Source organism: Pseudohongiella sp. SYSU M77423, from assembly GCF_029911965.1.
GTDB lineage: Bacteria > Pseudomonadota > Gammaproteobacteria > Pseudomonadales > Pseudohongiellaceae > Pseudohongiella.
In genome coordinates this window covers 115,344-230,686 of sequence record NZ_JARYTH010000001.1, presented here as the reverse complement: position 1 = coordinate 230,686, position 115,343 = coordinate 115,344, and the positions used below count along the sequence as shown (strand labels likewise).

Sequence of the window (115,343 nt, the reverse complement as noted above, 5' to 3'; positions counted from 1 at the left end):
CCAACCGGAGGTGCCGTGACTGCCGATCACTATCAGATCAGCTTCCAGTTCTTCAGCTTTGCTGCGAATCTCAGTCGCTGCAGCGCCGGCCATGACCAGTTGCCGGTCTTCGGGCACACCGTATTTTCCGCCGATATCCTTCAGGCGCTGCGCTGCGATGGCCATCGCCTCTTCCTGAAGCTTGGTCATGTTGATCGCATAGGCATCAATCGGATAAGCCGCCGCGACGGGCTCGACCACGTGGGCCAGGTAAAGCCGCGAAACATCGCCATCTGCCAGTTCAACAGCACGTTCGATGATCCTGCTGGATTCGTTGGATAAATCGACAGCGGTAATAATTGTCTTGTAAGCCATGGCCGTTCGCTCCTGTGTTGAGAACACATGCACGCTTTATTCGAGTGTAACCGAGGCGACAAAAAATGAGAAGCGATGGCAAGCCATGCCTGCGGATTGATTCAGTTGCGCTATTGCCTTACTCTTTTCTGATAACCAGAGGCAAGCTTGCGACCGGTATCTGCGTTTAATCCACCGGTAACTGCCGTGATTGTCAACCAGCTGGGTACTTAACTCGAGGACAATTCAATGCGGGATCTGCAAAAGATTTTAGTTGTTATTGAGCCGGAACATGACACGCAACTGGCGCTGGGCAAAGCCTTGCGATTGGCAAGAGAGTCTGGCGCAGCTCTCGAATTGCTGATTTGCGACCATAACCCCTATCTGGAGGACGGTTACTATTTTGAACCACTCCAGGCCAGGCAGTTGCGGGAGGAACACGTTGCAGCTAATCGCAAGTTGCTGGAGGAAATGGCCTCTGTTATTCGGCCTCAGGGCATTACTGTCACGGTGGATGCCATGTGGGGTAATCCACCCTATCGCTATATCATTAACAAAGTGCTGGACAGCAATCCTGACCTGTTGGTACAGAGCAGTCGCCATCACGAAAAGATTTCACGACTGCTGCTATCTCACCAGGACTGGCAGTTATTGCGCTACTGTCCCTGCCCGCTGTTGCTGGTCAAAGATCTGCCATGGCCTGAGAAGCCGGTGGCAGTAGTTGCTGTGGACCCCAATCATGTAAACGACAAGCCTGCTGATTTTGATGTTCAACTAACAGCTGCCGGCAGTGAATTGCAGAAATTGACCGGGGGGAGTATGCATGTGTTCCACTCCTGCTATCAGCCGCCAGTGTCGGGCATGTACCCGGTTGCGGTCGATGTCGCGGAAGTTCGAGAGAAAACACGCGAATTGCTCGCCGATTTTTCGCTGAATGATTCACACTTGCACATTGAGCAGGATGAGGTAAAAAAATCGCTGCCTGCATTGCTGGATCGAATAGCGGCCAATATTCTGATCATGGGCGCCGTTTCCCGGTCGGCCCTGGATCATTTTCTGGTTGGCAGCACCGCTGAGAGGTTGCTTGACAGAGTAGCTCAGGATGTATTGATTCTGAAGCCCCAGGGTTTCAAAGGTAAGGTGAAAAAAGCCATGCCAGAGAGTCTCTGAGCCGGATCAGTAATGAGCGCTCACGTAACCAGTTGAGTGTGATCGGTTCAGACACCTCTGCGCGCAGTTCGAAGTATTGCCGCAGTGACTCGTTGAAGGGACGTGAAAATACTTCGACACCAAGTTCATAGTTTAGGCGCAGGCTGCGTGGATCGATGTTGGGTGAACCGATCAGCGCATACTCATCATCGACCAGCAGCAGTTTGCTGTGCACAAACGGCGGCGGTTGATAGCGTATATCCAGTCCTGATTCCAGCAGCTGCCGCACTGAGTTCCGAGAGGCCCAGTCAGCTATTTTGATATTGTTGGTGCCCGGCAGCAAAATAGTAATCTTGACCCCTCTAAGGCGTGCCGAAATAAGCGTGCCAATAAGATCAAAGGTTGGCAGAAAATAAGGTGTCATCAGGTACACCCGCTCTTTGGATGCGGCAATCACACCGTTGATCAGCTGACTAAGCTTGTCAAGATCCCGGTTGGGACCATCAAGAATTAGCCGCGTCCAGGTCTCGGCTGATTCGTCATTGACATTACAGCCCCTGAATTTTTCAGCATCCGGGTCACCGGTACAGTAATACCAGTCCTGCCAGAATGCCCATTCCAGCTCGTCGACAATCTTGCCGCGCAGACCAAAGTGAATGTCCTGCACGCGGTGCGGGTTGCTGGCGGAATTGGATAAATGGCGGTCACCAATGTTGGTTCCGCCGGTAAACGCCAGCAGGCCATCGACGATCATCAACTTGCGGTGATTGCGCATATTCAGGTTGAGTGATGGTGGGAACAGCTTCAGGGGGTTGAAGCGCGTGTACTGGATGCCCAGCTCCGAAAGATGACCACCAATGCGAGGCAGGCTCATCATCTCCCCCATACCATCGAGCAGCACTTTTACCTGCACGCCACGTCGCTGGGCGCTGGCCAGTGCCCGCGCAAAGTCCCGGCCAGTCTTGTTGTTGTCGAATATATAGGACGCCAGCAGTACTCGATCAGTGGCATTGTTGATGGCATCCAGCATAGCCGGATACAGCTTGTCGCCGTTCTCATATATTTGAATGTCGGAACAGGAGCTCAGGCCTTTTCTGGCCAGTGTCTCACCAATCAATGACAGCGGCCGAAATGAGGTGCCGTCTGGCTCGGCGATAGTCTGCAGGGAGTCACGATTGATCTTGGTGATATAGTCGCGCTGCGCCCTGGTTCGGACGCGATTGATGCCAAACAGCAGATACATTATCGGACCAGCCGCAGGCAGGATGATACACAGAGCAATCCATCCAAAAGCGGCTTTTGAGTCGCGCTTGTTTAGCAGTGCATGGCCGGCGGTAAGCAAACCCATGACGAGCAACAGCGGAGGTAGCAACCATACCAGCACGTCCTGTGTCGTCATGAGAGCTCAGCCTCTGGTCAGTTCGATGTCCGTTATCAAAGCGCAGTGATCGGAAAATTCACGCCAATTGGTGCCTGAAAGCTTAACACAGTCGTGGATATCGAATCCGCGCAGATAAATGCGATCCATTGGCAGCATCGGGAAAAACGCTGGAAAGGTCTCCGCGCATTTGCCAAACACACTTTCATGCGCTTCCACTACACCCAGCTTCTCTTTCAGCGTGCGGTGTGTGGTGCGGCGCCAGTCGTTAAGATCACCTGCGATGATAAGCGGTGCCGTGTCAGGAACCTTGCGTTGGATATAGTCAATCAGGTGGCGTGTCTGTAGCTGACGTTCCCGTTCAAACAGACCAAGGTGAATACACAGCAGGTGTACGTCGTCGGAGATGGTGCCGTGCAGGAAGCCGCGTTGTGAGAAGTTCACAAACGAAGCGTCGATGTTATCCCAGCTGACAAAAGGCAGTTCGCTCAGAATGGCATTGCCGTGGTGTCCGTGCTGGTAGATTGCGTTCTTGCCGTAGGCGTGATGAGACCAGACCGTATCTGCCAGGAACTCCATCTGGGACTCGTCGGGCCAGTGTCGCAAACGTTTACGATGCAGAGAATGGTCGCCGACGACCTCTTGCAGAAACACCAGGTTGGCTTTGCTGGCGCGCAGATGGTCGCGGATATGAGACAGCACCAGGCGTTTGGGCCCCATGCTGAATCCTTTGTGAATATTCAGCGTCAATACACGGAAGTGGGTCTCTGACATGGTTATGCCGGTTGCGACTTGTGCTTCATGACGAGGACGTCGCAGGGGGTGTCGTAAAGAATTTTTTCAGCGGTGCTGCCAACAATCGCCTGTTCCACCACATTGCGCGACAGTGCACCGAGTACCAGGATGTTGGCTTTTTCGCGCTTGATCGCGTGTGTCAGCGTTTTTGCAACATCACCGCGGGTCATGACCAGATTCTGCTCATCAATATGATGCTCGTGAATCAATTCCAGCAGCCTGTCCCGGTGTTGTTGACGGACTTTGCGAATATACACCTCGGCATCGGTCACTTTGGGGAACATGGCGCTGAGATCAGGGAAGTAACAGTGAAATACGCGGGTATTGAGTTGCATGGCGCGGGCCAGGCTCGCTGTGGTCTCCAGCAACAGGTGATCCAGCGCATTCTGCTGCGCTTTGGCATGCATGGGGTCTACGGATGCCATCACGCAGCCGTCCTCAACCCAGGGCTGCGCTTTAACCAGAAGCAGGGGGGTTGGACAGTTTTTGACCAGGCGCCAGTCAGTGTTGGTGATCAGTATGCGTGCCAGCCGACCCGGTTTCTGAACACTTTTTAAAACCAAGTCCGGTTGTTCGCTGTCGATCAGCTTTAGCAATGCTTCAGAAGCGTTCTTGTCTGATGTAAAAACGCTGCGGGCTTCGATACCCTGGGCTTCGACGCGCTGCTGCAGCGCATCCAGTCGGTCCTGGTAATGCTCCTGAAATTTTTGCTTCTGAGAGGAGAAAAATCGTGCTGTCAGACCGCTCTGCGTACTTTCTTCCTGTGCCAGGACGTTCGCTTTGTTCATGACCAGCACGACGCTGGCGCGGTAGTAGAAACCCAGCAGAATGGCACGGTCAATTACGTGGTCTTTGTCATTGTCAGGGTCAACAATGACCAGTATTTTTTTTAGTTTTTCCACTGCCTGTGCCCTTGCCTTGCGGTTGCGTCAACAGCAGACATATTGGGTAATCAGCAAAGTGATTGTCAAGGTGGAATGTTCTGGCCCTGAGACCGGGATCAGGGCGCGTGCTACTGTTTGATAGCCCGTTGCAGGTAAGCGGGCAGCGCAAAGGCGCCGGCATGCAGCTCAGGCGTGTAGTAGCGGCTCTGGATGCCAGTCGCCTGCCAGCGCTCGCGCAACTCGGTCAGACTGGTCTGTCGTGCGGCTGGTGAGTCACTGGCCCAGGCAAAAGCCATGACTCCGCCAACATAGGTTGGCACGGCGGCGCAGTAGAAGTGCCAGTCCTCAAACAGCTTGCTGAATCGGGCAGCTGTGTTGGCTACTTCGTCAGTCTGCATGAAAGCCACTCCATTCTGGGTGACCAGAATGCCGCCCGGGTTGAGGCAGCGCTGACATCCACCATAGAAGTCTTTGGTGAAAAGAACTTCACCAGGACCCATTGGGTCAGTGGAGTCAGAAATGATCACATCGAAGCTTTGGTCAGTGGTCTGCACAAAGTCAAAACCATCACCAATCACGATATTTGCGCGCGGATCATCGTAAGCCCCGTCGCTATGGGACGGAAGGTACTGACGTGCCATGTCAATTACAGCCTGGTCTATCTCGACCTGGGTGATATGCTCAACGCTTTTGTGACGGCACACTTCCCGCAGAATTCCGCCATCACCGCCGCCGATGATCAGCACCCGCTTCACATTGCCGTGAGCAACAAGGGGTACATGTGTCAGCATCTCGTGATAGATAAACTCATCACGCTCAGTTGTCTGAACAACACCATCCAGTGCCATGACACGTCCGAACTGCGCATTCTCGAATATCACCAGGTGCTGGTGCTCGGTCTTGTGTTCGAACAGGATTTCGTCGACACGAAACGACTGTCCGTAACTCGCATAAAGCGTTTCGGTCCAACGTTGATCAGACATCTGAGACTCGGCTTATTCTTCGCTGGCAGGCTGCGTCAGGCCGCGCAGCTGCTCGCCGACGGTTACACGCGTCGGACGGAAGGCACCTTTAAGTACGGGTACGGCCTTCTCGGGCGCAGCATCGCCGCACATGAAGATATCAAAGGCGGCGTATCCGCGCTCAGGCCAGGTGTGTACGCTGATATGCGACTCGGCCAGTACCGCAACGCCGGAGATACCGCCGTTGGGGGTGAAATGATGCAGATGGATGTGCAGCAGGGTGGCACCACAGACTTCGACGCATTCGCGGAACTTGGCTTCCATCAGCTCCAGGTCGGTCAGGTTCTCTGCACCCCAGAAGTCAATCAGCAGGTGTGTGCCAGCGAATTCGAGGCCATTGCGCTGAATGAAGTGATCCTTGGCGTCCGCGTCCGGTTCTCCGGCAAATGTGGGCCATTCACTCTCATTCGCACTGGTGGCGGCTGGTTTGAGAGACTCTTTTTTAAAGGAGGAGATTGCACTCATTATCCTTTCCCCAAAAAAAGATGGCGGTGAACTCATAGACCGTCTGTATTGCTGTGATTAAGCAGTTGCCGTCTGGACTATAAGCCTCCACACCATGCGTGGTTGATTTCGGTGATTTTCTGATGCTGTTCTGCGGAAAACTGCATGAAGCGACAGAGGGGGAGCAGTTTATTGATTTTTTAGGGAATTACAAGTGGTTTTCTGACTTTTTTTGGTGTTCCGGCGGCGTTTTCTGGGACAACGCGTCCGACTCCGGAACCTGGGTGGCAGTCCTCGGGTACACCCTCGCTCCTTGCCACCCAGTCCCCGACACCTCGATTGGGCCGTATGCCGCGCCGCCAGCGGTCACAGAAACGCAGAGAACCTCATGTGATTCCAGTTCTTGGCGTTGCGGCGTGTTCTGGGTTCGGAGCGTCCGGCGCCGGAACCTGGGTGGCAGTCCTCGGGTACACCCTCGCTCCTTGCCACCCAGTCCCCGACGCCTCGATTGAACCGTGTCGCCACGCCGCCGGCAGTCAGAGAAACGCAGTGAACCTGTTGTGACCCCTGTTCTGGGCGATGACGGCGCGTTCTGGAATTGGTGCGTCCGTTGTTGGGATCAGGGCTTCAATCTTGAGGTTGGCACAAGGGGAGGGAGGTGGGTGTGTATAGAACCGCGGGAACTGGCACTGTAGTGAAATCGAGGTCTCGGGGATAGGGTGGCAAGGACGCACAACCCCCAATCGAGGCGCTGGGGATAGGGTGGCAAGGAGCGAGGAAAACCTGACGAGGACTGCCACCCTAGTTCCGGCGCCGGAAGCGCTGACCGAGGACTGCCACCCTAGTTCCGAGGCCGGAAGCGATGAACTGAGTCCCGAGCCGCGAAGCGTGCGAGGTCGAGTTCCGCCCCGCCGGGTGAGTGGCGAAAGGATGCGATCCGGGCGGGATGTGACACCCACCTCCCGGACCGCTACTGAACAGAAGTCAACGCTTAGCTGGCGTCGCGGATCATATTGCGGGCGATGATGATCTGCTGGATCTGCGAGGTGCCCTCGTAAAGACGGAACAGACGCACATCCCGATAGAAGCGCTCCACCGCGTATTCCGAGATATAGCCGGCGCCACCATGGATCTGCACTGCACGGTCTGCCACGCGTCCCACCATCTCAGTAGCGAACAGCTTGCAGGCTGCCGATTCCGTGCTGATGTTCTGTCCCTCGTCACGCTTGCGGGCAGCGTCCAGCACCATGCAGCGTGCCGCATAGGCTTCTGTCTTTGAGTCGGCGAGCATGGCCTGGATCAGCTGATGCTCGGCGATGGGTTTGCCGAACTGTTTGCGCTCAATGGCATAGTGCAACGCATCATCAATCAGGCGTTCAGCGATACCCACGCTGAAACCAGCGATATGCAGGCGACCGCGGTCCAGCACTTTCATGGCGGTGATGAAGCCGTCGCCTTCCTTGCCGATCAGGTTTTCTGCCGGTACACGACAGTCTTCAAAGATGACATCGCAGGTGAGTGAGCCGGCCTGGCCCATTTTCTTGTCGATTGCACCCAGGGTGATGCCAGGTGTGCCTTTCTCAACGATAAAGGCAGAGATGCCGCGTGCACCCTTTATATCCGGGTTGGTGCGTGCCATGACATTGAATGTATCGGCGACCGGACCGTTGGTGATATAGCGCTTGGTACCATTAATGATGTAGTGGTCACCGTCTCGAACCGCGGTGGTTTTTACTGAGCCGGCGTCGGAGCCGACATCTGGTTCGGTCAGACAGAAACAGCCCACCCACTCGCCACTGGCATATTTGGGGAGGAACTTCTGCTTCTGCTCTTCAGTGCCGTCGAAGACCACAGCCGCCGATCCGATACCATTGTTGGTACCCAGGATGGAGCGGAAGGCCGGCGACGTGCGACCCAGTGCTAATGCGACATAGATCTCTTCTTCCATGGTCAGGCCGAGGCCGCCATATTCTTCAGGAATGGTCATGCCGAACAGTCCGAGGTCTTTCATTTCCTGAATGATCTCGTCGGGAACCTTATGGGTTTCTGCTACTTCCTGCTCAACGGGAATCAGCCGTTCCCGCACAAAACGTTCAACCATATCAACGAGTTGGTTGAGAATTTCCTGGTCTCGGATCATGCGTAACCTCAAATAGTAAAAGCGCTGTTTTTTATCGAACGAAAGTTCGACATAATACCCCGAACGAGCGTCCGAGTCGAACTGCACGGCTCCAAAAGCTTGTGCTACCATTGCGGCCCTGCCGATTCTGTATGTTATGGGGAACAAGAGAAGAATTCTATGAGTCAGTTACAAGAAGCCTATATATATGATGGTGCCCGCACGGCTTTTGGTCGTCATGGCGGCGCGCTCTCACCGATCCGCCCTGATGATCTGCTGTCGCACGTCATTCGCAGCGTTGTGGGGCGCAATGTGTTTGACCCGGAGGCCTATGAAGACGTCATCATGGGCAATACCAACCAGGCCGGGGAAGATTGCCGCAATGTTGGCCGCTTTGCCGCGCTGCTGGCGGGTCTGCCAACAACGGTGGCCGGTCTGACTGTCAATCGCCTGTGTGGATCAGGGCTGGCTGCAATACTGGACGCCAGCCGGGGTGTCAAAGCCGGCGAGGGCTCTCTGTTCCTGGCGGGTGGTGTTGAGTCGATGAGCCGGGCACCACTGATTCTTTCCAAGGCCCAGACGGCATTCGATCGTGGTCAGCAGATCGCTGACAGTACGCTGGGAGCGCGATTCACCAATCCGCTGATTTCCAAGAACTTCGGCGATGACACCATGCCGCAGACGGCAGACAACATTGCCAAAGACCTGGGTATCAGCCGTGACGACAGCGATGCGTTTGCTGCTGCGTCCCAGTCGAAATATGAAACTGCACGTGCAGCGGGCTTTTTTCAGGAAGAGATTGTTCCGGTTGAAGTGCCTCAGGGGCGCAAAAAGCCGCCACTGGTGGTTGACGCTGACGAGCATCCACGCCCTCAATCGACTCTTGACGTGCTGAGCGGGTTGCGAACACTGTTTGATGGTGGTGTGGTTACTGCAGGTAATGCATCAGGCATTAACGACGGCGCCGCCGCATTGATCATCGGTGACGAGGCGATAGGACAGAAATACGGCGTAAAACCACGCGCACGCATCATCGCTGGCGCTGTGGCAGGCGTCGAGCCGCGTGTCATGGGCCTGGGGCCGGTCTTTGCCATTCGCAAGGCTCTGCAACGCGCCGGCCTGACGTTGAAAGACATGGACATCATTGAAATCAACGAGGCGTTTGCTACCCAGGTGCTGGGTTGTCTGAAGATGCTCGAGATCGATTTCAGCGATAAACGCGTAAACCCCAATGGTGGTGCGATTGCCGTGGGTCACCCGCTGGGTGCCTCGGGTGCCAGGATCGCCATCACGACACTGCGTCAACTCGAACGCACCGGTGGTCGATACGCAGTGATCAGCCTTTGTATTGGTATCGGTCAGGGCGTCGCAGCCGTCATTGAGCGACTCGACTAATCAATCATTCACTTACAAGGAATTTGCTATGTCTAGTGTAGTCAGCTACGAAATCGTCAATAATATCGGCGTCATCAAGGTCGACAGCCCACCCGTCAATGCGCTGTCGCAGGCAGTCCGCGAAGGTATTCTGGATGCTGTCAACGCCGCACAGAAAGATGACACTGATGCCATCGTTCTTATGTGTGAGGGTCGTACCTTTATCGCTGGTGCGGACATTACCGAATTCGGCAAACCACCGCGTGATCCATCACTGCCAGCCGTGCTGGGCGCACTGGAAAATTCTTCAAAGCTGGTTGTCGCAGCCATTCATGGCACAGCTCTGGGTGGTGGCTTTGAGACGGCCCTGGCCTGTCATTATCGTTGTGCCGTCCCGTCTGCCAAAGTCGGGCTGCCTGAGGTAAAACTTGGCATTCTTCCGGGGGCAGGTGGCACACAACGCGTTCCTCGTATAGCTGGGGTCAAGGCCGCCCTGGAAATGATTACATCCGGCAATCCTGTTGCTGCAGCAAAAGCAAGCGACATGGGATTGATTGATGAAGTGTTGGCTGGAAAAGACCTGAAATCAGAAGCAGTTGCCTATGCACGCGATCTGGCTGATTCAGGCGCACTGCTGAAACGTATTCGTGATATCAAGATTGACCCGGCAAGCATTGAACCTGGCTTCTTTGACGCCTACCGCAAGCAGGTTGCCAAGCGTGCGCGAGGTCAAATTGCTCAGGACCGCATCGTCTCTTGCGTTGAGGCGGCTGTGAATCTGCCCATGGACGAGGGTCTGGAAGTCGAGCGCAAACTGTTCTCAGAGCTTGTCAGCTCACCGCAGTCAAAGGCCATGCGCCATGCTTTCTTTGCCGAGCGTGAAGCTGCCAAGATTAAAGACCTTCCCAAAGACACACCAATCCGTGACGTCAAGCACGTTGCTATCATTGGCAGCGGCACCATGGGTGGTGGTATCGCCATGTGCTTTGCCAACGTCGGCATCCCTGTGACGCTGGTTGAGCTGAACCAGGAAGCACTGGATCGTGGTCTCGGCATCATCCGCAAGAACTACAGCATCACAGTTCAGAAAGGCAAGATGTCAGAAGCCGACATGGAAAAACGCCTGAAGCTGATCGACGGAACCACCAGCTATGACGATATCAAGAACGTCGACCTGGTCATCGAAGCGGTATTTGAAAATCCGGACATCAAAAAAGAAGTGTTTGGCAAACTCGATGCGGTCTGCAAGCAGGGCGCCATTCTTGCCACCAATACCTCCTACCAGGACGTCAACATGATCGCCGAGGCGACCAGCCGTCCGCAGGATGTGGTAGGCATGCACTTCTTCAGCCCTGCCAATGTCATGAAACTGCTGGAGGTGGTGCGTGGTGACAAGACAGCGGATGATGTGCTGGCAACAGTCATGAAACTGGGCAAGACCATTGGTAAAGTGTGTGCACTGTCACGTGTCTGCTACGGCTTTATTGGCAACCGTATGCTGCAGGGCTACGGTCGTCAGGCGCACATGCTGTTGCTCGACGGCGCTACGCCTACTCAGGTGGATGCCGCCGCCGAGAAATTCGGTATGGCGATGGGTCCGCTGGCAGTGGGCGATCTGGCAGGACTGGACATCGGTTACAAGGCGCGTCAGGCATTGGGCACCAAGCCAGATCCACGTACCTGCATCATCGCTGATGCGCTGGTAGAAATGGATCGTCTGGGTCAGAAATCAGGTGCCGGGTATTACAAATATGACGCGGCAACCCGTGCCCGTCAGGCAGACCCTGAAGTAGAAGCGCTGATCAAGGAAAAAGCAAAAGAGCTGGGTATCGAACAGCGTGACATCAGCGAAGAAGAAATTGTCGACAGGCTGTTCTTCCCGCTGATTAACGAAGGTGCTCTGATTCTCGAAGAGGGTATCGCCCAGCGCCCCGGAGATATCGATGTTGTCTACCTGTATGGCTATGGTTTCCCGGTGGCCAAGGGTGGTCCGATGTTCTACGGCGATCAGGTGGGCCTGAAGCAGGTCTACGATCGTATTTGTGAGTTCCGCGACAAGCTGGGCGCCGACTACTGGCAGCCGGCTCCGCTGCTGGAGAAGCTTGCCAAAGAAGGTAAGACATTCGCAGACTGGGCAAAGGAAAACGGCTGATCAATCCATAGCTCAACGACAGGAGCAGACATGATTTCTTACCAGACTGCGGCGCCGGGCGCGCCGCTGCAACGCGTTGAGTCCGATACGCCACAGCCGCAGGGTAGTGAAGTATTGGTGAAGATGGTGGCCTGCGGTGTCTGTCACTCAGACATTCACCTGCATGACGGTGAGTTCAATCTGGGCAATGACAAGAAGCTCGACGTGGGCAGATCCGGCCTGGTTCTGGGTCATGAAATCTTTGGTGAAGTAGTTGCCGTGGGGCCAGATGCGAAGGGTGTCGCTGTCGGTGACCGACGCGTGGTTTATCCCTGGATCGGTTGTGGTGAATGCGCCAGCTGCCGGCGCGGCGAAGAGCATTTATGTACACCGGGTCGCGGTCTGGGCACTGTCAATCAGGGTGGTTTTGCTGAGTATGTTGTGGTGCCTCACCCGCGGTACCTGTTCGACAAAGGTGAGGTTTCTGACTCGCTTGCATCGACATACGCGTGCTCCGGTCTGACTGCCTACAGCGCGCTGAAAAAGGTCGGTGCGCTGACCGATGGCGACGAGGTTGTGCTGATCGGTGCTGGTGGTGTCGGCATGATGGCGCTGCAGATTGCTCTTGCCATGGGCATCAAGCCAATAGTGGTCGACATAGACGACCAGAAACTGGCTGCTGCGGCAGAGCTCGGGGCGAAAGCGGTGTTTAACTCCAGTGATCGTGCAGCAAGCAAGGAAATCAAAAAGCTGACTGCCGGCGGTGCCTACGCGGCCATCGATTTTGTTGGCGCGGAGGCATCAGTCAACTTTGGTCTGGGCTGCCTGCGTAAGGGTGGCAAGATCATTATCGTGGGTCTTTATGGTGGAGCGTTGAACATGCCACTGCCGTTTATACCCATGAGCGCCCGTATTATTCAGGGTACCTACGTTGGCAGTCTGCAGGAAATGGGTGAGCTGATGGAGCTGGTTCGAGCTGGCAAAATTGCACCTATCCGCATTGAGGAACGCCCACTGGACCAGGCCACACAGGCGCTGGCCGACCTCAAAGCGGGTAAAGTGCAGGGTCGTGTAGTGCTTCGCGGCTGAAAAAAAGAACACAATGCAAAAGCCCCGGTCAGGATTTGAACATCCGGTCCGGGGCTTTTGCATTTCTGTGATTTGATTGGCATTTGTCCGTCAAGATCGCTATTCTCGAATTCTGCCCTGAAAACCAAAATACCAAAACGGGTCACATAAGAGGAGAAGCTCCATGAAGCCAGCTGCCAGACAATTGCGCCGTCTTGCCCTGACGGCCGCGCTACTGACACCCCTGTCAGCAATCGCGCAAACCCCCGAATCCGGACTGCCCATGGCCGAGCCAGAAACTGTCGGCATGTCCTCCGAACGCCTGCAACGTATTGATGACTTTACCCAGCGTTATATCGACGATGAGATGGTTGCCGGCACAGTAACGCTGGTCGCGCGCAAGGGGCGTGTTGTGCATTTCAGTGCGCAGGGTATGAAGGATGTTGAACGCAATCAGCCGATGACAAGGGACACCATTTTTCGCATGGCATCGATGACCAAACCGATCGCCTCCGTCGCCTTGATGATGCTTTATGAAGAAGGCTGGTTCCAGCTGGATGATCCTATCTCGGACTGGCTGCCAGAATTCTCTGACATGATGGTGCAGGTTGAGGACGAGGCGGGCAACACGCGGCTTGAACCGGCCAGAACACCAATCACGTTTACCCACATACTGACTCACACTGCCGGACTGATGAACAGTTACCGGGGTGACGTAGCCCGATATTCCCGTGTGTCCCAGGTCATGGGTGACGAGGACCTGGCCAGCTGGACTGAGCGGCTGGCAACTCTGCCACTGCGTTACGAACCAGGCACGCGCTGGGAGTATTCAGCTGCGACCAGCGTTGTCGGTCGTCTTGTGGAAGTCATTTCGGGGCAGGACCTGGATACGTTTTTCCGCGAACGCATTTTTGAACCGCTTCAGATGCGTGATACCTACTTCTACCTGCCGCCAGATAAGGTCAATCGCTTTGCCACACTTTACGGGCCCAATCCTGACGATGAAAACCGTATGATGCTGACCGAAGTTGGCGACAGCAACAGTCGCTATGTCGCAGAGCCGCGTAATTTCTTTTCAGGTGCAGGTGGTCTGGTATCTACAGCGCATGACTATGTGCGTTTCCAGCAGATGATGCTCAATGGCGGTGAGCTGGATGGGGTCAGATTGCTTGGCAAGAAAACAGTAGAACTGATATTTGCCAATCACACTGGCGACCTGCCATTGTGGTTGAGTGGTCCTGGTATGGGCTTTGGGCTGGGTTATTCCGTTGTGCTTGACAGGGCAGAAGCCCACACGTCTGACAGCGAAGGTTCGGTGTCCTGGGGCGGCGCATTCGGCACTCTGTTCTGGATTGATCCGGAGGAGGAGCTGGTGGCAATCATTTTGACCCAGATCCGTCCTTACAGCCACATTCGCATCCGCGAAGGATTCCACAATGTCGTAAATCAGGCGATTGTGGATTAGGTTAAAAGATTCGTTTTTCACGTCGCCTGCAGTGTGTCCTATCGACACTGCCGGCGACGTTTGTCTGCAGAGATCACCACCGCCAGTCGTTTGTGTGCGCGGGATATTTCCTGAAACTGTACCTGTTCGCTCGCCGATAAAACGCGCATAATGCGCGCAAATTTTCTTAAGAGTAATCTCCATGACCCTGCGGGAATGGTTCTGGATCGTATTTCTGGGTGCGGTCTGGGGCGGCTCATTTATTTTTAATGCACTGCTGATTCGGGAGTTGAGCCCGCTGTGGGTGACAGCGTTTCGTGTTGGTATTGGTGCGCTGGGCTGCTGGCTGTTCCTGATGGCGATGCGTAAGGCTGTGCCGCGCGATCCGGTTTTATGGTTGAAGCTTGGATTGCTGGGCGTGCTTAACTACGCCATTCCGTTTGCCCTGTTTCCGTTAGCGCAGGCGCAGTTGGCCAGTGGTGTGGCGGCAATCATCAACGCACTGACGCCTATCATGACGGTGATCGTGTCGCATTTCTGGCTTAATGGCGAACGCATGACCTGGAGTAAAACGGTTGGTGTGGTTGCTGGTTTTTCCGGGGTTGCGATTCTGGCGTCTCCAGCACTGCTGGCCGACGGCAATTCGCGGGTATGGGCAATCGGCGCCTGCCTGTTGGCGACCCTGTGTTATGCGCTGGCTTTGAACATTGTGCGTAGCTTCCGGCATGTCGAACCCACGGCACTGACGTCCATAGCTTTAACCGGGTCAGCCGTCGCAGCCATTCCTGTGGCTTTGGCTGCGGATGGTTTGCCTGTGATGGTGATGCCATCTTCCTGGGCCGCGGCGCTGGCGATTGGTCTGATCTCCACTGCGTTTACATTTCAGATCATGTACCGCTTGTTGCCGCTGGTTGGCGCAACCAATTTCTCCACGACCACGCTGATTGCGCCAATCTCTGCCATTATCCTGGGTACCCTTTTTCTGGGAGAGACCATACTCCCATCACACCTGCTGGGTATGGCCGTGATCTTTCTGGGGCTGACTTTTATAGACGGTCGATTGCCACGCTTGTTGCGAGGCATGTTCGCCAGCGCAACACAGTCTGAATAGTCCAGTACCAGCTGCCCTGGTTGTAGAACGAGTGGCACGTAACTTTACGGAAATCACTTCTGCTGCAGATATACGTCCATCGCGCGTATGTCATTTAGCGTAGCAATTCCTCGATGCATCTCTATCGGTTCATGCTAGACTCAAGTTGAAATCCTGTTCGGTTAACAGCTGGCCGGGATAGCGTTTTCGCGATGAGGCTACGAGAGAGGAACTTCTCATGAACGGCCCAATGTCCCGCCGCGCGTTGCTGGCCCTGACTGCGCGACTTGCAAAACAATCCTGCATAGTACTGACCCTGCCCATGGTGCTAAGCGGCTGCGAACGTGCTCGTCAGTCGGCTGCAGAGGGAGCACTTTTTTCAACGCTCAACTCCGATGAAGCCAGTGAGCTGGCTGCCATTGCATCACGCATCCTGCCCAGCGACGAGACGCCAGGTGCCAATGAGGCCGGGGTGATCCATTTTATGGATCATGTGCTGGGCGATGGGCGCGATGATGAGCTTGCACTGCTGCGAGCGGGATTGCAGGAATTGCAGTCCGTGGTCCTGGAGCGTTTCAATACGCCACTTTTTGCAAGTCTTGATAGCAGCCAGCAGGATGAAGTGCTGACAAGCATTGAGTTCACGCAGTTTTTTGGCACGATGCGGTTTCTTACCATTGCAGGCATGTTTGCATTACCGGCGTATGGCGGTAGCCCGGATATGCCGGGCTATCGGCTGATTGGCTTTGAGAGTCGCCATTTCTGGCAACCGCCATTTGGATACTACGACGCGGATTATGCCGCCAGAGGGGAGTGAATCATGGCTGAATCAGCTGGCTCTCAGCCAAAGTTTGATACGCGCACCGAGGTGGATTTTGTCATTATAGGCTCCGGCGCGGCAGGCGGCATAATGGCCAGAGAACTGAGCATGGCCGGATATTCTGTCGTACTGCTGGAGCAGGGACCCCATTTGCAGGCTGGGGATTTTCGCCATGATGAATGGGCTTACGACGTCAATAACGAACTAACCTGGAGTGCCAGGCAAGGGCATCCCCAGACTTTCAGAAAATCTGAAACCGAGGAAGCGCGACCGGTACCACAGGCGCTGGGTTACGCGCACAACGTGGGTGGCAGTAGCGTACATTATTCCGGTAATTTCTGGCGCTTTCGGCCCATCGACTTTATGGAGGCCAGCGTCAAAGGGACTATCGCAGGTACCAATTTTGCCGACTGGCCCATCAGCTACGACGAGCTGGAGCCCTATTATTCCCGTGTAGACTGGGAGATTGGTGTGTCTGGATTACAGGGTCCTTGGGATCCGCCCCGGTCACGCGATTACCCCTGCCCTCCCATGCCTGTGAAGGGCTCGGATGTCTTGCTGGAGCGGGCGGCGCGTCAGCTGGGACTGACGGCCTATCCAGCACCGGTGGCCATTCTGTCTCAACCTCACAACGGGCGTCCAGCCTGCACGCACTGTGGCTTTTGTAATGGTTTCGGCTGTGAGATGAACGCCAAGTCTTCGACCATGATCGCTATGATTCCCCAGGCACTGGCTTCCGGCAATTGTGAGTTACGCACCGGATGCACAGCAGCGCGAATCGATACCGACGACACCGGCCGGGTACGTGAGGTTGTTTACTGGGAGGCGGATGGTACCGAGCAGGCGCAGCGCGCCAAGGCTGTCGTGCTGTGCGCCAATGGTGCGGAAACACCACGCCTGTTGCTGCTCTCCGCCAGCAACCGGTTCCCGGATGGCCTGGCCAATAGCAGCGGTATGGTCGGCAAAAATCTGATGTTTAATGCTCACTGCTCGGTGGTGGGATTGTTTGAAAACCCCGTAAATGCCTTCAAGAGTGTTCCTACGACACGCGTTGTACACGACTATTATGAGATTGATTCGTCATTGGGCTTTTACGGCGGCGGTGGCATAGACGGCAGGCACCCGTCCCGCGGCGCGCCCATGGGGCTCGCCCTGCGAGGCAGCCTTTTCGACGGTCCCAGCTGGGGGAGTGAATTCAAGCGCAACCTGGGCCAGGAGTTCACGCACACTGCTGCGTTTAACGGGCACACGACCTCGCTTCCCCTGTCCAGTAATAACGTCAGCCTGGATCCGACCCTGAAAGACAAGTGGGGAAGACCGGCGCTGCGCTGCACCTACATGGATCATCCGGATGACATCGCGACCATGAAGTTTTTCCATGACAGATGCTCAGAGTTGATGTCAGCGGCCGGAGCCATAAAACAAACCGGTTATTACGCCCAGAACGGTCAGAACGGCAGCGTACATTTGCTGGGTACCTGTCGCATGGGCGATGACCCAACCAACTCTGTTATCGATCGATACCATCGCGCCCACGATGTGCCTAACCTCTATATGGTAGATGGCAGTAGTCTGGTAACTTCCGGACGCGGTCAACCCACCATGACCATCATGGCACTGGCCTTCAGGGCCGCGGACAATATTATTCAGGCAGCCAGACGCGGCGAGATTTAATTATCGCCGCGAGACCGCTCTGCGCTGGCTGCATAACTTGTCTGCAGCATGACAGGCAGTGCACTGGAGATTGGTTCATACCTTGGGCAGGGTGATGATAACCTCGTTGTCCGTTGCCTCTTTGCTCATGCCCAGACTGTCAACGGGCCGATTCAGCGTAAATTGCCTGGAGAACTGACTGCTGCTGAAAAAGCGCTGAGTTGATCCGTTAGCGGTTTCGTTGACTTTAGAGCTGATAGCGCCACTGACGGTCAGGCGCTGGTCATCAACTTCTGTGTTCAACTCCAGCTCGCTTCCTTCAGGTACCGTGATACGGACCCGGTATGCCTCTGTGTCTTCCTCGATACGGATATCCGGCTGCGCAGTTGTGGCAGAGAACAGGCTGCCACGTTGTGCCTGGCCAAAACCGAGGGTGGCGCCTTGCATCCAGCGATCAATCTGCTGCTGCATGCGGTTCATTTCAGCAAACGGGTCCCAGCCGGTCATAGGCGCCGACTGAGTCAGAGGAGGATTTTGGGGGATGTCCTGCGTTTCCAGACGACGCAGCCAGCCCGGCTCAGAGGATGACGACGTATCGCGCTGGACACTGCTCATGTTGTCAAGTTGTTGTTGCAGCTGCCAATTGGACCAGGCCAGCCAGGCGGTAAGCATCAGGCAAAGACCCAGTCCGGCAGCCATCAGACTGATGATGCGACTGTTCATGGGTATCAACCTCGTTGTTTATCCAATTGGACAGATAAGGTCTGTCCTCAGGATTTCAAGAGGCTGACACTGAATGTGGTAGCCGCAGTAATAGTCTGATCAGACTTCGGGTTTCAGTCTGGAATACAGTTCCTGGGCATCATAGGTGTTTTGGCCGCTCGGACGCTCACCGTTGCCCATGCGGATTTCCATGATGACCTCGACGGTACTGCGTGAGTCTCCCATGGTTGTCACACCAGCTCCATACTGTGGCACAGGGCGCTGATAGGTTGTACAGGTTAACAGACCACAATCCTGAACGGTTGCGTACCGGGCGCTTGAGGCAGATACGGAAACGGATGGCTCGGACTGCTGGTTGTTGACCAGCGTGTCGCGACTGGCGACGTCAAACCAGTCATAGCCCTTTTCCAGGGTCAATTCGCTGGCGCGCAGCATGGCATAATCCATCGCGCGGCCGGCATCGTCGCCGCGGCCTCGGAACTGAACGCGATACTGGTCCTGTGACAGTTCGCGGTGCGAATATCCATAGCCGCCATTCTCGGCAGCGCGGTAGGCAGGCTGCGACGCGCAGGCAACCAGCAGGAAAGTAACGCCAGTTAAAAGCATCAGTTGGCTGATTTTTCGTGTACTCATTGTTATGCCTCCAGTGTGCATAGCGTCTGTTAGTCTCGATACGTTAACGGACGGGGACGCGGATCTATTCCATAGCCCGAGACGTCAGGAGCCGGTTGCAGGCAGGCCAGAGTGCCTCAGGATTCGGCCGCTTCTTGACCTGATGGTCCTCATCTAGGACTATGACCCTTGTATTCATCAGACTCGCCCTACCGCCTGGTACTACTGATGTGCCCAATTCGCTATTAATAAGGAAGGAATCATGAAAAAAATAAGCCTGACAGCATTGGCGTTCTGTTGCTCGGTCATGCTCTTGAATGGCACCCATGCACAAACACAAACAAGAATCATTAATGGCAAGCCTGCCTCGACATCATCCTATCCATGGATGGCCAGCCTGTTTATTCAGGGTGGCAAGGACAGTGAGAATGGTGGTGGTTGCGGCGGAAGCCTGATAGCGCCCGGCTGGATACTCTCTGCAGCACACTGTTTTTTGAACACAGCGGGTGATGCCCTGGCAGACGATCCGGCATCGCTGGTGACAGTCACTCTTAACTCGGACAACATCAATAACGTGAGCAGTGGCGCCGTCGTGCGCTCCGCCAGTCGCGTCATCATTCATCCGAGCTATAACCCCGACGCAGAGACCAGCCCGAACGCCAATGACTTCGATATTGCGCTGGTGGAGCTGGCCTCCCCGGTCAATCTGACACCGGTAAAACTTTTCACCGGTGCGTTGCCGGCCCACATCCCCACCATCGTTGCCGGTTGGGGCGCGACAGTGGGTGACGGAACGAGTCCTTCCGACGATCTGCTGCAGACGCAGGTAATTACTGTTACGACACCGGTGTGTGAAGCAGCCCACGAGGGTTTGATCACATCTAACATGTTCTGTGCCGGCAGCTTTGCCGATATCGACACATCAGACACCTGCCAGGGAGACAGCGGAGGACCATTGTTCGTTAAGCTGAATGGTAATCAGGGTGCGCTGCAGATTGGCTTGAGCAGTTTTGGCGGCAGTGAGACAGCGAATTGTGGAACACCGGGATCACCTGGTGTCTATGCAAAGATACCGGCGCTGTTCAGCTTCATCAGTGACAATGTAACGGGCATCACAGTAGTTGATTCGCTGGCGGAGGTGCGGGCAGATATCAACGTCTACGACCCGGTTGCAGATCTGGTGACCATTCCCAAGGTGTATGTGGATAAAGTGAACTACTCAGTCACTCTGAAGCATACCGGTAATCTGAATTTCTTCCTGGCCAGCGCCGCAGAGAACACCAGCGACAACCCCGACGCCGTGCCGTCATTTTTTGATGGCGGCAACAACAAGCTGATTCTTCCGCTGGTGCGTGTGGGCGCCGAGACCTTTAATGTGACCCTCCGACACCTGGGTGAATTCAAGTTCGCAGTTGAGAAGGCCGATCTGGTTCAGTAGAGAGGCGCGTCAAACTTGTTCGCGCCCCCTATAATTCCCAGAGCCCTATGGGCTCTGGGGTGCTTACGACAGTTCCTTGACCGCCACGATCAGTTCATTAGCCACTTTCTGTCCGTCACCAAACAGCATACGGGTGTTCTCCGCAACAAACAGCGGGTTTTCGACACCCGAAAAGCCAGTGCCACGACCGCGTTTAACAACAATGACATTCTCAGACAACTCAGCATGCAGAGTTGGCATGCCAAACAGGGGGCTGTTGGGATCTTTTTTGGCGGCTGGATTGACCACGTCATTGGCGCCAATTACCAGCGTTACTGTGGTATTGGCGAAATCGGCGTTGATGTCCTCCATGTCGTAGATCAGATCGTAGGGAACACCCGCTTCAGCCAATAACACGTTCATATGGCCTGGCATGCGTCCTGCGACCGGGTGAATGGCAAACTTCACTTTTACGCCCTTGTCAGTTAACAGCTGAGTCAGTTCCCAGATCTTGTGCTGCGCCTGCGCAACTGCCATGCCGTAACCCGGCACAATGATCACCTGACTGGCATAAGCCATCATGATGCCGGCATCCTGTGCCTGCACTTCTTTTTGAGTGCCACCGTCTTCGTCCCCAGACGCCTGAGCGGAATGGCCTGTTCCAAAGCCACTGAAAAACACATTCGAGACCGAACGGTTCATGGCTTTGGCCATCAGGTGAGTCAGCAGGGTGCCGGCTGAGCCGACCACCGTGCCGGCGATGATCATTGCCGCATTGCCCAGCACATAACCCTCGAAGCCGACCGCAAGCCCCGTCAGGGCGTTGAACAGGGAAATGATCACTGGCATGTCTGCGCCGCCAACCGGCACCGTGATAAAGATTCCCAGCACCAGTGCTATCGCAAAGAAGGCAATGATCAGATTGAGGCTGCCGTTTGTGTAAACACTGACCGCCACAGCCACCAGCACGATGGCCAGTATCAGATTGATCAACTGCTGCTGTGGCAGCAGACGATTGCTGTTCAAACGACCATCCAGTTTGGCCCAGGCGATGATGCTGCCAGAAAAAGCAATGGTGCCAATGATGGCGCCAAGAATCGCCAGGATCGTCACATCGGCGCCCAGGTAATCCGGCACGCTGCTGGCGTAACCTCCGCTTACTGCAGCCTGGGCCTTTAGCAGTTCCACTGCTGCAATTGCGGCAGCGGCACCGCCACCCATGCCGTTGTACATGGCGATCATCTGTGGCATGTCAGTCATCGCCACGCGCTTTCCCGTGTACCAGGCATAACCTCCGCCCAGTGCAATCGCGATTATGATCAGAATGACATTGGTGGATGCCTGTTCATTGCCGGTGATCTCTTCTGCGGCAAAGGTGACAAGTGTAGCGACCACCATACCCGCGCCGGCCCAGTGAATGCCGCGCCGGGCGGTGACTGGCGAACTCATCTGCTTGAGCCCGAGAATGAACATGATGGCTGCCAGCAGGTAGCTGATCTGAATAATAAGTTCCATTTATTTTTTGTCTCCCTGCTTGTTTGTGCTCTTGAACATTTCCAGCATGCGCTCAGTCACCACATAGCCGCCAACCGCGTTTCCGGCAGCAAGTAACACTGCTATAAAGCCTATGACCTGTTGCGATGTGGTTTCTGCAATGCCAAGCGCGATCATCGCGCCTACAAGGACAATGCCGTGAACGAAATTGGAGCCCGACATCAACGGGGTGTGAAGAATCACCGGCACACGGCTGATGATTTCGAATCCGGTAAAGCCGGCCAGTAGAAAGATGTAAATCGCTGCGAGTCCTTCGATCATGTTGTTCTCCCCTAGTTAGTGCTTGCCTGCAGTCGCTCTTGCACTGCATCGTTGATGATGTCGCCAGCGTGAGTGATCAGGCTGTCTTTGAGGATCTGATCGTCCAGATCTATCTGGAGCGAGTCCTCTTTGATGATCAGGCCGAGCAGATTGAACAGGTTTTTTGCGTACAATTCACTGGCATGGTTGGGTACAGTTGATGGCACGTTAATCGGTCCATAAATGGTCACGCGGTTATGCATCACGGTCTCACCCGGTCGGGTGAGTTCGCAATTACCACCACCCTCTGCGGCCAGATCCACAATCACCGCGCCGCCTTTCATGTTGTTGACCATGTCTGTGGGAATAATGCGGGGTGAGGCGCGGCCGGGAAGGGCGGCAGTACAGATGACCACATCCGAAGCCGCGACATGGCGGGCAAGAATCTCCTGCTGTTTCTGTTTTTCTTCCTCGGTCAGTTCCCGGGCATAGCCGCCGCTGCCTTCAGCCTTGATGTCGATATCAACAAATCTTGCACCCAGTGATTCAACCTGTTCCTTGACGGCAGCGCGTACGTCATAGGCTTCGACCATGGCGCCCAGTCGGCGTGCCGTGGCAATTGCCTGCAGGCCGGCCACGCCGGCACCAATGACCAGTACTTTGGATGGACGCACAGTACCCGCTGCGGTGGTCAGCATGGGGAAAAACTTGCCAGACAATGAGGCTGCCATCAGGACGCTCTTGTAACCGGCGATTGAGGCCTGAGATGACAACGAGTCCATTGCCTGGGCACGGGAGATGCGGGGGATCAGTTCCATTGAAATGGCGCTGATCTTCTTGTCCTGAAGCAGCTTGAACCGCTGCGTATCTGACCATGGGTTCTGATATCCAATCAGGATGCTGCCATCGCGCAGTTTTTGAAGCTGGGTCTCGGTCAGAGGGTTTACAGTTAAAACGACATCAGCTGTACCGAGTAGCGAATCGTCCGGACATATACTTGCACCTGCAGCGGTATAGTCCTCATCGCTGAAGCCGGCATGCTCACCAGCCAGTGTCTGAACTTGAATGGTAGTTCCGGCAGCGATCAATTTTTTGGCTATTTCCGGGACCAGTGCTACCCGATTTTCGCCAGTCCTTATCTCTGCAGGGACGCTGATAACGTTCGACATCCTGAGTCTCTCCTTGTTGTTATTGTCATTCAATGGACAGATTATCATCAGCATAGTTCATCGGCACCTCTCCTGTTATAGAGCGACAGATTGATCAGACGGACAGCCCGATCGATGCGCCTATTAAATCCATGAATTAGTAGCCCGGCAGACATAGATTCTGCTGATTTAACACCTTCTCCTTGGTACACTCTGGGCATGTAAAAAGACACTTACCAAGGAGGTGCCCCTTGCAGGATCTGGAATCATTCCGCGCGGAATCCCGTGCCTGGCTGGAAGAAAACTGTCCGGCGTCTATGCGCACGCCCATGCCCGAAGATGAGGTGGTCTGGGGTGGGCGCAATGCCGAGTTCAAGAACCCGGACAGCAAAGTCTGGCTGGACCGAATGGCGGACAAAGGCTGGACCACGCCGACCTGGCCGGCCGAGTATGGTGGCGGTGGCCTGAGCAAGGCTGAATCGATGGTGCTGGCGGAAGAGATGCAGCGCATCAAGGCGCGACCACCATTAGTTAGCTTCGGTATCAGCATGCTGGGACCCGTGCTGCTGGAAATGGCGACCCACGAGCAGAAGCTGGAACATATTCCTAAAATCGTCCGCGGCGAGATCCGCTGGTGTCAGGGCTACAGCGAGCCGGGCGCAGGTTCGGACCTGGCCGGACTGGGCACCAAGGCTATCCTGGACGGCGACGAATACGTGATTAATGGCTCCAAGATCTGGACCTCCTATGCTGACAAGGCTGACTGGATATTCTGTCTTGTGCGCACTGATTTCGAAGCGCCCAAGCACAGTGGTATCAGCTTCATACTGTTTGATATGGCGTCACCAGGCGTGACCACTAAACCCATCAAGCTGATCAGTGGCAATTCGGTGTTCTGTGAAACTTTCTTTGACAATGTGCGCGTGCCGGCTGGCAATGTCGTCGGTCGCCTCAATGACGGCTGGACTATAGCCAAGCGGCTGCTGCAGCATGAGCGCACGATGATTTCCGGCTTTGGGCTCAGCAGTGGTCGCAACAACCGTGGTGGCCTGGCCGACTCGCTGGCGCAGACCGCCATGTCGTATCGGGGTGATACCGGCAAACTGTCCGATCCCGCCCTGCGCGACCAGATCGCCCAGTTCATGATAGACAGTGAGGCATTCTCACTGACCTCGCAGCGCTCGGCGCAGGAAGCCAAACAGAGCAAGGGGCCGAATGCGACGTCGTCAATGCTGAAGAATTACGGCTGTGAACTGAACAAGCGGCGTTATGAGCTGGCGCTGAAAGCAGCAGGCACCCAGGCGCTGGGCTGGGAGTCACTAACCGAAGACGGCAGTGACTTCAGTGCACGAGAGCTGGATACCACCAGACAATGGCTGCGCTCGAAAGGCAATTCAATTGAAGGAGGCACCTATGAGGTACAGCTGAATGTGATTGCCAAGCGGGTATTGGGCCTGCCAGACATGACCTCCATGGTCGCCAGTAACAAAAAGTAAGGGAGGACTTTTACATGTCATTGGTACTCAACGAAGATCAGCTAATGCTTCAGGAATCAGCGCGTGATTTTTGTCGCGAGAAAGCAACTGTCGCGGTATTGCGAAAATTGCGCGACGAGAAGGACCCGCGCGGTTTTTCAGACGAGCTGTGGCAGGCCATGGTGGGTCTGGGCTGGGCCGGTATGGCCATTCCGGAGGCCTACGGTGGTTTTGAGTTCGGTTATTCAGGGCTGGGCATTGTGCTTGAGGAAACAGGGCGCACCCTGGTGCCGACGCCACTGGTGTCAACTGTGCTTCTATGCGCGACGGCCATCAACCTGGCAGGCTCAGATGCACAGAAGGGTGAATTGCTGCCGAAGGTCGCCGCGGGTGAAGCTGTCCTTGCCTTCGCACTTGAGGAGGGGGCTCTTCACAGACCGTCGAATATCGCTCTTGGCGCTGAAAAAACCGCTGACGGATATACTCTCAACGGTCACAAGGTGTTTGTCCTGGATGCACATGTGGCCGAACACTTTGTCGTGGTGGCCAGAAGCAGTGATCCGACAGACTCAGAGGACGGCATCAGCCTGTTTGTAGTCGATGCGGCGACGCCGGGTATTTCGGTGCAACAGCTGAACATGGTCGACAATCGCAATGCTGGCAATGTCAGGTTTGACAATGTGAAAGTGCCGGCTGACGCCTTGATGGGCGCAGAGGGTCAGGGCAGAGCTGCGCTGGAGCGCACACTGGACATCGGCCGAATTGGCCTGGCTGCAGAGATGCTGGGTGGTGTGCAGGAGGTGTTTGAGCGCATCGTTGACTACCTGCAGCAGCGTACACAGTTTGGTGTGCAGATTGGTGCCTTTCAGGCTTTGCAACACCGGGCAGCGATCATGTACTCCGAGATAGAGCTGTGCAGATCGCTCGTGCGCAAGGCCCTGCTAGAGCTTGACCGTGGAGATGATGCGGAGGATATCCCTGCACTGGCGAGTATGTGTAAAGCCAAACTATCCGAGGTCTACGAGCTCGTCAGCAATGAGGGTATCCAGATGCACGGCGGCATCGGTATGACCGACGAGTTTGATATTGGTTTCTTTATCAAACGCGCACGGGTGGCTCAGCAGACCCTGGGGGATGCGAGCTATCACCGCGACCGCTACGCTTCCCTGCGCGGCTTTTGACGGCGTCACCAACTGCCGGGCCCGTGGTGTACAGCCATCAATGCTGTGCCCTGCGGGTCTTGGCCTGCTTTACCCGTGCCTTGAGCTTTTGCCGGCAGGTTACCAGTAACAATCGGCGAAACAGCTCCTGCAGATCCTGATCAGAAATCTCGGAAGTATCCGGGCTATTGCTTACTTCGTGACCGGCCCAGTCCAGGCAGGTTTCCTGAGAATCGGCGTCAACCACCTGCAGACTGGGTTTGCCGTCATTGATGCTGGCGTAAATGTAATATCCTGTCATGCTAACCTCTCTTGTCTGATATGGACCGATAAATGTCCTGGTTAACCGTTGGCTGGCATCGTGTCGACGTGGCTGGCTATGGTAATGAGAATCATTATCATTAGATTAGTTGCACAATTCAAGCCCTTGTGAGGAATTTACTGCATGGTGTTGGCAATACTGGGTCTGTTCCTGGCTGCGCTGGTGTTTGCACCCCAGCTATGGGTCAAGCACGTTATGCGTAAACATCATCGGGAAGTTCCCGATATGCCAGGCACTGGAGGAGAGCTTGCACAGCATCTGATTCAACGCTTTGCGCTGACCGGTATCGGGGTGGAAGAGACCGATGAGGGGCGGGATCATTTTGACCCGCAGGCGCAAATGGTTCGCCTTGGCCCGAGCAACTTCCACGGTCGATCCGTTACGGCTGTGGCTGTAGCCGCTCACGAAGTCGGACACGCAATCCAGTTTCATCGCCGCGAGTCCATCTTTGAACTGAGAAGCAAATACATGCCCATGGCGGCGCGGCTCAACAAGATGGGCATCGCCTTGATGTGGTCGGTACCGGTTGCCGCTTTGGTGCTGCGTTCGCCAATCGCCATCGGGACTGTCATCGGGCTGAGTGTGTTGCTGCAACTGGCAGGCGCAATGGCCTACCTGATCGTGCTACCCGAGGAGTGGGATGCCAGTTTTAACAAGGCTCTACCCATACTGGTAGAGGGAGAATATCTGGATGACTCCCAGATTCGCAGTGCGCGGCAGGTACTGAAAGCAGCCGCGCTTACATACTTTGCTGGAGCGCTGGCCAGTGTCGTCAATATTGGCAGATGGTTGATGGTGCTGCGCCGATAACTTCCAGAAATTCTGCAAGAACTTTATTTAATTAAAGTGGTCTATCCGTTGTGTCGATAATAAAAGTGACACCTGCGATTTTTATACGCCAACACGTCGGTACGTCGAATGACGTAGTCGCTGGAATCATCTACGTCATAGGCCTAATAAACTGTAATTTCTAAGTTAAACGCACACCTTTTTAGTTGACGTATAAGTAAAAAAGCTAGTTAACCAATGAACGTAGAAATGAAATAATATAACTGCTCGTATCTCGCCTAAGTTATTGTTTAATAACATAAAAACATAATTCAATGCACAATAAAGTGGCTTCGCATATCCGCGTTGCCTCTTTTTGAAGCACGCTGTTTTTCTCGCGCACTCTTTCTGAACCATAAGCCTTTGATATTTATCATGACTCATTAGCTGGTACGCAACTTGCTAAACCTCGTTCGATGATTTGAATTGACTCTGATCACGTCCTGGCAGGGAGCGTATCAATTACTGATTGTAATGAGGCTAATGAAAGATATGAAGAAAACAACTACTACTGTAAGACGTCAGCGACTTCACACTGCGATCGCGTTGCTGATGAGTGCGACTACCGTGCCATCACTCTACGCACAAGAGGCGCCGCAGATTGAAGAGCTGGTCGTTACAGGCAGCCGTATTCAGAGAATGGATAACGCAACCTCGCCGCAGCCCCTGTCTGTGATCAGCGCCGATGATCTCACCAGTTCGGCTAGTATCGACATTGGCGAAGTGTTGAATGAGAACCCGGCTCTGCTGTCTTCAGTTACCAGTACAGCATCAATCGGCAACTCTGCGCAGAACGTGGGCCGTGCCAGTAACGTTGGTGGTAGCGCGCTCAACCTGCGCGGCCTGGGCTCCCAGCGTACTCTCACGCTGGTTAACGGACGGCGTCACGTGTCTGGTATCGAAGGTACCTCTTCTGTTGATGTATCAACAATTCCATCGGCGTTGATTGAGCGTGTAGAAGTACTGACCGGCGGCGCGTCTGCCGTATACGGTGCGGATGCGGTGACTGGTGTTGTCAACTTTGTACTTAAGGACGATTTTGAAGGTGTAGACATCGACTTCAGAACAGGCATGTCTGGCGAAGGCGATGCGGAGACTAACAGCATACGCGCGCTGCTGGGGCGCAACTTCGATGCCAATCGCGGTAACGTGAATCTGTCATTGCAGCACGATTATTCCGCAGGTCTGCGAGCTGGCGATCGTGATTTCCTTGCAAACGGAGGCCGCGCAACGGGCGATGTCAATCCGCTGCTGCGATTCCAGAAGGGTGACATTGACCCCAGCACAATGCCTAACCTGGCGCGCTACTACAATTTTGACAACACTGGCCGATATCCATTCGGCGCACGTATTCCGACAGCAACAGCCTTTGGCAATAGCTACAACTCAGCCTTTGGTGCGCAACCTACTTTGACCTCAGCTGAACAGGCTCTCCTGGACCGCATTAACTCGGCGTCACCACGTGCACTGCTGCCTGGTCGTACCTTTAACATCACTTCCCCTTACGGTGTGGTAGCACTGGGTGACTTTGGTACCACAATAGGTCTGGGTCAGGAACCTGACCTTGACGGCAACGGCACTGGTGACTGTCTGGACAGTTTCACCGGTTACAACTCGAGCCTGGACGGCACAGCTTCATTTGGCGCAGCCGGTGGTTGCTGGATTATTGGTGAGGATGGCAGCCTGAATACGTATCAGGACGGTCTGGTGGCAGGTAACTTCAACCAGTTTGGTGCGGCCGGATCTTACATCGCGCCGAACCGCCCGTTTGTTATACCTGAGGATACCAAGTGGGCTGTTAACCTGAACGCCAACTATGATCTTACGCCAACCACAACAGCGTTTGTCGAGACCAAGTACGTTCGTCATGATGTGACTTTCGGTGGCGGCGGCAACCAGGCAACCGACTTGTTGTATGGTGCGCCGGATAACCCCTTCCTGCCTGCACAGCTGGCGCCATTTGCCACTAATCCAGGCGTGGGCTTCGTTGGCCCGGGCGGACTTTACATTTCACGTGACTCCGACGACTGGGGGCACAATGAGTCCTACAACGAGCGTACTACCTACCGTCTGGTAACCGGTCTGCGCGGCAGCTTCGACGATCTGGGTCTGGATTACGAAGTCTCTGCCAACTACGGTAAGTTTGAGCGCACTATGGAGTCTCCGTTTACGCCGATTACTGACCGCTTCTTTGCGGCCATCGACGTGACAACTGACCCGGCAACAGGTCAGCCGGTTTGTCGTTCGGATCTCGACCCGACTGCCTACCCGCGTACCACACCATTTAACTTCCCCGCCTACCTGGGTGGACGTGCAGTGTCGCCGTTCTTCACCTTCGCACCTGGTGACGGCCAGTGCCAGCCAGCCAATATTTGGGGCGGCAAAGGCTCAATCAGCCAGGAAGCCATCGACTTTTTCTCTTACACACGTACCGTTGAAGAGAGTATTGAGCAGTCGGTCGTAATGGGTTTTGTAAGCGGTTCCAGTGCCAACTGGTTCTCTCTGCAGGGTGGCCCTGTTTCTTTTGCAGCCGGTGGTGAATGGCGCGAAGAGAAAAGCTCACAGTCCTTCGACAGCTACGATCAAGGCATTATCCAGGTCAGCGGTGTAACGCCGCAGGGCACCAGCTTCAGTCCGGGAGACTGGGTAGGTGACGTCAGTGCCGCAAAGAGCCTGGGCAGCTCACCCGGTAACCGGCTGCTGAATACCAGTGCCAAGTACGATGTATGGGATATGTTTGTGGAAGCAGAACTGCCCATTCTGGCCGGTCTGCCCCTGGCAGAGACACTGACAGTTGATGCGGCTTTCCGTCGTGCTGACTATTCGACCTTTGGTAGCAACGATACTTACAGTGTTGGCGGTGTCTGGGCGCCCGTCATGGACTTCCGTATCCGCGCCAATTACAGCGAAGCGGTACGGGTACCTAACCTGTTCGAACTGTATTCGCCAGAGCAGGGACAAAGCTTCCGTCCCAATGATCCCTGTGATGCATCGCAGATTGCCAGTGGCCCGAATCCGGCCCTGCGTCAAGCTAACTGTGTGGCCGATCTGACCGCCAATGGTGTACAGCAGTCAAAAATCTTCGATGCCAACGGGAACTACATTTTCGTAGACCCGCTGTCAGCCGGATTCCCGGGTGTCGTCGGGGGTAACCCAAACCTGAAGCCGGAAATTGCTACCACGGAGACGGTTGGTTTTGTATTCCAGCCGCGATTCCTGGAAGGCTTCACGGTGAGCATGGATTACTGGAACATCGAAATAGAGGAGGCGATTGCCGAGATTTCTTCTCAGAACATTGTGAACAGCTGCTACGACGCGGCATCAATCAACAACCCGTTCTGTGAATTGATTCAGCGTAACAGCACTTCAACATCAGCACAGTCCGGCGGTTTTGTCTTCCTTCGTCAAACCCAGCTGAACTTTGGTGAAGCGTTGGCAGAAGGTGTTGACTTGAACCTGTCATACCGCTTTCAGCTGGCTGACTACAACATCTCCTTGAGCACTAACGTGACCAAGCAGCTGAAGCTTGACTTCGTCGAGCCCACCAACCCGGGCGAAGAAGCTGTCGTTGACGAAGACCTGTTGGAGATGCGTTCGCCAGAATATGCTGGACAGTTGTCTGCCACCGTTGGTCGCGACAACTGGAGTATCAGTCTGCGATCACAGTATCTGAGCGAGATGGCGCTGACAGGCCCAATTGAGACTGCAGTCCAGAACTACGGTGAAGGCATTTTCACTGACGAGTTTTACTCACACAACCTGTCGGGTAACTACCAGTTCAATGATACCGTGCGTTTCTATGGTGGTATCAGCAACATTACCGATGAAAAACCGTTCATAACTGAACGTGCCTATCCAGTGAGCCCGGTTGGCCGCTCGTACTTCCTGGGTATTAACGTCGCACTCTGATAGAGCCTCTCCTGGTGCTACTGCCCGCCGCTGTCAACTCTCCTGTTTATCGGTGAGTTGGCTGAGGCGGGCAAGTAGTTTCCGGCTTACCAGCCTCAGCGCAGTCGGCTGTGGATATAAAGCAAGGAAAAAAGATGACAACAAAAAACAATCAAACAAATATTGGCAGGCACATGCGCCTGTTACTCCAGGCAACTCTCAGCAGCGCACTTCTGTTGGGCCAGTTTGCCACGGCACAGACAGAAGAAGAGTCTGATCATCCCGAGCTGGTAGAGTTCCCCGCCTCGCTGGACAGTCGCCTGGGTCTGCTTAGCGACGAGGAACTCGAGTTTCTGCGCACCCCCCGAAATACTCGCTCCTACGCCGAAGATCTTGATCAGCTAGTAGAGCAGATCGAAAAACGTTCTGCAGACGAGGTCAAGGCTTATGTTGAGGCCATGATGTGGGTGCGGGATCAGCGTGGTTTTCAGGAAGGTCAGGATCTGGACCATATTCCCTTGAATACGGATACACCAGAATTCAATGCCTGGAAAGTCAGGCGTCCCCGCAGTTTTGACCCAGAACGTGAACCAGGCCCCATCAGCCTCGGGCGCTACATGCGTGGTAACGGAGGTATTCCGACATTCGCTGGTGCGCCTGTTGCACTAACGCCAGAAGATCTTATCGCCGGTGAAGTAGACGTAGCCTTTGTGGGTGCGCCGCTAAATATGGGATCCGGTTGGCGCGGCGCGCAGCATGGACCACTGGCGCTGCGAACGATGGGTCGTATGAGTGGCAATGACCAGTACACACAGGTTAACGCGGGATCGGTGTTGAACATCGTCGATTACGGAGACATTGCCATCGATAACGACAGCACTGAGCGTAGCATGGAACATGTACGTGAAGTGGTGCGGGAAATTGTTGAGACCGGTGCCATTCCATTCATTATTGGTGGTGACCATTCTCTGGAGTATCCCAACGTGGCAGCACTTGTGGATGTCTTTGGTGTCGGTAATCTGGGCGTTATTCACTTTGATGCGCATTACGATGTCGGCCGGGATCGTGCCCACCTGATTGACCACGGGGCACCCATTTATCGATTGCTGAATGAAGGACTGATTACTGGCGCTGACTATATACAGGTTGGACTGCGTGCGAATAGTCCAAATGAAAGCATTTTCCGCTGGATGCGCGAAGAAGGTTTCAAGTACCACACTATGGCCGAAGTGGAAAAGTATGGATGGGACTATGTACTGGAACGCGTACTGGCAGAAGCCAAGGGTGACGGACGCAAACTCTATATCTCATTCGATGTTGACGTACTGGATCCTTCCTATACCTCGGCAACCGGAACACCGGTGTCTGGCGGAATTACACCACGAGAGGCGATACCTATCGTGCGTCGCCTTTGTGCGGAATCCAATGTGGTGGGGTTCGACCTGGTTGAAGTCGCACCCGAGCTGGATCCGACCTACGTTACAACCCTTCACAGTGCTGCCATTGCCAAAGCCTGCCTGACCGGCGTGGCGATGCGACGTCTTGAATTGACAGAACCACATTATCTTAACCCTGTATCGCTGGATCACGCCCAGGACGATTACCACGAGGAGAATCAACAATGAAGTGCTCAAAAATGAAGTACGTGGCGATGGTCTCTACAAGTATGTGTCTGTTCCTTGGAGCCTGTGCCAGCACAACTTCCAGCTCCAGTTCGGTGATGTTGTCATCGTCGGAGCCGACGCCCGACGCGGTGGCGATGCCGGAAAGTGTGACCGATAAACTGGCGCTTTTGACACCCGAACAGCGCAGCTTTTTACGCGGGACCGAACCGCTGCGGATTGTCGCGTCTCGCGAGAAACTGATGCAGGAGCTGGACAGCCGCACGCCAGAGCAAATTGCACTTTATGTGTCCGATATGATGCAGGCGCTTGATGAATTTGCCTACGACCCCGAGCGCGACATGGGGCAGATTCCACTTAACCCTGAAGCAAGCGGATTCAACAGCTGGAAGATTGTTCGTCCTGAAGCCTTGTGGGAGCGACGCCGTACTCCGGGTCCCTTCAGTGTCTCGCGTTATATTCACCAGTGGGGTGGTATTCCCACTTTTGCTGGTGCGCCAGTCGCTATTACGCCTGCAGACCTGGTTGCTGGCAAAGTTGATATTGCCATCTCCGGTATTCCGCAAAGTATGAGCAGTGGCTCACGCGATGCGCGTAACGGTCCCGAAACACTGCGCGCGATGAGTGGCATAGCCGACTCCAACGTGCATGCCCTGATTGATCCTATGGCAGTGCTCAATATTGTCGATTATGGCGACTTTAACGTCGACCGCATGAGTGTGGAGCGCAGCATTGGTCATATCACCGAGCAGGTCACACTTCTGGCTGAGACAGGTGCTGTCCCGTTCCTGGTTGGCGGTGACCATTCCGTGATGTATCCGACGGTGAAGGCTGTCAAGACTGCCATGGGCGATGAGGAACTGACTGTTGTTCATCTCGGTGCGCACTACAACGCCGAGCCGACTCGCGCACACCGCCTGTCAGATCGTGATGCCGTCTATCGTCTGATGGACGAACAGATTATCAGTGGTGAAAACCTGATTCAGGTGGGGCTGCGCGGACCGCAACCCACGCGCGAAGCCTTTATGTGGATGCGAGAGCAAGGTGTCAAATATCACACCATGGCGGAAATCGAGCTTCGCGGCTGGGACTCGGTCATGAATCGTGTCATAGACGAGGCAAAAGACTCTGGCAATCCAGTTTACATTTCATTTGATGTCAGCATATTTGATCCCTCAGCAGTTTCTGGCATTGGTCGCGCAGTTCCTGGTGGACTGACGGTGCGCGAACTTCAGCCTTTGCTGCGCCGTTTGTGCGCGGAAACTCAGATCGCCGGATTTGAACTCATGGACCTGGCCCCGATGCTGGACTTCAGCTATGTCAGTGCCATGAATGCCAATGCCATGTTGAACGCCTGTCTGACGGGTGTGGCGATGCGAAAAAGTGGGCTGACCGAGGAAAACTACCTGGATCCAATAGCGGTGGATCATGGTCAGGACTGATTGCAATTACAGGAAGAATCGCCAAACGTGTTTCAACATTGACAGGTATTCAGTATGAACTTTGAATTAACAAAAACGCGTTTTTCCTGTCGGACCATGCTGCTGTCGGCACTATGTCTGTCCGGTTTGCTTTCATGGCAGTCAGGCCATGCACAGTCTTCAGAGGAAGCCGAGGAAGAGCCGGAATCGATTGAGTTTCCCAGTAACCTCGCCGACCGACTGGCGCCGCTGACTGAGGAAGAGATGGCTTTTCTGTCGGATCCGTCGATGACCCGTTCTTATGCGGAGACTCCGGAGGAGCTGTTTGAAGCGCTGGAAAAACGCAGCCCGGATGAAGTGAAGGCCTACGTTCAGGCAATGATGTGGGTTCGGGAACAGCGCCCCTTTCAGGAAGGTGTGGATGAGGCGTTTATTCCTTTGAATACTGACTCACCTGATTTCAATGCCTGGACAGTCAGACGTCCCCGCAGTTTCGACCCTGAGCGTGAGGATGGTCCCATCAGTCTGGGCCGCTACATGGGGGGTAATGGTGGCATTCCAACCTTTGCCGGCGCCCCGGTAGCCCTGACGCCAGAGGATCTGGTCGCAGGTGATGTGGACATCGCCATCGTGGGTGCACCACTGAACATGGGATCTGGTTGGCGTGACGCCGACCATGGACCATTGGCCCTGCGCCTGCGCGGCGGCATGGCCGGTAACGACCAATATACCCAGGTCAATGCCAGTTCCGTGCTGAATATCGTCGACTATGGCGATATTGCCATCGACAACGACAGTACCGAGCGCAGCATGCAGCATGTGCGCGAAGTGGTCAGAGAAATTGCCAGTACCGGCGCCATACCGTTCATCATTGGTGGTGACCACTCCCTGGAATACCCCAACGTTGCGGCCATGGTGGATGTTTATGGCAAGGGAAACGTCGGAGTGATCCATTTTGATGCACACTACGACGTAGGCCGCGACAGTCCTCACTATATCTCACACGGTCAGCCTATCTATCGACTGCTGCGTGAGGATCTGATCGCCGGTGCGGACTACATTCAGGTGGGCCTGAGATCGGGCAGCCCGAATGAGCGCATCTACCGCTGGATGCGCGAAGAGGGCTTTAAATACCACTCTATGGCTGAGGTTGAGCGCTATGGCTGGGACTACGTACTGGAGCGTGTGCTGGCTGAAGCCAAAGGTGATGGCCGCTATCTATATATTTCCTTCGATGTGGATGTGCTCGATCCCTCCTATATCGCCGGTACTGGCACGCCAGTTGCAGGAGGTATGACACCGCGTGAGTCGATACCGATCATCCGTCGCCTGTGTGCGGAAGACCAGGTAATCGGTTTCGATCTGGTTGAAGTGGCCCCCGCACTTGACCCGGCCTACACAACGGCACTGCACAGCGCAGCCATTGTAAAGGCCTGTCTGACGGGAATCGCGATGCGGGCAGAGGGTATTGACGAGCCTCATTACCTGAACCCGGTATCCCTTGACCACGCCCAGGATGACTATCACGCCAGGAACGCGCCCGATGAATCTGCCGAGCCCTAACAGGGCTCGGTGTGCAGGAGAAACTTGATGTTTGACAGACTGTTGAAAGAACCACTGGCCATATTCTGTGTGGCGGCGGCGGGCATATTTGTCGTTGATGCGATCAGAAACGGTGGGGAAACCACGGAGAGTCTGGCGGAGGCTGACCAGAATGCGGTCAGCACGATTATTGTGAACGAAGCCGTGGTGGACATTCTGCAGGAAGATTTTGAGTGGCTGGAAGGCCGCGAGCCCAACGAAGAGGAAACTGAACAGATCGTTCAGGAATGGCTGAATGAGGAAATCGTTTTTCGTGAAGCGCTGCGTCAGAACATGCATCTGTCCGACGGCAAAATGCGCGCCCACCTGATTGAGAAAGTCCGACTGTTGTGGGCTGGGGTGCCGAGCGCACCCAGCGAAGAAGACCTGCTTGCCTTCTACATGGACAATATTCAGGAGTACTACAGTGAAACCCGCGTCAGTTTTGATCAGGTCTTTTATTCAGAGCAACCTGAGAATGCTGACGAGTTGTTGGAGCGACTGCGTTCTGGTGAAGACATCGAAGGCGAGCGTTACTGGCTGGGAGACAATATGTCGGACTATGCTGCCAGTATTCTGCGTTCCAGTTTTGGTGGAGAATTCTTTACTGCACTTCTGGAGGCGCCCCTGGAAACCTGGATGGGCCCCTATCAGTCACCACGTGGTTACCATTACGTCAAGGTCAGCGGTGTGCAGCAACCGCAGCCAATAGCCTATGAAGCGGTTCGTGACAGACTGCTGCAGGACTGGTCAGATGCAATGCTTTTCAATCGGGTGGCTGAGCGCACCGAGCAGATTCGTGATGAGTTTGATGTCGTCTATGACTCCAGCGGGGAAGTCAGTTCCAGCGTAGAGGCATTGCTGGCAAGCGCCAGGAATCTGCGCGAAGAAGAGGGGCACTGATGAAAGTGACAGGCGCTACTCTCTTGCGACTGCGGCTTGCCCGATTTGCTGCACTGCTGTGTGCGCTGCTGTTGATGGCAGCACCGGCACGCGCTCATTATCTGGATATCGTGCAATTTACCCTGGTCGAACAGGCCAATCCGAATGTGCACCAACTGGTAGTGACCATGCCTGCCAACCTCGATGCCAATGCGCCTCTGGTCGTTCCTCGCCACTGTGTTCTGATGCAGCGCGATTCAGTAACAGAAGGGCAGTCGCATGTCGTCACCATGATGATTGACTGCGATCCAGAGCTGGCTGCGGAAGCGGGCACTGAGTTGACCGGGCAGATCGAAACGCGATGGGGTCGTGATGGCGGCATGCTGCAATTGCAGATGTTGGATGGCACCAGTTCGTCTGTCATGCTGTCGGGCAATCGAACCGGCATCAGTCTCGACATGCCAGTCTGGGACGAACTTGCCGCGCAACCACCGCAGGGCTTTTTTGAAAAGGCCTGGCGCTACCTTGAGCTTGGAACGGTACACGTTCTTATTGGCTGGGACCACCTCGCTTTTGTGTTCTGTCTGGCGATGCTTGCCACGGGGCTGCCGCTGATTGGCCTGATTACATCATTCACGGTAGGGCACTCACTGTCGCTTGCGCTGGCGCATCTTGGTCTGGTCAACATTCCAATTGCGCCAGTTGAAGCGGTGATCGCTCTGTCGGTTGTATTCATGGCGCGTGAGGTTTTCTTCACACCGGGCTCACGACTGAGCCTGCGGCGCGGGCAAGGCTCTGAAACCCTCTCGGGACCTCAGGCGCAAGTGCATTCGCATCGCTGGCGTATGGGTGTGACTGCTGCATTTGGCCTGATCCATGGCCTCGGTTTCGCGAGTGTATTAGGGGAGCTGGGCGTCTCTGCTGCAGACACGGTGATAGCACTGGCATTTTTCAATATTGGCGTTGAGGTGGGTCAGGTTTTATTCGTCGGTGCCATTCTGCTGGCTCTTGCGATTCTCAGACGTCTGGGTCGAGTGGAGTACGAACTCATGCACGCGACCACGTGTCTCGTGGGCGGTATGGGGGTCTTCTGGACACTGCAACGGGTGGTCGGCTGACAGGCTGGTTCCCTTGTTAAATCAGCTGATTCGGCAGGTTCAGTCAGAGGCCGGATCGCTGCTACGTAGCAAAAGGGGTCATGAGGCGCATTCTGCGTCAAACTACGTAATACGCATTATGACGTAGTTTGTGCCGTCAATCGCCGACTGGTCGCAGAGCCCTTTAAATTGCAACAATCTACTTAGCATCATGAACCTTGTCGCAGACTGTCAGGTTCGCCATCAATCACCAGCAGGAGTAGACAATGAGCACCCGCAAACCCAAGTCATCCATGATCCTGAAAGCCGGCGCCTGTTTGATGGGGCTGATGGCATTGAGCCCGATAGCTGTGGCCCAGGACACGATCAAAGTGGGCGTGCTGCACTCACTCTCGGGCACCATGGCCATCAGTGAAACCACACTGAAGGATACCGTGCTGATGCTCGTTGAGCAGCAGAACGAGCGTGGTGGAGTGCTTGGCCGACAGCTTGAACCAGTCGTGGTCGATCCCGCATCGGACTGGCCACTGTTTGCAGAGAAGACCCGCGAGCTGCTGACCCAGGAAGAAGTCGATGTCATTTTTGGTGCATGGACCTCGGTGTCCCGCAAATCGATGTTGCCAGTCCTGGAGGAGCTCAATGGCCTGCTGTTCTACCCTGTTCAGTACGAAGGTGAAGAGTCATCCAAAAATATTTTTTATACGGGGGCCGCTCCAAACCAGCAGGCCATTCCTGCTGTTGACTATCTGATGAACGAGCTGGGTATTGAGCGCTGGGTGCTGGCCGGTACTGACTACGTGTATCCCCGCACCACCAATCGCATTCTTGAAGCCTATCTGAAAGCCAATGGTGTTGCTGATGAAGATATCATGATCAATTACACGCCATTCAGCCATTCTGACTGGCAAAGCATCGTTGCAGATATCCGTCGCTTCGGGAGCACCGGTAAACCCACGGCAGTTGTTTCCACCATCAATGGCGATGCCAATGTGCCGTTCTATCGTGAATTGAGTAATCAGGGAGTCTCATCGTTCGACATTCCTGTGATGGCATTCTCCGTCGGTGAAGAAGAGTTGTCCGGTATTGATACACGCCCACTTGTGGGGCACATGGCTGCCTGGAATTACTTTCAGAGTGTCGATACTGCTCAGAACGAAGAATTCATCGACAACTGGCACGACTTCATTGGTAGCGAGTCACGTGTCACCAATGACCCGATGGAAGCGACCTACATCGGTTTCAATATGTGGGTGAAAGCCGTTGAGAAAGCCGGCACTACCGATGTAGATGCGGTAGAACAGGCCATGATCGGCATGGAAACACCCAACCTGACTGGCGGAACTGCGGTGATGGGCAAGAATCACCATTTGTCCAAGCCTGTTCTGATCGGTGAAATCCAGGAAAACGGCCAGTTCCAGGTTGTCTGGGAAACCGAAGGCCTGGTGCCCGGTGATGCCTGGTCCGACTACCTGGAAGGTTCCCGCGTGCTGGAAGCCGACTGGACTGATCCTATTCGTTGCGGCAACTACAACACAGTAACTGAAGTCTGTTCTGGTCAAAGCTACTAAGACAATTGCTACTGAGTTGCACGGCGACGGAGTCACCTCTTGAAACACCTAAGTATTACTGCTGTCCTGGTCTGGATTGCAATGGCATTCGCTTCTGTGTCGCAGGCACAGGCGCAGTCCCAGGCCGGGTCAGATACCTCTGACCTGGAACCCCTGTTGGCCCGTCTGGTTGATGCCAGCCTGAGTGAGGCCGTCGAGTTGATTCCGCAACTCGAGACTCAGGGTGGCCGGGGCATCCTGCCGCTATTCACCGCGATGTTCGACAACTCGCTGGCCGTCGACCCAGAATCCATGACCTTCTACCGGCTGGCCGAAGATAATTCGGCCACACCGGTCTATCCTCCCGCAGATGCTTCTAACGACGAGGCTGTTCAGCTGTTGCCGACGGTAGCTGATGAGCTTGAGCGAATCCGGGTCAGCAACCGGCTACGTGTTCTGTTACGTGATGCGATCGCACGCATACGTCTGTTTGAAGGTGATGCGGAAGAGCGCAGCATAGCGGCGGCGGAGTTACTTTCCCAGATGGGAGAGGATACCGTGCTCTTGCTGCGAGAAGCGCTGGCGTCTGAAGAGGATGCTGAGGTTCGCGAAGTTCTGGAAGTCGGTATCGCCATGAACGTGCTGGTCTCCGATGCCCCTGATGAGGAACGACTGCAGGTGGTACCGACGCTTCACGGACGCCTGGAGGCACCCGTACGGAATCTGCTGAACAGCCTGCTGGACCCCAATGGCCGTAATGAACAGAACCCTGAAGTGCGTGCGGCGATCGAAGAAGCCAATGCGGCGATTGACACGCGTATCCGCTTTTACGGATTCATCGAAGAGCTGTTTTATGGACTGAGTCTTGGGTCTGTGCTGTTGCTGGCCGCGATCGGGTTGGCCGTTACCTTTGGGGTGATGGGTGTAATCAACATGGCACATGGCGAGATGCTGATGCTGGGTGCCTACACCACCTACGTCGTGCAGCTGGTGATGCCCGGATTCATCACTTACTCGCTCTGGGTTGCCATTCCCGCCGCTTTCCTGGTGTCTGCCTCAGTAGGTATTCTGATTCAGCGCTACGTTATTCGTTATCTGCATGGTCGTCCTCTGGAAACTCTGCTGGCGACCTTTGGTATCAGTCTGATTCTGCAACAGACAGTCCGCACCATATTTTCACCGCTAAACCGTATGGTGGTCTCACCCGAGTGGATGAGTGGGACAATACAGATAAACCCGGTGCTGGCAATTACCAATAACAGACTATTCATTCTGATATTTTCACTGATTGTGTTTTTTGCCCTGATGATGATTCTGAGAAAAAACTCTCTGGGACTCCAGGTTCGTGCAGTATCCCAGAACAGGAACATGGCCAAGGCGATGGGGATTAGAACTGACAGAGTAGATGCGCTGACTTTCGGACTCGGTTCGGGTATTGCTGGGATCGCCGGTGTCGCGCTGAGCCAGCTGACCAACGTGGGCCCTAATCTCGGCCAGTCGTATATCATCGACTCATTCATGGTTGTTGTGTTCGGCGGTGTCGGTAATCTGTTTGGTACGCTGGTAGGCGCATTCAGCCTGGGTGTATCGAATAAATTCCTCGAGCCTGCAGTAGGTGCGGTACTGGCAAAAATTATCACACTGGTCTTTATTATCGTGTTCATCCAGTTCCGTCCCAAGGGCCTGTTCCCGCAGAAAGGGAGGGCCGCGGAATGACATCGTTGCTGGTTAAGTTAGGCGATATGCGCAGCGCGACTTCGGGCACGATTACGCTGTTTGTGATTGTGCTTTTTGTCAGCACCACACTGGCGTCATTAAGTAATCTGCTGCTGCCTGAAGACTCGGCATTTCATGTCAGTACCTACACAATAACGCTGCTGGGCAAGTATCTGTGTTATGCCATGCTGGCGCTGGCGGTGGATGTGATCTGGGGCTACTGCGGCATCCTGAGCCTGGGCCATGGGGCGTTTTTTGCGCTGGGTGGTTATGCCATGGGCATGTATCTGATGCGCCAGATCGGTGACCGGGGTGTCTATGGCAATCCCGAATTGCCTGATTTCATGGTGTTCCTGAACTGGGATTCGCTGCCCTGGTTCTGGCTGGGTATGGATCAATTCTGGTTTGCCATGTTGATGGTGCTGCTGGTGCCCGGGCTGCTGGCCTTTGTATTTGGCTGGCTGGCATTCAGGTCCCGCGTGACAGGCGTGTATCTGTCCATCATGACGCAGGCGCTGACGTACGCTCTGATGCTGGCTTTCTTTCGCAACGAAACAGGGTTCGGCGGCAATAACGGACTGACTGACTTCAAAGATATCCTCGGTGTCAGCCTGACGGAAGACAGCACCCGGGTGACGCTGTTTATGATGACTGCAGTGATGCTTGCACTGGTATTCGCGACCAGTCGCTATATTCTTGACTCCCGTATGGGGCGGGTCATTATCGCAGTGCGCGACAGCGAGGCACGTGCCCGATTTCTTGGCTACCGCACTCAGGACTACAAGGTCTGGCTGTTTATTTATTCAGCGCTGATTGCTGCCATGGCCGGTGCTCTCTATGTGCCACAGGTTGGCATCATCAATCCCGGTGAGTTCAGTCCCATCAATTCCATTGAGATTGTGGTCTGGGTTGCTATTGGGGGACGTGGCACGCTTTATGGTGCTGTGGTCGGCGCGATTCTGGTCAGCTACGCCAAGACAAGGTTTACTGCATTGATTCCCGAGAGCTGGATCTTCATGCTGGGCGCCCTGTTTGTGATTGTTACCATCTTCCTGCCCAAGGGTCTGGTTGGCATTCTGCAAAGCCGCTTGCCGGGGTCTTCCGGTGGGGACAAAGGTAATGCAAATCTGGGGAGGGCGAGCTCATGAGCTACAAAGCAGTCAGCGCCCGACCGGATGTCTCGCACAATGTCATACTTTATATCGAAAATCTGTCGGTCAGTTTCGATGGTTTCAAAGCTTTGAACAATCTCAGCCTGTACGTCAACGATGGCGAACTGCGCTGCCTGATTGGTGCCAATGGTGCGGGCAAAACCACGCTGATGGATGTCATAACCGGCAAGACGCGCTGTGATTCTGGTCAGGTGTGGTTTGGTCAGACGATAGATCTGCTAAAGCATGATGAAGCGGCCATAGCGCGACTGGGCATTGGTCGAAAATTTCAGAAACCCACAGTCTTCGAGGCTTTGACGGTTTACGAGAACCTGGAGTTGTCACTGGCCAGCCACAAGGGCGTCTGGTCGACGCTGATGGCAAAAGTGAGTGCAGCGCAGAAAGATCAGATGGATCAGGTGCTTGAGACAATTGGCCTGGTCTCCGAGCGGCATCGCAAGGCAGGTGTGCTGTCTCATGGTCAGAAACAGTGGCTGGAGATTGGCATGCTGTTGACCGCCAACCCCCGCGTTATGTTGATCGATGAACCTGTTGCCGGCATGACGGCGCAAGAGACTGAGCGCACAGCTGAGTTGCTCAAATCCCTGGCTGGCGAACGCACGGTGATTGTCGTGGAACATGATATGGAATTTGTGCGCAGTATTGCGCGTACAGTGACTGTCTTGCATCAGGGGGCCGTACTGGCTGAAGGGACAATGGATCAGGTGCAAAATAACCGCGACGTCATTGAGGTGTATCTGGGGGAGTCATCATGACAACGCCAACCATAGCCATCAGTGGTCTGAACCAGCGCTACGGTGGATCCCAGATTCTCTGGGACGTTGATATTTCGGTGGAGCAGGGCTCCTGTACCTGCATCATGGGCCGAAACGGTGTTGGCAAGACAACACTGCTAAAGTGCCTGATGGGTTTGCTGCCCATTGACAGCGGCACTATAGAATTGAGCGGAACAGCCATCCAGGACATGCCCGCACATCAAAGGGCACGCGCCGGTATTGGCTTTGTGCCACAAGGCCGCGAGATATTTCCATTGCTGACCGTGGAGGAAAACCTGCAGACCGGACTGGCGTGCCGTACAGACGGAATAAAAACCATTCCGGATCGCATTTTCGAATTGTTCCCGGTATTGGCCGATATGTTGCATCGACGTGGTGGAGACCTGTCAGGTGGACAGCAGCAGCAACTGGCTATCGGCCGTGCGCTGGTGACTGACCCGCAGGTTCTGGTGCTGGACGAACCGAATGAGGGCATCCAGCCGAATATCGTCAAACAGATTGGTGACGTCATTATGAAACTGAATTCGGAAGGTCTGACCGTTATTCTTGTTGAACAAAAACTGGCATTCGCGCGACGTGTCGGTACTGAGTTTCGTTTGATGGAAAAGGGCCGTGTGGTTGCCAGCGATGCCATGAGTGGACTTAGTGACGAGCTGATTCGACGGCATCTGGCAGTATGACCGCCGCGTTAGCCAGGCCTGCAGCGTCACGCTGGCAGGCATCGCTTGATTTAAGATTTGCGCAGACAGCCCGCGGCTGTCGCCTGGTGGCCAGTGCCCACAACGGGCCTCTTTACGTGCAAAAACCATTTTATCCGGAAGGCCCTGATCTGGCGCATGTTTACCTTTTGCACCCACCCGGTGGACTGGTTTCGGGCGACTCTCTGGAGATATCAGTAGCTCTGGGCAATGACGCCAGCGTTCTGGTGACCACTCCTGGTGCAGGGCGAGTTTACCGTGCACGAGAAGATCGCACGCTGCAATGGCAGCGCACCAGAATGGTGCTTTCGGAGGGTGCGAATATCGAATACTTCCCCCAGGAAACCATTATCTATCCCGGCGCGTCTGCCGGTCTTGAAACCCGAGTTGAGTTGAGCGATCAATGCCATTACGTAGGCTGGGAAATCACCTGTCTGGGTCTGCCGGCCAGTGCGCTGAAATTTGATAGCGGAGAATTCAGGCAGCATTTAGGTATTTTTCGCGATGGCCGGCCACTAATCGTTGAGAATTTCGTGCTTAACGAGGGCAGTCGCTTTCTGTATGACGCCTCTGTAGGGCTGCGTGGCCAGCCGGTCATGGGCCTGATGGTCGCCGGCCCGTTTGCAGAAAGCCGTAGCGGCGAAACTGCAGAAATAGTCACCAGTCTGCGATCAGTGACCGATTCCTGTAAGCCTGGAATGCTTTGCAATGTCAGCGTTTTTAACGGCTTTGTAACGGTTCGCTATCTCGGCAGTTCGTCGGCAGAGGCCAGAGAAATATTCATCCAGTGCTGGCAATTGTTGAGGCCGCTACTGCTCGGACGCCAACACTGCCCGCCGCGTATATGGGCAACCTGATGCAGGCTGATGGGCGTCAGGTACCTGACATGCCGGCGGGGCTGGCAAACTTTGTGCATAGGCACATGCATGTTTATGAATGATGTGACCCCGTCACCTGAACTTCTACCCCGGTGAAACGATCATGGAACTGTTACCCAGAGAAAAAGACAAGTTAATGCTATTCACAGCCGCTTTGCTGGCTGAACGCCGTCTGGCCAGGGGCCTCAAACTGAATTATCCAGAGGCTGTTGCCCTGGTTTCAATGGCCATCATCGAGGGTGCCCGGGACGGCAAAACCGTGGCGGAACTGATGAGCGAGGGCAAGCAGGTACTGAGCAGTGATCAGGTGATGGAAGGGGTCGCTGAGTTGATGCCTGAAGTTCAGGTTGAGGCAACATTTCCTGACGGCACCAAATTGGTCACCGTGCACAATCCCATCAACTGAGCACCGCAAGTGAGAATTTTCATGACACCAGATAACGGCAGCGGAAACATGATTCCTGGTCAGGTTGTGACGGCTGACGACGACATTACCATTAACGATGGTCGAACACGTCTTCGTCTGTCTGTGGAAAACACTGGCGACAGACCGGTTCAGATTGGCTCTCACTATCACTTCGCCGAGGTTAATCCTGCTTTGCGACTGGACAGAGCCGCGGCACGGGGGCATCACCTGAATATCGCCGCGGGCACAGCCGTACGTTTTGAACCGGGTCAGACCCGCGAGGTCGAGCTGGTGCCATTTGCCGGTGCCCGGCGCGTTGTCGGATTCCGTGGTGAAGTCATGGGTGACCTGGATACTTTAAAATAAGGGGAGAACTGACTTTGGCCACAATCGATCGCACAAGTTATGCACAAATGTTCGGCCCCACTGTCGGTGACCGGGTTCGCCTGGCAGATACTGATCTGTGGGTTGAAGTGGAATACGATCACACCCAGTATGGAGACGAGGTCAAATTTGGTGGCGGCAAGGTTGTACGCGACGGCATGGGACAAAGCCAGTGTGGCGACAGCGAAAGCATGGACCTGGTTATCACCAATGCCCTGATCATCGACTATTGGGGTATTGTAAAAGCAGATGTTGGCATTAAACACGGACGGGTGCATCACATCGGCAAGGCCGGTAACCCGGATGTCCAGCAGGGCGTCAATATCATCATCGGTCCTGGTACAGAAATCGTGGCAGGCGAGGGCTGCATCCTGACAGCAGGAGGTGTCGACTCACACATTCACTTTATTTGTCCGCAGCAGGTAGAGGAGGCGTTGATGTCCGGGGTGACCACCATGATTGGTGGCGGTACCGGCCCAGCCACCGGCACCAAGGCAACCACTTGTACTCCCGGTATCTGGAATATGGCGCGCATGCTGCAGGCAACCGATCAGATGCCCATGAACCTGGGCTTTCTCGGCAAAGGCAATGGCAGCACACCGGAGCCGCTGGTGGAGCAGTTACGTGCAGGTGCCTGTGGCCTGAAACTGCATGAGGACTGGGGTACGACGCCGGCATCGATAAATAATTGCCTGAACGTTGCTGACGACTACGATGTGCAGGTTGCCATTCATACCGATACCCTGAATGAATCCGGCTTTGTGGATGACACCATTGATGCCTTCAAGGGTCGTGCCATTCATACCTACCATACTGAAGGCGCAGGAGGTGGTCATGCGCCCGATATTATCAAGGCGTGCTCTCTGCCAAACGTACTACCCTCATCAACCAACCCGACACGACCGTACACAGTAAATACCGTTGATGAACATCTGGATATGCTGATGGTCTGCCATCATCTGGACTCGGCCATACCGGAAGATGTCGCTTTTGCCGATTCGCGTATCCGCAAGGAAACTATCGCCGCAGAGGATATTCTTCATGACCTCGGCGCTTTCAGCATGATTGCCTCAGACTCACAGGCCATGGGCCGGGTGGGTGAAGTAATAACACGAACCTGGCAGACCGCGCACAAAATGAAAGTGCAGCGTGGTCAGCTGGATGATCCTGACGGCATCACAAGGGCTGACAACTTCCGAGTGAAACGCTACATCGCTAAATACACCATCAACCCGGCAATCACGCACGGTGTCGGGCATGAGGTCGGCTCAATTGAGGTCGGCAAAATGGCTGACCTTGTACTCTGGAAGCCGGCGTTTTTTGGTGTCAAACCCTCGCTGATCATAAAGTCTGGTTTTATAGCAGCAGCGCCTATGGGGGACCCCAATGCATCCATTCCGACGCCCCAGCCGGTGCACTATCGGTCTATGTTTGGCGCTTACGGCGCGGCGGCTGCGGCGCTGTCAGTAACCTTCACCAGTCAACTGGCGCTGGATGCCGGGGACATAAATTCGCTGGGCTTGCAACGACGACTGGTAGCCTGTCGAAATGTGAGAGCGATGCGCAAAAGTGACATGAAACTCAACAGCTGGCTGCCCACTATTGAGGTGGACGCGCAAACCTACGAAGTCAGGGCAGACGGTGTGTTGCTGACCTGTGAGCCCGCCTCTGTGCTGCCGATGGCACAGCGGTACTTTCTGTTTTAAGGAAACACGACATGTTGGAAGTTTGCGAACGACTCGGCACTGAAGCCTCCTGTGCAATTGATGCGCGTATTATCCTGACGCATGAGCAACGGGACCGCGGACGGCTAAGAGCATTCTCGCCGGAAGGTGAGGAAGTGCGAATCTTTCTGTCGCGTGGGACGCCCCTGCAAGTGGGAGAGTTCCTGCGTTGCAGGTGCGGGCGCCACGTACTCGTTGAAGGTGCTATCGAGCCAGTCGCCATCGCGCGTTGTGACGATTGGCTGCTGTTTGCAAAAGCCTGTTATCACCTGGGCAATCGCCACGTAAAACTGCAGGTTTCTGAATTGAGCCTGCGTATTCAGCGTGACCATGTACTCGAGGACATGCTGACCCAGCTGGGCCTGACGGTTGAGCACGGACACGATGTCTTCATCCCGGAGTCTGGTGCCTATTTTCAAAGTCAGGGTCACTCGCATGCACATCACCATTCACATGGGCATGCGCACGATCATTCACACGACCACCATCACGACAATGAGGACTCGCACGCCGATCAGGCTGCAATCACGACTGGAGAAGCCGGTGACAGGACCCGCCATAATCACCACTGACCTGACGCTGCTGCGGCTGATGCAGCTGTGCAGTCCGGGCTTGCCGGTAGGGGCCTATGCTTTCTCGCAGGGACTGGAGTATGCGATAGAAGCGTCCTGGATAAAAAGTAGAGATCAGGTGGCGGACTGGCTGGGAACGCAGATTCGTTTCTCGCTGGCGCGTCTGGACCTTCCGGTTTTGATGCGCCTGTGCGATGCGCATCGCCTGAAAGATGATGCAGCTGTTCAGTGGTGGAATGACTTTCTGCTGGCGAGTCGTGAGACCCACGAATTGCAGTTGACTGATACAGCGACAGGAGAGGCACTGATCAGGCTGCTGCCGACGCTGGCTATTGAGGCGCCTCGCTGGCAGGGCCGCAGCAGCTTTGTCACTGTATTCAGTTATGTTGCAGCTCAGTGGCAGATTCCAGCGCAGATGGTTGCGCTAGGCTACGGCTGGGCCTGGCTGGAGAACCAGGTAAACGCAGCGACCAAGCTCGTGCCGCTCGGTCAGTCTCAGGCCCAGAGCCTGATTCAACAATTGCAGCATGATCTGCCGCCTGCGATCGAGCAGGCCAGAGAGCTTGCTGACGATGAACTCGGTATGACGCTGCCAGCCCTGAGTCTGGCCAGCATGTACCATGAAACTCAATACACAAGGCTTTTCCGCTCATGAGCGACAAGCTGATGCATACACAAAACAATTCAGGAGACTGGTGATGAGTAATGAATCTGCACGTCAGACACTGCGGGTGGGTGTAGGAGGGCCAGTAGGCTCCGGCAAGACTGCTCTGCTCAGGGCGCTTTGCACATTGATGCGTGAGCACTGGCAGATAGGCGTTGTGACCAATGATATTTACACCCGTGAGGACGCTGATTTTCTGACGCGCCACGAAGCGCTGGATGCCGACCGGATCCTTGGTGTGGAAACCGGGGGTTGCCCGCATACGGCAATTCGTGAAGATGCATCGATGAACCTCGCTGCCATTGATGAGCTGTTGCGACGGCACCCGCAGTTGGAGGTCATATTCGTGGAGAGTGGTGGCGACAATTTGAGTGCCACATTCAGCCCGGAATTGTCCGATCTGACACTTTATGTGATTGATGTCTCTGCTGGTGACAAGATTCCCCGCAAAGGCGGCCCCGGTATCACCCGGTCTGATCTGTTAATCATTAATAAAACAGACCTGGCCCCATTGGTTGGTGCATCGCTGGATGTAATGAACCGGGACTCGCTAAAAATGCGTGGTGAAAGACCTTTTGTATTCAGCAACCTGAAAGCCTGGGAAGGCCTGGGTAAGATCATCGATTTCATCGTTGAGCAGGGCATGCTGGCTCCCCGGTTCTCGGGTGACGAGCTTGTCAGTCGCGCGGGTGTCAGAGCGGCGGATGTCGCCGAAGGCACTCGACCCAGTCAGTGACAAGGGTGCTATTAAGAGCACAGCTATACCATTCAGGAGTCTAGTTTTATGAACGTGTTTAATAAGGTTGTTGTTCGTCCTGGCCGTTGGCTGCGTGACAGGGCTGTCGCCAGGATTCTGCTTGTCGGCTCGGCTGTTTCTCCCATGGCGAATGCTCACGAAGGTCATGGAACGCCTGGCACTGTATTACATGATATTCAGCACGCTGCATGGCTGGTGCTGGCGATCAGTGCTGTCGTAATTATCGGCATGATTCTGAAGCAGAAGTGGAATCAGATCGGCAGAGGTGACTGACACCGTTCGGGGCGACTATTGATAGTCGCCCCTGCTACTAAAATCAGTTGATTCGCTATTTCAGTCGCGCTCCAGAATACCGATGGCGATACGGGCGGCGGCCGTTCTGTTTTGTACATTCAGCTTCTTGAATATCTGCTCCAGATGTTTGTTGACGGTCCTTGGGCTCATTTGCAGAATCTGGGCTGCTTCCCAGTTGGTCTTGCCCTGACTGATCCATGCCAGTACTTCCGACTCGCGCTTGGTCAGGTTCAACTTTTCGCGCAATAATTCTTCACCTGTTGTTTCGGCCGCCTCCGATAATCGCAACAGTTTTTCTTCTGCATTGACGTGCCGGATAAAGGTTACGCTCAGGCGTTTTTCCTGGTATGAGGGGCCACTGCCGGATTCCACGGTCAAAGTCAGCATTTGATTCTCTTCCCGTTGCGCTGGTGGCGAAAGCCAGTTGCTCAGCTCAACGGACAGCTTCGAGGTTTGCCACTGCTCGCTGGCGCCGGCCCTTGCGAACAGCGCCAGAGTTTGTGGCGTCGCCCAGAGAATACGGCCATCGCGACTGACCGAGAACAGATGCTGACCTGCCGAATCGAGAGCATTGTAAGCGCTACTGGTCAGTCGGGCATTGTTCAGGTGAACGTTCATCCTGGCGAGTAATTCTTCGGGTTTTATAGGTTTTGTCAGGTAGTCTACGCCTCCCGCCTCAAGTCCCCTGACAATGCTGGCAGAGTCACTGAGACCGGTCATGAAAACCACGGGGATGCTGGCAAGTTCCGGGATGGCGCGCAGATCCCTGCAGGTCTCGAAGCCATCCTTGTTGGGCATGATGGCATCGAGCAGGATCATGTCAGGCCGGATTCGTCGCGCAATGGTCAATGCCTGTCGTCCCTCAAGCGCAACCAGGACGTTGTAGCCGGCCTCCTCCAGTGTGTCATTGACGAAGCTCAGTGATTCGGGGGAGTCATCGACTACCAGTATCACATTGGAATTGGTTTTTTTGTTCATTTTTCAGTAGCACTCATCTGATCGTCCGGTGTGGGTTTTAGCTTTTTTGTTGCGGTAAAGCTGCGCGCAATCTGCGCGAACTGCATTCCATCCAATAGTTTTTTCAGGGATTTGCGACTGGTTTCGTTTATGAGCTCATGTCGAGCGAGCTCGTCCAGTTTGTTCTGTACGCCGCGCTTGTATCCGAGTTCAGCGCAGGTGATCAATTCTCTGACCAGCTCGTGATCAGCAATCGTCGTCAAATCGGTGGGAGGCTCTGCTTTCTCCAGCAAAGAGCTGTCGGACCCAGGACTATCAACAATCCAGTCAATAGACAGAAGATCGCCAATAGTTTCAAGTAATCGTTGATGATTAATTGGTTTAACCAGATAAGCATTGTGATGCGCTGTATCCTGCATACTGCGATGGTGCTCCTGCGCATCGGCCGAAATCATGATTGCGGGTTGCCGGTGTCCCATCTCGCGCAATTGTCTGATCAGTTCGAGTCCGCTCAGTCCAGGCATGCTGACGTCGAGCAGCAATATATCAGGGCGAGCCTCTTCAATGGTTTCCAGGCAATCGTGGGCGTCCGGTGATTCCAGCACGGTGAACCCAAGAGGGGGGAGCAGTTCTGACATTAGTCCGCGATGGATGGGATCGTCATCTACAACCATGACGGTGCGTCGTGGTCCTCGATAACCTTTAATCTGGTGGGGGACCGGTGTCTGTACGGAATGTTCGGTGACACGTGACATCATCAGACTGACGGTAAAGCGGCTGCCTTTGCCGGGGGTGCTGACGATGTCAAGTTCCCCACCCATGATTTCAGATAACAGGCGAACAATGGTCAGCCCCAGGCCGGTGCCAGGCACATTGGGTACGTCGGGTCCGCGAACCCGCTCGAAGGGGTCAAGGATGCGCTTGAGGTCTTTTTCGCTGATGCCGATACCAGTGTCTACCACAGAGAACTCGGCAACCTGGTTTCGATAGCGGACATGGAACTCAACGCTGCCACGTGGTGTGTATTTAATAGCGTTGGAAAGCAGGTTTACCAGGATCTGATACAGTCTTTTCGAGTCGGTGGTAACGACTTCCGGCAACTTGTTGTGGATATGGCAGCTGAAGTCTATCTGCTTGTTTGCTGCCATGTCGCGGAACATCTGAACCATCTGGTCAATGAATTCAGGTAGCTTGACGTGATTTCGATAGATCTCCAGCCGACCTGCTTCGATTTTTGATATATCGAGCAGGCCCTCGATCAGGCCCGCCAGGTGGTCTCCGCTGCGCTTGATAATCTGCACAGCATCCCGGTTGCGCTCGCTCATGTCTTCGCGCTGAATCAAAAGCTGTGCATATCCGAGTATCGCCTGCAATGGCGTCCGTAGTTCATGACTGATGCCCGAGAGATACCGGCTTTTGGCATTGTTGGCACGTTCCGCCAGGTCTTTTGCGCGTTGCAGTTGCTCATCGGTTCGACTGTGGGCTTCAATCTCTGCCAGTAGCCGGTTGGTCTGGATGGTTGACTCCGCCTGAGCGACAACCCGGCTTTCGCTTGCCAGCAGGTAGAGCCAGCAGGTCACGCCAAGAATGATCATCATTACAAAGAACAGCATGGTCAGCGCCTGATTCAGAATAAGTGCGCTGACCGGATCGGTGCTCAACTGGAAATAAACCAGTGATAACAGTGCAGCACTGATCAGGTTGGCGATACCAAAGAGTGTCATGAATCGCACCAGGCGTCTGCCCACAGGGCGGAACAGGGCGGCAGGCAGCCAATGCTGCAACCATTCTTCCAATTGACTGCTGAGCGTTGCTTCGGGTTTGCAGGCGTCCATGCAGCGTGAGTCGAGTGAGCAACACAGCGAGCAGATTGCGCCTTCATAGGCGGGGCAATACGCAAGGTCCGGTCGCTCGAAATAATTTTCACAGATGCAGCATTGGGCTTTTTCTTCCGGTCCGGTAGAGACCATTATGCTGTCAATCTCGGGCGAAGTTCTGGCCAGGTAGAAGCGACCATTGGTGACCAGAGCGATCAGAGGAACGCAGATAAAACATAGTCCCAGACTGATAAAGTGTGCCAGATGTTGAGGTGTGTCACCGAACATGCCCAGATAGCAAAGAACTCCAACAATCGATGCGATCAGGACGGAGACGACACCGACCGGATTGATGTCATACAAATGAGCGCGTTTGAACTCGATGTAGGAAGGGCTGAGTTTCAGCGGTTTATTGATCATCAGGTCGGCCGACAGGCATCCCAGCCAGCTCAATGTAACTATGGAGAACAAACCCAGAATCGACTCCAGCGCCCGGTAGAGCCCAAGCTCCATCAACAGCAGAGCAATTGCCACATTAAAAACCAGCCAGACCACACGGCCGGGATGACTATGTGTCAGCCGCGAAAAGAAGTTGGACCAGGCGATCGAACCAGCATAGGCATTGGTTACATTGATCTTCATTTGCGAGACGATGACCATCAACCCTGCCAGCACCAACGAGAATGCAGGAGAGCTGCTGACGTAGTTGAAGACCATCTGATACATCCAGGTTGGGTCAATAGCCCTTTCCACAGAAGCGCCCTGCGAAACGGCAATCCAGGCAAGAAAGGAACCCAGCAGCATTTTTACAAGACCAATAAGTATCCAGCAGGGGCCGGCCAGCGATAACCAGAACCACCAGCGAAAACGATTGGCAGGGGTTTTTTGAGGCATGAATCTCAGATAGTCCACCTGCTCGCCAATCTGGGCGACCATGGCGAAAAGTATGGCTGTTGACGCACCGAATAGTGCGAGATCAAAACCGGGCAGCCCGCCGGTTGTGCCGTCTGGCATGTAGGCTGCCCAATCTTCGACCCTGGAGAACTCAAACCACAAAACAAGCACCAAAGCAGTGCACTGCAGCGTCAACCAGAACGTTTGGGTGCCCACCTGAAACCGTGAGATGAGCGTGATTCCGTGCGTTACGATAGGTATGACTGCGACTGCGCAGATGATGTAGCCCAGCCATAATGGAATGCCCAGCATGGCGTACAGGGCCGCCGCAAGAATGGCTCCTTCAATCGCGAAGAATATGAAAGTGAATGAGGCATAGATCAAGGATGTGATGGTTGAACCCAGGTAGCCGAAACCAGCGCCGCGTGTCAGCAGGTCAATGTCCAGGCCGTAGCGGGCGGCGTAGTAACAGATGGGAAACCCAGTGGTGATAATGACTAGCGCCACTGCCAGCATGGCGGCTACCGCATTCACCACTCCGTAATTCAGGGTGATGGTTGCAGCAATCGCTTCCAGTGCCAGGAAGGCGGTAGCGCCAATAGCCGTCATCGCAACCGTGCTGATGCTGAATCGGCGTGCTCCTATCGCCGTGAATCGCAGCGCAAAGTCTTCCAGTGTTTCGTTACCGACCCACAGGTTGTACTTTCGTCGCACACGAAAAATCTTTTGAGTTGGCATTGGCTAGAACGGCTGCTAAGCTTCCTGTGAGTCTGTTTTTGGGATTCTCGATCCATTAAGGCCATGCAAAATGTGAGCCATACAGCTGACAGACGTCATGAGTGCCCACAGCATTGCATAAACAGGTGATACGCAATCACGGGTTTCATTGCTATGCGCACTCATCCCCGCCCTCTACGTCGTTTAACCCACTGCGCTGCATGGCTCGTGGTGGTACTAATAGATTCCGTCGTCAATAACTATCCTGAAACAATTTGGAGCATCAGATGTTGCAACGCACACTCTGGTCCCTTGCGCTCTTGCTGAGTTGCGGGGCTGTAAACGCACAGTGGGACACAATCGTTGGTGATGTTCGAACCGTGGAGGAGCCCGATGTACGCTGGGTCGCAGTTCGTGGAGGCAGTTCAGCCTATCTGGTTGACACCGATGAAGGTGTGGTCAAAGGTACATTGCCGTTATCAAGATTCTCACCGACGCTGGTATCGCATGCCAGCGAGGGCCGAATCTACTCCTACGGCAGCTTTTACACCCGTGATACATACGGCGAGCGTACCGATGTCGTGTTGATATTCGACATCGAAACAGCTTCACCGATTGGCGAGGTGGAAATTCCCGCGCGCGCAGCTGGCATTGGCCATGCTGGCATGATCAGCATCATCAACGACTCTTTTGTGGGCGTGTTTAACCTGACCCCGGCACAATCGGTCAGTCTCGTGGATATCCGCACTAATGCGTTCGCCAACGAGATTTCGCTGGCTGGCTGCTCGTCAATGTATCCGATCGAAGCAGGGTTCATGTCTATCTGCGGCGACGGTACGGTTCAGTATATTGAGGTCTCCAATGCCGGTCAGGAAGTGTCCCGGGTAAGAAGCGAGCCATTTTTTGATCTGGCGGTTGACCCTGTCTACGACTATGCCTCTCCGGCGTCTGACGGCTGGATGATCATGTCGTTTGATGGCTACCTGCGCAAGGCGTATCTGGATGGCGGCGAAGTAGTCGTTACTGAATCGTTCAACATCAATCCGGAAAACGACGGTGAAGCCGACATCAACGGTGTAGTCAGAGAGCCGGACGACAACTGGCGCATTGGTGGACGTCAACCTTTTGCCTATCACGATGAAGCTGCCCTGCTGGCGACCGTCATGCATCAGGGTGGTGGCCAGGAGACGTTTGAGAAGGCCGGTACCGAAATCTGGGCTTTTAACATGAAGACCGGAAATCGCGGCTATCGACTTAAACTGGATGAAGGTGAGACTGCCAGTGCCGTCATGTTTACCCCTGACGCCGAGCCACTTATGCTGATCCAGACCAATGAAGGCTTGCGTGTGCATGATCCGGTAACGGGTCGTCATCTGCGCACTGTCAGCAGTGTCAGCGGCTCAATCTTCAACCTGTTCTGAGGAGGTTCACGAAATGGATCCTTTGCTGACACTGGTTGTTGCGACATCGATAGGTTTGCTGTTCTTCACTGCTGCTCGACACAAAATGAACAGTGGTCGTCGCTTCGAAGCGCAACTGGCAGCTTATCGCCTTTTGCCGGAGTCCATGCTGCGACCGGTTGCCAAAGCATTGCCCTGGCTCGAGCTGACAGTGGCGGTCGCACTCCTGGTTCCGGTCACCCGCATACCTGCTGCGCTGGTAGCGATCGCACTGCTGGTGATGTATGCCACAGCCATGGCTGTCAATATCAAGCGTGGCCGCAGCGAAATCGACTGTGGATGTGGCGATCAGCCGCAGAGTCTGTCCCGCTGGCTGTTGCTGCGTAATGCGGTACTGGCTGTCGCCACTGCTGCGCTGATTGCGCCTGTGGCAGAGCGGGCGCTGGGCGTCGCTGACATACTGTTCATGGTGATACTGACGGCGACCTTATCGTTGGCCTATGTCATGTGCGAACAGCTGACACGAAATTTTTCCGGATTGAGTAAGTCATAATTGGCAGGTTCTGGCCTGCACGAGGAGTCATGTAATGGGTAGTGCTTCTATGGTGGTGTTAAGCGTACTTTGTTTTGTTGTACTGGTGCTGATACTGGCGGTCATTGCGCTGGCCAGGCAGATCGGCATTCTGCATACACGTTTGGCACCTGCCGGTGCGTTGATGACAACAGCCGGCCCTAAGGTGGGAGACAAGGCACCTGCTTTGTCAATCCCGGATATTAATGGCAAGCCGGTCGCCATTGGTGCAGGTCCATCAGAAGCGGGCATGGTGAAAAAGCCGCAGCTGATTCTGTTTGTCTCGCCAAGCTGTCCAATCTGTAAGGACCTGGTGCCAGTAGCTAAAAGTATGGCACGTGCTGAAAAGCTGTCGCTGGTTTTTGGTAGCGATGGCGGTCAACTGAACAAGCATCAGAACTATGTAGCAAAGATGGGGCTGGAAGACTATCCCTATGTTGTCTCACTCGAGTTGGGCATGAAGTTTGAAGTCGGCAAATTGCCGTACGCAGTCCTCATCGATCAGCACGGCGTGCTGCGTTCGAAAGGTCTGGTCAACAGTCGGGAGCATCTGGAGTCCCTGGTGACATCAATGCAGAGTGGATATGAATCAATACAGGACTACCTGGTCAAATCAGGCAGTCTGCAGGAGCAGGCATCATGAGTGATAGACAGGCGCTGATCGCACAGTTGTACAAAGATCTGGATGCAAAAACTACAGGGGCTATCCGTTTCCTGGCCGGTAGAACCTCGCGACGTTCCTTCCTGGGTCGCATTGGGGTGTTCATGGCAGGTATGGGTGCCTTGCCGGTGTTGCCGGTGGCCCGTGCTTCGGCACAGACACAGTTCCCACCAGCCGGTAATTCCGGCCCGGTGAATGGCGTTGCAGACATTGAAGAGATGGGTGATCCACAAGAGTGTGAGTACTGGCGCTACTGCGCGTTCAGTGGTTCGCTGTGTAGCTGCTGTGGTGGTTCACTGACACAATGTCCTCCAGGGTCACAGACCGCAACAATCGCCTGGGTTGGCTCCTGCCATAACCCGACCGATGGTCGCGACTACCTGATTTCCTACAACGACTGCTGCGGCAAGGGTAGTTGTGGTAGCGGCTGTGGCTGTTCACGCTCGGAAGGCGACCGTCCGGTTTACTTCCCATCGAAGTCCAATAATGTGTTGTGGTGCTTTGGTTCTACGAGCCATGCCTATCACTGCACACTCGCGCTGGTCATCGGTCATGCTGATGCGAATTCACTGCCTTGATCGTTCGCCGCAGCCTGGCTATCAGTCCAGGCTGCGGTTCAGCCACAAAAGCAGGATTCGGGCGGCAGCCGTCACCCTTTTGCTAAGCCTGTTGCCAATGGGTAAGGCTTTGGCGCAGCATGGGCAGGGCCCGCAATATATGTATCTGCTGCATTGTGGTGGATGTCATATTGAAAATGGCTCGGGCATGCCGCCAGCCATTCCGGATCTGCGGATAACCATGCCAAAGCTGGCCAGTCATGACGAGGGTCGTGCCTATATGGTTCAGGTGCCGGGTGCTTCACAGGCACCAGTCACAGATGCCCAGCTTACCGAAATTATGAACTGGATGTTGAGGACATTTGCCGAAGGGACATTCAGGCCCTACACAGAGACTGAAGTCACCCAGCATCGCGCCAATAAAGTGCTGGATATCCTGGCATTGCGCAGACAATTGATTGCGGAGAATCTGGAGGCGCCATGATCTTCAGGCGTCAAGTGATGTTGGGTCTTCTGTTGGCGAACTTCAGTTCGGTCGCAATCGCAAACGATGATTCCACCTCTTTGGCCTGGCTAGGACAGGCCTTTTTTTTTGACACCAATTTATCAAGAGAGCGCACTTTGGCATGTGCCACATGCCACGATCCCAATCGCGCGTTCACTGATGCCCGTGACAACGGCGTATTTTCAGCAGCGTCGCTAGGTAGCGATGGCATTTCCCTGGGGGATCGTCAGGCCCCGTCACTCGGCTACGTTTCGCTGACACCTTCGTTCTCGCAGGATGAAGAGGGCCTTTATCACGGCGGACTGTTCTGGGACGGCCGGGCTGCTGATCTTGCTGAACAGGCACTGATACCGATTTTTGATCCCACTGAGATGCAGTTGTCCGGTCCGGAACAACTGGCGGATCGCGTTTTGGAGAACCCGGAGTATCAGCGACGTCTAGTATCACTGTTCGGTGAGCAGGTTGTGGCCGATACGCAACTCCTTAGCGAAGCTGTCGGCCAGGCACTGGCGGCCTTTCAGCAAGGCGAACAGTTTCAGCCTTTTGATTCGAAATACGATGAATATCTCCAGGGAAACTATCAGCCCACGCTGCAGGAGTCGCTTGGCATGGCTCTGTTCTTCACAGAGGGATTCACAAATTGCAATCAGTGTCATCAGCTTCAGGACGTGCCTGGACGCAGGCTGGAAACCTTCAGCAACTACGCGTTTGAAAATATCGGTGTGCCAGTGAATCAACGCTTGCGGGCTGCCAACGGCCGTCAGTTCGATGTGGAGGGAAAACCCTATGTGGACAAAGGGCTGGCGTTCCGGCCTGAGACACCACAGGGCGATACGGATGGTCGATTCAAGGTTCCGAGCCTGCGCAACGTCGCAGTAACGGGGCCTTATATGCACAACGGTGTGTTCAGCGAACTACGCACGGTTCTGGAGTTTTACAACAAGTACAATCGCAGTGGCGGTGACAGCCAGATCAACCCGGAGACTGGCGAGCCCTGGGGTAATGCCGAAGTGCCCGAGACAATTGCTCTGGATAAACTGACAGGGACCATGCCTCTGGAGCCGCGTCACCTGGATGCGCTGGAGGCCTTCCTGCGGATGCTGACAGACAAGCGCTATCAGCATCTGCTGGAGGATTGATCAATCGTTTGTCAGCGGTTTGATTCCGTGATGGCGCTGTAAACAAGTTCCTTGCTGATCGCCTGCAGCTGGCGGGCATACATCAGGTTGCGGTTTTGAATCATGCCGATGAAGGTCAGGTTCTCGACCGGGTCTATCCAGAACCAGGTGCCGCCGATGCCCCACCACCAGTAACTGCCCTCGCTCATGCCATTATTGCGGGAAGGGTCAACCACGACAGCAAAATCCAGTCCGAACTGGTTACCGGGATAACCCGGAATCTCTTCCATGCCTTCTGGCAGTTGATTGCTGCGCATCAGCTCTACAGATTCGGGCGACAGAACGCGTACGCCATCCAATTCACCACCATTGGCCAGCATCTGGGTGAACTTCATATAGTCGCCAATCGTTGAGACCAGCCCGCCACCGCCGCCGTAAAATGTAACTGGCTCCCGGTAGTCGCCACCAAGCGCGTCCTGGGGTTGTGCCAGGCCACCCTGGCCAGACTGGTACATAGTGGCAAAGCGCTCGCGGTCACTGTCCGGTACGGCAAAGCCGGTGTCGTCCATGTTAAGCGGATCAAACAGACGTTGCTGCAGGAATTCCGCAAAGGTCTGGCCGGACAGCACCTCGACCAGGTAGCCCTGCACATCGACCGAGACACTGTAGTGCCATAGCGAACCGGGTTGTTGACGTAGCGGGATTTCTGCCAGCTTGTCGATCATTTCCTTGAGAGTCCCGTTGGCATCCAGGATATTGGCAGCCTGATACATAGAATCGACCTGCGAGCGAGAGAAAAGCCCGTAGGTCAGGCCGCCGGTGTGAGACATTAGCTCACGAATGGTCATTTCATGGTCGGCAGGTTCTGTTTCGGGAACGCCATCAGGGCCGTCAGCTGCGGCGACGCGCAGGCCCGCCAGTTCCGGAATGTACTGCGAGACCGGGTCTTCGAGAGAGAATTTGCCTTCTTCGTGCAGCATCATCAAGGCCACACCAGTGACGGGTTTGGTCATTGAGAAGATGCGGAAGATGGTCTCTTCTGTCATTGGCACCTGATCCTGAATGTCCTGATATCCATAGGCGTCCAGATGCACAATCTTGCCATCACGAATCAAAGTGCTCACGATGCCTGCCAGGTTGCCCTCATCTACAGCCTTGCGCATTCCGGCTGCCAGATCCTCGATGCCCTGCTCACTCAGGCCAGCACTTTCTGGCGACGCATGTTCGAGGTCCTGCGCGAACGTGGGAGTGGAAAAACTCGTGGCTATGGCCATCGCCAGCGTCAGTTGCTTGAGGTAACTCGGGTAATGTCTTGTTTTCATGGTGATCCTCGGGAGTCGGACAGAAATCGATCAGTCGTTCTATCCCTTATATCAAACTTTTTGACACTGGCACAGTGGCCACCGGCGCGCCGGGACGGACATACGTCTTGATGCGACAACCTGACAGCAGCATGCCGCCCGTGTTAAAACAGTTCTCCAGTATTTGCGGCGGCCCCAGCTTTGGTGCCGCACACCAAATTCATTGTTGGACAATTGTTGCAGGGCCTGTCCTCTGGCTCTTTATTGGGAGTTCTATCATGGCTGATTATTTGATCACTGGCACAAACAGGGGTATCGGACTGGAGCTGGTAAAACAGACGCTGGCGCAGGGGCATCATGTGATAGCCACCGCCAGAGATCCGGAGGCGGTGCCCGCGCTAAAAGAGCTGGCAGCCATAAACCCTGCTTTGACACTGGCGCCGCTGGACCTGGCTGATGCAGACAGTTATGACGCGCTGCTTGGACGTCTGGGTGACCGGCCGATTGACGTGCTGATCAACAATGCCGGGATTTACGGGCCGCGCGACGCTGTGTTCGGCAAGTTGCAGGCTGATGACTGGCTGCAGGTCTTTCACGTCGATACCATCGCGCCACTGCTTCTCACTCAGAAACTGATGCCCAATCTCCGGCAGGGCAATGAGCGACGCATTGCATTCATGAGTTCAAAAATGGGGTCGGTGGCCGACAATGGCAGTGGCGGGTCCTACATCTATCGGACTGCCAAATCCGCCCTGAATCAGGCCGTCAAGTCACTCTCAATTGATCTGCAGCCAGAGCAGTTTATTGTACTGAGCCTGCATCCGGGCTGGGTGCGGACCGACATGGGAGGGCCGAACGGTCTTATCGACACAGAGACCAGCGCTAATGGTCTGCTGTCGGTAATTCAGCAGGCCGGCCCGGTTGATAGCGGCGCATTCATTGCCTATGACGGGCAGCGTATTCCATGGTAATGCTGGCTTGACACAGGGCGCGGATCGGGCGCATCATTGCGACCTATGAACATTCAGACCGTATATTTCTGGTGGTTTAGCAACAAGGGCCGCCAGGAAAACAGCATAAACGCCTTCAGATAGGCATTGTTTTCAGGCTGCCCCCGACAGGAAGGCGGCCTGAGTCATACCTGCAAGAACCGATCTGAAATCCCGGATCAACTCTTCACAAAGTAACGATCAAGCCAGCTCTCCCAGGGTGGCAGCCTCTTGAAACTTAAGAGGAGAATGATCGTGCACATACAACAGACCCGATATACCACCGACGGTGGTGTTGTCGTCAACCGACAGCAAAGCCAGTGTGATGGCAGCGCTGAGCTGACGCGGATCGTGCAGGCGCTGGACACTCGTCCGGGGGCTGTTTTCAGCTGCGAAGTAGATTATCCGGGCCGATACCGGCGCAAGTCACTGGCCTTCATCAACCCGCCCTTGCGGATTACCTCTCGTGATTACTGCGTGCGTGTCGAGGCACTGAATTCACGCGGCACTGTCCTGCTGCCAGAAATTCATCGCTCACTTGCTGCTCAGGCATCAATAAGCTGCTGCGACATCATGGAATCGCGTGAGTTGCGTGTGGAGGTGTTGCCTGCGGCAGAGGCGGCCGCAGATGAAACCGAAGAGATGCGAACGCGGCGGCCGAGTGTCATGTCGGTTATTCGTCACATACTGGCGCACTTCGCCAGTGATGAGGACAGTTTTCTGGGGCTTTATGGACCTTTCGGTTACGACCTTGCTTTTCAATTTGAACCTGTTGAGCTGCAACACCCCAGAGCGAAGAAGCAACGAGACCTGGTGTTGTACCTGCCGGATGAACTTATTGTGGTCGATCCGGCAACAGGCGCGGGGGACCTGCTTCGCTACGAATTCTTCTGTCGCGACTCGCATGGCGAAACGCAGACCACTGGCGGACTTAAACGCCTGGCGCCGCAGACCGTCACCGAAAACGCTGCTGCAAAAGTCAGCGCCAAAATTGGTCAGCGTTGCGATCATGCCCCTGGTGAGTATGCGGCGCTGGTGGAGAAGGCGAAAGCCTGCTTCAGTCGCGGTGACCTGTTTGAAGTGGTTCCAGGACAAATGTTCAGCCAGGCCACAGCCGAGTTGCCCAGTGCAATTTTCCGGCGTCTGCAAAAGGCAAATCAGGCACCTTATCTGGCACTGATGAATCTGGGCCAAGACGAGTTTCTGATTTCCGCCTCACCTGAAATGTACGTTCGGGTCGCTGGCAGGCGGGTCGAAAGCTGTCCCATCTCGGGGACAATCGCCAGAGGCAGAAATGCACTGGAGGATGCCGAACTGATTCGCGAGCTGCTGAATTCAGCCAAGGATGAGGCAGAGCTGTCGATGTGTACGGATGTCGACCGCAATGACAAAAGCCGGATCTGTGAGCCCGGATCTGTGCGTGTTATCGGCAGGCGACAACCGGAACTCTATTCACGTTTGATACATACCGTTGATCATGTTGAGGGGCGGCTGCTGCCGCAATTTGACGCTCTGGATGCCTTTCTTGCGCATACCTGGGCGGTAACTGTGACAGGTGCTCCCAAGCGTGCTGCGATGGCATTCATAGAGCAGCACGAGAAGTCACCTAGGCAATGGTATGGTGGCGCCTTCGGGCGGCTGGGTTTTGACGGCAGCATGGACACCGGGCTCACACTGCGGACCATCCATCTGCAGCGGGGCATTGCACACGTCCGTGCCGGTGCAACCTTATTGCATGATTCCGACCCGCATGCGGAAGAAGCGGAAACCCGCCTGAAAGCATCCGCTTTGCTGGCAGCGCTGCAGCCCGCAAAGAAAGAGAATACAGTCGGTGCAGCCCCTCAATCGCAGGCAGCGATCAAAACGCCGAATTTACGTGCACTGATGGTTGATCACCAGGATTCATTTGTACAGACACTTGCCGCCTGTTTCCGCATGCAGGGGGTGGATGTGATCACGCTGCGACCTGAGGCTGCCCGTCGTGCCTTGTCTGGGCAGGCTTTCGACCTGGTGATCCTTTCACCAGGCCCTGGTCGGCCAGCCGACTTTGACTGTCAGACAACGCTCAGTCTCTGCGAGCAGCAGGGGCTTCAAGTATTTGGAGTGTGTCTGGGCCTGCAGGCGATGGTTGAATACTGTGGCGGTGAGCTGGGTGTCATGCCCACACCCAGACACGGCAAGGCATCAATGGTGAAACACGATGGCTGTCTGATGTTCAGCGGGCTGCCGCCCCGGTTCATGGCCGGTCGCTATCATTCCCTGGTGGCAAGCCGATTGCCAGAGGCGCTTGCGCCGGTTGCGATCACAGATGACGAGAGTTGTCACACCATGGCGGTCATGCATCGCACGTTGCCGTGGATGGCGGTGCAGTTCCATCCCGAATCGATCCTGACACAGCAGACGGGAGTCGCTGACGGGTCGAGTCTTACGGCTGGCGATGCACTGGTGCGAAATGTGGTCAGAGCTGTCAGCGCCCGCTGCGAGGGAAGGCTCAAACCGCAGGCTTGTGCGGTGGGTTGAAACGCCGTACAAGCAGCGCCGAAAGCAGCAGCAGGGCGGCGATGATGAAATAGAAAGGTATGTGGAAGGCCTCATGCTCATGGGCAGGGGCCGGATCCCCCAGCGCCACACTGGTGCTTCCGCTATCCCCCTGGGCAGTGCTCGCCTGGAGTTGATAGCTGTTGTCAATTGTGCCAGCGAACGAGAACCAGCCATCAGCATCGGTGCTCACTTCATTGCTGGTCCCCGAGGCGACGTCGGTGATCTGCACGCTTGCATTGCCAAGGCCCTGCCCACTGCCGTCAGTGACCTGGCCCATCATCTGGTCCTGGTCAGTGAACACCGTGAAACGCACCGGAGCGTTGATTTCGGCCTGCTCGCGAGCGTAACCGGTCAGTTGCACCACCAGCAGCACGGCGCCGGCCAGAATCAGGCTGATGTTGGCGACATAACTGATTTTCGGCCATGCGCTGACCTGTTGCCAGGCTCTGATGGCCACCGCCATGATCACCAGCGCAATGATCTGACCAAATTCGACGCCAACGTTAAACAGCAGGATTTTACTCAGCAGTGCCGGGTCCTCGGCCAGTGTTACAGCCTGGAGTCGCGCGGACAGACCAAAACCATGAATCAGGCCGAAGATGAAAACCATCAGCAGCAGACTGGGAGCTCTGGTGCCCAGCCAGCGCTGGAAACCGTTGATGTTCTCAAAACCCTTGTAGGCCACCGTCAGGGCGATCACGGCATCAATCAGATAGTGGTTGGCGGTGATGCCGGCATAGGTAGCGAAAATCAGCGTGATGGTATGGCCGATGGTGAAAGCCGTAACAAATTTAAGAATGTCGACGAAGCGCGTCAGAAAGAACATGACGCCAAGCAGGAAGAGAAGGTGGTCGTAACCACTCAGCATATGCTCGGCGCCAGTCCACATGACCTCAAGATAGCCACCGGAGGCCATCCGTTCGCGGGCGATGTCGGTCATGTCGTGCCCAAGCGCCAGGCTGGGCAGAAACAACAGGCATGCAATAAAAAGGCAGAGAGGTCGACTACTGGACATCCGCCTAAATTAGCATCAATTCACGTCTGTGCAAAGACGGTGCAGGACGCGTAAAATAGTATCACGCCAATGTACGGGGAGCCCCATGTCCAAACCAGCCCAAATTGACACTTGTCAGCGATTCCTTTTCAGTCAGTCGGATGTGCGCGGCGAAATCGTGCGGTTGAACAAGAGTTACCTGGATACAGTCAGTAACCACGCCTATCCAGAAGGAGTTCGCCATTTGCTGGGTGAGTTTCTGGCAGCCAGCGTGTTGCTGGGATCGGCCATCAAGTACGAGGGGCGGCTGGTGCTGCAGGTGCGTGGCGATGGTGAGCTGAGCCTGATCATGTCCGAGTGCACCAGCGAAGGCGCTATTCGGGGTATTGCCAGGTTTGACTCACCGCCCAAGAGCAGCGAGTTTACGACCCTGACGGGTGACGGCGTGCTGGTCATTACTGTCGACTCGCGCAAACACGAACCCTACCAGGGTATTGTGTCACTGGAAGGCGGATCCCTGTCGGCCGCCCTGCAGACCTACTTTGATCAGTCCGAGCAGCTGCCAAGCTGGTTCATTTTTGCAGTTGATGGGGAACAGGCCTGCGGCTTCATGCTGCAGCAGTTGCCGGGTTCCTCGCAGCAAGACGATGATGATCGCGATGATGCCTGGCAGCACCTGGTGATGCTGGCACAGACACTGACCACCAGCGAGCTGTTGCAGCTGGACAATGAGGCCCTGTTGCACAGGCTTTATCATCAGGAGCAGGTCGAACTGTTTGAGCCGCGCACATTCCATTATCAGTGCAGCTGTTCGCGCGAGCGTACTGCCAGAGCACTGATCTCCATTGGCAAAGAAGAAGTGGACAGCATTGTTGCTGAACACGGTGCCGTCAATATCGCCTGCGAATTCTGCGGCACCGAATACCAGTTCGATGCCGCAGAAGTGTCCATGCTAATGCAGGAGCGTGGTAACGTCCTGCACTGAGTGGTCAGGGCTGGCCCAGATCCTTCATCACGGCTGCCAGGAAGCGGGCAGCCTCGCCGCCACTGACACAGCGGTGGTCAAAACTCAGCGATAGCGGCAGTACCCGGTGGGCTTCAATGCCATCGTCAGTGGCGACGGCTTGCCTGCGTATTTTTCCGGCACCCAGAATAGCGACCATGGGCGGCACAATCACCGGATTGGCATAACGACCGGCCATGGTGCCGAAGTTGGACAGCGTGATGGTCGCACCCCGCATCTCCTCAGGTGGAATTTTGCGTGTGTTGACCGCTTCACGCAGCGCATTCAGCCCCTTGCGAAGATCAGCACGGTCACGTCCCGCAATGTCGCGCAGCACCGGTACAAACAGTCCGTCGGGTGTATCAACGGCGATTCCCAGATCGATGTGCTCGTGCTGCTTTACAGCCATGCGTTCACCATCGTACCAGGTGTTCAGTCCGGGCTCTGCCAGGCAGGCCGCCGCTATAGCACGGACCAGCCGCATGGTCGGGTCCTCACCGCTCTGCCAGGCGTGAATGTCCACGTCATCATGGATTGAAACACTGACCACTTCGGCGTGAGCCCTGGACATGTTTTTTGCCATCACACGCTGAACGCCTTTCAACGGCGTACCACCGCTGAATGCCGATCGTTCCCGCACAGGTGCCGGTAAGTCAGCGTCATCATGGGCACTGCCAATGATAAAGTCGTCCTCCTGAACAGCGTTGTCATCGGAGGGGCCAGACATTTCACCCACGACGGTCCCTGAGTCATCACTTTCGGCGTCATACTCAAGCAGCGGGTCGCCCACATGCACGATATCACCCGGCTGACCAAACAGTTTTACAATCTTGCCGGCCTGGGGTGCTGGCAGATCAACGATGGCCTTGGCTGTTTCGACGGACAGAATTGTCTGGTCTTCGCTGACTTCATCGCCCTGGGCGATATGCCATTCAACAATTTCCGCTTCCTGCAGACCTTCCCCCAAATCAGGCAGTTTGAAGTATTTCATAAGCCCTCCAGAGTGGTTCTAGCCGCCGCGATGATATCGTCGGTTGCTGGCATATACAGATGTTCCTGCCGTGGATATGGCATGGTGGCGTCATAACCGGTCACCCGCTGTACCGGAGCGCGCAAATGCATCAGGCAGGTTTCTGCAAGTCTGGCGCTGATTTCTGAAGCAACGCCGCCATTGCGGGGCGCCTCCTGAACAATTACGCAGCGACCTGTGTGCTGCACAGAGCGCTTGATGGTGTCGAAATCGAGAGGGCTGATGGTGGCGACATCAATCACTTCACACTCGATTCCGTCCCGGGCGAGCCTCTCGGCCGCCTGCAGAGTTTCGTGCATCGCCGCACCCCATGACACCAGCGTGACATCCTTGCCCTGACGCAGCGTAAAACAGGTGTCCAGCGGAAGGCCTTTGCCCGAGTCGACCAGGCGCTGGCGGACCATACGGTAAATCCGCTTGGGCTCCAGGAACAGCACCGGATCCGGACACTGGATGGCCGAAAGCAGCAGTCCGTAGGCACGAGTGGGCGATGACGGTATGACGACCCGCAGACCAGGTATATGGGCAAACAGCGCCTCAGTGCTTTCAGAATGATGCTCGGGCGCCTGTATGCCACCCCCAAAAGGAGCGCGGATCACCAGCGGGCAATGCAGTCTGCCGCGCGTGCGATTTCGCATACGTGCCGCATGGCACACTATCTGTTCAAAGGCAGCAAATATGAATCCCATAAACTGGATTTCCGCCACTGGTTTCATGCCCTGTGTGGCCATGCCAACGCTGAGGCCGGCGATCATGGATTCCGCCAGTGGTGTGTCAATGACACGCTTATAGCCAAAATCCTGCTTCAGGCCCTCGGTTGCGCGAAATACGCCACCGTTGGTGCCGATGTCCTCGCCCAGCAGCACCACGTCCGGGTCGTCGCTCAATGCCCGGCGCAGCGCCAGATTGACCGCTTCGACCAGTGTAACTTCGTGAGTGTTGCTGTTGTTGTCTTTGCCCATAGCTACCCCCCGTGCCGCTGCAGCAGCCAGGCGCGTTGTTGTTTGAGCGCTGGTGTCATGTCGGCGTACTGATATCGCAGAATGTCATCCACCGGTGCTGGTTCAATGGCCAGATAGTCAGCGACGGCACGCTCGATCTGCTGTTTGATTTCGCCATGCAGTGATTGCTCACGGGTGGCATCCCAGGCATCGTGATCATGCAGCCAGGTCTGAAGGCGTTTGATGGGTTCGCGTTGCCAGGCATCACTGACTTCAGAGGCGCTGCGGTAGCGGGTTGCATCGTCTGCTGTGGTATGGTCTCCGAGTCGGTAGGTAATCGCCTCAATCAGTGTGGGGCCTTTGCCACTGCGCGCTTTTTGCAGGGCATGATTGACGGCATCGAACACGGCCACGACATCATTGCCGTCTACCTGAATACCCTCGATTCCGGCCGCCACCGCTTTCTGTGCCAGGGTTGGTGTTCCTGACTGCATCTGCCGGGGAACCGAGATAGCCCACTGGTTATTGTTGATGACAGTTACCAGTGGTAGCTGCCAGAGGCCGGCAACGTTTAGTGCTTCATAAAAGTCGCCGCGCGAAGTGGCACCATCACCACAACTGGTGACGACGGCGCCCTTTACCCCTTTGCTTTTAAGAGCGACCGCAGCGCCTGCGGCCTGGGTCAGCTGTGTTGCAATGGGCACGCAGATGGGCAGGTCTTTTTTGGCTGCCCCGTCAAACAAGTGGCCGCGTTCATCGCCGCCCCAAAGCTGCAATATCTGTTTCAGTTGCACGCCACGCAGATACAGTGTCGCCTGATCGCGGTAGTAGGGCACGTATACATCGGCGTCCTTCATTGCCATCCCGGTCCCGATGCCCACGGCTTCCTGTCCCAGGCAGGAAGGGTAGGTACGCATCTGGCCGGTACGCTGCAGTGCAACGGCTTTTTTGTCGAGCGCTCGAATCAGCGACATATGCTGATAGGCCTGACGCAGCCAGTCGAAATCGATCTGCGCTGGCAGATCCCGATTACTTTTGCCACTGGGTTCGATATACACCAGCGGAGGTGGTGCAACATAACGTGGTTTTTCAATGGAGCTCGGCACTGGAGTGGACATGGTTTGCCCTCCTGTCAGTCAGGCCATCAGATTGTCAGATCACCAGTTTTGCGGACGCGCTGTCCGAAATGACGCTGATACAGAATGTCCTCGGCCATCTGATCAGCAATGTCGCTGCTTGGACTTCCCTCGGCGTGGCTGCGTTCGAACAGCGTCAGCAGGGTAGTCTCGAGCGCCAGTACACGTTGCTGAATCCCAGGCATGGAGGCATTCATATAACCCAGAGATACCGTGATCAGGCCACCGGCATTGATGACATAGTCAGGCGCGTAAAGGATGTCGGACTGGTGCAGCAGAGCGCCATGCTCAGGTTTTTGCAGCTGATTGTTTGCGGCGCCGGCCACGATTGGGCAGCGCAGCTGCGGGATGCTGATGTCATTGAGGATGCCACCCAGGCCACAGGGTGCCAGCACATCACATTCCTGCGTCAGAATGTCATCGCCCGTTACTACGGTGGCTCCAAACTCTGAGACACAGCGCGCTGTCTTGGCCGGATCGGTGTCGCTGACAGTAAGCCTGGCGCCAGCGTCTGCAAGCAATGCCGCCAACGCGTACCCGACGTTGCCGACGCCCTGAATCGCGACATGTATGTCTTTAAGTGAATTGCGCCTGAGTTTGTGTCGCAAGGCTGCCTTGATACCAGCAAAAACACCCAGTGCAGTCAGCGGTGACGGGTTGAAGCCATCTCGGCTGGTGCCTGACACGTAGGGTGTGACACCTGATACTTCATCCAGGTCGGCCAGCGTTGTGCCGCTGTCAGCAGCGGTGATATAGCGCCCCCCCAGGTCGTGAACGAAGCGCCCGAAGGCCTGGTAGAGACTTTTGCGATCTTCAACGCCGTCGGCGGGTAGCATGATGACAGCTTTGCCACCGCCCTGCGGTACGCCGGCCAGAGCAGCCTTGTAGCTCATACCTCGGGCCAGTCTGATGGCGTCGTCTACAGCCTGATCGTCACTTGTGTAATGAATGCATCGACAGCCGCCGAGGGCCGGGCCCAGACGGGTGTTATGAATGGCAATAATGGCGTTCAGCCGGGAATCGGGGTCATGCCGGAAGTGAATTTCTTCCAGTCGGGCGCGCTCGAGTTTATCGAACATAAGATGTCTCCACCGCTGTCAGACCGTTTGGGTCAATTGCAAGAGATTTGGCGTCGGGGTGTTGAGGCCAGGTCTCTGCGGTTCAAACATGCATCTGGGATATCAGACGCTGTTGATTGAGCTTAACGCAAATTTTTCGGGTGAGCAAAATATTTGATAAGTAATTGTAATTAAAGGCGATGCTCGCGCAGGAACTCGGTAAAGACCTCGGCTGCGCGATCTATGTCGGCATCCGATACATCCAGGTGCGTCACCAGCCGAATATTGTCGCGGCCCAGGCAGTCGGCCTTGATACCGTGTCTATCCAGCCACTGTGCAAGTGCTGTACGTGGCAGCTCACTTGAGTCAACAAACAGTATGTTGGTCTGCGGCGTTGCTACTGAGTATCCGGCTGCCTGCAGGCGCTCCGCCAACAGTCTGGCACGGCGATGATCGTCAGCCAGACGTTCGACATGATGATCCAGCGCATGCAATCCAGCGGCTGCCAGAATGCCCGCCTGACGCATTCCGCCACCGGTGACTTTGCGCCAGCGCCGGGCCTGCTCAATGAAATCGACAGGGCCGAGCAGTACTGAGCCGACCGGTGCCCCAAGTCCTTTCGACAGGCATATCGACACCGTATCAAAGTGCTGGCTAATATCGGTGAGTTTACAGCCCAGCGCCATAACAGCGTTGAAAATCCTGGCCCCGTCCAGGTGTCGCTGCAGACCATATTCCTGAGCGACCTCGCTGGCTTGAGCAAGATAGTCCAGAGGCAGTACCTTGCCGTGCACGGTATTTTCCAGACATAGCAGGCGGGTGCGCGCGAAATGGCAATCGTCGGGTTTGATGGCCTTTTCGACATCATGCAGGTCCAGGCCACCGAATTCGGTCATTGGCAAAGGTTGCGGCTGTATGCCGCCCAGTGCTGCTGCTCCGCCGCCTTCGTAGCGATAGGTGTGTGCCTGCTGTCCGACAATGTACTCATCGCCGCGCCCGCAATGTGTGAGCAAAGCCACCAGATTTGACTGTGTGCCTGACGGCAGAAACAGACCTGCCTCAAGACCGGCGCGCTCTGCCAGCACCTGCTGCAGCCTGATGACGGTTGGGTCTTCGCCCCAGACGTCATCGCCGACATCTGCAGTGAACATGGCCTGCCGCATCGCCTCAGTTGGCTGGGTTACGGTATCACTGCGCAGGTCGATCCAGCGGGAATTTGATTGAGTCGTCATGGCTAACTGAGAATCCTGTTATGATCAGTGGATTCAGTGTAATGCGATGATACTACTGTGGCCAACCCCCTGGCAGTAAATGTGACACAGGCACAACACAATATGGATGCTCCGCTGGTAATGGCTGGTGCTGGACATACGCATCTGGTCGCCATGCGATGCTGGGCCGAAAAGGGTCTCAAAGTGCCTGAGAACAGTGTGCTGATATCGCCAGGAACGCATGCCTGGTATTCGGGCATGATGCCGGGTCTGCTGGCGGGACGGTTCCATGTTGAGCAGTGTGCCGTTGACCTGAGACCGCTCGCTGACGCGGTGGGTCTGCACCTGGTATATGGTGAAGTCAGTGCCATGAACGCTGACAATCAAAAACTGGTGCTGAGTAATAATCAGTCCATTACCTACCAGGTTCTGTCTATCAACACCGGTTCAGAGCCGCCGGTCCCCAAAAACGACGGTAGTGTTCCCATCGAGCCGGCAAAACCTTTTGCCAATTTTTTTCAACGCTGGCAGCTTTGGCGTCAGCAACCACCCGGCGAAATTGTTGTGCTGGGAGGTGGCCCCGCCGCTTTTGAGCTGGTGCTGGCACTGCAATGGAAATTGCCCACCACCGGATTCAGATTGATTTGCGCTGAAGAGCTGTTGCCGGGGCAGCCAGTAGAGCTGCAACGGGCAGCTGCCGCTCTGTTGCGGGAACGCGAGATTGAGTGCCTGCCTGACACGTTTATTTCCAACATCCGCGACGGGCAGTTATGGTCCGGAGGCAAGATCGTTGCGCACCCGGATGTTGTCGTGCTGGCGACGGGAGCCGCGCCACTGCCCTGGTATGCCTGTTCGGGACTGGCGACTGATAAAAGGGGCTTTCTGCGAGTTGATGCCTGTCTGCAAAGTGTGAATCACCCGCAGGTGTTCATCAGCGGCGACGCCTGTTCGCACAAAGGCAGCCAGCGCTCTGGGGTATATGCTGTCCGGCAGGGCCCTACGCTGGCGCATAATGTCATGGCATTTCTGAATGACCGCCGATTGCGAAAATATCAGCCTCAGCCCAGAACACTGGCGCTGCTGGCAACAGCAGATGGTGGTGCGCTGTTGAGCTACGGAAAACACAGCATCAGCAATACTGCGCTGCGGCCCTTACTTGGCTTCTGGAAGGATCGCCTGGACCTGGGGTTTATCCTCCGTCACGAGCGAAAATGAACCTAGCGGGTAGGCAGTGCCATTGATCAGCAACTCCAGTCTGTGTTCGCCTGCGTAGTGCTTGCGAGTGGTCATGGGTTTTAGTGATATGCGCTTGCCAACGGTCACACTCTGTTTTCCATCAAGTTCCATACGGGTCAGTTTAAACACTTTGCCGCGACTGCTGCCATTGGCTTTAAGGTAATGCACCACGAAATCGATCAGCAAGGACTGCGAAGCCGGGACCTTGCTGTTGATGGTGACACTAAACGCAAGGCTATCGCCTTCTGTGACGACGTCCGGCGTAATGTTTATATCACTGAGCGATACCTGAGGCTTACTCCCAAACCCGATCAGCCGCAACGCCCGCGGTTCACCGTTCTTGATGGCAACGCGCAGCGCATGACTGATAATCCATTCGCGATCCGGGCTGGCGTTCTTGAGCCAGCGTTCAGCAGTTTCAAACAAGTGGTCAGGGTTGTCTTTGCCAATGTCATTGAGATTATTTGCCACCGATCTGCGCACGTACAGGGACGGGTCATCTTTGAGAAGCTCAAGCACTGACAGCACTGGTTCTGGGTTTTTCTGAAATGCAGGCAGCCGTGAAGCCCAGGGCAGGCGTGGACGTGTTCCTTCCGAGACCAGCCGCCTGACATGTTCGCTGCTGTCTTCAGTCCAGCCTCGCAATACTTTCAAAGTCCGTTCAGGGAACTGTTGCAGAAATGGCCGGATACTGAATTCGGCGGTAAAGCGCTGTGTCAGTTCATACTGTGCGCGCATCGAAGCGTCGAAATGATTTAATCCATAACGTGCGACAAAAAATGTATGCGGCATGAAGATGAAGGGTGCCAGAGTGTTGCCTTCACGATCTGCTGTCGCGGATGTTTCTGCTACTGGTGGTCGCGCCGGCGGCAGTGAGGCCAGCAGTATGTCAATAGCGGTCTCGTAGTCTTCCGGCAAGGCATGTTTAAGTCCATCAGCCATATGCCAGCCGCGTGGCATTAATTCCAGCCCGTCATACTCAGGCAGTACGTAATCAAGAAAACGCTGTCGATCAAAGATCGGGGACGCATTGCTGATCATGTCCGCGACACGATGCGGAATCTCCTGCCCATAAAGGTTTTTGAGTGGCTCGGCCATCAGGGTCTCACTACCATACGTTCACTTTCCAGGAAGTTCCAGATAAACCCAATGGCGACACCCATGGTGAAATCGTCTTCAAACAGGGGGCTTTGACGGTTGGCGGCGCCGTAGTGGAAGCTGGTCTGTATGCCGCCAAAAACCCTTGCCTTGTCAGACAGATGCCAGGTGCCAGAGAAGTTCAGTCCGGTACCAAAGTAGCCGGACTCAGCCTGGTAGGCGGGTCTGAAAGCGGTGGCGTCAACAGCAGCCACATCGTAGAAATATTGGTGCAGTTCGCGCGTCGCCCAGATAGGCCGCAGAGAAACAGTGGCTTCCAGTTGCGGGCTGAACAATCCGTAGTGGCGATAGCGCAGCATTGGTTCGAACACATAGCCACGATGATCGATACGACCAAAATCGGTGGAAAAGGCGGCACGTGCCTGCAGTGCCAGCTGTAACTCACTGCGACTGGTGTCGCTGTAAGTGTATTTGCCAAGTTTAAAGACCAGTTGCGGGCCCACTTCAAAAATGAAGTCCAGGTCGTCCATGCCTCGACGCAGTTCATTGCCCTCGCTGTCGGCGTCAAACGCCGCAGCGAAAGACATGGACAGTTCGTAGCGGCTGTTCTCTGCGGCTACTGCACGAGCCGACTGGCCATCACCGATGCGCAGCACTTCGCCGCGGTAAACAAGGTAGGGCAGTGCCAGGCCGCGAGTCTGATGTTCTGACGATGACGGGTAGTGGGGCTGCATCAGGGCGCCGGCGCCGACGCCGAGCTCCCATAATGGTTTCTCGAGCTCGGCAACGATTTCCTCGTCAGCATCCTGGGCACTGGCCAACGAGCAAAGTGTCAGGCTTGTATAAAATGCCAGAGCGCCGAGCGACCAGGGCGACCGTATAATTGCGGAATATTTCATGAAGTCAGGGCTGTCCGTGTAGTTCATTTAGAGTGCGGAGCAGGCGCTGGCCAGCTTCGGCAATCCGTTGCAAAGCCATGGTGCGCATACCGTCACGATAGCTGTCACTGGTTTCAATGCTGTCCAGCTGATTGCCAGTGCGTTCGCTGCGCTGTATGGCACTGATGACGGCATCAGGATAAACGGCGGCATGCAGCAGTTCGCGACTCTCCAGCAGCCAGGTGCCCGGCGTGAAGGCAAACTCATGCTCTCTCAGGCTGCGCTGAATGTCACGCAGTTCACTCAGATTGCGCTGCAGGCTGACACCACGTAAGGCGCCGTCCCACATTGCGTGCAGATTTGTAGTGTCGACGGCGATGCCATTGCCGCCGCGGTCGCCGTCCGGAAAGACTCCCGGGGAATAGAGCGCGCCTGCGTGTAATGGTTGATGGATGTCGCCGCCCAGATGCAGCAACCAGCAAAGCGCGATGGCGCGCTCTTCCGGGTCGCTGTTGGTCACCAGTACGCGCCTCGCGTAAACCAGTCCCGTCAGCACATTATCTGCCTGGTATTCCCGAGTGATCTGTTGGTCTTGTGGTCCCTGGATATCAGGCAATGGCTCCATATCAATGTAGATATTGCCCTGCATCTCCACATCATCCCTGACCCAGGCGCCATCTATCCAGTGACGGTCAGGGAAATGGAAACGCTCATCCAGGCCTCGGAAGCCGCGCGCTATATCGGGCCAGACAGCAGCCTGTCCGAACTGCCAGCGCGCCTGGGCGATTGCACCCTGAGCTGCTATTTCTGCCGGCATGGCGGTCACAAAGTCCTGCTGATACCTGGGATGGCCCTGTAGCGTGCTAACCCAGAATCTGCGTTGTGCCTCGTTCATTTGATCGTAGGCGAGGTAGGCCGACAGGCGATGCCCCAGAGCGTCCCAGGCCAGCACGGGAGATGCTGACAGTATCGATAAAGCTGCGATCAGCAACATGCGCAAGATCAGAGGGCGGGTTATGGTCATAGGGTTGGGCCTGTTTCGAATTCAAGACCCTAGTATAGCAGGCAAAAAAAAGCCCACGTGGTACGGGGATACACACGTGGGCGAGATCACCCATCAATGGAAAAGGGGAGAGTCAGTTCCATTTACCGCATCAGCAGGGGAGTGCCGATGCTTGATCTGTTAAATGCATGTGGCGTGCCAGTTTTTTATACGGTGCGCTATAGTGTTGATATATCTGAAAATAAAAGTTTATATGGCTATGGCGGTCAGGCATGATGCTTTTAACTGCACGATGACGAGCGCATTAGCCGTGCATGCCCTGAGTCGTTTTGGTTCTGAATTCGTGTATTTGCACCAAAAACGGGCGATTCTCTGCTGAGTTTTAATGTCGCCCCGCGATCCGCTACTATCACAGGACACAACGCTATTTCGGTTTCTAAATAAAGGTTCTGGATGATCAGAGTTAACGAGCAGGAGGTCGAGCTGACCGCGGTGCGGGCTCAAGGGGCGGGCGGGCAAAACGTCAACAAGGTGTCGTCGGCCATTCATTTACGCTTTGACATCCCTGCGTCAAGTCTGCCGGCACATATCAAGTCGGCGCTGCTTGACTTGAAGGACCGGCGAATCAGCCGCGAGGGCGTATTGATCATCAAAGCCCAGCGTTTTCGCACGCAGGAAAAAAACCGCGAGGATGCGTTGGTGCGCCTGCAGTCCCTGATAGACAAGGCAGCCCAGCCGGCAGCGCCCAGGGTTCCTACCCGAATACCCAAAGGCCAGAAGCGCAAACGTCTGGATACTAAACGACGTGTGGCTGCAGTAAAATCCCTTCGCAACAAACCACCCGTTGACTGACAGCACCCTACCGGTGCAGGAGAGCCCATGCTGACACCCTTTCATCTGGCAATACAGGTGCGAGACCTTGACGAGGCACGTGAATTTTATGGCAATCGTCTCGGTCTGCCGCAGGGCCGCAGCTCTGACCAATGGATTGATTACAACCTGTTTGGTCATCAGCTTGTTGTGCACCTGAATCCCCGAATTGGCCGCGATGGTCAGGTAAACCAGATGAACAATCATGTGGACGGGCATGGTGTGCCAGTGCCGCATTTCGGCGTGGTCCTGACCCTGCCTGACTGGGAGGCGCTGGCAGCCAAACTGCGCGCGCTGGACACGCAGTTCATTATTGAACCCTATGTCCGATTCAAAGGGCAGCCAGGTGAGCAGGCTACGCTGTTTTTCATGGATCCATCCGGCAATGCGCTTGAATTCAAGGCATTTGCAGATATCGAAACACAGCTGTTTGCCGTGTAAATGTGCAGGAATTCAGGAATATTTGTGACATCGTTATTGGTGGTATTGATTATGCCCTGAGCATCGGCCTTAATGTGCGGTCGAATATTGACGGAGCAGGGCATTGATCAGACCGGGTGTAACGGCAAAACTGTTTTTGGGACTGTTTGCCACCAGTGTAGTGGTGGCGCTGGCCATGGCTATTGCCATGCAGGCAAGTTTTGCGCGTGGCTTTATCGGCTATCTGAGTCAGCAGGAGCAGCAACGCGTAGAACGATTGATCCCCGTTCTGGCCCAGGCCTATGAAGAAAACGGCGGCTGGGACTTTCTGCGCGGAAGACAGCGCGGCGCCTGGTACAGTTTGATGCGTGCAATGGATCTGGGCCCCAGCGGTGTGGATGAGTCCGATGGCCCGGCTGACGAAACGCTGCTGGGTCTCAATATTCGTATCAGCCTGCTCGACGCTGAGCTTGATTACCTGGCAGGCGCCCGCCTGGATACGGTTGACATAGAAAACCTTCGCGCAGTCACTGTTAATGGAGAATTAGTGGGGCATGTGGCGCTGTTGCCGTTTACACAGGTCAGCTCTGCCGCTGCCAAGGCCTTTGAGGCGCAGCAGCGTCAGGCTACCTGGGTGATCAGTGGGCTTTCGCTGCTGCTGGCTGCCGTAGTTGCCACCGTGCTGGCGCGGCTGTTGATGCAGCCAGTAAGGCTGATCGCCAGTGGCACGCGACGTCTGGCAGTGGGAGATTACGAACACCGCATCCAATTGAATTCCCGCGATGAGCTCGGACGGCTGGCTGACGATTTCAACCTGCTGGCTCTGTCACTGAAAAAGAATGAAAAGCTGCGCAAGAACTTTATGGCGGATGTTTCTCACGAGCTACGCACTCCCCTGTCGATTCTGAAAGGCGAGCTGGAAGCGCTTGAGGACGGTGTTCGCAAGTTGGACGGTCAGAGCATTCGATCGCTGCAGACAGAAGTGCTGGCGCTGAGTCAGCTGGTGGACGATCTCTACGACCTCTCCCTGGCTGACCTGGGCGCACTGAGTTATCGCAAGGAGCCACAGGACCTACGCGACGTGCTTTCTGATGCCCTGCTGCAGTATCGGCCCCGTCTTGCAGCGCAGAAGATTGATGTCCAATACGACATGGCAGAAGAGCCGCTGATGATTCTGGCTGATGGTGGCCGTTTGAGACAGCTGTTCAATAACCTGTTGGAGAATGTGCTCAAATACACGGATGCGGGCGGGGTACTCAGGCTAGAGGCAACTCAACAGGACGACGAGCTTGTTATTGTCATCCAGGACTCCCCCCCAGGTGTACCGGCGCCACTTTTAAATTCACTGTTTGACCGTCTGTTCCGCGTGGAGACGTCGCGCAACCGTGCCCGCGGCGGGGCAGGGCTGGGGCTGGCGATCTGCAAAAAAATCGTCGAGGGACATGACGGGACAATACAGGCAAGTCACTCCGAGCTGGGTGGTTTGTGTCTGACCATTCGCTTCCCGGTCAATCGAAGCTGAACCACAACTGTCTATCACTGAGCCAGGTTATGACTGAGCAAACTAACGCATCTGATAATGCCTCTTCTATGGCGTCGACCGCAGAGTCTCCATTGATACTGATCGTTGAAGACGAGCCCAGGCTCAGCAGTCTGATGAAGGACTATCTGGAAGCCTCGGGCTACATGACCCGCATCGTCGATCATGGCAATGAGGTGTTGACGGTCGTACGACAACAGCCACCTGCGCTGATCGTACTCGATTTGATGCTGCCCGGACGTGATGGCCTGGATGTCTGTCGGGAGTTGCGAACTTTCAGCGATGTTCCGGTCATCATGGTGACGGCACGCGTTGAGGAAATCGACAGGCTGCTGGGGCTGGAACTGGGTGCAGATGACTATTTGTGCAAACCCTTCAGTCCGCGTGAACTGGTGTCACGCGTCAAGGCCATCCTGCGTCGAGTAGGTCGCCAGGAACCGGCGAACAGTAGCCAGGAAGGCCTGATTATCGATGAGGAGGCCTATACGGTGTCGCTGAACGGCAAGTCGCTGGCAGTGACGCCCGTTGAGATGAGGCTGATCAAAACCATGGTCGCTGCGCCCGGTCGGGTGTTTTCCCGCGACCAGTTACTTGATCATGCCTATGTGGATCATCGCGTAGTGACCGACCGTGCCGTTGACAGTCATATCCGCAATCTGCGCCGGAAGCTGGAGCAGGCCTACCCCGACAAAGATCTGATTCATTCGGTATATGGCGTCGGCTACAAATACGAACCCTGAAATAAAATCAGGCCCACGGAAAGCATTCCCGTGGGCCTGATTTTGTAACTTTGCCTTGTATCAGGCTTAGTCTCAGAATACTTCGAACAGACCTGCCGCGCCCATGCCGCCACCAATACACATGGTGCAGACAACATACTTGGCGCCGCGGCGCTTGCCTTCGATCAGTGCGTGACCAACCATACGGGCACCGCTCATGCCGTAAGGGTGACCAATTGAAATCGCACCACCGTTAACGTTGAGCAGTTCGTTGGGGATGCCCAGTTTGTCACGGCAGTACAGCACCTGCACGGCAAACGCTTCGTTCAGCTCCCAAAGGCCGATATCGTCCATTTTCAGGTTGAAACGCTGCAGCAGTTTCGGAATCGCGAACACCGGACCGATGCCCATCTCATCCGGATCACAGCCAGCCACGGCCATGCCACGATAGGCGCCCAGAGGCGTCAGGCCGCGTTTCTCGGCTTCTCTGGCTTCCATTACAACGCTGGCAGACGAGCCATCTGACAACTGGCTGGCATTACCTGCGGTGATGAAGCCGCCTTCGATAACAGGTTTGAGCCCGGCAAGGCCCTCTATATTTGTTTCCGGCCGGTTGCCTTCGTCTTTCTCCAGCTTTACGTTTTTGTAGCTGATTTCACCGGTTTCCTTGTTCATTACACCCATGACTGATTCCATGGGAACAATTTCATCATCAAACTTGCCGGCTGCCTGGGCAGCTGCTGTGCGCTGCTGGCTCTGCAGGCTGTACTCATCCTGTGCCTCACGGCTGATGCCATAGCGCTTGGCCACGACTTCGGCAGTTTGCAGCATTGGCATGTAGGCGTGCTGGGAAATCGCCAGTACGTTCTCATCAACGGTGCGGAATTTGTTGCGATGGTCGTTCTGCACCAGGCTGATGGACTCCATGCCTGCGCCAACAACGATGTCCATGTTGTCGCTGATAACCTGCTTGGCGGCGGTACAGATGGCCATCATGCCTGAGGCACACTGGCGGTCCATACTCATACCTGCAACGGTGTTGGGAAGGCCGGCGGCAACCGAGGCCAGTCGGCCGATGTTATAGCCAGTCGTGCCCTGCTGAACAGCACAACCCATTACCACGTCATCGACTTCATCCGGCGCAATGCCGGCGCGCTGCACGGCGTGCTTGATGGCATGGCCACCCAGGGTGGGGCCTTCAGTGTTGTTGAATGCTCCCCGATAGGCCTTGCCAATTGGGGTTCTGGCGGTTGCTACGATTACGGCTTCTCTCATGACTGGTCCTTCTCTCGTCCATTTTTTTGGATGGGTACTCATACTGAGCGTTTGTTCGGGAAAACAAGTGTAACGGAAACCTTGAGTGAATTCATTATTCCGTGAATGACAAATACCCGGTCCGCAGGAGGTGGACTTCAACAGGTCGTGCTGCCTGTCGTTCAGCGGTTCTTGGGGAGCGCCGAACGGCGTTGTCCAGTGATTGTGCGGTGACTGGGGCTGTGATAGCGTCTAAAGCATTGATCTTATGTATTGCCGGTGCCGAGGCTGCCGTCCGGATTGCGTTTGTCCTTATTGTTTAATGAGTGTCAGGTGTTCACCGGAGGTGCACATGAGTTCCTTTCGTCGTCGTGTCTGTTTCACGTCTCTTTTCTAAGCTTCTTTGCTGGTTGGTGGATTGTCTTTAGCTGCCACACCTGCACTGTATGCCCAATCGGCCACTCTCGAGACTGCCGGGCAGGTTGGCCATCGGGTAGGCGATTTTGCCCTGCTCGATCACGATGGTTATTTCCATCACATGAGCTGGTATGACAACCGGACTGCCATTGTTTTCCTCGTTCAAACCAATGAAGCGGCACAACTGGACGCGCTGCAGTCTGAATATGCGGCCCTGGCTGCGCAGCGGGAGAACTTCCAGTTTTTCATGATCAACCCGCTGGGACAAAACCGACAGTCTGTTTCACAGGCTGTTGCTGGTTCTGATATCCCGGTGTTGATCGACGATGCCCAGATCGTATCGGAATCCATGGGGCTGAATATCGTCGGTGAGGCCCTGGTCTACGACCCGCGCAGCTTCCGTATCGTGTTCCGCGGACCGGTCAGTGCGCTGGGTGAGGCGCTGGATGATCTGGCTGCGCAGCGTCCGGTCAGCCGCGCTCAGGTAGCCATGTCAGGAGAGGCCATTGAATACGCAGCGCGCGCCCAAAACATGGCGGAGCCCGTATCATATACACGTGATGTGGTGCCGATTCTCGCCGAGAATTGCGCTGCCTGCCACCGCGAGAGTGGCATCGCACCGTTTGCGCTGAACAATCACAGCATGGCACAGGGCTGGTCACCGATGATCAGGGAAGTGCTGATGACCAAGCGCATGCCACCAGGCCAGATCGATCCGCACGTTGGTGACTTCGTCAACAGCTACACGCTCAGTCCGGAAGACCAGCAGACGCTGGTGCACTGGATAGAGCAGGGTTCCACTTTTGATGGCCCCAGCGACCCACTCGCTGAGTTGACCTGGCCAGAGACCGAATGGGCCTTCGGTGAACCTGACCTGATTGTGAACGTGCCGCCTCAGACCATACCCGCCACAGGTGTGCTGGATTACATCAACGTTGTTGTCCCATTTGACGGACTGACGGAAGATCGCTGGGTACGCGCAAGCCAGTACATTGCCGGCGACCGCACCGTGCTGCACCACACACTGAACAGTATTCTGCCACCTGAGGCCGGTGATCGAGCACGTTTCCTGGGAGGCGGCAGCCCGGATGATCCCAGCATTACCGCTTACATCCCTGGCGCCGCACCCTATCACGAACCAGAAAATACCGGAGGTCTGCTACGCGCTGGCTCCCGTCTGGCACTGCAACTGCACTACACAACCAATGGCCGCGAGACTGTTGACGAGAGCCGGATAGGTATCTGGTTCTATCCGGAAGGGTATGTGCCGGAGAAGCGCATGTCGGGCCAGTGCGCCTGTATCTTCCCCAATGACTGGACGTCGATTCCGCCCTTCGATCCTGACTTCGAGCAGACCAAATCGGTAACGGTGCCACGTGATGCCTATCTGCATGCATTCCTGCCGCACATGCATTTCCGCGGCAAGCGCATGCGCTTTGAGGCGCATTATCCGGATGGCACCAGCGAAGAGCTGATCAATATCGCCAACTACAACTACAACTGGCAGTTGCGATATCAATTGCGTGAACCAAAGCTGGTGCCGGCGGGCACGGTTATCACGGCGATCGGTGCATTCGATAACTCGGAGCAGAACAAGGCAAACCCGGATCCGTCACGTCTGGTGCCGTGGGGGCAGCAGAGCTGGGATGAGATGTTCTTCGGCTCGGTCAGCTGGCAGTTCGTCGAGCCCGCTTGAGCCTCTGGGGCAGACTGATCCCCGGCTCAAGCGCGTCCGGCGCCGGAACCTGGGTGGCAGTCCTCGTCAGGTTTTCCTCGCTCCTTGCCACCCAGTCCCCGGCACCTCGATTGAGCTTTGGTGTGGCGGGTAACAGATTACGCCCGGATCGGGAATCGGTCCGAGAGGTGGGTATTAATTCTCGCCCGGATCGGGAATCGGTTCGGGTAGTGGGTGACAGGTCATGCCCGGATCGCATCCTTCCCCCGCGCACCTGGCGGGGCGGAACTCGACTTCGCGGCTTTGCCGCTCAGGACTCAGACAGTCCTCCCGCTGATCGGGTGCGCGGGGAAAGGATAAAGCGCGCCCTGATTGGGCAGGACTCTGTCACCCACAACCCGCCCCTAGTGCCATCGTCTACAGCGGTTTCCCGGTTGGCAGGGCGCATCAAGCAACAGTGCGCAAATCAGCATCATGGGCGTGATTTGCTGTATCGCTGTGGTAGCCTCCTCAGTTGCGATGACGTCTGAAGTGCAGGGGAACAGTTAACGTCGAAAGGCGGCGCCACGCCTACCCTGGACACCTGGGATAAGCTGACGTAACACGGTTGTTCAAGAATGTTCTCTACCATGCGCGATTGTGACTGCTCGGCAGAAGTAGGCACAAGGGTAGGGCGGCGGGTAGCAGAATTACGCCCAATCAGGGCGCGTTTATCCTTTTGCGTGGCGCCCGATCAGCGGGTAGGACTGTTCGAGTCCCGAGCCCGCGCAGCGCGCGAGGTCGAGACCCGCACCGCCGGGCGCCAGGTGAAAGGATGCGATCCGGGCGTAATCTGTTACCCGTCGTCCGGACCACTCCCGATCTCTGCAGACGTTTAAACGCTCTTCCAGGGGAAAGGTTTCAGGGGACGTAGATCTCGCGGTGGTACCAGGGGGTGGAGGTCACGCCCTGTAGCACTTCGGTGCCATCGAATATGGCGGAGAACAGCGGGCCTCTCGCGGTGAATTCAAAGTGCTGCAAGCGACTGCCCGGTTCGCCCGGCACGCCTAGCGCGTCGGATGCCTGCTCTATCCTGTAGGTGCGCGTGTAGCCGGTGTTTTTCGCAGATCGAATGACCAGCGTTGGCTCGCGAAGCACTGGCACCGCTGGCTGATACTGCAGATGCAGCCGAATGCTGTCGCCGCTCTCTGCCGTCATTTGCCAGGTTTCTTCGACCTGGCCGACCTGCTCACCATTTCCCGACACCAATCGTTGAGCGCTCGCCTCCTGGGCCGCTTGATAGACCTCGTAGGCGCCGGCACCTTCTGGCGAAATGCCGTTGATGATCAGAATGCTGGTTTGACCGTCAGAGTGGTTGCGTCCCTGCACCGACATCACCATGTAACGGCTGGTGCCCGAGCCGATTGCGTCACCGTCTGCATCCAGCACGATGTGGCGATCCATGAAGGTAACCGTCAGGTTGACCCGGTCTGGGTTTTCTGCGACAACCGGCACCACCCAGCCGTCTGCCAGTAAGGGTTTAACTGCCTCTGCATTGACCTGAAAGCTCAGTGAGGTACGTGTCTCTGCGCTCCACTCCTGGAAAGTATCAGCCGTATCGGGCTGCGCTGCGTTGCTGCTGAGTGACAGCAACGCCAGCGCGACGAACAGAGTCATGTAGCCGATTCGTGCTTTCTGGGTAGAGTATTTACAGAGCATACTCAGTGCCTGCACCTGGTCCCAGTGGCAGCCCCAGCCAGATCCAGATCACGGCCAATATCAGACCGGTGATCATCATCCAGATACTGTAGGGGATCATGGTCGCTGCCAACGAACCGAGGCCAAACTCCTTGTTCCAGCGTTGACAGAAAGCCAGAATCAGTGGGAAGTAGGGCATCAGCGGTGTGATGATATTGGTGGCGCCATCACCCACGCGGTAAGCAGCTGTGGCCATCTCTGGGCTGATGCCCAGCAGCATTAGCATGGGTACCAGAACCGGTGCCAGCAAAGCCCATTTGGAGCTTGCGGAGCCAATGAACAGGTTGATCATGCCGGTCAACAGGACAATGAAGCTGACCAGCAACGGCATTGGCATGTTTACTGACTGGATGAGACCAGCGCCATTGATGGCAAAAATCAAACCCAGATTCGACCAGTTGAACATGGCAACAAAGTGCGCTGCTGCGAATGCCAGTACCAGATAGTAGGACAGGTCAGCCATGGCCTCGGACATCATGGTGACAACATCACGATGGCTTTTGACCGTGCCGGTGGCACTGCCGTAGGCCCAGCCGCAGGCGAGGAAAAGTATGAAAAAGCCGGCAACCAGTGACTGATAAAATGGCTGCAGGCGCGCGGGGCCGCCGTCTTCGTTGATCAATGGGGTGCCCGGGGCGAAGCACAGCAGCAGCCAGACTCCGATCACGGCGAGTGCAGCCAGGCCGGCGCGACGCATGCCACGGCTCTCGGCTTCTGTAGCAGGCTCCTCGGCATTCTTGATGGTGCCGGCGGTGCTGCTGACCGCGTTGCCCTTGAGTGTTCCCAGCCGGGGCTCGATGATTTTGTCGGTGATATACCAGATGACAGGCAGATAAATCAGCGTCATCGCAGCGATGAAATACCAGTTGCCGGCGATGTTCATTACCCAGCTCTGATCCAGCGTCTGCACAGCAGCCTCGGTAATACCAAACAGCAGTGCGTCCAGCTGCCCGGGCATCAGGTTTGCTGAGAAACCACCCGACACGCCAGCAAAACCGGCGGCAATGCCTGCGATCGGGTGTCTGCCCGCAGCGGCAAACACTACGCCCGCCAAAGGAATCAAGACCACGTAAGCAGCGTCGGCTGCGAGGTTGCCGATCATTGCCAGCAGAGCCACGACAGGCGTCAACAGAGCCGCTGGAGCCATCTTGACCGCACTGCTCATGACCGTGCCAAACAGTCCGCTGCGCTCAGCGACACCTGCCCCCAACATCACAACCAGGACGTATCCGAGCGGGTGAAAGTGCGTAAACGTTGTTGGCATTTCAACCAGCAACCGCTGGATGTTCTCGGGTGACAGCAGACTGGCAGCACTGATGATCAATGGGCTGCCGTCGGCCTGCACCTGCGTCGGGTGCACTGCAGAGACGCCCATCATGGCAGCAATCACGCTGATTACCATGATCGCCAGTATCAGCCACAGGAAGATGAATGCAGGGTCGGGCAGTCGGTTGCCGGTGTGTTCTATCCAACCCAGGATGCCGGGTTGCCGTGTCTGCTCGGGAGGTGTCTGATCGGACGGAGTTTGGGCCATGCTGAATTCCTGTGCCAGTAGGTCAGAGCCTGTGAGTTTATTGTTCTAGCAGTGTGTGCTTGTCATACGCCTGTATTGAGCTTGTTTCGCTGTCGCACGTATCTGGCAAGAATAGTGCAGCTTGGCACGTAAAAAAAGAGGACGACGGGAATTGGCTGCCCGTCGCCCTCTCGTTCTCCACCGGTTGCTTCCTGCTGGTAGAAAATTGCTGGCTCTGAACCGCATGTGGTTCGTTACTAGCAGTATAAACCACATATGGTTCATTTGCGTTACAGACTGGCGAATTACGTGCGCAGTCGCCGGGGCGAGGCGACCCAGCGGGCATTTGCCCGCAAACTGGGTGTGGCGCAGTCAACCATCATGCGCATCGAGAATGAAGACCAGAACGTCACACTTCAGACACTGGAACAGCTGTGTCGTGCGTTTCGGGTAGATGTTGCGGATCTGTTCCCAACTGACATGCCTGTCAGGCATTACAGTGCTGCCAAAAATGAGCCTGCCAGCCAGCCTGGGCAGCCAGCGATGATACACGAGCAACCGGCACGAACTCTGCGTTCAGATAAAGCTCAGAGTCGCCAAGGCGTTGGTGAGATTAAGAAGAAGAAATAATACGGAAATGCGACTGATGGCCTTGCCCGGGTCCGAGCCCTGATAGGCGCGGCGGATGCCAAACAGCAGCACAAACGACCACGCGACTACCCCTCCCAGCAACATCAAATAGACCTGCCAGTTACGATCTGCGACAGCAAAACTGCCGGTGACAAAAAAAATCACTGCCATAATCCAGTACAATGTCCAGTACTTTAAGGCCAGAGATACATGGCCACTTCGCAGGCGCTGCCAAAAAGAAGTTTGCGGTGCGTTGTGCTCGGTCATAGGATAGCCCGTCGGTCAGATGACGCATTCTAGCATGGTCGGCGAAGTACGCAGCCCCACATGGGTGAATGATCAGGAAAACAGGTTAAATCATGGTACAAGCACTCAGAAGTCACTTTTACGCCTACATCAGCAAATTGCGCTGGTTACAACGCTGGGGCATGAAGCGCAATGTCATCGCCGAGAACGTCATGGAGCACAGCTGGGAGGTTGCGACCATTGCGCATGTGCTGGCACTGGCCAAGAACCGGTTCTTTGGTGGCACGGTCGACGTCAACGCGGTGGTCGTTGCTGCGCTGTACCACGATTGCAGTGAAGTCATCACTGGTGACATGCCGTCGCCGATCAAATATCACTCGCCAGAAATCACCCGGGCCTATAAGGCTATCGAGCATCAGGCCGACCATGAGCTGCTGAACCTGTTGCCTGTCGATCTGCAGGCAGACTTCCGCAAGGTGCTGGTTGAGGCAGAAATACCGCCTGACTATCACGCCATCATCAAGTCAGCTGACACGATCTGTGCCTATCTCAAATGCAAAGCCGAGGTGCAGGCGGGTAACCCGGAGTTTCGACAAGCAGAAAAGGATGTCCGGGCGCGCCTTGACCGGATTGACGCGCCAGAAGTGAAGTATTTTCTGGATACCTTTGCTCCCAGCTACGGTTTGACCCTGGATGAATTGTTGAAATGAGTCATCGACTGGCGAGCACGACATGATGTCTTATCTTGGGTTCATCCGGCGCAACTGGCCGCTGCTGGCTTTCGGATTTACAGCTGTATTCTGGGGTAACTTTGGCCAGTCGTTTTTTGTCGCCTGGTTTGGCGCGGAAATACAGCGCGACCTGGGACTTAGTGCGGGCGCGTATGGCAGTGCTTACTCACTGGCAACGCTGGGTGCGGCTATTGTTGTAGTGTGGGCTGGCGGTCTGATTGATCGTATGCCACTGCGCCGCTTCTGTCTGTTTATCAGCCTGGGGCTGTGCATTGCGATGCTGGGTCTGTCGCTGTCACAGAACCTGTTGATGCTGCTGCTCAGCTTTTTTCTGCTGCGCCTGTTTGGCCAGTCTTTGCTGCCGCATACCGGCATGACAACCATGTCGCGCTATTTCAGCGATGGGCGCGGCAAGGCCATCAGCCTGGCCATGTCGGCGGTTCCGCTTGGTGAAATCGTGCTTCCCATTATGGCGGTGGCACTGATTGCCGCGCTTGGCTGGCAGGGCACTTTTCAGCTGCTCGCACTCGGTGTTGCATTCGTTCTGATTCCGACAATGCTGCTACTGCTTAAGATTACCGGCCTGAGTGCAGGAGATACGCGACGCGTCTCAGGAGCAGCGGCACCGGTCAGCAGTGAGCTTGGCTCTCCTGAAGATGCAGGACGCCGTGAGCTACTGACCGACTATCGCTATTGGCTGGCGTTGCCTGGCATCATGGTCAATCCCTTCATAATCACAGGTGTTTTTATTCACCAGAACTTTCTGGTCGACAGCAAGGGATGGAGTGTCAGCTGGCTGGCCAGCTGCTTTATCGTCTATGGCGTTGTACACTGGCTGAGCTCGATGGTGATGGGTGTGCTGGTGGATCGGCTGAAAAGTGCGTGGTTGCTGCCGACCATTGTCGCGCCTACGCTTTGCAGCATACTGGTCGCGGCCTATATGCCGGGTGACATTGCAGCGCTGGTGATGCTGTCACTGCTGGGTATTTCAGCTGGCAGTGGATCGCCGATCACCGGGTGGCTGTGGCCAAAGGTATACGGCACAGCGCGACTTGGCGCGATCCGGTCCATGAATATGGCGCTGATGGTGTTCAGCACGTCGGTATCACCTATCCTTTACGGATATTTTATCGACAATGGTGCAACGGCGGAGTCACTGTTCGGGACCAGCGCCCTGGTGATCACTGTTGCACTGATACTGTTACTATTCTCGTATCCCATGAATACGTCACCGCGCCAGAGAATCAATCGGAACAAGACTTCAGACAAGGAAATTGACCTGTGATGAGTAATGATCCCGCCCGGTTGTTCGAAGAATTGGTAGGCCTTAACTACCAGCTCTACAGCAGCCTGTTTCTGAAATTACCACTCGACGCCATTGAACAGACGGGAACATTGTTGCCGTTGCTGTCAGAAGCCTGTGCAGACGGGCTGTCAGAAGGCCGGACCCCGGTTGAAATTATCGAGAAGTTCTTTGAACAGCATCGCGATCATTTCTCCGAGCGGGAACAGGTACAGTTTCTGTTCAAGATCATTCAGTACGTCGAGCGCCAGGTCGTATTGATTGATGCTCTGGAGGATGCGTCCTATACAAAGATTCACCAGATCGACAACAAAAACGCACTGACTCGTCTCGCTGAGCGGGCGGAAGATGAGGGTCGCGCGGACAGGCTTGCGGCGCTGCTGCGCAATTTTGGTGTGCGCGTGGTGCTGACGGCACACCCGACACAGTTCTATCCGGGACAGGTGCTGGCTATCATCTCCGACCTCAATCAGGCCATTTCGCAGGCACGCACCGGAGAGGTGCGAGATCTGCTGCAACAACTGGGTAATACACCTTTCTTCCAGAAAGAAAAACCCTCGCCGTACGACGAGGCTGTGCTGCTGACCTGGTATCTGGGCAATATTTTCTATTCAAGCATCGGTGAGCTCGTCGATCCGCTGGCACAGCGCTTTCCCGATGCCATCAATACCAACGCCGAGCTGATCAGTATTGGTTTCTGGCCGGGTGGCGACCGCGACGGCAACCCTTTTGTTACTACGGATACAACGTTGCGTGTGGCCGCGCGGCTGCGTCAGGCCATCATGCAGTGCTATCACCAGGACCTGCGGGCAATGAAGCGTCGCCTGAGTTTCCGTGATGTATACGAGCCGCTGGATAAACTGGAGAAACATATTCGTGAGGAGCTGGCGGGCAGTCTCGAACACGAAAACATTCTGTTGCGCGATATCTACAGAACACTGGATGAGGTTGAAGCCCGTGTCGTTGAAAAACACCAGGGCATGTACGTTGAGATGATCCAGTCTTTCCGTCGCAAGCTGACGCTGTTCGGCTTCCATTTTGCCAGCCTTGATATCCGCCAGGACAGCCGCGTTATTGCCCGCACGCTGACAGAGATTGCAGAGAAACAACCAGGGCTGTTGCCGGAAGATTTCGATGATCTGAGTGAAGACGCACAAGTGGCCGCGTTGTTTAAGTGTCATGGTGATGTCGATCCCAGCCAGTTTGACGACCCGGTGATACGGGACACCATTGAGTCATTTGAGGTGATTCGTCATATCCAGCTCAGCAACGGTGAGCGCGGTGCTCATCGATATATCATCAGTAATTGCCGGGGGCCCGTCGATGTGGCGCGCGTACTGGCGCTGTTCCGCTTGTGTGGATGGGGCGATCAACCCATCACGGTAGATATCGTGCCCCTGTTTGAAACGGTCAATGATCTTCAGCATGGTGGCGCCTCCATGCAAAGCCTCTATCGGACTGAAGCCTATAAGGCACACCTGGGACAGCGGCGTCAGCGTCAGACGGTAATGCTTGGCTTCTCCGACGGTACCAAGGACGGTGGTTACCTGATGGCCAACTGGGCAATCTATTCGGCAAAAGAAGACATCACCGCGGTGTCGCGGGAGCAGGGCGTGGAAGTCATATTCTTCGACGGGCGCGGTGGTCCGCCCGCCAGAGGTGGTGGTGACGCCTATCTTTTCTACGCCGCGCATGGCCGGACCATAGAAAGCAATCAGATTCAGATGACTGTGCAGGGGCAGACCATCAGCTCCTACTATGGCATCAAGGCTGCAGCCAAACACAATCTGAGTCAGCTGCTGACTGCGGGTCTGGAGAATAACCTGATAGAGCGTCCGGACCGTGAACTGGATGATCTGCAACGCAATCTGATTCGCGATCTGGCCGAGCGCAGTTATGCCAAGTACGAAGCATTCAAGCAGCATGAGCTGTTCATGCCTTATCTCGAAGAGATGAGCACGCTGAAGTACTACGCCATGGCCAATATCGGCAGTCGACCCTCCAAACGGGGTGGTGGCGGTGCCATGAAATTCGAGGACCTGCGTGCCATTCCATTTGTTGGCTCGTGGAGCCAGCTCAAGCAGAACGTGCCTGGCTTCTATGGTCTTGGTTCGGCACTGAAGGCCCAGGAGGAATTGGGGCGTCTGGATGCCTGCCTGGACCTCTATCAGAAATCACGTTTTTTCCGCGCGCTGATATCCAACAGCATGCAAAGCATGAGCAAGACCAACTTCGCACTGACCCGTTATATGGAGAGCGACAAATGTTTTGGTGCGTTCTGGCAGGATATTTACCAGGAGTTTCTGCTGAGCCGCGAGATGGTGCTGAAAGTGGCAGGCCAGCAGGAGTTGCTGCAGGACAATGCGCGCAGCCGTTTAAGTATCAAGTTGCGAGAAGAAGTGGTCCTGCCGTTGCTGACCATTCAGCAGTACGCTCTTATAAGGATTCGCGAAGCGCGTGAGCAGGACGACCAGCAGCGCCTGGCAATGTACGAAAAAATGGTTGTCAGAACCCTGTTCGGTAATATCAATGCGGCTCGTAATTCGGCCTGATTGATAGATAAATTGTGCTGGCTGGCCGTATTGAATCAGGCGCTCGCTTAAAACAGAATGAGCGCGCCCGGTTGGTGTATCCATGCCAACAGAGCGCGCGGATCTGACTGAAAGGGGGGCTTATGGCTTACGTGGTATTGATTGCTGGTTTGGTGTTGCTGGTGCTGGGTGCGGAGGCGTTGGTGCGAGGTGCATCCCGATTGGCGGCAGGACTGGGTATCACTCCTCTGGTTATCGGGCTAACCGTGGTGGCTTTTGGTACCAGCGCTCCGGAAATGGCGGTCAGCATCGGCGCTGCGCTGAGCGGTCAGGCGGATATCGCGCTGGGCAATGTGGTTGGCAGCAATACTTTCAATATTCTCGCCATCCTCGGCCTTTCTGCTCTGGTGGCACCGCTTGTCGTGGCATCTAATCTGGTAAAACTGGATGTACCCTTGATGATACTGGCTGCGATTGTGCTGCTGCTGATGGCACTAGATGGTCGGGTGTCCGGGTTTGATGGCTTGATACTGTTCTCTGGTGTTGTTGTCTATACAGCCGGATTGATCTGGCTGAGCAAAAAAGCGCCGACTGATGTGGCCATGACAGAAATCACCGGTGGTGACGTCGTTACAGCCGGTAAGTCGGCGAACACGCTTGCCAATCTGGCGTGGATTGCGGGTGGTCTGATACTGCTGGTACTCGGTTCACGCTGGCTGGTCGACAGTGCCGTCCAGATTGCCCAGACATTCGGTGTCAGCGAGCTGGTTATCGGGCTGACGATTGTGGCAGCTGGCACCTCAATGCCGGAGCTCGCCACTTCGGTGGTCGCCAGTATTCGTGGTGAACGGGATATTGCGGTTGGTAACGTCGTCGGTAGTAACCTCTTTAATATCCTTGCCGTACTGGGCCTTTCCAGCATGATTTCGCCTGACGGCGTTGATGTCGCCTCGTCGGCCTTGCGGCTGGACATACCCGTCATGATTGCGGCATCGCTGGTCTGTCTGCCAATTTTCTTCTTTGCCAAGCGCATCTCGCGCGGCGTTGGTGCTATGTTCCTGTTGTCCTATGTGGCCTACACCGTGTACCTGATCACCAGCATGGCACCAACACTGTGAGTCAGGCAGATAAAGAAAAGTGGGACGCCAGATACCGAGACGGGGCTTACGCAACGCGCAGCTATCCATCCCCATTTCTGGTGCAGGCTCTGAATCTGATCGGCACGCTCCCTGTCAACGGCAGGGCGCTGGATCTGGCCTGCGGGGCCGGCCGCAACGCCGTGTATCTGGCATCCTGCGGCTATCAGGTGGATGCCGTGGATATCTCGGAAACAGCGCTGGCACTGGGTGCGGACATGGCGAGACAGGCGGGACTGTCCAGCATCCAGTGGCATGCGCATGATCTAGATGGGCCTCTGCCGGGCACGTTGAATGGATTCCACCTGATAAGTGTCCTGCGCTACCTGAATCTGTCGATCATTCCCTCTCTTGTTGAACGGTTGATACCTGGTGCATTCCTTATTGTGGAGGTCCACCTGCAGTCCGACGAAGCAGTATCGGGGCCAGGTGGCACGCGATTCCGGGCTGCGCCAGGTGAGCTGCGGGAAAGCGCCAGCAATCTGGAAGTGATCGAGTATTTTGAAGGGCTGGTAGATGAGCCTGATGGCAGTCGTGCCGCTGTTGCACGCCTGATCGGTCAAAGCAAAGCCGACTAAGGTTCGGATTGCCACAAAACTGTTTTAAAACTGACATCGAACTGTCGCTCGATTGTTACAGTCAGACCCTAAAGTGCCAGTTCCTACGACACTATCCAGGGTTTGACAACAATGAGAAATAACACATTAACACGCGCAATCTGCGCCGCGATCGGATCCATGATTGCCACGCCGCTGGCCTTTGCACAGCAAGCCCCGGCGGTTGAAGAAATGGTCGTGACAACACAGCTGCGTACATTTGCCAGCAGCAGCGTCACTGAAGAAATGCAGAATCAGGTATCAGCTGCTTCCAGCGTGCTGGGTGCCATAGATTATATCCCCGGCGTGCTGGTAAATGAGGGCGACGCCTTTGGCGGTGATGACTGGTCCACAACAGTCAGTATCCGCGGATTCCAGGTGAGTCTTGATGAGCAGCAGCTGGGTATGACCATCGACGGCATACCCAACGGTAACTCAAATTATGGTGGTGGCTCCAAAGCCAACCGATTCCTCGATACCGAAAACCTGTTCGCCGTCGACGTGGTTCAGGGCACTTCTGATATAGCCTCCTGGTCGCATGAAGCACTGGGTGGCAGTATGAATTTTCGCAGTGTGGATCCCACAGACCAGGCCGGGCTGACCGTTTCCACAACATTCGGTGACAACAATGCACGCAAGGTTTTTGCACGCTACAACACCGGTGAAATTGCTGACAATACATACGCCTGGATCAGCGTATCTACCTCTGATATCGATGCCTGGATAGATGCCTCGGGCGAATCCAATCGTGATCATATCGCAGCCAAAGTCAAAGGCTACTACGAGGCCTTTGAATTGACTGGTTACGTTTCTTTTGATGATGCGCATGAGGATAACTACCAGCGTGTCACACCACAGGAGTTTGCCGAGGATCCGACCTGGGATCGATTGACCGGGGACTGGACTGGCATTCCACACATCGACCAACTGTACCGTCGCGGCTGGTCCACACTGCGTGAAAACCTGCTCGCCTACGCAAAAGTTGATTTCACTGTTTCAGAGATCGATTTCAGTACTTCCGTTTATCATCATGACAACAGTGGTCGTGGAGACTGGCTGCCACCTTACATTGTTGATGTGAGAAATGACGGTGCGGGCAATCCGCATTCGGAGCTGACCACGGGTGCACCGGTGCTGGGTGGCAGCCCGCTGGGTACCATCACCTTTGTCGACGCGAACGGCCGGGCGCTTCAGCCCAGAGCCAACTGTCAGAGCTCACTGGTATTCCCTTACGGCGGTGCCGGGCCTGCGTATGATCCGGCCTGTTTCCCGGCAGGCGCCATTCCGGTTGGGTCCTATCGCCACACCGTTTATGACAAACAGCGAACCGGATTTATCGCTGACTTCTCCTGGCAGCAGGATCTGAGTGGTTTCAGCAACGAGCTGCGCGGCGGCTTCTGGTATGAAGACAATACGCGCAACGAGTCACGCGACTGGCTGAAGATTCTGGATTCGCGAACTGGCTACAATTTCAATCACGTGCCGTACTGGACGCAGTACGACCGAAGCTTCCCGCAGGAAACCATGACATGGTATCTCGAAGATACTGTCATCATGGGTGATCTGACGGCCCGCCTGGGCGTTAAGCAGTATCTGGTGGACATCGAACGCGAAGATGAGCATCAGGGTGGTCTGAGAACGGCAACCGTGAACTCAGACTCGGATGTTCTGTTTAGTGGCGGACTGGTGTACGCCTTGCCCGTTGATGGCCTGGAGGTGTTTGGCGGTTACGCAGAAAGCTTCTCGTCCATCAAAGATGGTGTTCTGGAGGCCAATCAGACAGCGCTGGATTCGGTGGAGCCGGAAACGGCAGACAGTATGGACATCGGTCTGCGCTACAGCACCGGTATGCTGAATGCCAGTCTGACCTACTACGATATCGAGTTCGCTAACCGTATCACCTATATTCCGGAAGGATCGACCGATGGCATCGACTATCTGGGAGAGAGTGATGGCGCCTACGTGAACGTGGGTGGTATCGATTCATCAGGTATTGAAGCGGCTGTCCAGGCAATGGTTACCGACAGTCTGAGTCTTTACTTCTCCTATACGATGAACGATTCAACCTATATCGGTACACCTGACCCTGCGGCAAACACATTGCTGGGTGTGTTTCCGGGCAATACCGTGTTTGGATCGGCAGAAGACATGTTTGTGCTGTCTGCAGACTGGCGCCGCGACAGATACTTTGCAGGTGTGACATACAAAGATGTCGGGGAGCGCTGGTTGAATGCCGCAAATACCACGCGAATCGATGGTTATGGAGTGACTGATATGTATTTTGGTGTGGATCTGACAGAGGACCTTCTGGGTCTTAAATCCGCCAATCTGCGTGTCAATGTCAGCAACCTCACCGACGAGTCCTATATTGGTGGCGTGGCTGGCGGCTGGGGCGGCTGGATTGCTCCGCCACGAACAGCTACAGCGACTCTTACCGTCGATTTCTGATTGTTGCAGATAAAAAAAGCCTGACCCCTTTCAGGGTCAGGCATAACTCTGCCAAAAAGGTGTGGCAGCACTTACTACCTCCTTGCTGGACATCGGGCCGACAGTCGCCGGCCCGACACCTGCAGTTAGAAGCTCGCGTTCAATCGAGCATAGTAATAACCACCCTGCCAGCTCACTGCCGTGCCTGATGAGTACAGGCGACCACAGCAGTAGTCACCAATGCTGTCCTTCTCAGGGTAGTAATCAAACAGGTTACGCCCACCCAATGTCAGGCGAAGGGTTTCGTTGATCTGGTACTGCCCTTCCAGGTCGAAAATCACTGCCGGGTCAAACTCCTGCACCTGCCCACCATTGAAGTTCTCATACGAGCCGTAGAGGTTGGCACGTGCTACCAGGGTCAATGGTCCCACCGTATGGCGGGCTGACATCATGCCGCGCCAGGACGGGTCGAAGTTTTCGAAGTCGAACTGGTTCTCCTCGTTCAGAAATGTACTGGGATCTGAAGCAAACTCAGAGGTATTAAAGTTTAGGGATGCACTAAACGTGGTATTAGCACCCGAGTCCCAGCTTACTGGCAGCGTCGCTACCAGATCCAGTCCCTGTGTCTTGGTATCAAAGGCGTTAGTAAAGTAGAAAACACCTCCAATGGTTTCAGCGCCGACTACACTGGCATTTGCCAGCGCTAGATAATTGTCGTAAGCCGCACCTGCCGTCGGATTGGTGGATACGGGGCGCGTAGAGACTGAGTACACACGGTCGTCGACGTCGATTCGATAGAAGTCGGCAGTGAAGCTCAGTGCATCGAATTCTGCCGTCAGGCCGATGGCAAAGTTCGTCGATGTCTCGGGTCTAAGGGGGGTCGCACCGAGAGCCTGGGCAACAACTCCGCCTGCAGGGAAGAGGCCAGTTGCGACAGGGAAACCGTCCGGCAATCGGGTTGATACGTTGGTTGTGCCCTGTTGTCCAGGCGTCGGTGCCCGGAAGCCGGTGCCTACAGATGCCCGCACGCCAATGGCTTCAGTCAGACTATAGCGTCCAGCCAGCTTGCCAACGACTTCACTACCGAAATCTGAGTAGTCTTCGTAGCGAACGGCTGCCTGCATAAACAGTGCATCCGTCAGGTCTGCACTGATGTCCGTGTAGAAGGCATAGGAATCACGCTCGTAGTTATCAGAGAATTCGGGAGAGTAACCCGGGAAACCATTCGAGCCCACGCCAACTACCCGATATACCGGGTCGCTGCTGCTGGCGCAATTGAGAGATGAGCCATTGGCAATAACGGCCAGGCCTGCGCTGGTTGCTGTGCCGTTATCGTTACAGAATCCCCAGGGATCCGGGACGGCGTATGGACCAGCCTCATAGGAGACTGGCTCACCCTCGACGATTTTGTAGGTTTCATCCAGATAACTTGCTCCAAACGCCAGCAGTGCCGGAGCATCCAGTCCGACGTCCACATCCAGGCTGAAATCCGCCTGAAACTGCGTCTCCTGATTGACCAGGTCGCCAGGCTTGAACGACGTTGGAGAGTCTGGGCCCAGAGAAGGGTTGATAGTGTTGTTGAGGGTATACTCAACTTTGCTTTCCGCAGTACGACCACTGAGGTCATACATCAGACCGTTGCTCAGCTCACCCCGCAAACCGCCAACGATTGAAAAATCAAACACGTCGCCGAAGAATCGTGGTGTGAAGCCGCCCGGAAATTTTTCCAGAGGCGTGTATATGGACCCATCCTGGCGCCGGAGCTCTTCGATCGTGCCATTGCCTGGATATCTGTAGAAGAAGGGGCCGTCCGTTTCACTGCTGGAATAGTTACCAAACCCGTACAGTGTCGCTGTCGTGCTGAGAGGCATTTCAGCATTAACAAAAAAGCGTTGAGCATCGCTATTGGGTTGCCCCCAGGGCTGCACAACCTCGCCCATATCTGCCACTGCGGCCATGTAGCCGGGATCTTCGGTGTATCGGGTATAGGATGCGGTTGGGTCATATACCGGATTTGACGGATCAAGACAGAACCAGGTCTCACAATATTGTTCAGCACGTATGGTTGCATCTGACTGAGATACTTCAGCAGAAAGGTTGATGAAGCCGCTATTCGCCAGCGGTAAACCAATGTTGCCCTGTACTGTAAACTGCGAACCGTCGCCCTCGTAATACTCGCCCGTGTCTACGCTAAAGCTGGCGCCTTCGGCGCTGTCCTTGAGGATGAAGTTAATAACGCCGGCAATCGCATCAGAGCCGTACTGTGCAGCCGCACCGTCCCGAAGCACCTCTACATTCTTCAGCGCAATAGTGGGTATGGTGGCGATATCGGGGCCCTGCGTGCCCGAGCCACCGATGGAAACGAGTGCAGCGCGGTGTCTGCGCTTGGAGTTGACCAGAACCAGTGTCTTGTCAGTTGGCATGCCGCGCAGCGAGGCGGGTCGTATAAAGGTGCCGCCGTCACTGATTGGGTTTCGCGATACGTTATATGACGGAACCAGTGTTTTTAATACGTCGTTAGTGTCAGTAAACGAAACAGATTCGATGGTGTCGGCATCAAAGACGTCAATTGGAACGGGTGAGTCAGAAACAGTTCTGGGTCGGCCTCGAGAGCCGGTAACGACAACTTCTTCCAGTGTGGGCTCAGCCTCGGCAGGCTGTGCAGAGAGTTCTGCAGGGATAACTGCAAGGCCAGCGATAATGACAGCAATGGTTCGTGAAAGTGGGTTCTTTGACAGATTTGCCATGGTCACTCCTGATAGTTTTATTGGTATACAGGAGTGTTAACTGCAATCGATGTGCCACATCAAAAAAAGATATGATATAGAATAACAATTAAAAAAAGGTCACCAGTTTGGTTCGTAATAAAAGGATGTATGTTCCATAACGGTGCCGTGAAATAATTGTGTTGAAGGGGTGGGTGCTGTTATTGCACTGCTTTTAAGCGCGTTTTTAGTGATGCCTCATAATGCGACACTATTGTCATGTTCGCTCGTGGTGCAAGGGCCCAAAAACGGGGCGCTCAATCTTCAGACCACATACGCAGAAGGTTGCTGCGTGATTTTAACAGTAAGGCGAGCGTCGCCTGTTGATCTGCCTGTTGGCGCAACTGGGTGATGCTGCGTTCCAGATCAAAAAGTATCTCTCGCTGTGCAGGATCACGCACCAGACTGCGAATCCAGCCAACGATGACCAATCGCTGGCCGCGAGTCACGGGTGACACGCGGTGTAGAGTCGTTGACGGATACAGCAGCAGACTGCCTGCGTCCAGTTTAAAACTGCGCTCAGCAGATGCTTCATCGATCACCAGCTCTCCGCCCTCATAGCTGTCAGCTGCAGAGAGAAACAGTGTGAATGACAGATCGGTTCGTTGGCCGTCGATCATTGCATCGTCAACATGAAGGCCGTATTCCATGCCGGGTTCGTAGCGACTTAACAACAGCCGGACTATTGCCTTGGGACGAGCTGCCGCCTGAACCAGTTCATTAGCCAGCAATGCGTCACCTGTCTGCCGCAGGAGCCGGCTGACCAGCGGTGAGGGTTTTGCCTGCAGGTTGCGCTTCAGCGTGCGTGCATGCCATCCGGCTGTGCTGGCGCCGTCTATGAATTGAGTCTCGTCCGCAGAAAGTTCGTAGAGCGATTGCAGCAGGTGATCAGGCAAAGTCTGGCCGATGGGTAATATCATGTTAATACAATTGAGAATGATTATTGATTGTAGTAAGCTTCTTGCAGTTTACACGCTACAGTCGCTTAAACTGAAGTGTTTTTTGAAAAGACGTGTTGAAAAGAGGAGTGGGTATGGAGTCCAAGCATAAGCTCTGGCTGGGTCTTGGCGCAGTCTGTATGGCCGGAACCATGGTTTCTTGTGCGGGTTCGTCCGGCATGGACGGCATGGATCACAGTGCGATGGCCATGAGTGTGTCCGAGGGCGGTGAAGGTGGAGAAGGCGGCGAAGGCGGAGAAGGTGGTGAGGGTGGCGAAGGCGCCAGCAGCGTCGCTTCGGTCAGCAACGATGCCGTCTACCTGGGACAGCTCGGTTTTATCCGCGGGCACCTGATGGTTGGCGTTGACCTTTACCGTGCAGGCGATCGCGCTGCTGCCGAAACACATATGAAGCATCCCGAAGCAGAAATTTATGCGGCGTTGGTGCCCGCTCTGAACGCGCGCGGTGCACCCGGCTTCGCCAGCGAGCTGGAGGCTCTGGCAGTTGCCGTGGAACGTCGCCAGCCGCTGTCTGATGTGGAAGCTGCTTATGCCAACCTGCTGCAGGGAATCGCTGCAGCTGAAGATGTGGTCGAAGACCCTGACGCTGGATTGCTGGGTGAGGTTATTGTTGATCTCGTGAGCACTGCGGCTGCTGAATACGACATTGCTGCAGGTGATGACCTGAGCCTGGAGAATGCCCATGAGTACCAGGATTCTTTCGGTTTCATGCGAGTGGCGTATGACGTGCTGGACCGAATAGAGGCGATGGGCGCCGATGCAGGAGTCACTGGCCGCATACGTGAGCAAATGGACAGCATCATGCCCACCTGGTCTGGTGTGCAACCGCCGCAGCAGTTGCCGACTCAGCCAGCTGTGCTTTATGGCGCGGCCAGCCGCATCGAGCTGGCGGCTTCTGGTCTGTAATTCAGCCTGACTGGGAATCCTCTGGCCGCTCGACCGAGCGGCCAGACTCAGTCGGTCAACTCCAGTGCTACGGCAACCGCTTCGCCGCCACCGATACAAAGGCTGGCGATGCCCCGCTGTTTGCCAAGTCTCTGTAGCGCGTAAATCAAAGTAACGATAATTCGCGCTCCCGAGGCTCCTACCGGGTGGCCCAGTGCACAGGCACCACCATGAATATTGACCTTGTCGTGGTTCAGCCCCAGTTCCTGCATGGCCAGCATGGGTACCATCGCAAACGCCTCATTAATTTCGAACAGATCCACATCGTCGACAGACCAGCCTGTCTGGTGCAGCACTTTTTCGATGGCACCAATCGGGGCAATTGTGAATTCGCCGGGATGACGCGCATGACTGGCCTGCGCACGCAGACGGGCAACAGGTTTGAGTCCCGATGCTTTCGCCACCGCCTCGCGGGCCAGCACCAGTGCGGCCGCACCGTCGGAGATTGAGGAAGAGTTGGCCGCGGTAATGGTTCCTTCCGCAGAGAACGCCGGGCGCAGCTGAGGGATCTTGTCGATATTGGCTTTTCCTGGCTGTTCATCGTGACGGACAGTGACTTCCTGTTTACCGGCCTTCACCGTCACTGGAACTGTTTCGGCGTCAAACCAGCCCTTGTCTATCGCTGCCTTGGCACGTGTCAGCGAGGAGATCGCGTAGTCATCCATCTGTTGGCGCGTGAGACCAAATTTGTCCGCCGTTTCCTGGGCAAAGCTGCCCATCAGTCTGCCCGTGTAGGCATCCTCCAGTCCGTCCAGAAACATATGGTCTTTCAATTCGCCGTGACCAAGTCGCAGGCCGCCCCGCGCCTTGGGTATCAGGTAAGGCGCCTGCGTCATATTTTCTATACCGCCCGCAAGCACGACGTCGGCATGGCCAGCGAGGATCTGATCCATGCCCATCATGACGGTTTTCATGCCGGAACCACACATTTTGTTGACGGTTGTGCAGGGCGTTGTAACAGCCAGGCCTGCTCCCAGCGCAACCTGTCTCGCTGGTGCCTGGGCAAGCCCGGCGGGGAGCACACAACCCATCAACACGTCGTCGATCGCCTCAGGGTGCTGGGCCGGATCCAGTCCGGCGCGTTCCAGTGCCGCGCGTGCGGCGGCTGTCCCGAGGGCTGGCGCAGCCGTATTGCTGAAGACGCCCTGAAAGCCGCCAATGGCAGTGCGGGCGCCACCGAGTATCACCACAGATTGGTCAGTCATGTGCGATTGTCCTGTGTCCTGAATTTGCTGAATGTGATTAGTGATTGCTGCGCATCTGGCGAAGCCGCTGACGGCATTGGCGCTCAAATTCCTTGAGCTCGTGCAGGCTGAGCTGGATGTCTTCAAGTTGCTGTTTGAGTATCTGCTTGCGCTCTTCAATTTTTTCGAGCACGCGGCTGAGCTGGGCCAGTTCGCCGGTCGAGGACGAATCATAAAGCTCGAACAGCTCGCCAATTTCATCCAGCGAGAAACCCAGACGCTTGCCGCGCAGAATCAGTTTCAGACGCGTATGGTCACGTTGGCTGTATAGCCTGTTGCGACCTTCGCGCTCGGGGCTGAGTAATCCTTCGCTTTCATAAAAACGGATGGCACGTGTGGTGATGTCAAACTCTTTGGCCAGCTGCGAAATGCTGTAGGTTTTATTGCCACTTTCGCGTGGATCGAGCGCGTTGGTGCGCAGAAACGTATCGCTGAGTACCTGGGAAATGTCGGGCATGGAAGTAATTCTTTTTTGTTGGATTCAATGACAAGTGTCTTGATTGACGTTGACGTTAACGTCAATATAATAAACCACCACCAGCCACACATCAATTAGAGCACTGCCAAATGCCTCAGCCTTCGCGTTCCAGCTTTCCCCGCTTCGTCACTGCGGCCAGTCTGTTTGATGGTCATGATGCTGCCATCAATATCATGCGCCGTATGCTGCAGGCGGCAGGTGCAGAGGTCATTCACCTGGCGCATAACCGCTCTGTGCAGGAGGTCGTGGAGGCGGCATTGCAGGAAGATGTGCAGGGCATTGCAATCAGCTCATATCAGGGCGGACATGTTGAGTACTTCAGCTACATGATCGACATGCTGCGCGAACGCGGAGCCGGACACATTAAGGTTTTCGGAGGTGGCGGTGGCGTCATCATTCCATCCGAGATCAAGCAGTTGCACGATTACGGCGTGACACGGATTTACTCGCCTGAGGACGGTCAGAAGATGGGTTTGCAGGGCATGATCGATGACATGCTGCAACGCCTGGCCAACGATCAACAGGCTGCGCCAGTTGTGGATCTGGATGCCATGCTGACAGGCGACCGGCTGCAGCTGGCGCGCTTTATCAGTCACCTGGAGAACGGCAATGTCAGTACTGAACAGCGCGAGTATTTGCGCGAACATACCAATCCGGTCAATCGCGCGCCAGTGCTGGGGATAACCGGCACGGGCGGTGCAGGAAAATCCTCACTGACCGACGAAGTCATTCTGCGAATTCGACAGGACAGTGGTGATGATCTGCGGGTGGCCGTGCTTGCCATCGACCCCACCCGGCGTCGCACGGGTGGCGCCTTGCTGGGTGACCGGGTCCGTATGAACGCCATCTACCATCCTTCAGTGTATATGCGCTCGATCGCCACGCGCGGCGCAGAGACAGAAGTGCCAGCCTGCATGCGCGACATCATCAACGCTGTGCGCGTTTCCGGGTTTGATCTGGTGATTGTCGAAACACCTGGCATTGGTCAGGGTGACGCTGGCATCGTGCCATTTGTCGATGCCTCGCTGTATGTGATGACGCCTGAGTTTGGCGCGGCCAGTCAGCTGGAAAAAATCGACATGCTGGACTACGCCGATGTAGTCGCGATCAACAAGTTCGACCGCAAGGGCGCAGACGACGCGCTACGCGATGTCAGCAAACAGGTGCAACGTAACCGCATGGCCTTTGATCGTGACACTGATCAGATGCCGGTGTACGGTACCATCGCCTCCCATTTTAACGATGATGGTGTTACTGCGCTTTATCAGGCCTTGCTGGCTGTGCTGCGCAAGAAAGGTTTGAAGGAGTTTGACAGCCAGCTGCCGGCCGTCAAGCGGCGTACCTCTACTCTTCAGAGTGCCGTTGTGCCCGCCCAGCGACAGCGCTATCTGGCGGAAATTGCTGACACTATTCGCAGTTACCGTCGCCATGTTGAGCAGCAGTCTATGCTGGCACGGGAGATTCAACAGCTTGAAGCATCTGCGGCGATGATGGGCCAGGCTGACAGTGACACTGCTGTGGCGCAACTAAAGGCGCTGGCTGATCAGCGTGCTCAACAGCTGGACGGCGAGAGTCATGACCTTCTGGCTAAGTGGCCACAACTAATGCAGGACTATGCCGCCGATGAGCTGGTTGTGCACGTCCGAGATAAGGAAGTACGCACTTCGCTGGTAACGACCAGTCTGTCTGGTACACGTATCCCTAAAATTGTACTGCCGCGTTTCACTGATCATGGTGATCTGCTGCGCTGGCTGATGCTGGAGAACGTACCGGGTCGCTTTCCTTACACGGCAGGTGTATTCGCATTTAAGCGAGAGGGCGAAGATCCCACACGGATGTTCGCTGGCGAGGGCGATGCATTTCGCACCAATCGTCGGTTCAAGGCGCTGTCGGAATACTCCGACGCCAAGCGCCTGTCTACAGCATTTGACTCGGTCACGCTGTACGGCTTTGATCCGGACGAGCGTCCGGACATCTATGGCAAGGTGGGTAACTCGGGTGTCTCGATCGCGACGCTTGATGATATGAAAGCGCTGTATGACGGATTCGATCTTTGCCACCCCAACACCTCGGTATCGATGACCATCAATGGGCCGGCGCCGACCATCCTGGCCATGTTTCTGAATGCAGCCATTGACCAGCAACTGACGGCCTTTGAACGCGAGCAGGGCCGTGCGCCGTCGACAGAGGAGTCTTCACAGATTCGCGCACGTGCGCTGCAGTCCGTGCGTGGCACAGTGCAGGCTGACATCCTGAAAGAAGATCAGGGTCAGAATACCTGTATTTTTTCCACCGAGTTTAGCCTCAAAGTGATGGGCGACATCCAGGAATACTTCATCGAAAACAGGGTGCGTAATTTCTATTCGGTGTCCATCTCCGGCTATCACATTGCCGAAGCCGGCGCCAACCCCATCTCGCAACTGGCATTTACGCTGTCCAATGGCTTTACCTTCGTGGAGGCCTGGCTGGCTCGGGGCATGAAGATCGACGACTTTGCGCCGAATCTGTCCTTCTTTTTCTCTAATGGCATGGATCCCGAGTACACAGTGCTGGGGCGTGTGGCCCGTCGGATCTGGGCGGTGGCGATGCGTGAAAAGTACGGCGCCAATGATCGTAGCCAGAAACTTAAATATCACATCCAGACCTCGGGCCGCTCATTGCACGCACAGGAGATGTCATTCAACGATATCCGCACCACCCTGCAGGCACTTGTTGCCATCTATGACAACTGCAACAGCCTGCACACCAATGCCTACGATGAGGCCGTCACGACGCCCACCGGCGAGTCTGTGCGTCGCGCCATGGCGATTCAATTGATCATTAACAAAGAGTGGGGACTGGCGAAGAACGAGAATCCCAATCAGGGCGCGTTCATTATTGATGAGCTGACTGATTTGGTGGAAGAGGCCGTGCTGCAGGAGTTCGAGCGCATCGCTGAACGTGGCGGTGTGCTGGGTGCCATGGAGACCGGTTATCAGCGCGGGAAGATCCAGGACGAGTCCATGTTGTACGAGCACCGCAAGCACGACGGCTCGCTGCCCATAGTGGGCGTGAACACCTTCCTCAACCCGGATGGCGAGGACGACAACAGTGAATTCAATATGGAGCTGGCCCGCTCTACCGAAGAGGAAAAAATAAGCCAGATCAAACGGCTGCGCGCATTCCATCGCCAGCATGCAAATGTGTCTGACGCGGCGTTGGCGCGCCTCAAGGAGGCCGCCCGCGCCAACGAAAATGTATTCGCCGAATTGATGAATGCCGTGCGGGTCTGTTCCCTGGGCCAGATCACTCAGGCGTTCTTTGAGGTGGGCGGGCAGTATCGTCGGAATATGTAGACTATGGGGATTATCAGTCTTCCACAAACAGTCGCAGGCGCTCAATTGCCTGGTCCCACTGTGCTGAGGCCATTTCCAGATAGGATCTGGCCTGATTCAGACCGGCACCATCAAATACATAATGCGTTTTGCGGCCTTCGCGTTGACTGGTCACCAGCCTGGCACGTTCGAGTACCTGCAGATGTTTGGTGACCGCCTGTCGCGTCAGGCCGCTGCCGTCTGTCAGATCTACAATCGCATGCGCTTGACCGTCCTGTAATCTTGAAAGCAGTTCCAGACGTGTCGGGTCTCCCAGAGCCGCAAACACAGTTACGGCCTCTTCTGGCAGGAGCGGCCTGGCCGGATCAGCTGACATAAGCTTTGATGTGCTCCGCCTGTATGTCCCAGCCCTGCGTGTTGTTGCGAATGATTAAGTCCCGGCTGTCATCCGGTAATGCCGCGAACCCGGATTCTGTAATCGTCAGACGTGTCCCGCCATCTATCGGTTCCAGTCGAAACTCGACGCGTGTGGTGGGTCGCTGCGCCAGGGGCAGGTGTGCATCAACATTATCGTGGTGCCAGTGAAAGGAGAACAGTGACTCTGGTTCCATGGTTTCTATGGTCGCCAACCATTCGTATCCCTCGTAACCTGGGTAGGTGGTCAGGCCCGTGGAGCGACTGCCAGGTGCAAAGGGTTCATTAAGATCAACGCGAAACCATTCGCCGAACTGTCGATAGTCTGTCAGTGCCTGCCAGACACGGGACTGGCTTGCCTTCAGGTCAACAACTTTGACCAGAGTGTCCTGTTTGTTCATGGGGTGCTCCCGGTGTCAATAGTTTATATGCAACCATAAGGTTGCATATTGTGCATTTTATTGCAAGCGGTCTCTATGCGCAAATGTCGGGTGTTACAGATGACGGCCTGCGGTTACAATCGCGAAACAATAAATTTGAGTGGGTGCAGTAATGCTGAGCTGGTTGTTGGCCTATCTGGGGCTGGGCGCAGTGACCGGGCTGCTTGCGGGACTTTTCGGGATTGGTGGTGGTGCAGTCATGGTGCCGGTGCTGACCGTACTGTTCGCGCAACAGGGTTTCGTGTCTGATTATGTTGTGCACCTTGCGCTCGGCACCTCCATGGCCACTATTATCCCGACATCGATTGCCAGTCTGCGCGCCCATCATAGCCGTGGGGCCGTGCTCTGGCCTGCTGTTCGCGGACTGGCCCCAGGCATTATTGTCGGTACCTTTGCAGCAACATTTTTGGCAGCCTATCTCTCTCCGCGCCCTCTGGCGATTTTCTTCTTCTGCTTCATGTGCTTCGTGGCGGTGCAGATGACTCTGAATCGCAAGCCGCCACCTTCCCGTCAACTGCCTGGCGCGGCATCGTTGGCCGGTGTTGGCAGTATCATTGGGGGCATCTCTGCGCTGGTGGCGATAGGTGGTGGCACCATGACGGTACCGTTTCTGACCTGGTGTAATACCCGTATACAGACGGCGATTGGCACCTCGGCAGCGGTCGGTTTGCCGATTGCGCTGGCCGGTACCCTGGGTTATCTGATCAATGGCTGGTCTATCGCAGATCTGCCGGCATTAAGCTGGGGATTTATCTACTGGCCAGCGGTGCTGGTCATGGCGCTGGCCAGTCAGCTCAGTGCGCCTGTCGGCGTCAGACTGGCACACAGCCTGCCGGTTGCGACGCTCAAGAAGCTATTCGCAGCTCTGGTGATTGTGCTGGCCTTGCAGATGTTGAGAACAGTGTTGGGGTAATTGACGAGGTAATTGGATGACAAGCTACTGGTTGGTGAAAACCGAGCCTGATGAGTGCAGTATTGATGACTTTGCCTCACAAGCCGACAAACCGATCGTCTGGGAGGGCGTGCGCAATTATCAGGCGCGAAATTATCTGCGGCAGATGTCCGAAGGTGATGAGGTGTTCATATATCACTCCAGCTGCAAGCATATCGGTGTCGCAGGCATAGCACGCGTTGTTAAAGCGGCTTACCCTGATCCGGCGCAGTTTGATCCGCGATCAAGCTACCACGACCCCAAAAGCAGTGCTGACAAGCCGCGCTGGGACGCAGTCGATCTTGTGTTTGTTCGCAGGTTTGAGCGCTTAATTCCACTAGATGAGATAAAGGCCAATCCGGAGCTGCTTGAGTTGCCGCTGGTCAAAAAAGGTAACCGGCTTTCTGTGATGCCGGTTAGCCAGTCGGAGTGGCGGACCATGCTGAGGTCGGCCAGCTGAGGGTGGTCAGTCCGTGATCAGCCTCAGCAGGCCTTGCCTGATGTTTGCCAGCAGGCTCAGCCTTGCGCGGTTGCCGGCCTGCCACTACGGCTCCGATCGACCGGGCGCTGGTAACGGCTTATATCCAGGCCATCGCTGCGGATTGCAGGTCGATGACCGCTGATGATGTCACTCAACACTTGCGCCGAGCCACAAGACATGGTCCAGCCCAGCGTGCCGTGACCGGTATTGAGGTACAGGTTGTGCAGCTGGGTCGCGCCGACCACTGGTGTGCCGTCCGGCGTCATGGGTCGCAGACCGGTCCAGTATTCAGCCTTGCTTACATCGCCGCCTTCCGGGAACAGATCCCCGATCACCATTTGCAGTGTCTGCAGCGGGCGCTTGCGCAAGCTCAGGTCGTGCCCTGCGAGCTCTGCCATGCCACCCACGCGAATACGCTGGTCGAATCGAGTGATGGCAACTTTGTAGGTTTCGTCCATCAAGGTTGATACCGGAGCGCGAGCATCGTCTGTCACCGGAATGGTCAGAGAGTAGCCCTTGACCGGATACACAGGCAGCCTGATGCCAAGTGGAGCCAGCAACTCTGGAGAGTAGCTGCCCAGCGCGAGGATATAATTGTCAGCAACCAGCTCTTGCGGCTCGGCACCGTTATTCCGCTTACAGATCGTCACCGATTTGATGCGGGTGTCATCGCTGTTCAGCTTTGTGATGTCTGTGCCATAGCGGAATTCCACACCAAGCGCACGGCAGCGTTTCTCCAGTTCAACCGTAAACATGTGACAGTCGCCGGTTTCATCCAGTGGCAGGCGCAAACCACCGGCCAGTTTGTCGCGGCTCTGTGCCAGGCCTGGCTCTGCACTCACACAGGCTTCAGCATCCAGCAATTCGTAGGGGACACCCAGTTCCTTGAGCACGGCGATATCTCGTGTCGCTGCGTCCATCTGGGTATTGGTGCGGAACAGCTGCAGTGTGCCACGGCGGCGCTGCTCGTAGTCGATGCCGGTTTCATTCCGCAGCGCAATCAGGCAGTGGCGGCTGTGGTCAGCCAACCGCATCATTCGTTCCTTGTTGACCTGATAGCGCGCAGAAGTGCAGTTGCTCAGCATTTGCCACATCCAGCGATACTGTTCCATGTCCGCGGTGGGACGGATTGCCAGTGGTGCGTGGCGTGACATGAGCCATTTAATCGCTTTCAGGGGCACGCCGGGCGCTGCCCATGGCGCTGAGTAGCCGGGAGAGACCATACCGGCATTGGCAAAACTGGTTTCCTTCGCCGGTCCATACTGGCGATCAATCACAGTCACCTGATGTCCGGCTTTGGCCAGATACCAGGCGCTGGTCATACCGATAACGCCGCTTCCCATCACAATGCAGTGCATAGTATTTCCTGTCGACTGTTTCATGCTGACTCACCTCAATTAACTTCGGTGTCAGTTTCTGGAACATATTGTAAGTGTTCAGCACTGCGTGTATTTTTTGTATTAACTGGTTAAGGCAGTAATTATTACTGCAATTTTTTAAAAATTCAGAGGTAATCAATGAAAACGCGCAGAGCTTCGAGTCGTGAACTGGACAAAATAGATCGCCAGATCTTACGCATATTGCAAAAAGAGGCGCGGATTTCCTTCGTCGAGCTCGGCGAGCGGGTGGGTCTGTCGACCTCACCCTGTATGGAGCGTGTGAAACGTCTGGAGCGGGAAAAATTTATCCTGTCCTACGGCGCGCGGCTCAATCCGCACAAGCTGCACGCCAGTCTGCTGGTGTTTGTGGAAATCAGCCTGACTTCCAAATCCGCCAGTATTTTTGATGATTTTCGCAAGGCTGCGACCAAGCTGCCGCATGTGATGGAATGCCATCTGGTATCGGGTGATTTCGACTACCTGGTCAAGGCCCGCATATCCGAGATGGCCTCCTACCGCCAGTTGTTGGGCGATATCCTGCTGAAACTGCCCGGTGTGCGGGAATCGAAGAGTTACATCGTCATGGAGGAAATCAAGGAGACGCTGGATATCCCCGTGCCAGAAGAGGTGATTGTATAGGACTCGGTCACCTGCATGGAGCCACCCGGAAAATTCACTACCTGCTCACGGCCCAGCAGGGTTTGCGGGTCGCTGAACAGCAGGGTTGCTTCCCCACTGGGCTGACCTGCAACGATGATGCTGAAACTCAGGCTGTCGCCTCCGCCAGTCAGACTGTCTGCCTGAACCCAGTTCTGAACTCCGCCATCAGCGTGATCCGGCGGCTGCACGGAGGTGAGCCTTGCCAGATTGTGCAGGATCCCCATGCGCGTCAGACCGATGACCAGCGCTTCGCGAAGTGCAGCAGGCTGGGCGACGGCAAACTGATTGTCACCATTGCCACCGACCAGGCCGGTATCCGTGCTGCCAAGATGCAGCGATACTGGTTCGCCACCAAAGCTGCCGTCAGCACGCAGTGAGGTCTGATTGTCGCCCATGATGGTTAAGGTGCCACGCAATTCGGCCGCAAAGGCACCCGTGGCGATGACTTCAAATGAGACTGTTAACGTGGGACTGTTGAGAAGCTCGGCTTCCAGCGTCGCCAGTTGCTGCTCAGGTGTGGGCCTGCTTGAGCAGGCAGAGCCAACTACAATCAACAGTAATCCGCAGCAGAATCGATGGAGTCCTGTCAGAGATGTTTTGCTCATCAGTGCTGTCCCCGCATGAGTTGATCCAGGTCCAGGCTGCGCGAGGTTCAAAAAGGCTGGAAACCAGCGCCTGCTCGGTTCACAATTCCTGACATGATTATAGGCAATTCTGGAGCAAAGTCATGAGCGCGAATCCACAAACCCTGTTTGATAAACGTCCGTCCCATATCCCGGCTGAGGAATGGCAGGTGCGCGTGGATCTGGCAGCAGCCTACCGTCTGGTCGCCCACTTTGGTTGGGATGATCTGATATTTACGCATCTTTCGGCGCGTGTGCCAGGCAATCACCATCACTTTCTGATTAACCCCTACGGCATGATGTTCCATGAGATCACCGCCTCATCCCTGGTTAAAGTTGATCACGAGGGTGCCGTGGTGGCGGATAATGGCTATGGCGTCAATCCCGCCGGTTTCACGATTCACAGCGCCGTGCATATGGCCCGACCTGACGCGGGCAGCGTCATGCACCTCCACAACCACGCGGGTACTGCCGTCTCGGCTCAGAAGGAAGGCCTGCTGCCCATCACACAGACGGCCATGCTGGTGCATCCGCGCGTGACTTACCATGACTATGAGGGTGTGGCTCTGAATCTAGACGAGCGTGAACGCATTGTCCGTGACCTCGGTGACAAGGACATTATGATACTGCGCAATCATGGCACCCTGACACTAGGCAAAGGTGTGCCCGAGGCCTTCACCTTGATGTACTTTCTTGAAAACGCCTGTGAGAAACAGATTCGCGCGCAGGCCGGCGGCGAGCTGCACTTCCCATCTGCCGAAGCGATAGAGACGACCCGCAAGCAGTCCGAAACCCTTCCCAAAGTGGCCAAACTGCTCTGGCCAGGCCTGCTGCGTACGTTGGACGCCAAGGATCCCGGTTACCGACAGTGAGGCCGACATGCACTACACCAGGCTGGATATTACTGAGACCGAAGGCTACCAGGCATTGCTGGACGCGTATCGTGTTGACGAGGCCAGCCATGTAAAACGACTTTGCAGTCAGCTGCAGTGGTCGCAGGCGACGCTGGATGAAGTGCAGCAACGGGCTCGCGATCTGGTTGCCACGGTTCGTGCCAATCGGCGCAATGGTTCGGGCGTTGATGCATTGATGCAGGAATACCAGCTGTCCAGTGATGAAGGTGTGGTGCTGATGTGTCTGGCCGAGGCCTTGCTGCGCATTCCCGACAGCGATACGGCTGATCGGCTGATTGAGGACAAACTGGCCAGCGGCAACTGGGGCAGTCACCTGGGTAAAAGTGACTCTTTGTTTGTAAATGCCTCGACCTGGGGGCTGATGCTGTCCGGACGAATCATGGCCCCGTTGGATACCGAGCAGGGCCAGCATGTATTCAGGCAGTTTGCGCAGCGCTGCGGCGAACCCATGGTCCGGCAGGCAGTTCGCCAGGCTATGCGCATAATGGCAAGACATTTTGTGATGGGTCGCACGATTGATGAGGCTCTCAAGCGCCGCGATACCGACTACCGTTACTCCTTCGATATGCTGGGTGAAGCCGCCAGGACGCAGCCAGACAGCCAACGCTATTTCAAAGCCTATGCAGCGTCCATTCACGCTATCGGAAAAACTGTGGCTGAGCACACATCTCCTATCAAGGCGCCAGGTATCTCGATAAAGCTGTCGGCTCTGCATCCGCGATACGAATTGTCACAGGCCGATCGTGTGATGACTGAGCTGATCCCAAAGGCACGAGAGCTGGCACTGCTTGCCAGGCGCTACGATATCGGACTGACGGTCGATGCCGAAGAAGCTGACCGACTTGATCTGACGCTCGCTGTGTTTGCTGCACTGGCTCATGATCCGGCACTGAGCGGATGGGATGGCCTGGGCCTGGCCGTCCAGGCGTATCAGAAGCGCTGTTTTGATCTGCTGGACTTGCTTGCTGAACTGGCGCTGAGTTCACAACGCAGACTGATGGTGCGGCTGGTCAAGGGGGCTTACTGGGATAGTGAAATCAAACGCGCACAGGAGCGGGGGCTGGCAAGCTATCCGGTATTCACACGCAAGGTGTGCACTGACGTTTCCTACCTGGCCTGCGCACAGAAACTGCTGAACTACCATGAGCTCCTCTACCCGCAGTTCGCCACGCACAATGCCTACACGGTGGCAGCAATTCTTACGCTGGCGGGTGACTATCGTGACTTTGAATTTCAGCGCCTGCATGGCATGGGTGGCCCGTTATATGACCAGTTGCTGGCGAATTCTCGCGATCTGGTATGTCGCGTTTACGCGCCGGTTGGCAGTCATGAGGACCTGTTGCCGTATCTGGTCAGACGGTTGCTGGAGAATGGGGCCAATACCTCGTTCGTCAATCGTATTCTGGATGACCAGGCGCCTATTGAATCACTGATCCAGCATCCGCATTTGCAGATTGCGAGCCTGGAAAAAATATCGCACCCGAGAATCCCTTTACCTGTTGAGCTTTATCCTGATCGCGTCAATTCCGCAGGCATCGACCTTCACGACACCGAAACATTGGCTGCACTGCAGGGGGACTGGAAGCGAGAGCTGCAAAGGATCAATTCCGCCCAGCACTCGCCCAGCAGCGACGCTGATATCGAGAGGGCACTGGCGACCGCCCATGCCAGTTTCGAAGACTGGGATGCCACGGAGGTAGAACAACGAGCACGGTGTCTGGAAAATCTTGCTCGGTTGCTGGAAGTAGAAACGCCAAGATTGATGGCGCTGTGCACAACTGAAGGCGGAAAAACAATCACGGATGGCGTCGCTGAGGTCCGCGAGGCAGTTGATTTTTGCCGATACTATGCGCTGCAGGCGCGCCGTGAGTTTACCGTGCGTACGCTGCCAGGGCCAACCGGCGAGCTTAATCAGTGGCGGCTGCGTGGCAAAGGTGTTTTTGTCTGTATCAGTCCGTGGAATTTTCCATTGGCGATTTTCCTGGGGCAGGTCACAGCCGCACTCGTGGCTGGCAACAGCGTCGTTGCCAAGCCAGCCGAACAGACGCCAGCAGTGGCCATCGCAGCGGCTGAGCTGATTCATCAGGCCGGGATTCCCAAAGAGGTTTTCCAGTTGGTGCTGGGTGGGGAGAAGACGGGTCGGAGACTGGTCAGGGACAGCCGGGTGGCCGGTGTTGCCTTTACCGGTTCCACAGCGGCGGCGCGCTCCATCAATCAGTCACTTGCCGCACGTGATGCAGCTATCGCGACATTGATAGCGGAAACGGGTGGTCTTAACGCCATGATCGTGGACTCGTCGGCGCTGCTGGAGCAGGTGGTTACTGACGTGCTTCAATCGGGCTTTCAAAGTGCCGGTCAGCGTTGCTCTGCATTGCGCATTTTGCTGGTTCAGGAAGACATCGCAGATGAGCTGATCCGCTTGCTGGCAGGGGCCATGGACGAGCTGTGTATCGGCGATCCCGCCAGGCTGGCAACTGATGTGGGCCCTGTAATTGATGCGGAAGCTTATGAGCGCCTTACACAGCATACTGACTTCCTGGATAGCAATGCCCGCTGCCGTAAACGCTGTGCCTTGCCAGAGGAGCTTCCGTCAACGCTCTATTTCCCGCCGCAACTGTATGAAATTACCAGTATTGACCAGATACAGGAGGAGGTTTTTGGGCCAATCGTTCATCTGTTGCGGTATCACTCTGCCGACCTGGACAAGCGCATAGATGAGATAAATGCGACCGGTTATGGTCTGACCTTCGGTATTCACAGCCGCATAGACAGCCGTGCACGACTGATTGCATCGCGCATCAGGGCCGGCAATGTGTACGTCAATCGCAATATGATCGGTGCCATTGTTGGAGTCCAGCCCTTCGGCGGCACGGGTCTGTCGGGCACGGGCCCCAAGGCCGGTGGGCCGCATTACCTCAGTCGATTCGCCACGGAACAGTCAATCAGTACCAACACCACCGCAGCGGGCGGCAATGCCTCACTAATGGCCATGTCGGACGATGATTCGTGAGTCCAGACTGACGTGTTCGCCTATCTGAGCCTGTTTGTGGTGGCGTTTGTTGCGGCTACTCTGTTGCCTGCCTCATCCGAAGCACTGTTGCTCACATTGCGTCAGCAGGGGTACCTGCTGTGGGCTTTGTGGCTGGCTGCAACGGCCGGTAACACCCTGGGTTCCTGTGTCAACTGGTGGCTGGGGCGGGAGATTCTCAGGTTTCAGCATCGTCGCTGGTTTCCGGCCGACGAGAAAACGCTGGAGCGCGCCAGTGGCCAGTTCGCGCGATTTGGCAGCTGGAGTCTGTTGTTCGCCTGGCTTCCCATAGTCGGTGATCCACTTACCTTTGTCGCCGGTATATTACGGATACGCTTCGATCTGTTTCTGTTGCTGGTAGCAACTGGCAAGGCTGCACGTTACGCCTTAGTGTTGATGATCGGACATTCTTTACTCGGTATTTCCGCCTGATTTTCGTTAACTGCTTAAAAGTCCTGACAAAATGTAACAAACAGGCCTGTCAGCTATTAGGTAGGATGGGAATCTCTTCGGCGAAGTGGGAGAACCAATGCTCAATGTAAAAACCGTTCCAATACTCATGCTTGCCAGCACCAGCCTGTTGTGGGGCATGAGCTCTGCACAAGCGCAGGAAAATACCGCTGAACTTTCCACTGAATCCCCCGCACGAGAGGCTGCGACCGATGGCACTGTCATCTATCCGGCTTCTTTTTTCACACCCTACAATCCGGTATCTGTGAGTGACATGCTGGATCGGATACCTGGTGTGTCGGTTGGTGGCGGTGGCGGCGGTGGTCGGGGCCTTGGTACTGGGGGCGACGTGCTGATTAACGGTCAGCGTATGGCAGGTAAGGAGAATTCACCCCGCGACCAGCTTGACCGGATTGCTGCCCAGGAGGTGGAACGTATCGAAATCATAAGGGGTACGTCTGCCGAGCTGGATGTTCGCGGATCCGGTCAGGTCGTCAACGTGGTTCTGGCAGATGCCAACAACCGATCCAGCACGACCGTTGAGCTTGTTGGGCGCTGGAATCATGATCAGACAGCAGAGGCAGGTGCTTCAGTATCGCACAGCAGGCAAATCGGCAATTTGCAGGGGCTGATCAATATTGAAGCGCGCCCAATTACGAAAACCGCGAGAGCACAGAGCTTCAATATGACCCGGCCGGACAGCCTATTGGATCCCTTTTTGAAAGCAATGTCCGCGATCAGGACATACTCGAGATTGCAGGTAATATAGGATATCAATGGGCCAACCAGCGAGCGCAACTGAATGTGCTCTATGGCGATTCAGGGTATCCGCGCCGGGTCAGCCGCGATTTCAGAGATTATCTGGAATATGAGCAGACTGACAATGATCACAGCAACTGGGAAGTTGGCGGTGACTACGATATCAGCTTCGCCAACGGGCACCGCGCGCAATTGCTGTTCGTCGCCACAGACCAGACGCGGGATGAGCAGCGCGAGCGGTATCGTGCCGATCCTGACACTGCACAGGTGGCTGACGTCAACAACAAGACACTGTTTATCGACTCTGATCAGCGCACACGTGAGCGCATTGTGCAAGGCAACTACAGCTTTCCGTTAACGTCTGATCAGAATCTGCGTGTCGGACTTGAAAGAGCCGTTACCCGTCTGGATTCAAGTCTGCTGGTCGGTTCGCGACATTCGGGCAGTGGATCTCTGCCGCCATCCGAGCGCTACGGAGGCCTGAACCCTCAGCCATCTCTGTCAAATGCGGGCACGACCGTCGAGGAAGTCCGTTACGAGGGTTTTGCGTTTCACAACTGGGTTCTGAGCCCAAGAAGTACCCTGGAAACCAGTCTGGTGTACGAGTCATCCGAGATTTCCCAGTCCGGTGTTGTCGACAACAGTCGCCGGTTCAACTATTTGCGGCCCTCCATTGACTATCGTTTCAATTTCACCGAGTCATTGCAGTTACGTGCAACGGCGGCCAAAGAGGTCTCACAGCTCAGCTTTTCTTCATTTGCAGCCACCGTTAACGACGATGACCGTGAACAGAACACGGATGCCGGGAACCCCGAACTGACGCCGCAGGAGGAGCTGCGATACGAACTGGGGCTGGAATACCGGCTGCCAAATGACAGCGGGGTGGTCAATTCGCGCATCTTCTATCGTGATATTGAAAACTACATTGGCAACATCA

At 55.4% G+C, this 115,343-nt stretch carries 99 protein-coding genes (2 of these 99 cut by a window edge); 63 read left to right on the top strand and 36 right to left on the bottom strand.

What is annotated here, in order from left to right; genetic code table 11:
- Positions 1–354, bottom strand: the 5' portion of a protein-coding gene (locus QGM61_RS00970; RefSeq protein ID WP_237133256.1) for a universal stress protein. 81 nt of this gene lie to the left of the window's left edge; 354 of the gene's 435 nt are visible here — the first part of the coding sequence; the start codon lies at positions 352–354; its stop codon lies beyond the left edge, outside the window.
- 228 nt (positions 355–582) lie between these two features.
- On the opposite strand from QGM61_RS00970, the gene QGM61_RS00965 reads away from it, so the two are divergent.
- Complete coding sequence (locus tag QGM61_RS00965; protein ID WP_237133257.1) at positions 583–1,503, top strand: universal stress protein; 921 nt, start codon at positions 583–585, stop codon at positions 1,501–1,503.
- Here the strand turns inward: QGM61_RS00965 and QGM61_RS00960 are convergent.
- The 6 genes from QGM61_RS00960 to QGM61_RS00935 all read right to left on the bottom strand — a co-directional run bounded on the left by QGM61_RS00960 (position 1,463) and on the right by QGM61_RS00935 (position 8,145).
- The gene (locus QGM61_RS00960) at positions 1,463–2,881 is read right to left on the bottom strand and encodes a phospholipase D-like domain-containing protein (protein WP_237133258.1); all 1,419 of its coding nucleotides are present in this window, start codon (positions 2,879–2,881) and stop codon (positions 1,463–1,465) included. The genes QGM61_RS00965 and QGM61_RS00960 overlap by 41 nt on opposite strands.
- Before the next feature lie 6 nt (positions 2,882–2,887).
- Positions 2,888–3,634: an endonuclease/exonuclease/phosphatase family protein gene (locus QGM61_RS00955; protein ID WP_281131541.1), complete on the bottom strand. Its 747-nt coding sequence runs from the start codon at positions 3,632–3,634 to the stop codon at positions 2,888–2,890.
- 2 nt (positions 3,635–3,636) lie between these two features.
- A complete protein-coding gene (locus tag QGM61_RS00950; RefSeq protein WP_281131540.1) occupies positions 3,637–4,557 on the bottom strand; it encodes a universal stress protein in 921 nt (306 codons plus the stop codon).
- 110 nt (positions 4,558–4,667) lie between these two features.
- Complete coding sequence (gene speE, locus QGM61_RS00945) at positions 4,668–5,522, bottom strand: polyamine aminopropyltransferase (protein WP_281131539.1); 855 nt, start codon at positions 5,520–5,522, stop codon at positions 4,668–4,670.
- A gap of 12 nt (positions 5,523–5,534) precedes the next feature.
- The gene (speD, locus tag QGM61_RS00940; protein ID WP_237133262.1) at positions 5,535–6,026 is read right to left on the bottom strand and encodes an adenosylmethionine decarboxylase; all 492 of its coding nucleotides are present in this window, start codon (positions 6,024–6,026) and stop codon (positions 5,535–5,537) included.
- A 970-nt stretch (positions 6,027–6,996) separates the two neighbouring features.
- The gene (locus QGM61_RS00935; protein ID WP_237133263.1) at positions 6,997–8,145 is read right to left on the bottom strand and encodes an acyl-CoA dehydrogenase family protein; all 1,149 of its coding nucleotides are present in this window, start codon (positions 8,143–8,145) and stop codon (positions 6,997–6,999) included.
- Positions 8,146–8,304: 159 nt separating this feature from the next.
- On the opposite strand from QGM61_RS00935, the gene QGM61_RS00930 reads away from it, so the two are divergent.
- The 7 genes from QGM61_RS00930 to QGM61_RS00900 all read left to right on the top strand — a co-directional run bounded on the left by QGM61_RS00930 (position 8,305) and on the right by QGM61_RS00900 (position 17,725).
- Positions 8,305–9,519, top strand: coding sequence for a 3-oxoadipyl-CoA thiolase (locus QGM61_RS00930; protein ID WP_281131538.1), 1,215 nt, complete (start codon positions 8,305–8,307; stop codon positions 9,517–9,519).
- Positions 9,520–9,547: 28 nt separating this feature from the next.
- Positions 9,548–11,650 (top strand): 3-hydroxyacyl-CoA dehydrogenase NAD-binding domain-containing protein, encoded by a 2,103-nt coding sequence (locus tag QGM61_RS00925; RefSeq protein WP_281131537.1) that lies wholly within the window; start codon positions 9,548–9,550, stop codon positions 11,648–11,650.
- 30 nt (positions 11,651–11,680) lie between these two features.
- Complete coding sequence (locus QGM61_RS00920; RefSeq protein ID WP_281131536.1) at positions 11,681–12,718, top strand: alcohol dehydrogenase; 1,038 nt, start codon at positions 11,681–11,683, stop codon at positions 12,716–12,718.
- 163 nt (positions 12,719–12,881) lie between these two features.
- Entirely contained in the window at positions 12,882–14,162 is a 1,281-nt protein-coding gene (locus tag QGM61_RS00915; protein ID WP_237133267.1) for a serine hydrolase domain-containing protein, read from the top strand.
- Positions 14,163–14,343: 181 nt separating this feature from the next.
- On the top strand, positions 14,344–15,252 hold the full coding sequence (locus QGM61_RS00910) for a DMT family transporter (RefSeq protein WP_237133268.1): 909 nt from the start codon (positions 14,344–14,346) through the stop codon (positions 15,250–15,252).
- A 217-nt stretch (positions 15,253–15,469) separates the two neighbouring features.
- A complete protein-coding gene (locus tag QGM61_RS00905; protein WP_281131535.1) occupies positions 15,470–16,048 on the top strand; it encodes a gluconate 2-dehydrogenase subunit 3 family protein in 579 nt (192 codons plus the stop codon).
- 3 nt (positions 16,049–16,051) lie between these two features.
- Positions 16,052–17,725, top strand: coding sequence for a GMC family oxidoreductase (locus tag QGM61_RS00900; protein WP_281131534.1), 1,674 nt, complete (start codon positions 16,052–16,054; stop codon positions 17,723–17,725).
- 75 nt (positions 17,726–17,800) lie between these two features.
- On the opposite strand, the gene QGM61_RS00895 is transcribed toward QGM61_RS00900, so the two are convergent.
- Positions 17,801–18,427 carry an Hsp20/alpha crystallin family protein gene (locus tag QGM61_RS00895; RefSeq protein ID WP_281131533.1) on the bottom strand — a complete coding sequence of 209 codons (627 nt, stop codon included), beginning with the start codon at positions 18,425–18,427 and terminating at the stop codon, positions 17,801–17,803.
- 99 nt (positions 18,428–18,526) lie between these two features.
- The gene (locus tag QGM61_RS00890; protein WP_237133272.1) at positions 18,527–19,060 is read right to left on the bottom strand and encodes a CC0125/CC1285 family lipoprotein; all 534 of its coding nucleotides are present in this window, start codon (positions 19,058–19,060) and stop codon (positions 18,527–18,529) included.
- 241 nt (positions 19,061–19,301) lie between these two features.
- Here QGM61_RS00890 and QGM61_RS00885 point away from each other — a divergent pair, with 241 nt between their 5' ends.
- Complete coding sequence (locus tag QGM61_RS00885; RefSeq protein ID WP_237133273.1) at positions 19,302–20,477, top strand: S1 family peptidase; 1,176 nt, start codon at positions 19,302–19,304, stop codon at positions 20,475–20,477.
- Between the two features lie 63 nt (positions 20,478–20,540).
- Here QGM61_RS00885 and QGM61_RS00880 read toward each other — a convergent pair whose 3' ends face one another.
- Genes QGM61_RS00880 through QGM61_RS00870 form a run of 3 tightly spaced genes read right to left on the bottom strand, consistent with a single transcriptional unit; the run spans position 20,541 to position 23,419 of the window.
- The gene (locus QGM61_RS00880) at positions 20,541–21,971 is read right to left on the bottom strand and encodes an NAD(P)(+) transhydrogenase (Re/Si-specific) subunit beta (RefSeq protein ID WP_237133274.1); all 1,431 of its coding nucleotides are present in this window, start codon (positions 21,969–21,971) and stop codon (positions 20,541–20,543) included.
- Positions 21,972–22,271: an NAD(P) transhydrogenase subunit alpha gene (locus QGM61_RS00875; protein WP_237133275.1), complete on the bottom strand. Its 300-nt coding sequence runs from the start codon at positions 22,269–22,271 to the stop codon at positions 21,972–21,974.
- A gap of 11 nt (positions 22,272–22,282) precedes the next feature.
- Positions 22,283–23,419, bottom strand: a complete 1,137-nt coding sequence (locus QGM61_RS00870; protein WP_281131532.1) for a Re/Si-specific NAD(P)(+) transhydrogenase subunit alpha — start codon at positions 23,417–23,419, stop codon at positions 22,283–22,285.
- A 230-nt stretch (positions 23,420–23,649) separates the two neighbouring features.
- On the opposite strand from QGM61_RS00870, the gene QGM61_RS00865 reads away from it, so the two are divergent.
- Positions 23,650–24,894, top strand: a complete 1,245-nt coding sequence (locus tag QGM61_RS00865; protein ID WP_281131531.1) for an acyl-CoA dehydrogenase family protein — start codon at positions 23,650–23,652, stop codon at positions 24,892–24,894.
- A 14-nt stretch (positions 24,895–24,908) separates the two neighbouring features.
- Positions 24,909–26,054 (top strand): acyl-CoA dehydrogenase family protein, encoded by a 1,146-nt coding sequence (locus QGM61_RS00860; protein ID WP_237133278.1) that lies wholly within the window; start codon positions 24,909–24,911, stop codon positions 26,052–26,054.
- A gap of 37 nt (positions 26,055–26,091) precedes the next feature.
- On the opposite strand, the gene QGM61_RS00855 is transcribed toward QGM61_RS00860, so the two are convergent.
- The gene (locus QGM61_RS00855; protein WP_237133279.1) at positions 26,092–26,334 is read right to left on the bottom strand and encodes a hypothetical protein; all 243 of its coding nucleotides are present in this window, start codon (positions 26,332–26,334) and stop codon (positions 26,092–26,094) included.
- Positions 26,335–26,478: 144 nt separating this feature from the next.
- Here QGM61_RS00855 and QGM61_RS00850 point away from each other — a divergent pair, with 144 nt between their 5' ends.
- From QGM61_RS00850 to QGM61_RS00755, 20 genes are all read left to right on the top strand, one after another.
- On the top strand, positions 26,479–27,165 hold the full coding sequence (locus QGM61_RS00850) for a zinc metallopeptidase (protein ID WP_281131530.1): 687 nt from the start codon (positions 26,479–26,481) through the stop codon (positions 27,163–27,165).
- Positions 27,166–27,675: 510 nt separating this feature from the next.
- Positions 27,676–31,092 carry a TonB-dependent receptor domain-containing protein gene (locus QGM61_RS00845; RefSeq protein ID WP_281131529.1) on the top strand — a complete coding sequence of 1,139 codons (3,417 nt, stop codon included), beginning with the start codon at positions 27,676–27,678 and terminating at the stop codon, positions 31,090–31,092.
- Positions 31,093–31,226: 134 nt separating this feature from the next.
- On the top strand, positions 31,227–32,696 hold the full coding sequence (locus tag QGM61_RS00840; RefSeq protein ID WP_281131528.1) for an agmatinase family protein: 1,470 nt from the start codon (positions 31,227–31,229) through the stop codon (positions 32,694–32,696).
- Complete coding sequence (locus QGM61_RS00835) at positions 32,693–34,135, top strand: agmatinase family protein (RefSeq protein WP_237133283.1); 1,443 nt, start codon at positions 32,693–32,695, stop codon at positions 34,133–34,135. The genes QGM61_RS00840 and QGM61_RS00835 overlap by 4 nt, the downstream gene beginning before the upstream one ends.
- A gap of 54 nt (positions 34,136–34,189) precedes the next feature.
- Positions 34,190–35,677, top strand: a complete 1,488-nt coding sequence (locus tag QGM61_RS00830) for an agmatinase family protein (RefSeq protein ID WP_281131527.1) — start codon at positions 34,190–34,192, stop codon at positions 35,675–35,677.
- Between the two features lie 27 nt (positions 35,678–35,704).
- The gene (locus QGM61_RS00825; RefSeq protein ID WP_281131526.1) at positions 35,705–36,598 is read left to right on the top strand and encodes a peptidylprolyl isomerase; all 894 of its coding nucleotides are present in this window, start codon (positions 35,705–35,707) and stop codon (positions 36,596–36,598) included.
- The gene (locus QGM61_RS00820; protein ID WP_281131525.1) at positions 36,598–37,695 is read left to right on the top strand and encodes a HupE/UreJ family protein; all 1,098 of its coding nucleotides are present in this window, start codon (positions 36,598–36,600) and stop codon (positions 37,693–37,695) included. Before QGM61_RS00825 ends, QGM61_RS00820 begins: the two co-directional genes overlap by 1 nt.
- Positions 37,696–37,940: 245 nt before the next feature.
- The gene (gene urtA / locus QGM61_RS00815) at positions 37,941–39,242 is read left to right on the top strand and encodes an urea ABC transporter substrate-binding protein (RefSeq protein ID WP_411268743.1); all 1,302 of its coding nucleotides are present in this window, start codon (positions 37,941–37,943) and stop codon (positions 39,240–39,242) included.
- A 39-nt stretch (positions 39,243–39,281) separates the two neighbouring features.
- Positions 39,282–40,937 carry an urea ABC transporter permease subunit UrtB gene (gene urtB, locus QGM61_RS00810; protein ID WP_317622114.1) on the top strand — a complete coding sequence of 552 codons (1,656 nt, stop codon included), beginning with the start codon at positions 39,282–39,284 and terminating at the stop codon, positions 40,935–40,937.
- On the top strand, positions 40,934–42,085 hold the full coding sequence (urtC, locus tag QGM61_RS00805; RefSeq protein ID WP_317622113.1) for an urea ABC transporter permease subunit UrtC: 1,152 nt from the start codon (positions 40,934–40,936) through the stop codon (positions 42,083–42,085). The genes urtB and urtC overlap by 4 nt, the downstream gene beginning before the upstream one ends.
- Positions 42,082–42,864 (top strand): urea ABC transporter ATP-binding protein UrtD, encoded by a 783-nt coding sequence (gene urtD, locus QGM61_RS00800; RefSeq protein ID WP_237133287.1) that lies wholly within the window; start codon positions 42,082–42,084, stop codon positions 42,862–42,864. The genes urtC and urtD overlap by 4 nt, the downstream gene beginning before the upstream one ends.
- On the top strand, positions 42,861–43,565 hold the full coding sequence (gene urtE, locus QGM61_RS00795; protein ID WP_237133288.1) for an urea ABC transporter ATP-binding subunit UrtE: 705 nt from the start codon (positions 42,861–42,863) through the stop codon (positions 43,563–43,565). The genes urtD and urtE overlap by 4 nt, the downstream gene beginning before the upstream one ends.
- Positions 43,562–44,440, top strand: coding sequence for an urease accessory protein UreD (locus QGM61_RS00790; protein WP_281131524.1), 879 nt, complete (start codon positions 43,562–43,564; stop codon positions 44,438–44,440). Before urtE ends, QGM61_RS00790 begins: the two co-directional genes overlap by 4 nt.
- Positions 44,441–44,564: 124 nt before the next feature.
- Entirely contained in the window at positions 44,565–44,867 is a 303-nt protein-coding gene (locus QGM61_RS00785) for an urease subunit gamma (RefSeq protein WP_237133290.1), read from the top strand.
- A gap of 48 nt (positions 44,868–44,915) precedes the next feature.
- Positions 44,916–45,233, top strand: coding sequence for an urease subunit beta (locus tag QGM61_RS00780; RefSeq protein ID WP_281132053.1), 318 nt, complete (start codon positions 44,916–44,918; stop codon positions 45,231–45,233).
- A 23-nt stretch (positions 45,234–45,256) separates the two neighbouring features.
- Positions 45,257–46,957 (top strand): urease subunit alpha, encoded by a 1,701-nt coding sequence (ureC, locus tag QGM61_RS00775; protein WP_411268268.1) that lies wholly within the window; start codon positions 45,257–45,259, stop codon positions 46,955–46,957.
- Between the two features lie 11 nt (positions 46,958–46,968).
- A complete protein-coding gene (gene ureE, locus QGM61_RS00770) occupies positions 46,969–47,547 on the top strand; it encodes an urease accessory protein UreE (protein ID WP_317622112.1) in 579 nt (192 codons plus the stop codon).
- The gene (locus QGM61_RS00765) at positions 47,519–48,202 is read left to right on the top strand and encodes an urease accessory protein UreF (RefSeq protein ID WP_281131523.1); all 684 of its coding nucleotides are present in this window, start codon (positions 47,519–47,521) and stop codon (positions 48,200–48,202) included. Before ureE ends, QGM61_RS00765 begins: the two co-directional genes overlap by 29 nt.
- Before the next feature lie 43 nt (positions 48,203–48,245).
- Positions 48,246–48,947 carry an urease accessory protein UreG gene (ureG, locus tag QGM61_RS00760; protein ID WP_281131522.1) on the top strand — a complete coding sequence of 234 codons (702 nt, stop codon included), beginning with the start codon at positions 48,246–48,248 and terminating at the stop codon, positions 48,945–48,947.
- A 48-nt stretch (positions 48,948–48,995) separates the two neighbouring features.
- Positions 48,996–49,241, top strand: a complete 246-nt coding sequence (locus QGM61_RS00755; RefSeq protein ID WP_281131521.1) for a hypothetical protein — start codon at positions 48,996–48,998, stop codon at positions 49,239–49,241.
- Between the two features lie 60 nt (positions 49,242–49,301).
- Here QGM61_RS00755 and QGM61_RS00750 read toward each other — a convergent pair whose 3' ends face one another.
- Positions 49,302–50,240, bottom strand: a complete 939-nt coding sequence (locus QGM61_RS00750) for a response regulator transcription factor (RefSeq protein ID WP_281131520.1) — start codon at positions 50,238–50,240, stop codon at positions 49,302–49,304.
- Positions 50,237–53,644 carry an ATP-binding protein gene (locus QGM61_RS00745; RefSeq protein ID WP_281131519.1) on the bottom strand — a complete coding sequence of 1,136 codons (3,408 nt, stop codon included), beginning with the start codon at positions 53,642–53,644 and terminating at the stop codon, positions 50,237–50,239. The genes QGM61_RS00750 and QGM61_RS00745 overlap by 4 nt, the downstream gene beginning before the upstream one ends.
- A 290-nt stretch (positions 53,645–53,934) precedes the next feature.
- Here QGM61_RS00745 and QGM61_RS00740 point away from each other — a divergent pair, with 290 nt between their 5' ends.
- From QGM61_RS00740 to QGM61_RS00715, 6 genes are read left to right on the top strand one after another with little or no spacing between them, the layout of a single operon-like run.
- Positions 53,935–55,068 carry an amine dehydrogenase large subunit gene (locus QGM61_RS00740; protein ID WP_281131518.1) on the top strand — a complete coding sequence of 378 codons (1,134 nt, stop codon included), beginning with the start codon at positions 53,935–53,937 and terminating at the stop codon, positions 55,066–55,068.
- Positions 55,069–55,081: 13 nt separating this feature from the next.
- Complete coding sequence (locus tag QGM61_RS00735) at positions 55,082–55,600, top strand: MauE/DoxX family redox-associated membrane protein (protein ID WP_237133297.1); 519 nt, start codon at positions 55,082–55,084, stop codon at positions 55,598–55,600.
- 34 nt (positions 55,601–55,634) lie between these two features.
- Complete coding sequence (gene mauD, locus QGM61_RS00730; RefSeq protein WP_281131517.1) at positions 55,635–56,261, top strand: methylamine dehydrogenase accessory protein MauD; 627 nt, start codon at positions 55,635–55,637, stop codon at positions 56,259–56,261.
- A complete protein-coding gene (locus tag QGM61_RS00725) occupies positions 56,258–56,857 on the top strand; it encodes a methylamine dehydrogenase light chain (RefSeq protein ID WP_237133299.1) in 600 nt (199 codons plus the stop codon). The genes mauD and QGM61_RS00725 overlap by 4 nt, the downstream gene beginning before the upstream one ends.
- A complete protein-coding gene (locus QGM61_RS00720) occupies positions 56,832–57,320 on the top strand; it encodes a cytochrome C (RefSeq protein ID WP_281131516.1) in 489 nt (162 codons plus the stop codon). Before QGM61_RS00725 ends, QGM61_RS00720 begins: the two co-directional genes overlap by 26 nt.
- On the top strand, positions 57,317–58,480 hold the full coding sequence (locus QGM61_RS00715) for a cytochrome-c peroxidase (RefSeq protein ID WP_317622111.1): 1,164 nt from the start codon (positions 57,317–57,319) through the stop codon (positions 58,478–58,480). The genes QGM61_RS00720 and QGM61_RS00715 overlap by 4 nt, the downstream gene beginning before the upstream one ends.
- Positions 58,481–58,491: 11 nt before the next feature.
- Here the strand turns inward: QGM61_RS00715 and QGM61_RS00710 are convergent, their stop codons facing one another.
- Positions 58,492–59,781 (bottom strand): serine hydrolase domain-containing protein, encoded by a 1,290-nt coding sequence (locus tag QGM61_RS00710; protein ID WP_281131515.1) that lies wholly within the window; start codon positions 59,779–59,781, stop codon positions 58,492–58,494.
- Between the two features lie 257 nt (positions 59,782–60,038).
- Between QGM61_RS00710 and QGM61_RS00705 the strand changes: the two genes are divergently transcribed.
- Together QGM61_RS00705 and QGM61_RS00700 are read left to right on the top strand one after the other, a co-directional pair.
- Positions 60,039–60,731: an SDR family oxidoreductase gene (locus QGM61_RS00705; protein ID WP_281131514.1), complete on the top strand. Its 693-nt coding sequence runs from the start codon at positions 60,039–60,041 to the stop codon at positions 60,729–60,731.
- Positions 60,732–61,004: 273 nt separating this feature from the next.
- Positions 61,005–63,269, top strand: a complete 2,265-nt coding sequence (locus tag QGM61_RS00700; protein ID WP_281131513.1) for an anthranilate synthase component I — start codon at positions 61,005–61,007, stop codon at positions 63,267–63,269.
- Here the strand turns inward: QGM61_RS00700 and QGM61_RS00695 are convergent.
- Positions 63,241–64,230, bottom strand: coding sequence for a HupE/UreJ family protein (locus QGM61_RS00695; RefSeq protein WP_237133305.1), 990 nt, complete (start codon positions 64,228–64,230; stop codon positions 63,241–63,243). The genes QGM61_RS00700 and QGM61_RS00695 overlap by 29 nt on opposite strands.
- Before the next feature lie 160 nt (positions 64,231–64,390).
- On the opposite strand from QGM61_RS00695, the gene hslO reads away from it, so the two are divergent.
- Positions 64,391–65,269 carry an Hsp33 family molecular chaperone HslO gene (hslO, locus tag QGM61_RS00690; protein ID WP_281131512.1) on the top strand — a complete coding sequence of 293 codons (879 nt, stop codon included), beginning with the start codon at positions 64,391–64,393 and terminating at the stop codon, positions 65,267–65,269.
- Positions 65,270–65,273: 4 nt separating this feature from the next.
- On the opposite strand, the gene QGM61_RS00685 is transcribed toward hslO, so the two are convergent.
- The 5 genes from QGM61_RS00685 to ltaE form a co-directional block, all read right to left on the bottom strand.
- Positions 65,274–66,278 (bottom strand): dihydrolipoamide acetyltransferase family protein, encoded by a 1,005-nt coding sequence (locus QGM61_RS00685; protein ID WP_281131511.1) that lies wholly within the window; start codon positions 66,276–66,278, stop codon positions 65,274–65,276.
- Positions 66,275–67,279, bottom strand: a complete 1,005-nt coding sequence (locus QGM61_RS00680; protein ID WP_281131510.1) for an alpha-ketoacid dehydrogenase subunit beta — start codon at positions 67,277–67,279, stop codon at positions 66,275–66,277. The genes QGM61_RS00685 and QGM61_RS00680 overlap by 4 nt, the downstream gene beginning before the upstream one ends.
- A 2-nt stretch (positions 67,280–67,281) precedes the next feature.
- Positions 67,282–68,376, bottom strand: coding sequence for a pyruvate dehydrogenase (acetyl-transferring) E1 component subunit alpha (gene pdhA, locus QGM61_RS00675; protein WP_281131509.1), 1,095 nt, complete (start codon positions 68,374–68,376; stop codon positions 67,282–67,284).
- 26 nt (positions 68,377–68,402) lie between these two features.
- A complete protein-coding gene (locus tag QGM61_RS00670; protein WP_281131508.1) occupies positions 68,403–69,473 on the bottom strand; it encodes a Glu/Leu/Phe/Val dehydrogenase family protein in 1,071 nt (356 codons plus the stop codon).
- Positions 69,474–69,643: 170 nt separating this feature from the next.
- Entirely contained in the window at positions 69,644–70,684 is a 1,041-nt protein-coding gene (gene ltaE, locus QGM61_RS00665; RefSeq protein WP_237133311.1) for a low-specificity L-threonine aldolase, read from the bottom strand.
- Between the two features lie 57 nt (positions 70,685–70,741).
- Between ltaE and QGM61_RS00660 the strand changes: the two genes are divergently transcribed.
- Positions 70,742–71,878: an FAD-dependent oxidoreductase gene (locus tag QGM61_RS00660; protein WP_281131507.1), complete on the top strand. Its 1,137-nt coding sequence runs from the start codon at positions 70,742–70,744 to the stop codon at positions 71,876–71,878.
- Here QGM61_RS00660 and QGM61_RS00655 read toward each other — a convergent pair.
- The 3 genes from QGM61_RS00655 to QGM61_RS00645 are packed head-to-tail and all read right to left on the bottom strand — an operon-like array spanning position 71,816 to position 74,899.
- Positions 71,816–72,997 (bottom strand): DNA alkylation repair protein, encoded by a 1,182-nt coding sequence (locus QGM61_RS00655; RefSeq protein WP_281131506.1) that lies wholly within the window; start codon positions 72,995–72,997, stop codon positions 71,816–71,818. The genes QGM61_RS00660 and QGM61_RS00655 overlap by 63 nt on opposite strands.
- A complete protein-coding gene (locus QGM61_RS00650) occupies positions 72,997–73,896 on the bottom strand; it encodes a MipA/OmpV family protein (RefSeq protein ID WP_281131505.1) in 900 nt (299 codons plus the stop codon). The genes QGM61_RS00655 and QGM61_RS00650 overlap by 1 nt, the downstream gene beginning before the upstream one ends.
- A gap of 4 nt (positions 73,897–73,900) precedes the next feature.
- Entirely contained in the window at positions 73,901–74,899 is a 999-nt protein-coding gene (locus tag QGM61_RS00645) for a S1/P1 nuclease (protein WP_237133315.1), read from the bottom strand.
- Positions 74,900–75,331: 432 nt separating this feature from the next.
- Between QGM61_RS00645 and arfB the strand changes: the two genes are divergently transcribed.
- The 4 genes from arfB to QGM61_RS00625 all read left to right on the top strand — a co-directional run bounded on the left by arfB (position 75,332) and on the right by QGM61_RS00625 (position 78,448).
- Positions 75,332–75,730: an alternative ribosome rescue aminoacyl-tRNA hydrolase ArfB gene (arfB, locus tag QGM61_RS00640; protein WP_237133316.1), complete on the top strand. Its 399-nt coding sequence runs from the start codon at positions 75,332–75,334 to the stop codon at positions 75,728–75,730.
- Between the two features lie 27 nt (positions 75,731–75,757).
- Positions 75,758–76,189 carry a VOC family protein gene (locus QGM61_RS00635; RefSeq protein ID WP_237133317.1) on the top strand — a complete coding sequence of 144 codons (432 nt, stop codon included), beginning with the start codon at positions 75,758–75,760 and terminating at the stop codon, positions 76,187–76,189.
- Between the two features lie 103 nt (positions 76,190–76,292).
- A complete protein-coding gene (locus tag QGM61_RS00630; RefSeq protein ID WP_237133318.1) occupies positions 76,293–77,690 on the top strand; it encodes an ATP-binding protein in 1,398 nt (465 codons plus the stop codon).
- Between the two features lie 68 nt (positions 77,691–77,758).
- Positions 77,759–78,448, top strand: a complete 690-nt coding sequence (locus QGM61_RS00625; RefSeq protein WP_281132051.1) for a response regulator — start codon at positions 77,759–77,761, stop codon at positions 78,446–78,448.
- A 72-nt stretch (positions 78,449–78,520) separates the two neighbouring features.
- On the opposite strand, the gene QGM61_RS00620 is transcribed toward QGM61_RS00625, so the two are convergent.
- Positions 78,521–79,702 (bottom strand): acetyl-CoA C-acyltransferase, encoded by a 1,182-nt coding sequence (locus QGM61_RS00620; protein WP_237133319.1) that lies wholly within the window; start codon positions 79,700–79,702, stop codon positions 78,521–78,523.
- Between the two features lie 397 nt (positions 79,703–80,099).
- Between QGM61_RS00620 and QGM61_RS00615 the strand changes: the two genes are divergently transcribed.
- A complete protein-coding gene (locus QGM61_RS00615; RefSeq protein ID WP_281131504.1) occupies positions 80,100–81,794 on the top strand; it encodes a hypothetical protein in 1,695 nt (564 codons plus the stop codon).
- An 879-nt stretch (positions 81,795–82,673) separates the two neighbouring features.
- Here QGM61_RS00615 and QGM61_RS00610 read toward each other — a convergent pair.
- Entirely contained in the window at positions 82,674–83,471 is a 798-nt protein-coding gene (locus tag QGM61_RS00610) for a hypothetical protein (RefSeq protein ID WP_281131503.1), read from the bottom strand.
- Positions 83,461–85,044 (bottom strand): AbgT family transporter, encoded by a 1,584-nt coding sequence (locus QGM61_RS00605; protein ID WP_281131502.1) that lies wholly within the window; start codon positions 85,042–85,044, stop codon positions 83,461–83,463. Before QGM61_RS00605 ends, QGM61_RS00610 begins: the two co-directional genes overlap by 11 nt.
- A 255-nt stretch (positions 85,045–85,299) precedes the next feature.
- Between QGM61_RS00605 and QGM61_RS00600 the strand changes: the two genes are divergently transcribed.
- The 7 genes from QGM61_RS00600 to QGM61_RS00570 all read left to right on the top strand — a co-directional run bounded on the left by QGM61_RS00600 (position 85,300) and on the right by QGM61_RS00570 (position 94,644).
- Positions 85,300–85,653, top strand: a complete 354-nt coding sequence (locus tag QGM61_RS00600; protein ID WP_281131501.1) for a helix-turn-helix domain-containing protein — start codon at positions 85,300–85,302, stop codon at positions 85,651–85,653.
- A gap of 359 nt (positions 85,654–86,012) precedes the next feature.
- Positions 86,013–86,609 carry a 5'-deoxynucleotidase gene (yfbR, locus tag QGM61_RS00595; RefSeq protein ID WP_281131500.1) on the top strand — a complete coding sequence of 199 codons (597 nt, stop codon included), beginning with the start codon at positions 86,013–86,015 and terminating at the stop codon, positions 86,607–86,609.
- A 22-nt stretch (positions 86,610–86,631) separates the two neighbouring features.
- Positions 86,632–87,915, top strand: coding sequence for an MFS transporter (locus tag QGM61_RS00590; protein WP_281131499.1), 1,284 nt, complete (start codon positions 86,632–86,634; stop codon positions 87,913–87,915).
- On the top strand, positions 87,915–90,485 hold the full coding sequence (locus tag QGM61_RS00585; protein WP_281131498.1) for a phosphoenolpyruvate carboxylase: 2,571 nt from the start codon (positions 87,915–87,917) through the stop codon (positions 90,483–90,485). Before QGM61_RS00590 ends, QGM61_RS00585 begins: the two co-directional genes overlap by 1 nt.
- A 122-nt stretch (positions 90,486–90,607) precedes the next feature.
- Positions 90,608–91,582, top strand: coding sequence for a calcium/sodium antiporter (locus tag QGM61_RS00580; RefSeq protein WP_281131497.1), 975 nt, complete (start codon positions 90,608–90,610; stop codon positions 91,580–91,582).
- A complete protein-coding gene (locus QGM61_RS00575; protein WP_281131496.1) occupies positions 91,579–92,178 on the top strand; it encodes a class I SAM-dependent methyltransferase in 600 nt (199 codons plus the stop codon). The genes QGM61_RS00580 and QGM61_RS00575 overlap by 4 nt, the downstream gene beginning before the upstream one ends.
- A 111-nt stretch (positions 92,179–92,289) precedes the next feature.
- On the top strand, positions 92,290–94,644 hold the full coding sequence (locus QGM61_RS00570; protein WP_281131495.1) for a TonB-dependent receptor: 2,355 nt from the start codon (positions 92,290–92,292) through the stop codon (positions 94,642–94,644).
- Between the two features lie 125 nt (positions 94,645–94,769).
- Here QGM61_RS00570 and QGM61_RS00565 read toward each other — a convergent pair whose 3' ends face one another.
- Both QGM61_RS00565 and QGM61_RS00560 read right to left on the bottom strand, forming a co-directional pair.
- Positions 94,770–97,370 (bottom strand): TonB-dependent receptor plug domain-containing protein, encoded by a 2,601-nt coding sequence (locus QGM61_RS00565; protein ID WP_237133330.1) that lies wholly within the window; start codon positions 97,368–97,370, stop codon positions 94,770–94,772.
- A 275-nt stretch (positions 97,371–97,645) separates the two neighbouring features.
- A complete protein-coding gene (locus tag QGM61_RS00560) occupies positions 97,646–98,308 on the bottom strand; it encodes a Fe2+-dependent dioxygenase (protein ID WP_281131494.1) in 663 nt (220 codons plus the stop codon).
- A 113-nt stretch (positions 98,309–98,421) separates the two neighbouring features.
- Between QGM61_RS00560 and QGM61_RS00555 the strand changes: the two genes are divergently transcribed.
- The gene (locus QGM61_RS00555; RefSeq protein WP_281131493.1) at positions 98,422–99,252 is read left to right on the top strand and encodes a hypothetical protein; all 831 of its coding nucleotides are present in this window, start codon (positions 98,422–98,424) and stop codon (positions 99,250–99,252) included.
- Between the two features lie 47 nt (positions 99,253–99,299).
- Here the strand turns inward: QGM61_RS00555 and QGM61_RS00550 are convergent, their stop codons facing one another.
- Positions 99,300–100,496, bottom strand: a complete 1,197-nt coding sequence (locus QGM61_RS00550; RefSeq protein ID WP_281131492.1) for a thiolase family protein — start codon at positions 100,494–100,496, stop codon at positions 99,300–99,302.
- Between the two features lie 37 nt (positions 100,497–100,533).
- Positions 100,534–100,992 carry a MerR family transcriptional regulator gene (locus QGM61_RS00545; RefSeq protein ID WP_237133334.1) on the bottom strand — a complete coding sequence of 153 codons (459 nt, stop codon included), beginning with the start codon at positions 100,990–100,992 and terminating at the stop codon, positions 100,534–100,536.
- Positions 100,993–101,102: 110 nt separating this feature from the next.
- On the opposite strand from QGM61_RS00545, the gene icmF reads away from it, so the two are divergent.
- Positions 101,103–104,348, top strand: a complete 3,246-nt coding sequence (gene icmF, locus QGM61_RS00540) for a fused isobutyryl-CoA mutase/GTPase IcmF (protein ID WP_281131491.1) — start codon at positions 101,103–101,105, stop codon at positions 104,346–104,348.
- Between the two features lie 13 nt (positions 104,349–104,361).
- Here the strand turns inward: icmF and QGM61_RS00535 are convergent, their stop codons facing one another.
- Positions 104,362–104,703, bottom strand: coding sequence for an ArsR/SmtB family transcription factor (locus QGM61_RS00535; RefSeq protein ID WP_281131490.1), 342 nt, complete (start codon positions 104,701–104,703; stop codon positions 104,362–104,364).
- Complete coding sequence (locus tag QGM61_RS00530; RefSeq protein ID WP_237133337.1) at positions 104,693–105,142, bottom strand: SRPBCC family protein; 450 nt, start codon at positions 105,140–105,142, stop codon at positions 104,693–104,695. Before QGM61_RS00530 ends, QGM61_RS00535 begins: the two co-directional genes overlap by 11 nt.
- Before the next feature lie 151 nt (positions 105,143–105,293).
- On the opposite strand from QGM61_RS00530, the gene QGM61_RS00525 reads away from it, so the two are divergent.
- Together QGM61_RS00525 and QGM61_RS00520 are read left to right on the top strand one after the other, a co-directional pair.
- Entirely contained in the window at positions 105,294–106,094 is an 801-nt protein-coding gene (locus tag QGM61_RS00525; protein ID WP_237133338.1) for a sulfite exporter TauE/SafE family protein, read from the top strand.
- A 16-nt stretch (positions 106,095–106,110) separates the two neighbouring features.
- Positions 106,111–106,572, top strand: a complete 462-nt coding sequence (locus QGM61_RS00520) for an EVE domain-containing protein (RefSeq protein ID WP_281131489.1) — start codon at positions 106,111–106,113, stop codon at positions 106,570–106,572.
- A 56-nt stretch (positions 106,573–106,628) separates the two neighbouring features.
- Here the strand turns inward: QGM61_RS00520 and QGM61_RS00515 are convergent, their stop codons facing one another.
- Positions 106,629–107,951, bottom strand: coding sequence for a D-amino acid dehydrogenase (locus tag QGM61_RS00515; protein ID WP_281132050.1), 1,323 nt, complete (start codon positions 107,949–107,951; stop codon positions 106,629–106,631).
- 159 nt (positions 107,952–108,110) lie between these two features.
- Here QGM61_RS00515 and QGM61_RS00510 point away from each other — a divergent pair, with 159 nt between their 5' ends.
- Entirely contained in the window at positions 108,111–108,611 is a 501-nt protein-coding gene (locus QGM61_RS00510; protein WP_237133340.1) for an Lrp/AsnC ligand binding domain-containing protein, read from the top strand.
- Here the strand turns inward: QGM61_RS00510 and QGM61_RS00505 are convergent.
- Positions 108,545–109,237: a hypothetical protein gene (locus QGM61_RS00505; protein ID WP_281131488.1), complete on the bottom strand. Its 693-nt coding sequence runs from the start codon at positions 109,235–109,237 to the stop codon at positions 108,545–108,547. The genes QGM61_RS00510 and QGM61_RS00505 overlap by 67 nt on opposite strands.
- A gap of 122 nt (positions 109,238–109,359) precedes the next feature.
- Between QGM61_RS00505 and QGM61_RS00500 the strand changes: the two genes are divergently transcribed.
- From QGM61_RS00500 to QGM61_RS00480, 5 genes are all read left to right on the top strand, one after another.
- Positions 109,360–110,127, top strand: a complete 768-nt coding sequence (locus QGM61_RS00500; RefSeq protein WP_237133342.1) for a class II aldolase/adducin family protein — start codon at positions 109,360–109,362, stop codon at positions 110,125–110,127.
- Positions 110,128–110,134: 7 nt separating this feature from the next.
- Complete coding sequence (gene putA / locus QGM61_RS00495; protein WP_281131487.1) at positions 110,135–113,179, top strand: bifunctional proline dehydrogenase/L-glutamate gamma-semialdehyde dehydrogenase PutA; 3,045 nt, start codon at positions 110,135–110,137, stop codon at positions 113,177–113,179.
- 12 nt (positions 113,180–113,191) lie between these two features.
- Positions 113,192–113,629 (top strand): YqaA family protein, encoded by a 438-nt coding sequence (locus tag QGM61_RS00490; protein ID WP_237133344.1) that lies wholly within the window; start codon positions 113,192–113,194, stop codon positions 113,627–113,629.
- 97 nt (positions 113,630–113,726) lie between these two features.
- A complete protein-coding gene (locus QGM61_RS00485) occupies positions 113,727–114,416 on the top strand; it encodes a TonB-dependent receptor plug domain-containing protein (protein WP_281131486.1) in 690 nt (229 codons plus the stop codon).
- A gap of 35 nt (positions 114,417–114,451) precedes the next feature.
- Positions 114,452–115,343 carry the 5' portion of a TonB-dependent receptor gene (locus QGM61_RS00480; RefSeq protein WP_281131485.1) on the top strand. 536 nt of this gene lie beyond the right edge of the window, so 892 of the gene's 1,428 nt are visible here — the first part of the coding sequence; its start codon is at positions 114,452–114,454; its stop codon lies off the right edge, out of view.

Excerpts from the sequence above, each read along its gene's own strand:
- QGM61_RS00895 (WP_281131533.1), bottom strand. The coding sequence starts at position 18,427 with ATGAACAGTCGCATCATCAGTCTGATGGCTGCCGGACTGGGTCTTTGC.
- QGM61_RS00845 (WP_281131529.1), top strand. The coding sequence starts at position 27,676 with ATGAAGAAAACAACTACTACTGTAAGACGTCAGCGACTTCACACTGCG.
- QGM61_RS00880 (WP_237133274.1), bottom strand. The coding sequence starts at position 21,971 with ATGGAACTTATTATTCAGATCAGCTACCTGCTGGCAGCCATCATGTTC.
- hslO (WP_281131512.1), top strand. The coding sequence starts at position 64,391 with ATGTCCAAACCAGCCCAAATTGACACTTGTCAGCGATTCCTTTTCAGT.
- QGM61_RS00725 (WP_237133299.1), top strand. The coding sequence starts at position 56,258 with ATGAGTGATAGACAGGCGCTGATCGCACAGTTGTACAAAGATCTGGAT.
- QGM61_RS00680 (WP_281131510.1), bottom strand. The coding sequence starts at position 67,279 with ATGGGCAAAGACAACAACAGCAACACTCACGAAGTTACACTGGTCGAA.
- QGM61_RS00905 (WP_281131535.1), top strand. The coding sequence starts at position 15,470 with ATGAACGGCCCAATGTCCCGCCGCGCGTTGCTGGCCCTGACTGCGCGA.
- QGM61_RS00655 (WP_281131506.1), bottom strand. The coding sequence starts at position 72,997 with ATGGCCGAGCCACTCAAAAACCTTTATGGGCAGGAGATTCCGCATCGT.
- yfbR (WP_281131500.1), top strand. The coding sequence starts at position 86,013 with ATGGTACAAGCACTCAGAAGTCACTTTTACGCCTACATCAGCAAATTG.
- QGM61_RS00750 (WP_281131520.1), bottom strand. The coding sequence starts at position 50,240 with ATGAACAAAAAAACCAATTCCAATGTGATACTGGTAGTCGATGACTCC.
- QGM61_RS00670 (WP_281131508.1), bottom strand. The coding sequence starts at position 69,473 with ATGTTCGATAAACTCGAGCGCGCCCGACTGGAAGAAATTCACTTCCGG.
- QGM61_RS00960 (WP_237133258.1), bottom strand. The coding sequence starts at position 2,881 with ATGACGACACAGGACGTGCTGGTATGGTTGCTACCTCCGCTGTTGCTC.
- QGM61_RS00635 (WP_237133317.1), top strand. The coding sequence starts at position 75,758 with ATGCTGACACCCTTTCATCTGGCAATACAGGTGCGAGACCTTGACGAG.
- QGM61_RS00850 (WP_281131530.1), top strand. The coding sequence starts at position 26,479 with ATGGTGTTGGCAATACTGGGTCTGTTCCTGGCTGCGCTGGTGTTTGCA.
- pdhA (WP_281131509.1), bottom strand. The coding sequence starts at position 68,376 with ATGTCCACTCCAGTGCCGAGCTCCATTGAAAAACCACGTTATGTTGCA.
- QGM61_RS00855 (WP_237133279.1), bottom strand. The coding sequence starts at position 26,334 with ATGACAGGATATTACATTTACGCCAGCATCAATGACGGCAAACCCAGT.
- QGM61_RS00500 (WP_237133342.1), top strand. The coding sequence starts at position 109,360 with ATGAGCGCGAATCCACAAACCCTGTTTGATAAACGTCCGTCCCATATC.
- QGM61_RS00560 (WP_281131494.1), bottom strand. The coding sequence starts at position 98,308 with ATGATATTACCCATCGGCCAGACTTTGCCTGATCACCTGCTGCAATCG.
- QGM61_RS00920 (WP_281131536.1), top strand. The coding sequence starts at position 11,681 with ATGATTTCTTACCAGACTGCGGCGCCGGGCGCGCCGCTGCAACGCGTT.
- QGM61_RS00535 (WP_281131490.1), bottom strand. The coding sequence starts at position 104,703 with ATGTCAGCTGATCCGGCCAGGCCGCTCCTGCCAGAAGAGGCCGTAACT.
- speE (WP_281131539.1), bottom strand. The coding sequence starts at position 5,522 with ATGTCTGATCAACGTTGGACCGAAACGCTTTATGCGAGTTACGGACAG.
- QGM61_RS00925 (WP_281131537.1), top strand. The coding sequence starts at position 9,548 with ATGTCTAGTGTAGTCAGCTACGAAATCGTCAATAATATCGGCGTCATC.
- urtA (WP_411268743.1), top strand. The coding sequence starts at position 37,941 with ATGAGCACCCGCAAACCCAAGTCATCCATGATCCTGAAAGCCGGCGCC.
- QGM61_RS00875 (WP_237133275.1), bottom strand. The coding sequence starts at position 22,271 with ATGATCGAAGGACTCGCAGCGATTTACATCTTTCTACTGGCCGGCTTT.
- QGM61_RS00705 (WP_281131514.1), top strand. The coding sequence starts at position 60,039 with ATGGCTGATTATTTGATCACTGGCACAAACAGGGGTATCGGACTGGAG.
- QGM61_RS00830 (WP_281131527.1), top strand. The coding sequence starts at position 34,190 with ATGAACTTTGAATTAACAAAAACGCGTTTTTCCTGTCGGACCATGCTG.
- QGM61_RS00910 (WP_237133268.1), top strand. The coding sequence starts at position 14,344 with ATGACCCTGCGGGAATGGTTCTGGATCGTATTTCTGGGTGCGGTCTGG.
- QGM61_RS00695 (WP_237133305.1), bottom strand. The coding sequence starts at position 64,230 with ATGACCGACATCGCCCGCGAACGGATGGCCTCCGGTGGCTATCTTGAG.
- speD (WP_237133262.1), bottom strand. The coding sequence starts at position 6,026 with ATGAGTGCAATCTCCTCCTTTAAAAAAGAGTCTCTCAAACCAGCCGCC.
- QGM61_RS00755 (WP_281131521.1), top strand. The coding sequence starts at position 48,996 with ATGAACGTGTTTAATAAGGTTGTTGTTCGTCCTGGCCGTTGGCTGCGT.
- QGM61_RS00610 (WP_281131503.1), bottom strand. The coding sequence starts at position 83,471 with ATGCTCTGTAAATACTCTACCCAGAAAGCACGAATCGGCTACATGACT.
- QGM61_RS00720 (WP_281131516.1), top strand. The coding sequence starts at position 56,832 with ATGCTGATGCGAATTCACTGCCTTGATCGTTCGCCGCAGCCTGGCTAT.
- QGM61_RS00620 (WP_237133319.1), bottom strand. The coding sequence starts at position 79,702 with ATGAGAGAAGCCGTAATCGTAGCAACCGCCAGAACCCCAATTGGCAAG.
- QGM61_RS00585 (WP_281131498.1), top strand. The coding sequence starts at position 87,915 with ATGAGTAATGATCCCGCCCGGTTGTTCGAAGAATTGGTAGGCCTTAAC.
- urtD (WP_237133287.1), top strand. The coding sequence starts at position 42,082 with ATGAGCTACAAAGCAGTCAGCGCCCGACCGGATGTCTCGCACAATGTC.
- QGM61_RS00715 (WP_317622111.1), top strand. The coding sequence starts at position 57,317 with ATGATCTTCAGGCGTCAAGTGATGTTGGGTCTTCTGTTGGCGAACTTC.
- QGM61_RS00485 (WP_281131486.1), top strand. The coding sequence starts at position 113,727 with ATGCTCAATGTAAAAACCGTTCCAATACTCATGCTTGCCAGCACCAGC.
- QGM61_RS00530 (WP_237133337.1), bottom strand. The coding sequence starts at position 105,142 with ATGAACAAACAGGACACTCTGGTCAAAGTTGTTGACCTGAAGGCAAGC.
- QGM61_RS00785 (WP_237133290.1), top strand. The coding sequence starts at position 44,565 with ATGGAACTGTTACCCAGAGAAAAAGACAAGTTAATGCTATTCACAGCC.
- QGM61_RS00935 (WP_237133263.1), bottom strand. The coding sequence starts at position 8,145 with ATGATCCGAGACCAGGAAATTCTCAACCAACTCGTTGATATGGTTGAA.
- QGM61_RS00820 (WP_281131525.1), top strand. The coding sequence starts at position 36,598 with ATGAAAGTGACAGGCGCTACTCTCTTGCGACTGCGGCTTGCCCGATTT.
- QGM61_RS00870 (WP_281131532.1), bottom strand. The coding sequence starts at position 23,419 with ATGTCGAACGTTATCAGCGTCCCTGCAGAGATAAGGACTGGCGAAAAT.
- QGM61_RS00900 (WP_281131534.1), top strand. The coding sequence starts at position 16,052 with ATGGCTGAATCAGCTGGCTCTCAGCCAAAGTTTGATACGCGCACCGAG.
- QGM61_RS00600 (WP_281131501.1), top strand. The coding sequence starts at position 85,300 with ATGGTTCATTTGCGTTACAGACTGGCGAATTACGTGCGCAGTCGCCGG.
- QGM61_RS00735 (WP_237133297.1), top strand. The coding sequence starts at position 55,082 with ATGGATCCTTTGCTGACACTGGTTGTTGCGACATCGATAGGTTTGCTG.
- ltaE (WP_237133311.1), bottom strand. The coding sequence starts at position 70,684 with ATGACGACTCAATCAAATTCCCGCTGGATCGACCTGCGCAGTGATACC.
- QGM61_RS00565 (WP_237133330.1), bottom strand. The coding sequence starts at position 97,370 with ATGGCAAATCTGTCAAAGAACCCACTTTCACGAACCATTGCTGTCATT.
- ureE (WP_317622112.1), top strand. The coding sequence starts at position 46,969 with ATGTTGGAAGTTTGCGAACGACTCGGCACTGAAGCCTCCTGTGCAATT.
- QGM61_RS00545 (WP_237133334.1), bottom strand. The coding sequence starts at position 100,992 with ATGCCCGACATTTCCCAGGTACTCAGCGATACGTTTCTGCGCACCAAC.
- QGM61_RS00685 (WP_281131511.1), bottom strand. The coding sequence starts at position 66,278 with ATGAAATACTTCAAACTGCCTGATTTGGGGGAAGGTCTGCAGGAAGCG.
- QGM61_RS00520 (WP_281131489.1), top strand. The coding sequence starts at position 106,111 with ATGACAAGCTACTGGTTGGTGAAAACCGAGCCTGATGAGTGCAGTATT.
- QGM61_RS00890 (WP_237133272.1), bottom strand. The coding sequence starts at position 19,060 with ATGAGTACACGAAAAATCAGCCAACTGATGCTTTTAACTGGCGTTACT.
- QGM61_RS00930 (WP_281131538.1), top strand. The coding sequence starts at position 8,305 with ATGAGTCAGTTACAAGAAGCCTATATATATGATGGTGCCCGCACGGCT.
- mauD (WP_281131517.1), top strand. The coding sequence starts at position 55,635 with ATGGGTAGTGCTTCTATGGTGGTGTTAAGCGTACTTTGTTTTGTTGTA.
- QGM61_RS00710 (WP_281131515.1), bottom strand. The coding sequence starts at position 59,781 with ATGAAAACAAGACATTACCCGAGTTACCTCAAGCAACTGACGCTGGCG.
- urtE (WP_237133288.1), top strand. The coding sequence starts at position 42,861 with ATGACAACGCCAACCATAGCCATCAGTGGTCTGAACCAGCGCTACGGT.
- QGM61_RS00780 (WP_281132053.1), top strand. The coding sequence starts at position 44,916 with ATGATTCCTGGTCAGGTTGTGACGGCTGACGACGACATTACCATTAAC.
- QGM61_RS00885 (WP_237133273.1), top strand. The coding sequence starts at position 19,302 with ATGAAAAAAATAAGCCTGACAGCATTGGCGTTCTGTTGCTCGGTCATG.
- QGM61_RS00510 (WP_237133340.1), top strand. The coding sequence starts at position 108,111 with ATGAAAACGCGCAGAGCTTCGAGTCGTGAACTGGACAAAATAGATCGC.
- QGM61_RS00525 (WP_237133338.1), top strand. The coding sequence starts at position 105,294 with ATGCTGAGCTGGTTGTTGGCCTATCTGGGGCTGGGCGCAGTGACCGGG.
- QGM61_RS00955 (WP_281131541.1), bottom strand. The coding sequence starts at position 3,634 with ATGTCAGAGACCCACTTCCGTGTATTGACGCTGAATATTCACAAAGGA.
- QGM61_RS00550 (WP_281131492.1), bottom strand. The coding sequence starts at position 100,496 with ATGACTGACCAATCTGTGGTGATACTCGGTGGCGCCCGCACTGCCATT.
- icmF (WP_281131491.1), top strand. The coding sequence starts at position 101,103 with ATGCCTCAGCCTTCGCGTTCCAGCTTTCCCCGCTTCGTCACTGCGGCC.
- QGM61_RS00790 (WP_281131524.1), top strand. The coding sequence starts at position 43,562 with ATGACCGCCGCGTTAGCCAGGCCTGCAGCGTCACGCTGGCAGGCATCG.
- QGM61_RS00840 (WP_281131528.1), top strand. The coding sequence starts at position 31,227 with ATGACAACAAAAAACAATCAAACAAATATTGGCAGGCACATGCGCCTG.
- QGM61_RS00740 (WP_281131518.1), top strand. The coding sequence starts at position 53,935 with ATGTTGCAACGCACACTCTGGTCCCTTGCGCTCTTGCTGAGTTGCGGG.
- QGM61_RS00625 (WP_281132051.1), top strand. The coding sequence starts at position 77,759 with ATGGCGTCGACCGCAGAGTCTCCATTGATACTGATCGTTGAAGACGAG.
- QGM61_RS00965 (WP_237133257.1), top strand. The coding sequence starts at position 583 with ATGCGGGATCTGCAAAAGATTTTAGTTGTTATTGAGCCGGAACATGAC.
- QGM61_RS00835 (WP_237133283.1), top strand. The coding sequence starts at position 32,693 with ATGAAGTGCTCAAAAATGAAGTACGTGGCGATGGTCTCTACAAGTATG.
- putA (WP_281131487.1), top strand. The coding sequence starts at position 110,135 with ATGCACTACACCAGGCTGGATATTACTGAGACCGAAGGCTACCAGGCA.
- QGM61_RS00515 (WP_281132050.1), bottom strand. The coding sequence starts at position 107,951 with ATGCACTGCATTGTGATGGGAAGCGGCGTTATCGGTATGACCAGCGCC.
- QGM61_RS00505 (WP_281131488.1), bottom strand. The coding sequence starts at position 109,237 with ATGAGCAAAACATCTCTGACAGGACTCCATCGATTCTGCTGCGGATTA.
- ureG (WP_281131522.1), top strand. The coding sequence starts at position 48,246 with ATGAGTAATGAATCTGCACGTCAGACACTGCGGGTGGGTGTAGGAGGG.
- QGM61_RS00580 (WP_281131497.1), top strand. The coding sequence starts at position 90,608 with ATGGCTTACGTGGTATTGATTGCTGGTTTGGTGTTGCTGGTGCTGGGT.
- QGM61_RS00590 (WP_281131499.1), top strand. The coding sequence starts at position 86,632 with ATGATGTCTTATCTTGGGTTCATCCGGCGCAACTGGCCGCTGCTGGCT.
- QGM61_RS00645 (WP_237133315.1), bottom strand. The coding sequence starts at position 74,899 with ATGACCATAACCCGCCCTCTGATCTTGCGCATGTTGCTGATCGCAGCT.
- QGM61_RS00555 (WP_281131493.1), top strand. The coding sequence starts at position 98,422 with ATGGAGTCCAAGCATAAGCTCTGGCTGGGTCTTGGCGCAGTCTGTATG.
- QGM61_RS00860 (WP_237133278.1), top strand. The coding sequence starts at position 24,909 with ATGTCATTGGTACTCAACGAAGATCAGCTAATGCTTCAGGAATCAGCG.
- QGM61_RS00825 (WP_281131526.1), top strand. The coding sequence starts at position 35,705 with ATGTTTGACAGACTGTTGAAAGAACCACTGGCCATATTCTGTGTGGCG.
- QGM61_RS00915 (WP_237133267.1), top strand. The coding sequence starts at position 12,882 with ATGAAGCCAGCTGCCAGACAATTGCGCCGTCTTGCCCTGACGGCCGCG.
- QGM61_RS00570 (WP_281131495.1), top strand. The coding sequence starts at position 92,290 with ATGAGAAATAACACATTAACACGCGCAATCTGCGCCGCGATCGGATCC.
- QGM61_RS00650 (WP_281131505.1), bottom strand. The coding sequence starts at position 73,896 with ATGAAATATTCCGCAATTATACGGTCGCCCTGGTCGCTCGGCGCTCTG.
- QGM61_RS00605 (WP_281131502.1), bottom strand. The coding sequence starts at position 85,044 with ATGGCCCAAACTCCGTCCGATCAGACACCTCCCGAGCAGACACGGCAA.
- urtC (WP_317622113.1), top strand. The coding sequence starts at position 40,934 with ATGACATCGTTGCTGGTTAAGTTAGGCGATATGCGCAGCGCGACTTCG.
- arfB (WP_237133316.1), top strand. The coding sequence starts at position 75,332 with ATGATCAGAGTTAACGAGCAGGAGGTCGAGCTGACCGCGGTGCGGGCT.